The organism is Nonomuraea africana (assembly GCF_014873535.1).
Lineage (GTDB): Bacteria > Actinomycetota > Actinomycetes > Streptosporangiales > Streptosporangiaceae > Nonomuraea > Nonomuraea africana.
The window spans coordinates 4,177,798-4,289,895 of the sequence record NZ_JADBEF010000001.1; the positions used below are offsets into that span (position 1 = coordinate 4,177,798).

The window sequence follows — 112,098 nt, forward strand, 5'->3', positions numbered from 1 at the left end:
GACGGCGTCCGCGATCACCGCCTGGCTCGGCGGCTCGTACAGCTCGAAGACCAGCCCGAGCACGACGGCGAACAGGGCGACCACGGGCAGGGAGCCGGCGGCCGCGATGGCGAACTGGGCGACGGCGCATCCGCACAGACCCAGCATGATCGTGCGCCGGCGGCCCAGCCGGTCGGCGAGGAGCCCGCCGAACAGGCGTGAAGGAATGGTCGCGAGCCCGAACGCGGCCGAGACGAGGCCCGCGGTCGCCGGGCTCGCGCCGAACTCGGTGGTGATCAGGACGGTCAGGAACGAGAGGGAGAACGCCCCCAGCCGGTTGACCGCGCGTGCCACGATGAGCAGCCGTACGGTGCGAGGCAGCCGCTCACCACGCGCGAAGAACCGCATACGACAACCTCCGTGACCGGCGAAAACGCTAACGTTGGTCACGGACCCTACGAGTCGAAGGAGTGACCAGTCAAGTGATGTTCGATGGTCACGTGGCCCTCCTCCTGGAAGCGGCCGTGTCACTGGTCAACGTGCTGACCGACGGCGCCGAGCGTGGCAGGCCCTACACGGCCCCGCGCGGCGACGACCTGCCCGCGGCGGTCGACGCGGCCCTGCCGTCCCATGGCACCGGTCCCCGTACGATCACCGTCGAGGAGGCCGCCTACCTCGTCAGGACCGCCGAGCAGATGCGCCGCGTCTTCGAGGCCGTGCACGCCCAGCGGGTGGCCGAGGCGGCGGGGGTGGTGAACGCGCTCCTGCTCGACACGGGCGCCAGGCCGCAACTCGACCAGGTTCCAGGGGAGCCGTGGCAGGTCCACTTCCACGGCCCCGACGACTCCCTCGCGGTGGGCTGGAGCGCGGGCTGCGCCGCGGGGCTCGCCCTGGCGATCGGCAGCGATCTCGGCGGCAGGCTCGGCGTCTGCCAGGCGGTCATGTGCGACCGGGTCTACGTGGACGGCTCGCGCAACGCCGTCCGCCAGTTCTGCTCCTCTGCGTGCCGGAGCCGTACCAAGGCGGCCGCCTTCCGCGAACGGCAACACGCGTCGTCTTGACTTCTCCCCGCCATGAATGACGGGGATTCTCCCGCCTCGCGACGGGGTGGTTACTGCTGCTTCTACGCCGCTTGCGCGGTGGAGGTTTCGGGCGGTGCCAGGGTCGGGATTGCCGTTCCTGGTCTTACCTGCCCTTCACAGTCGTTTCGGGTGTCCGCCAGCCCGGCGGCCACGTCGTTCGGGGACCGAAGGCGGATGCCTTCGGCGAGGATGTTGAGCGCGGCGGCGATGTCGCGGTCGTGGTGCTCGCCGCAGCAGGGGCAGTCCCATTCACGGACGTCTAGGGCGAGTTTCCCGATCTTCCAGCCGCAGCACGGGCACAGCTGGGAGGAGGGATACCCGCGGTCGATGGTGATGAACGCGCGCCCGTACCGGGCTGCTTTGCCTTGCAGGAGCCGCAGGAACGCGCCCCAGGCGGCGTCATTGACGCTCTTGGCGAGCATGCCCCGTGCCAGGCCCCGCACGGCCAGACTTTCCACATGCACCGCTTGGTTCTCGCGGATGATCGTGGTGCTGGTCTGGTGGAGGAAGTCTCGACGGGCGTCGGCGACTTTGGCATGCTGACGGGCGACTTCGACCCGAGCCTTGGTGCGATTGGCGCTCCCCTTCTGCTTGCGCGACAGGGCACGCTGGAGTTTCTTGAGCTTGCGCTCCCGGCGGCGCAACCACTTCGGATTCGCGATCTTCTCGCCCTCGGACGTCACCGCGTAGTGGGTCAGCCCCACGTCGATTCCCGTCTCCGCCTCTATCTCGGGAAGAGTCTGGCTGTCGTCTGGCACGTCGATGACGAACGAGGCGAAGTACCGGCCGCCGGCGTCCTTGATGACCGTCACGCTGGACGGTGGAGCGGGCAGCTCGCGCGACCACCGGACCTCGACCTCGCCGATCTTCGCAAGATACAGACAGCCGCCGGCGCGGAGCTTGAAGGCGTTGGTGTTGAACCGGGCCGACTGGCGGTGATCATGGCGGGATTTGAACACGGGCAGACCCATCTTCGGGCCTTTCCGCTTCCCCGACACCGACTCGAAGAAGTTCTGGTACGCGGTGTCCAGGCCACGCAGCGACTGCTGCAACGGCACCGGGGACACCTGGCCCAGCCACTCCCGCTGAGGGGTCCGCTTCGCAGCCGTGATGCAGATCTTCTGCAACTCCGTGCCGCTGATCCGCCTCCGGCCGGCCTTCCAGGCGGCTTTGCGCCGTGCGAGCGCGTCGTTCCACATCGCGCGGACACACCCGAAGGTCCGGGCCAGCGACTCCCGCTGGGGCGCGTCCGGATACAGCCGGTAGTTGTAGCGCAGCTTCACCGAACACCACCCCCTTTCGCGACCTTGACGTCCCGCAGACTCGAACACGTTATCGTCTGGCCTGCGACCGTGTCAGACGAATACCGGCACGGCAGACAGGTGGTTCCCGCGATGCACGTCCATCTGGTCGAACAACAGCGCTGACCAACATGACCGCTGCCAGAACCGCGCTACGCGCTCCGGGCTGCCCCGCCTACCGGCGGGCCATCCCCTGACGGGGACCGCATTCATCTCCGGCCTGAAGGCCGAGGCTTTCTGCGGACCTTCGGTAACCGCCTTGCCTCGCGGCCGGTCGCGCACCAGGATGGCTGGATGCGACCTTGGGTGAAGATCGTCTGCGTGATCCTGATCGTGGCGCTCGCCGGGTCCGCGCTGGTGACGGCGGCCGGCCTCCTCTTGAACCTCTTCTAGCGGACACCGGCCGCCGGAGCGGGCACGGCCGTGTCCAGAACTCGCCCGGGGCCCGCGCGTTCGGGGCCCGGGTCAGCCGGTCGGTGCCCGGTGGACGGTTCGCCGCGACTCGTACCAGGTGTCGCCGATCGGCTCGCCCGCCAGGTTCCAGCTCCAGGAGACGACCGGGGTGATGCGGATGAAGATCCCCGGGCCCACCATGCCGACCCGTTCGTACGGCTGCTCGGCATGGCCGTAGATCCGCACGCCCCGCGCGACGAACGGCTCGAAGGACACCATGTCGTCGATGACCAGGGCGACCTTGTGGTTGCCCGCCCGGACGTTGCGGAACTTGCGGGTGTCGACGACGGTCGAGCCCGAGCCGCCGACCCAGAAGTAGGTCCCGTCGAACTCGAACGCGACGGGCACCACGTCGGGCTGCCCGTCGGCGGAGTGGGTCGCCATCCGCGCGATCGGCTGCGACCGCAGGTAGGCGAGCGCTTCTTCGGTGAACGACATGGCGGCGGCTCCTCGGGCTCGTCGCGACGCGGCTGATTCGTACAAGAGCCGCGGTGGTCGCGGTGCGTAGGTTCGGTTGTGTGACGGAGCACGCCGGGTGGGCTCCGGCCTCGCCATCGAGCATCGCCCTGGTCGTGTCCGCTGGATGCGATCTTGCCGATTTCATCCGGGGAATGCCGCCATTTATGACAGGAGCACTGACATGAGGATCGGAATCGGACTGCCGGCCGCGGTGCCCGGCACCGACATGACCACGCTGGGGCAGTGGGCGGCCGACGGCGAACGCGCCGGTTTCGCCGCCGTCGGCGTGATCGACCGGCTGGTCTACGACAACGTGGAACCGCTGACCGCTCTGGCCGCCGCCGCGGCCCGCACCTCGCGGGTCGAGCTGGTCACCACGGTGCTGAACGTCGGCTGGCGCAACAACGCGGTCCTGCTGGCCAAGCAGCTGGCCTCGGTCGAGCTGATCTCCGGTGGACGGCTCACCGCGGGCCTCGGACTGGGCGGATGGCCGGACGACTTCATCGCCAGCCAGGTGCCGCAGACGGGCAAGACGGCGCTCTGGGACGCGACGCTGGCGACGATGACGCAGGCGTGGACGGGCAAGCTGAGCGGTCAGGGCGGGCCGATGCCCGAGCTCCCCGAAGGACGGCCCGCGCTGCTGTTCGGCGGGCTGGTGCCCGCGGCCTTCACCCGTGCCGCCACGCACGGCCAGGGCTGGGTGGCTCCGCTGTTCGGGCTGTCCATGCTGCAGGAGGGGGCCACCGCCGTACGCGCGGCATGGGAGCGGGCGGGACGGCCGGGGCGGCCCAGGATCGTGACGGGACGCTACTTCGGCCTCGGCGACCGCGCGGACGCCGTCGCCGACGAGTACATCCGCCACTACTACGGGGACGCGTTCTTCGCCATGGCGCGCGCCGACACCCTGACCACGGTCGAGCAGCTGCGCGGCGAGCTGACGGCACTGCGGGAGGCCGGCGCCACGGACGTGGTGCTGCACCCGACCTCGCCCGGCCTCGAACAGGTCGGGCTGCTGACGGAGGCCCTCCACGAGGCCGGATTCCCACCCGCCCACAGGTAGGACGGACCCGGGGGCCGCCGACCGGCATCGGCTCCGCCCTCAAGGACGGCACCCGTGGCGGTGACCGCCGGAGCGCCCCGCCAGGGCGGGCAGTACGCGTCAGGTCTCGAGGCGGATGGTGGCGGCGTGCTGGACGGCCGTGGCGCGGGTGAGGAAGTCGAGGATCAGCTCCAGCTGCTCGTCACTGTAACTCGCGTACAGCTCGGTCAGCCCCGACACCAGGTCGTCGAAGAGCTCCCCGAAGCCGGCGAGCCTGTCGTGGTTCACCTCCACGATGACCCTCCGCCGGTCACGGGCGTCGCGGACGCGGCGGACCAGCTCCTTGGCCTCCAGGCGGTCGATCAGGCCGCTGACCGAGGCGGGGGCGAGCCCCGTGTGCTCGCACAGCTCCCCCGCGGTCAGCGGCCCGTGCCGCTGGAGCAGGTCGAGCGCCTTCTCCTCCGTCATCCCGAGCCCCATACGGGCCGCGACCGCCGTGTGGAACATCACGGCCGCGTTGCTGTTCTCCCGTCCTGCCAGGAACAGCGATTGAAGCAGATTCTTTCGGTGCTCCGAAATACCTGTTGACAAGCCCCTGCCCCTTCGCCATATATTTCGTTCGAGCGAACTAAATAACTGAGTGAAGGGTAGCACGATGAAGGCTCTGATCATCGGGTGCGGCATCGGCGGTCCGACGACCGCGATGGCGCTCCAGCGGGTGGGCATCGACGCGGAGATCTTCGAGGCCTACGACGTGCCCGCCGACAACGTCGGCTCGTTCCTGAACGTCGCCTCCAACGGCCTGGACGCCCTGCGTACCTTGGACGCCCACCGGGAGGTCCTGAAGGCGGGCATCCCCACCCCGCGCATGGTCATGTGGAGCGGCACGGGCAAGCGGCTCGGCGAGGTCGCCAACGGCCTGGCCCTCGACGACGGGACCGTCAGCCACACCATCCAGCGCGCCGACCTCTACCGCATCGTGCGCGACGAGGCCGTCCGGCGCGGGATACCGATCTCGTACGGCAGGCGCCTGGTCTCGTACGAGGAGAATGAGAAGAGCGTCACCGCCCGCTTCGAGGACGGCACCGAGGCCAGCGGCGACATCCTGATCGCGGCCGACGGCGTGCACTCCCGCACCCGCTCGCTCCTCGACCCCGCCGCGCCCGCTCCCCGCTACAGCGGCCTGTACAACTTCGGCGGCATCGTCAAGGACACCGGCCGCACCGGCGAGCCCGGCGTCTACAACATGATCTTCGGCAGGAAGGCGTTCTTCGGCTACACGGTGTCCGACTCGGGCGAGACCTGGTGGTTCGCCAACCTGCCGCGCGAGCTCGGCGACGTGCCACCCGACTGGAAGGCGACACTGGTGGAGGCGTTCGCGGGCGACGACAACGTATCGGCCGAGCTCGTCGGCCGCGGCTCCGTCGAGCTGGCGCTGCCGATCCACGACCTGCCCGCGGTGCCGACCTGGCACCGCGGCAGGGTGCTGCTCACGGGCGACGCCGCGCACGCCACCTCGCCCAGCTCGGGCCAGGGCGCCTCGATGGCGATCGAGGACGCGATCGTGCTGGCCGCGTGCCTGCGCGACGAGCACGGACACGCGGCGGCCTTCGAGAGCTACGAGCGCCGGCGGCGGGCCAGGGTCGAACGGGTGGTGGCCTGGTCGAAGAAGATCAGCGACAGCAAGGCGGCAGGACCCGTCGCCAGGGTCTTCAGGGATCTGATGCTCCCGGTATTCCTCAGGAGGTCGGCGGGCGACGACTCGCTCGCATGGATGTACCGTCACCACGTCGAGCTGTGAGAATGGACGGCACAGCGAGCGTGGAGGGCATCGTGGGGCGAAGGCCGACGATCGACAGGGCCGAGCTCGCCCGGCTGGTCGAGGCGGGGATGAGCGTGCAGGCACTGGCCGCGCACTTCGGCGTGAGCGAGTCGGGCGTCCTGCAGGCGAAGCGGGCCGCGGGCCTGGCCAAGCCGCAGATGGACCACAGCGGGGCGCTGCCCTGGACGCTCAGCCGCGCGCACGCGCAGTCCGGCCCGGCCACCAACCTGCGCAACCTCTCGGCCGCCGCGCAGGGCGGGCGGGTGGCGCCCGAGCGGCTCAACACCGCGCTGCGGTGGGCGCGCAGGCTGGTCGAGCAGGGTCTCGACGTGGCCTACGACCCCGAGGCCGGCTTCACCGAGGTCCCTGCCTCCCCATCGGGCTCACACGTCGCCAAGGTGCTGGAGAGTGCCACGAAGGCCGTCGAAGCAGGCTGATCGCGGCGTTTCGAGGGCCGCTTCCAGGGCAGTCGCATGGCCAATCACGGTCCATCACGACAGACCCGGAGGCGTCTGATGACCACGGAAACTCTGATCTGGGTGGCCGTCGTCGTGGTGGTGGTGGCAGCCATCGCCGCGATCGGCTACGTCGTCCTGCAACAGCAACGCCGGGCTCGCCTCCGCGACAGGTTCGGCCCCGAATACGAGCGCATGGTCTCCGAGCACGAGAGCAGGAGCGACGCCGAGCAGGAGATGCTCGCCCGCGAGCAGCGCTTCGACCAGCTCGACATCCGCCAGCTCGACTCCGACACCCGGGAGAACTACGCCAAGCGCTGGCTCGAGGTGCAGGAGCGCTTCGTCGACGCGCCGGGGTTCGCGGTGACCGAGGCCGACCAGCTGGTGACCTCGGTCATGAGTGACCGCGGATATCCGACCGACGACTTCGACGAGAAGATCTCCACCCTGTCCGTGGGTCATGGCGCGACGCTTGACCGCTACCGGCAGGCCCACGAGATCAGCGGGCGCGCCGCCAGGAAGGAGGCCTCCACCGAGGAGCTCCGCCAGGCGATGGTGCACTATCGCGCGCTGTTCGACGAGCTGCTGCGGAACGATTCGCCCAACACGACCCGTCACGAACCCGGAGGACGGTGACGATATGGATGAGCGCCGGCACGTCAAGGACGAGCTCCAGGTGCCACCACAGCGCATTGAGGACCAGCGGGACGACCCGGACGCCACGGACGACAGGACCGACCGCGACTTCCAGGCGACGGCCGAGTCCAGGTCGGAACACGGTCAGACCTGGGAGGGCCAGACCAGGGACGACCGGATCCAGGACGAGCGGATCCAGGGCTACCAGACGCAGGGCGACCAGACGCGGGACGAGCAGGCGCGGGAGCAGGCCTGGCAGGAACCGCAGCAGGTGTCCGGCGCCGAGCCCGACGCGCGTTACCGCGACCCCTACGACAGGACGGGCGACGTCCTGGTCGCGGGCGTCACGGATCCAGGCCAGACCGACCCCGGCACGCAGCCCATGGCCGGGCCCACGCCTGAGCCCCGCGACGAGCAGGGAGCGGAGGCCACGACGGCGGACTCGACCGGCGAGCCCACGACAGAGCCAGGCGAGCCCACCACGGAGCCGACCGAGCCCGCGGCGGAGACCGCGGAAACCGGGGAACCCGCCGGCTCCACCGAGGGCCAGACGGCGCCCGCCAAGTCCGAGCACCTGCTGGACCAGGACCCCGAGCAGGTGCGCAACCGCTGGCGCGAGCTGCAAGGCTCGTTCGTCGACGAACCTCGAGAGTCCGTCGAGCGGGCCGACCGGCTGGTGGAGGAGTTGGTCTCCACCCTGACCTCTCGCACGACAGAACTGCGCGACCGGTGGAAGAACGCGGGCGAGGGTGACACCGAGCAGCTTCGCCTGGCCCTGCGCGACTACCGCGTGATGCTCGACCAGCTGCTCACGCTGGGTTCGGGAGAAAGGTGATCTGACATGCTCGCCATCGTCGCCGCGATCGTCTTCGGGCTGGGTTTCCTGCTCGATCTGCTCAACACCCAGCTCGCTGGGATCAGCGGCATAGCCTTCGTGCTGCTCGGCCTGTGCCTGCTCGCCCTTCACCAGGCGGGAATCGGCACGGCCAGCCTCGGCAGCTACAAGGGCGGCTGGCGCCGTACGCGTCGCTAGCTCAGGCGCACGTCGCAAGGTCAGGCACGTGGAAGGGGCGCCCCGCCTGGGGCGCCCCTTCCATGTGTGTCAACGGCCCCTCCTGATGGGTCAGCGCTCCCAGCGCTGTGATGTCCCTGCGGAAGAACAGCGCCGGGGTTCGAGGTCGCCCGCCGCGGCCTCCGGCAGGAAGGGATCATCGCGCCCCTCTACCCGCGAACCGCATCGTTACGGTGCTGCCCTCGTGTCCGGTGCGGAAGGTGATGCCGTTGGTCAGCTTGCGGGCCACCCACAGCCCCATGCCGTGGGTGGCGTACGGGGTGGGGGCGGCGCTGCCGGGCCGCCCCACCACGTTCCAGCGCCCGTCGTCGTGGATCTCCACGACGACGTCGCCCCGTTCGTTCCACACGCGCAGCCGGGCCTTGCCCGAGGTCCCGTGGGTGACCGCGTTGGTGGCCACCTCGTTGACGGCGATCAGGAGATCGCCGACGCACTCCTCGGACAGGCCCGCGTCACGCGCGTGGACCGCGGCGAAGTGACGGACCTCTGGAAGGTCGGGGAGGCGGAAGGCCAGTTCCTCGACTGGAGGCCCTGCGTCCTCGTTCACCTCGGAGACCGCCTAGCGTTCTGAGATCAGTTCGGCCCTGAGCTGGTCGAGGACCTTGCGGAGGATGCGGGAGACGTGCATCTGCGAGATTCCGAACTCCGCGGCGATCTCGGCCTGCGTCATGTTGCCGAAGAAACGCAGCAGCAGGATGTTCTTCTCCCGCGTGGGCAGGGCGTCGATGAGGGGCTTGACGGCCTGCTGGTCGAGCATGTTGTTGAGCGTGTCGTCGTCCTCGGGGATCACGTCTCCGAGAGAGGCGGCGTCGTCGTCGGCGCCGAGCGGCGCGTCAAGGGAGAGCGTGCTGTAGGCGGCCGACGCGTCGAGCGTGAGCAGCACGTCCTCCTCCGAGATGTTCATCTTCGCCGCCAGCTCGGCCACGGTCGGCGAGCGGCCGAGGTCCTGGCTGAGGTCGGAGACCAGCCTGTTGAGCTCCGAGCGACGCTCCTGGTAGAGCCTCGGCACCCTGATCGCCCAGGTACGGTCCCTGAAGTGCCGCTTGACCTCACCGGTCATGGTGACGACGGCGTAGCCCCTGAAGGCGTGCCCGAGGCCGGCGTCGAAGCCGTTGATGGCCTTCATCAGCCCGACGTAGGCGGCCTGCAGCAGGTCCTCCATCGGCTCGCCGCGGTAGCGGTAACGCCTGGCGATCTCGGTGGCCAGCGGTCTGTGCATCTCGACCACGCGCTCGCGGAGCCGTTCCTTGACGGAGTCAGGGGTCTCTTCCCTGACCATCTCGGCCAAGAGCTCTTCGGCGGTCATCTCTTCGAGGGCGAGTTCCTGAACAGCCATCGCCATGTGCTCCTCATATGTATCGCCGGCCGCCCCTGCACAGCGAAAAAGCCCAGGCAGAGGCGCGCCTCTTTGGAGGTCGCTCAAAAGCCCTCTGCTGGACTTCGATTCCATTTTTCCCACATTGGGGTGGAGTATTCAACCCCTGTGCTGTGACAGTAAGGTTGCTCTGCCGGGTTGGATCAATGGGAGGCGTTCGTGACGGTGTCGGAGAACGGTGAGTGGCCGGTGGCCGCCCTGAACCTGACGTCGTCGGCCGCGGGCGGCCTCGCGGTGGTCGAGGTGGACGGCATCCTCGACGCCACGACCAGGGAGCAGTTCGCCGACTTCCTCTCGGAGGTCGTGGCCTCGAGCGGACCCGACCTGGTCCTCGACCTGTCGGGCGTGACGTTCATGGACTCCAGGGCGCTGGGCCTGATCGTGCACCACTGGCAGACGAGCACGTCGGCGGGCGCGCGGTTCGCGCTCGTGGGAGTGCGCTACTCCCCCTCCAAGGTGATGTGGATCACCGGGCTCGCGCAGCGGCTGCCGCTCTACGAGACTCTCGACGAGGCGCTGACCGCGCTGGGCTGAGCCGCCCTCAGCGCTTCTTGCGCTGGTGCTCCTCGACGAGCAGGCGGGCGAGATCGGTGACCTTGACCTGGTGGTGCTGCGAGACGCGGCGCAACTCCTCGAAGGCCGCCTCCGAGCTGCACCCGCTCGACTTCATGATGATGCCCTTGGCCTGGTCGATGATCGACCGTCCGGCGAGCGCCTCCTGCATCTGGGCGGCGTCGGTGCGGACCTCGTCGAAGTCCCACATGTTGGCCATGGCCACCCCGACCTGCTCGCTGAGCATCTCGGCCAGCGGGGCCGCGGCCTGGGCGGTGAACGCCCCGGGACGCACGCCGTACAGGCCGACCACGAGCAGCACGGGGTCGATCTCGATCGGCAGCAGCAGCACCGAACGCACGCCCCACCTGGTGGCCAGCCCGGAGTAGCGGGCCCAGCGGGGGTCGCGGAGCACGTCGCTGATCACGACGCGCTGCCGCGTGCTGCGCGCCTCGATCGACGGGCCCTCCCCGATCTCGCGCTCGCCCTCGACCAGCATGATCAGCTCGCTGTGCGAGCCGGACACCAGCACCCTGTCGTCGCGCCAGAGTTCGGCAGATCCCCCCGAACAGCCGGGCACGCCCCTGGCCAGGGTCGTGGTGAGCCCCCGAAGTACGCTTTCACTCGAGGTGTCCTCACCGACCCGCCCCAGCGTCGCCAGATCGCGTGCCAGCACAGAGGTGATCATTCTCGCCATGGCGGATTCCTTCCCAATGAGCCTAGATTAAACAGGTGACCGAACCCATCGGCCTGACCGCGCTGGAACACGCCCTGGAAGAACTCGCCGGGCGCGTGTCATCGCTCCGCGCCGCCAGAACCGCCTACCCAGGTGAGCTGGCGCAGACACTCGACGCGGCCCTGGCCGAGCTCGACACCGCCACCGACCTGCTCGCCGCGGCCAAGGCCGAGCTGAGCAGGGGCCAGCGCCGCCAGGGCGGCAGGCAGGGCGGCTCGCAGCGCGAGCTGAAGCTGCTGCGCCAGGTGTTCAGGATGTTCCCCGTCCCGGTGATCGTGCTGGACGGCGGCGGCGTCATTCGGCGGATCAACAGCGAGACCTCCAGGCTGTTGGGAAGCCCCGACGGCTTCCTGGTCGGGCGGCCGTTCCCGCTGCTGGTCGACGTGCCGAGGCGGGCGGCCTTCCGCTCGCACCTGACCTCGGTGCTGCAGACGGGGCAGAGCGCCGTCTTCGAGACCAGGCTGACCCACCAGGGCCGCACGCACGTGGCGCAGCTCTCCCTGACCAGGCTGACGATGCCCGGCGAGCCCCAGCAGATGGTGGCCGCCGTGGTGCTGCCGACGCAGGTGCAGCTGCCCGAGCCGGGCGCCGGCCGTCCCGAGCTGTCGGACGCGGCGCTGCTGATCATGGCGGCCCGGCGGCAGGAGCTGTTGTCGCGGACGGCCGCGCTGCTGCTGGACGAGGAGAGCCTGCTCAGGCCCGTGGCGTTGCCGAGAATGGCCAGGCTGCTGGCGGGTGAGTGGGCCGACTGGGTGATCGGCGACGTGGTGCGCGACGGGCTGCCGCGCAGGTCGGTCGTGGTGGGGCCGAAGGACCAGCCGGTCGGCGAGCTGGTCAGGCTGGTGGAGCGGGCCGATCCCGCGTTGAGCCCCGTCGTCGCGCAGGTGCTCGACCAGGGCTCCGGGGTCGTGCACGAGATGGTGGAGGACGAGTCGCTGCTCGGCTCCTCCTTCGAGGGGCCGCTGCTGACCGCGATGGGCGCCGGGTCGCTCGTGTGCGTGCCCATCGGGGCCGAGGGGTCGGTGAGGGGGGTGCTGACGCTGGTGCGCTCGCACGACCGCCCGCCGTACACGCTGGCCGATCTGGGGCTGCTGCAGGAGATCGGCGCGCACCTCGGGCTGGCGCTGACGGCCCAGGACCGCTTCCACGACCGCTCGCAGGCCGCCGAGGCGCTGACGGCCAGCGTGGTGCCGCGCACCCTGCCCAACATCCCCGGCTTCGAGGCCGCGGCGATCTACCACCAGGGCGCGTCGGTGGGCGCGGAGTTCTACGACGTCTTCCCGGTGAAGGACGGGTGGGGCTTCTCCCTCGGCGGGGCCGTCGGCTCGGGCGAGGAGGCGGCGTCGGTGAGCGCCATGGTGCGCGGCGGGCTGCGCGTGCTGAGCGTCTGGGAGGACGATCCCGACGAGGCGATGCGCAAGGTCAACGAGGCGCTGGTCACGCAGCGTTCGGGGATGTTCGTCATGGCCGTCGCAGGGTACGTGAAAGGCAGGCGCATCCGCCTGAGCTCGGCAGGCCACCACCCGGCCGCGCTCGTGCAACAGGACGGAAGCGTGCGCTTCGCCTCCGGAGGCGGGGTGCCGCTGGGCATCGCGGACCGGGCGGAGACCGCGGTGGAGGAGATCGAGCTGGCCCCCGGCCAGACACTGGTCTTCTACTCGGAGGGGCTCATCTCCTCGCGGGGCGAGCACGGCGAGCCCTACGGGGAGGAACGGCTGGCCGACGTGCTGGCCCGCAGCGTCGAGCAGACGCCCGCAACGGTCGTCAAGACCATCGAGGAGGACAGGCACGGCTTCGCAGGAGGACGGATCTGGGATGAGATCGTGGTGCTCGCACTGAAGGTGGCCTGAGCCGGAGAGGTTTACTTTCCTCCGGCCCTGGGGTATGCCTATGGGGTAGTCGAGTGCCTAAGACGCAGGCACACCTGAAGGACATCCTGCCTGAGGTGTGTCATGCATATCGCCATTGTCGCTTCTGACAAGCGCCGCACTCATATCCTCGCCGTCGCCCGCGAGCTGGGCCGCGAGCATCGAGTCACGATCTACAGCCGACGCGACGACGCCGACCTGAAGGCCAGGACCAAGCTGAGCCAGGGCGTCACCGTCGAGACGATAGACGCGGGTCCCCCCGAGGATCTGACCGCCGACCAGGTCGCGCCCTTCCTGCCCGACGTGGGCGCCTACCTGATGGGACGCTGGCGGCAGGAAACCCCCGACGTCATCCACGCCCACTCGTGGACCGGCGGCCTCGCGGCCGTGGCCGGCGCCAAGGGGCTCGGCGTGCCGGTCATCCAGACCTTCCACCACAGCTCCGGGACCGTCCTTTCCGCCCAGACCCTCAAGCTCGAGCAGGTGCTCGGCCGCAGGGCGGACGCCGTCGTCGCGGGGTGCGGCGACGAGGAGTCCGAACTGATCAGGATGGGCGTGCCGCGCAACCACATCGCGGTCGTGCCGTACGGGGTGGACGTCGAGCGCTTCCGCCGCCAGGGAGCGGTGGCCGCGCGGGGCACCCGCAGGCGGCTGCTGCACGTCGGCCCCCTCTCCCCCGACAGGGGCGCGCCCACGGTGGTCCGCGCGCTGGCGGCCGTTCCCGACACCGAGCTGGTCGTGGCCGGCGGGCCGCCCGCCGACGGGCTGTCCGACGACCGCGACGCCCGGCGGCTGCTGACACTCGCCGAGCAGGCCGGGGTCGCCGACCGGGTCACCGTGCTCGGCCAGGTGCCGAAGGCGTCCGTCGCCAAGCTCATGCGCAGCGCCGACCTGGTGATGTCGCTGCCGCGCGAGGCCCCCGCCGGGACGGTCGCACTGGAGGCCATGGCCTGCGGCGTGCCGATCATCGCCTCGGCCGTCGGCGCGCACCTCGACTCGGTCGTGGACGGCGTGACCGGGCTGCTGGTTCCGCCGGACCGGCCCGCCCAGACCGCCAGGCTCGTCCGCGAACTGCTCGCCGACCCGACCAGGCGGACCGCGCTGGGGTACGCGGGTGCCGACCGGGCCAGATCGCGCTACTCGTGGGCGCGCGTCAGCCAGGAGCTGCTCCGGGTCTACGAATCCCTATAAAGTGCACTGCATGCTTATTCATCCCTGGGATGCCGGTTCGCTCGACGAATCCCTCGCCTTCGTCCGTGACCACCAGTTCGGCACCCTGATCGCGGCAGGCCGCGGCAGGGACGTGCCGGTGGTCGTTCCCACCCAGTTCCTCCTCGCCGACGACAGCACGGTACTTCTGCACCTGGCCAGGCCCAACCCGGTCTGGAAGGCGATCGAAGAGAACCCGAGAGTCGTGCTGTCGGTGACGGGACCATGGAGCTACATCAAGGGTGAGTGGCGCGCCGAGCCCGGCACGGACCCGACGCTGGGGGTGCCGACGACGTACTACTCCGCCGTGCAGCTGATCTGCACGGCGGAGATCGTCACCGACGAGGAGGGCAAGCTGGACGTGCTCAGGCGCCAGCTCGCCGACCTCGAGCCCACGCTGGGCGACCCCGCGCGGATGCCCAGGCTGCTGTCGGGCATCAGGGGCCTGCGGCTGACCGTCGACGAGGTGCGCGGGAAGTTCAAGTACGACGGGCACAAGGATGAAGAACACCGCGAGAGGGTCCAAACCGCCGTTACCAAGGCGAGATCTGTGCTTTCCTGAGACGCATGTCGATTCCTGGTTATCTGGTGGCGGCGTCGCTCCTCGTGACGCCCGCCCCGTCAGGGCCCTTCCAACCGGTCTTCACCGAGAGCTTCGACTCGCTCGGCACCAGCAGGTGGATGGTCTACGACTCCCCCGGCGCCGAGACGAACCCGCGCACCGGCAAGGCCACCTCCGTCTCCGGCGGCGTGCTGCGGCTGAAGGGCGGCTTCTACGGCGGCAAGGATCTGTCCGGCGGCGTCGCGACGCGCATGTCGCAGCAGTACGGCAGGTGGGAGGTCAGGTTCAAGGCCGAGCGCGGCGCCGGCTACACGCCGGTGGCGCTGCTGTGGCCCGACCGGCAGAGCGACGGCGACTACGCCGAGATCGACTTCGCCGAGATCATCGACCCGAAGCGCCAGGGCGGCGGCATCTTCGTGCACGCCGGCCGGCAGCGGGCGCAGAAGCAGCTGCGCGCCGACTTCACCCAGTGGCGCACGGTGGCCGTCGACTGGCTGCCCGGACGGCTGACGTTCTGGCTCGACGGGGAGAAGGTCTGGGACTACACGGGCCCGCACGTGCCCGAGGGCCGCAAGATGGGCCTGGCCCTGCAGAACGACGTCGTCTGCAACGAGTGGTCGCCGTGCAGGAACGCCACCACGCCCGACACCGTGTCGATGTACGTCGACTGGGTGAAGGTCTACCGCTTCACGGGAGCAACCTGACCGCCTTCAGCCCGAGGTGGACGGCGAGCCGGTCGTCGCCGTCGGCCAGGTCGAGGCCGGTCAGGCGCTCGGCCTTGCCGAGGCGGTAGTAGAGGGTCTGGCGGTGGATGCCCAGCTCCGCCGCCGCCTTCTGGGCGTGGCCGCCGAGGTCGAGGTAGGTCTCCACGGTGTGCGCCAGCTCGCCGTCGAGCGGCGCGGTCTCCTCCGCCAGCTCGCGCAGGTCGGCCGTGCCGAGCCTGGCCAGCAGCCGGTGCACGCCGAGCTCGGCCCACCTGGCGACCGGGTGGAAGCGGGGGAAGTGCTCGGCGATGCGCAGCGCGTGCCGCGCCTCGCGCCAGCTCTGCCAGGCGTCGGCCGGGTCCTGCCGGGACGCGCCGAGGCCGGCCGCGGTGCCGTACATGCTCTGGAGGTTGCCGGCGATCTCGCCGGCGAGGTGCGCGGGGGCCAGCACGGCGACCGGCTGGCCGGCCCGGGCCAGCACGCCGCGCGGCAGAGTCCACAGCGCGGCCACCCGCTCGGCCGACTCCCTCACGGCAATCGCCGTCACGGGCCCGGCGAGGTCGAGCGCGGCCCCCGCCCGCTCCTCGGGGTCGGCCGACAGCAGCGCGGCCAGCTCCCTGCCGAGGTCGTGGCGGCTGCGCGCCTCCTGGGCCAGGAGCGAGGCGGCTCTGGCGATCAACGGGCGGATGCGCTCGAGCGCGGCGTCGGCCAGCTCGCCGAGCAGCCACAGGTAGCCGTAGGTCACCCCGGTGTGCCTGAGCGGCACGCACACCCTGGCCATGAGCGTCTCGCTGGCCGGGATGTGGACGGGCCCCTCGGCCCTGGCGATGCCGAACTGCTCGAAGTAGTCGCGCACCTCGCTGCTGGCGCGCCTGCGCAGGATGGACTCCTGGCGGACCGCGTCGATGTCGCCGTGCTGCGCGCCGTAGGCGAGCAGCCGAAAGGAGCGGTCCTCCAGCGTCGCGGAGACCCCGAGCAGACGGGCCGTCTCGTCGACGATTTCCTGTAGGTCATCGGTCTTGTGCATGTGTATGACAGCCTGCCACATCCCGCGTTACGGACGTCAATGGGCGCATCTTGAGCAGGGGTTTTAGCCTGTAAGCATGCTGGGTCAACTTCTCCTCGCCGGATCGCGGAGCAGCCTCGTGCGCCGCTCGGTGTCCGGGCTGCCGCTCACCAGAAAGGTCGTCGACCGGTTCGTCGCGGGCGAGTCCGTCGCCGAGGCGAGCGCGGCCGTCCAACGGCTGGTCGACGGCGGTCTGACCGTCACCATCGACCACCTGGGCGAGGAGACGCGCGACGCGGGCGCCGCCGCCGCGACCGCCAAGGCCTACATCACGCTGCTCGAGGAGCTGCGCCCCCTGGCGCTCGGCGCCCGCGCCGAGGTGTCGGTGAAGCTGTCGGCCGTCGGGCAGGAGCTCGGCGACTCCATGGCGCTCGACCACGCCCGCGAGATCTGCGAGGCCGCCGCGCTCAACGGCTCCATGGTCACCCTCGACATGGAGGACCACACCACGGTCGACTCCACGCTGGGCATCCTGCGCTCGCTGCGCGAGGACTTCCCCTCCACCGGCGTCGCGATCCAGTCCTACCTGTTCCGCAGCGAGGCCGACTGCCGTGACCTGGCCACCGCCGGCAGCAGGGTGCGCCTGGTCAAGGGCGCCTACCGCGAGCCCGCCTCGGTCGCCCACCAGTCCAAGGCCGAGGTGGACAAGGCCTACGTGCGATGCCTGCGGACCCTCATGGCGGGGAAGGGTTACCCCATGGTGGCCACGCACGACGACCGGCTCATCGCGATCACCGAGCTTCTCGCCGACCGCTTCTCGCGCTCGGTGGGCGACTACGAGTACCAGATGCTCTACGGCATCAGGACCGACAAGCAGGAAGCTCTCGCGGGCGCCGGCCACACCGTCCGCGTCTACGTGCCCTACGGCGACGACTGGTACGGCTACTTCATGCGACGTCTGGCCGAACGCCCCGCCAACGTCGCCTTCTTCCTTCGTGCCCTTGGGGGTAAGTGATCATGGATGCGATCAGCAACGTCCCGACCCCGGCCAACGAGCCGGTGTACGGCTACGCGCCGGGCAGCGCGGAGCGCACCACGCTGGAAAACAAGATCAAGGAACTGGCCGGGTCCTCCATCGACCTGACCATGACGATCGGCGGCGTGGAGAAGATGGGCGGCGGCGCGGCGATCAACGTCGTGCAGCCGCACAACAAGGCCGCCGTCCTGGGCCGTACCAACGACGCTACGGCTCAGGACGTGCGGGAGGCGATCTCCGCCGCGCTGGAGGCCGCTCCCGCGTGGCGCGCGCTCTCCTTCGACGAGCGGGCGGCGATCTTCCTCAAGGCCGCCGACCTGCTGGCCGGGCCGTGGCGAGCCACGCTGAACGCGGCCACGATGCTCGGGCAGTCCAAGTCGGCGTACCAGGCCGAGATCGACGCGGCCTGCGAGCTGATCGACTTCCTGCGCTTCAACGTCGCCTACGCGCGCCAGCTCTACTCCGACCAGCCGTCCTCCTCGCCCGGTGTGTGGAACCGCATGGAGTACCGCCCGCTCGAGGGCTTCGTGCTGGCGATCACGCCGTTCAACTTCACCGCCATCGCCGGCAACCTGCCCACCTCGGCGGCCCTCATGGGCAACGTCGTGGTGTGGAAGCCGTCGCCCACCCAGCAGTTCGCCGCGCACCACACGATGCGGCTGCTGGAGGCGGCGGGGCTGCCCCCTGGCGTCATCAACCTGGTCACCGGCAACGGGCAGGGGGTGTCGGAGGCGGCGCTGACGCACCCCGCGCTCGCCGGCATCCACTTCACCGGATCCACGGCGACCTTCCAGCACCTGTGGTCCACGGTCGGCGCCAACATCTCCCGCTACCACGGCTACCCGCGCCTGGTGGGCGAGACGGGCGGCAAGGACTTCATCCTGGCCCACCCGTCGGCCGACCCCGCGGTGCTCTCGACCGCGCTGATCCGCGGCGCCTTCGAGTACCAGGGCCAGAAGTGCTCGGCGGCCTCGCGCGCCTACATCCCGCGCTCCATCTGGTCGCAGATCAAGGACGACGTCGTCGCCACGGCCGAGTCGCTGACCGTGGGCGACGTGGCGGCCGACCTGTCGACCTTCATGGGCGCGGTCATCGACCCCCGGGCCTTCGCCAAGCACAAGGCGGCGATCGACAGGGCCTCCTCGCTCGACTCGCTGGAGCTGCTGACCGGCTCCTACGACGACAGCGCCGGGTACTTCGTGAAGCCGACCATCGTGACCTCGGACGACCCGACGGACGAGATCTTCGTCAAGGAGTACTTCGGGCCGATCCTCGGCGTCCACGTCTACGACGACTCGCGCTTCGACACGGTGCTCGACCAGATGGAGTCGGCCTCGCCGTACGCGCTGACCGGGTCGATCATCGCCCAGGACCGCTACGCGATCGCCTCGGCGTCGGAGCGGCTGCGGTTCGCCGCGGGCAACTTCTACATCAACGACAAGCCGACGGGGGCGGTCGTGGGCCAGCAGCCGTTCGGCGGCGCGCGGGCCTCGGGCACCAACGACAAGGCCGGCTCGATCTTCAACCTGATCCGCTGGGTGAACGCCCGCACGATCAAGGAGACCTTCGTCCCGCCGACCGACCACCGCTACCCGCACATGGGCTGACCTCCCTCGGACGGGATGGCAGCAGCCCGATGTGAAGATGATCGCGACGCCCCGGAAACTCCTCTTCGAGTTCCGGGGCGTCGGCGATGTGGCTCACAGCCGACGCATCGAGCCGGGACCGTAGGGCCGCCCGCAGCAGTCCGAGCTCAGAGACGACCTGTGCCTGCCTCATCAAGGCTGAGGGTGATCTTTCCTGTACGGCAGGCGCTAGGCTGTCCCGGCCTCCTGTAGATCACCCAGAAAGTCCCCCGATGCGGAAAGCGACGTTCTTCTGGTGGGCGGAGGACGGACGAGGCCGGCTTCGTGGGCACCCTGGAGCGCGAGTGGCCTGCCAGCGGGTACGGCCTCATGATCGCCTTTTATAACTACGACATGTACCAGTTGTCCGACTACGGCCGGCAGGACATCGCCAGCGCCCTGGAGAACAACCAGTCCGCCCGAGCGGGCGGAGCGATCTATGACGGCGCCGCGACCTTGAACCGCTCACGGGCCTGGTACAAGGCGGATGCCCTCGGCTCGGGCAACGACCGGGCCGACATCGCATACATCTACCCCTGATCCACCTGCCGCGTCTCGTCTCCGCCACTCCCTGGCACCCAGCACAAGGTGCCAGGGCTACACGGCTTTGCGGCGGCGACGGGGCAGCGAAGAAAGCGGTTGAACGCCAGACCGAGAAACCCTCGGCCGGCCAACTCCAGCCGAGCATCTCGCTGTGTGGAGGTCTTGCTTCAGGCCTTGAGCCGGCGTCCGGTTGCGCTGAGTGCCTCACTGAGAGTGCGCACGGCCTTGGGGCCGACTCCGTGCATTGCCAGCAGTTCGGCTTCAGTCAGTTCGGCGACCTGGGAGAGAGTGGCGCGGCCGGCGCTGATGAGTGCCTGCGTGGCGGGTCTTCCGATCGCCTTGGGCAGGTCACCGGCTTCACCGGGAACCGCGGCGTCCCCCGCGGTCACCTGCTCCGCGAGCCGCTTCGGAGCGCGGGCGAGCCAGGCGCGACGGACCCAGTGGTTGAGTTGCTGACCGTTGATGTGCCCGAGCGGGACGCGTACGCCGATCGGCGTCGAACCGCGGGTCAGCCGCTCAGCGGTCGGGTGCGCCGCGAGGACCTCGTCCGCCTCCTCCGCGGGGAGGTGGAGCTGCACATGGTTGTCCTTGCCGATCGAGGCGAACCGCTTGTCGCGCACAGTGAAGGCGACCATGCCGAACCGAATGGCCTGCTCGGCGGTCTCGGGGAGGGAAAGCGCGGTCTTGCGAAGCTGGGCGAGCGTCGTCATGAGTCACCTTGGCGTACCGGCTCAAGTCGGAATCCTTGAGCCGGGCAGTATACGACTTGTTCGTCCTCACGGTCGGCAGCCCCTGGATCGAGCTGCCCGCGGAGATGGCCGGCCGCCTCACCGCCGGTTGCCACGGCCTCCGGCAGCAGCGCTCGACGTGACACGACCCGCCGCCGAGACAGCCGCCAGTGATCGGCGGGCTACGGGCTCTCCTCCTCGCCGGGCGCGGACTGCAGGCGGTGGATCTCGGCGGTGGTGCTGCGCTCGGCGGTTCGCAGGAAGCGGAGGATGGCGCCGAGCTCCTCGTCGGAGAAGTCGCCGAGGTCGTCCAGGGTGCGGGCGATCAGTCCCGCGTAGGCGGCGCCGACCCTGTCCAGCCCGTACTCGGTGGGCTCGATGAGCACCCGCCTGCGGTCGCCGGGGTCGGCCACCCGCCGGACGCAGCCCGCGGCGACGAGCCGGTCGATCATGCGTGAGGCCGATCCGGTCGTGAGGTTCACGTGCTTGGCCAGCACGCTCGGCGTCGCCGGGCCGTGCCGGCCCAGCACGTGCAGGCACTGCACATCGGTGTCGGTGACGCCCAGCCGGCCGGCGACCACGCTGTTGAGCTGCACGACCAGGATCGCCCAGCCGGGCACGGCGTCTCTCGTGAGCTCGTCGAGCAGCGCTTCCCGCTCCGGGACCGGCTTCGTCATCGTGCGCCCACTCCATCCTCGATTGCTGCGTGACGCAGATAATTCATGCTACGTTTACTGCGCCGCGCAACTACTGCGCGACGCAATCATATTATGCCATCACCCCCGACATCGAGGAGTGCAGCGCAGCATGCCCACATCCACCCGCTCCAGCGGCGGCGGCCCAGCGACCTCCGCCCTCCTCTCCGGGCGTACGGCGGTCGTCGTTCTGGCCGTGATCCTCATCGCGGACTTCATGGAGCTCCTCGACGCCACGATCGTCAGCGTGGCGGCCCCGGCGATCGCCCAGGACCTCGGCGCCGGTGAAGCCGCACTCCAGTGGGTGCTGGCCGGGTACACGCTTGCCGTCGGAGCAGGCCTGATCACCGGCGGCCGCATCGGCGACCAGTTCGGCCGCCGCCGCGTGTTCCTGCTCGGGCTGGCCGCGTTCACGCTGGCCTCGGCCGGCTGCGGGCTGGCGCCGAACCCCGGTGTCCTGGTCGCCACGCGGGTCGTGCAGGGCCTGGCGGGCGGACTGATGATCCCGCAGGTGTTCGGCATCATCCGCGCCTCGTTCGAGCCCGCCGCTCGCGCGAAGGCGCTCGGCGCCTACGGCGCGGTCCTCGGACTGGCCTCGGTGGCCGGACCGCTGCTCGGTGGAGTCCTGGTCGAAGCCGACCTCTTCGGGCTGGGCTGGCGTGCGATCTTCTGGGTGAACGTGCCGATCGCGATCGTCGGACTGGTCCTGGGAGCCAGGTTCATGCCCGAGTCCCGCGTGCCGGGCGACACCCGGCTGGACCTGCCGGGCGCGGCCCTCGCCGCCGCCTCCGCGGTGCTCCTGCTCCTGCCCCTGGTGCAGGGACGCGACTGGGGCTGGCCCTGGTGGGGCTTCGTCATCCTCGCGCTCTTGGTCCCGGTGGCGGCCCTGTTCCTGGTCAGGCAGCGGCGGCTGGTCGCACGCGGCGAGCAGCCCATCCTCGATCCCGCCCTCCTCCGCGTGCGCGCCTTCGCCGGCGGCCTGTCCGCCTCCCTGCTGTTCTTCGGGGCGCTCGGCTCCTACTTCCTGCTGCTCTCCCTCTACCTCCAGCTCGGCACCGGACGCACCGCGCTGGAGACCGGCCTGGTGATCCTGCCCTATGCCATCGGCTCGATCATCACCTCAGGGATCGGCGTCCAGTTCGCCGACCGCGCCGGCCGCGCCCTCCTGATGTCCGGCGCCCTGGTCCTGGCCGCCTCCCAGGTCGTCCTGCTCCTGGTCGTCCGCGACGGCGCCGCGCCCTCGTACTGGACGCTGGCCGCGCCGCTGTTCCTCGGCGGCCTGGGCCTGGGGCTCACCGCCCCGTCCCTGATCAACGTCGTTCTCGCCGGCGTGCCCGCCAAGGACGCGGGCGCCGCGGGCGGTGTCCTCACCACCGTCACCCAGGTCGGCAACGCGCTCGGCGTCGCCGTCCTCGGCGTGGCGTTCTTCACCCGGTTGGCCGGCTCCTTCTCCGAAGGAGCCACCAGCCTCCTCGCGTACGGCGACGCCTTCGCCACGATCCTGCCCTGGCAGATCGCCTGCTACCTCGCCGCGGCGGCGCTCATGCTCCTGCTGCCCAGGCGCGCGAACGCGCCCCACGAGTGACCCCGAGCAAAGCCGCCCGGACCTGGCGACCGGACCCCGGTCGAGACCCGAACGACTCCGAGGAGACATGATGACCGACGCGCCCCAGGCCACCGTCGACCCGTTCGCCGTCACCACCCGCAAGGTCGGCGAGCCCCATCCCGCGCGTGCCGCCCTGCGCGCCGCGGGTCCCATCGTCCGGGCGCAGGCCCCGGCCGGCGGCCCGGTGTGGATCATCACCGATGACGCGCTGGCCAGGGAGGCCCTCGTCCATCCCCATATCGTGAAGGACCCGGCCTACGCGCCGGCGAGCTGGGACCCGCGGATCGCGGGTCTCGAACCGACCGCCGCCGCGCAGCCCTCGCTCACCACGCTCGACGGCCCGGCGCACACGCGACTGCGCCGGGCGCACGCCCCGCTCTTCACCGCCCGGCGGATGCGCGACTACTCCGCACGGATCACGACATTCGCCCGCGAACTCCTCACCGAACTCGCCGACGATGGAGACGGCACCGGGGGAACGGTCGATCTGATGGCCGACTTCACCACGCGCTTTCCCCTCACCGTGGTCTGCGACGTGCTCGGCGTCCCGCTCGACCGGGTCGACCAGGCCATCGCGGCCTGCCGGCGCATGTACAGCGCCGAACCCGAAGAGGTGGGCACGGCGATGGCCGCCTTCGCGGAGCTGGCCGCCGCCGCGCTGAGCGACGGCAGGGACGGCCTCGCCGTAGAGCTCCGCGCGCAGGTCCCCGACGAGATCACCGACTCACAGCTGCACTACCTGCTCTTCACTCTGATCTACGCCGGCCAGCTCACCACCGACCCGTCGCTCGGATTCCTGCTCGCGCGCGTCCTCGACGCCGACCGCCCGGCGGAGGAGAGCGCGACCGACGAGTTCGTCCGGGAGACGCTGCGCCTGCACGCGCCCGCGCCCTTCACCCTCTGGCGCTTCGCCTCCACCGACCTCGACCTCGCCGAGGTGCGGCTGCCCGCCCGTTCCCCGATCCTCATCGACATCCAGGGCATCAACACCGATCCCGGCCGCTCGATCGGGCCGGACCTCACCTTCGGCGCAGGTCCCCACTACTGCACCGGCGCTCACCTCGCCCAGCTCGAACTGCGCGCGGTCGTGGAGGTCCTCAGGACCGACTTCCCCGGCGCCCGCCTCGCCGTGCCGTACACCGAACTCCGGCAGACCGACCTCGGCGGCATCCAGGGGAACCGGTTGACCGCCCTCCCGGTGAGGCTGCGTCCCTAGCCCACCGTGCCGGTCCGGATCGCCGAGGAGCCGAACATCGAGGTCCGGCGCTGCGAGCGGCTCGGCTGGGACGTCTACATCGAGCGGGCGGGGCTCCGGCTGGTCGCGGCGGTGGTCACCGGCTGATCGCCGACTGACAGAGCCCCGCGTCGCGCGCGGCCGGCGAACCGGCCGCGCGCGGTCAGCGGCGCCGCAGCTCGCCGGCGCGCGCCGCCGCCAGGGTGACCCGCGCCGCCCGCTCGGCGGTGCTCTCGTCGACCGGTTCGCCGGTGACGAGCAGCCTGAAGTAGACCGGCGCGGCGAGGGCCTCGAGCAGCTCAGGGGGGTCGGTCCCCTCGGGCAGCTCGCCCCGCTCGACGGCCCGCGTGACCACCGGCTCCGCCCGCCTGAACCTGTCGTCGAAGACCTGCCGCCTGGCCTCGGCGATGCCGGGGACGTCGGCGGCGCCCGAGAACATCGCGGCCAGCAGCGCCCGCCCCGTCGGGCCCGTCATCATGCGCACCAGCGAGCGCGCGAGCTCGCCCAGGTCGCTCTCGACGGAGCCCGTGTCGGGGATCGGCACGTCCATGGCCGACAGATCGGCCAGCGCGTCGGCGACCAGGCTCTCCCTGTCCTTCCACCTGCGGTAGAGCGTCGTCTTGTGCACCCCGGCCCGCAGGGCGACGCCCTCGACGGTGAGCGCGGCGTAGCCCTTCTCCACCAGCTCGGCCAGCGTCGCGGCCTGGACGGCGGCGCGCACTTTCTCGCCGCGGCCGACCTGCCGGGAGCGGGGAGACTCAGAATCCATTGCAACTCCAAGTTGCGTTACACGATGACAGGATGCCACGATCAGACTATCGCAACTTGGAGTTGCAAAGAGAGGGGCACTTCATGACGCACATCCGCATCCCCGACCAGTCAGGCCGGATCGCCGTGGTGACCGGCGCCAACAGCGGCATCGGCTACGTCACGGCCCGCGAGCTGGCCCGCGCCGGCGCACACGTCGTGCTGGCCTGCCGGAGCCCCGAACGCGGGACGAGCGCGCTCGCCCGCCTCCTCGCCGAGACACCGGGCGCGCGGGCCGAGCTGCGCCGTCTCGACCTGTCCAGCCTCGGGTCCGTCCGCGCGTTCGCCGCCGGATGGGATCTCGGCGCGCTCGACCTGCTGATCAACAACGCGGGCGTGGCGATGGTCCCGTTCGCCAGGACCGCCGACGGCTTCGAGACGCACTTCGGCGTCAACCACCTCGGGACGTTCGCGCTGACCGGACTGCTGCTGCCGTGCCTCCTGGCCGCGTGCGAGCCCCGGGTGGTCACGGTCAGCAGCGAGGGCCAGCGCTTCGCCAGGTTCGACCTGACCAACCTCAACGCCGAGCGCCGCTACCGCGCGCCCTTCGCCTATGTGCAGTCGAAGCGGGCCAACCTCTACTTCGCGGTCGAGCTGCAGCGCCGGATGACGGCGGCGGGCCTGCCCCTGCGCAGCATGGCCGTCGCGCCCGGACTCACCAGGACCAACGTGCTCACCGGGGGCGCCAACACCGGGCGCGGCCGGCTGTACCAGGGGCTCATGCGGCTGCTCGTCCGGCTGGCCTTCCAGCCCACCGAGGGCGGTGCGCGGACCTCGCTCCACGCGGCGACGGTCGCCGGCCTGCCGGGCGGCAGCTACATCGCCCCCGACGGCCTGCTGGAAATGAGGGGCGCGCCCACGTCCCGTCAGGGGCACCGGGCCATCCACGACGCCGTCACCGCGCGCCGCCTGTGGGAGCTGTCGGAGCGGCTCACCGGGGTCCGCTACGAGTCGCCGACGGACGCGGCGGCGTAGTCCACCAAAGCCCCCGAGTCCACCGAGGCCCCCAAGTCCCCCGAGTTTCCCGACTCCCCCGAGGTCCGCAGGCTTCTCATGGCGCCGGCCCAGGCGACGAGCTGGTCCAGCATGGCCACGACCGCGTCCTCCTGGTGCGCGGCCGGCCGGAAGACGCTGAAGTCCTCGAAGTCGGCGGCCAGCGACAGCGAGACCTGGGCGCGCACGTCGGCGACCTCGAGCTCGCCCATGATCAGGCGCAGGTGCTCGACCGCCCTGACGCCGCCGGCGCTGCCGTAGCTCACGAACGCGGCGGCCTTGGTGTTCCACTCGGCGTACAGGAAGTCGATCGCGTTCTTCAGCGCCCCCGAGATCGAGTGGTTGTACTCCGGCGTGACGAACACGAAGGCGTCGAAGGAGGCGATCGTCTCGGCCCACGCCCTGGTGTGCGCGTGCTCGTACCTGCCCATGGCGGGCGGCATCGGCTCGTCCAGGTACGGCAGGCCGATCTCCTTGAGATCCACGATCTCGAACTCGGCGTCGCCGCGCTTGACGGCGAGATCGTGGACCCAGCGGGCCACGGCTTCCCCGTTGCGTCCAGGACGCGTGCTTCCGATGATGACGGCCACTCTGATCACAGTTCCCTCTTTTCGATATCAGGAGGGACGGCCCGGCAGGGCCACCGCGGCGGCCAGGCCCACCGCGGTGAGGACGAGCATCCAGGTGAGGGCGGGGGTGAAGCCGCTCTGGAGGAGGACGGCCATCAGCGCCGTGCCGGTGGCGGCGCCGACGCGCTGGACGACGTTGCCGGCACTGGTGGCGTCGGGGATCTGCGCCGGCCGGAGCGTCCGGTAGAGCGCGATGCTGACGGGCAGGCTGGCGACGCCGAACCCGACGCCCCTGACCAGCAGCGCCGCGCCAAGCAGGACCGGGTCACTGCCGGCCGTGGCGAAGGCGAACGGGATCGTGCCGGCGACGGCCACCGCCATCCCGGCGAGCGCGAGCGGCCTGGTGGGCATGCGGTCGGCGTACCGGCCCACCAGCAGGAACGCCAGGCCGAGGCCGACGCTCTGCGGGGCGAGCGCGAGCCCCGCGTCGAACGCCGACAGGCCGCGAAGCTGCTGGTAGTACAGCGGCAGCAGGAACATCGGCCCCCACGTCGTGACGCCGAGGACGAACATCATCAGCGTCCCGCCCCTGAAGGAGCGGTCGGCGAACAGCCGCAGGTCGAGCAGGCTCGGCCCGCTGCGGCGCAGCGACCTGGCGACGAAGACGGCCAGCAGCGCCGCTCCCCCGGCCCCCACCAACGGCGGCAGGCCGATCCCCTCGCCGGTCTCGAAGCCGGTCAGCGCGTAGAGCAGCGCGACCACCCCCGACGGAAGGAGGATCAGGCCCACGACGTCGAGGCCTCGGCCGGAGCGCTCCTCGTCACGGGGGAACCAGCGGCAGGTCATGACCATCGAGACGACGACGATCGGCACGTTGACGAAGAAGACCCAGCGCCAGCCCCAGCCGTCGATCAGCAGGCCGCCCAGGATCGGCCCCGAGATCGGGGCGAGCTGGCCGACGAGCCCGACGACGCCCATGACCCTGCCCAGGCGGTCGGGTCCGGCGGCCCTGGCCAGCGTGAGCTGGGTCAACGGCAGGATCATGCCGCCGCCCAGCCCCTGCAGCACCCTGAACCCGACAAGGGAGCCCGCCGACCAGGCGGCCCCCGACAGCACGGAGCCGAGCAGGAACAGGGCGAGCGCCACCAGCCACATGGCGCGCACCCCGAACCGGCCCACCGACCAGCCCACCACCGGGATGACCGCGGTCATCGCCAGCACGTACGACGTGGTGACCCACTGGATCACCGTCACCGGCGCGGCCAGGTCGCCGCCGAGCTCGTCGAGCGCCACCGCGACGATCGTGGTGTCGAGCAGCGCCGCCATCGCGCCCACCAGCAACGTCGTGGCCAGCGGCACGATGTTCGAATCCGCCCGGGCGGAAGTGTCAGCGCGCACAGCGGCCCCCCTCAAACCGGAGCGAAATGCTCCGCAACGCGCTCACCATACAGCGGAGCGATTCGCTCCGCAATTGGTAGGATGAGCGGCATGACCGCATCCAGGCAGCGCGGCAGGCGGCAGGCCGAGGCCGAACGCAACGACCGCGCCCTTCTCCAGGCCGCTCGCGAGGTGCTCGCCGCAGACGGCGCGCACGCCTCGGTCGCCTCGATCGCCGCCAGGGCCGGGGTCGGGATCGGCAGCCTCTACCGCCGCTACCGCACCAAGGAGGAGCTCTTCCAGCGGCTGTCGGCGCTCTCCCTCGAGCACTGGATCGAGGCGGCCGAGCGCGCCCTCGCCGACGACGATCCGTGGCGCGGGCTGAGCGGCTTCGTCACGGCCTGCGTGGAGTTCGGCCAGGGGACGCTGGCGCCCGTCGCCGGCACCATCGAGGTCACCGAGCAGATGCGGGCGAGCAGCGCCAGGGGCGACGACTTGCTGGCCGCGCTGGTCGCCCGCGGCCACGAGGCCGGCGTGCTGAGGGCGGACGTCACCGCCGTCGACGTCTCACTGCTGATCGAGCAGCTCGGCTGCTCACCGCTGCTCGACCAGCTCCGCAAGCAGGGCCGCGACGACCTCCTCGGGGCGGCCGAAGAGGCTCGCGCGCGCCTCGTCCGCATCGCCGTGGACGGCCTGCGCGCCGTCCACACCGAGCCCCTGCCCGGCCGCCCGCCCGGCGCCGGGCTCTTCACCGAACGCTGGGCCCGCCCCGCCGAGCCGGCCACCGGCGACGGGGGCGGCGGCGCGGGCCGATGATGACCGGTCCGGCCTGGCTGGAGCCGGTCCCCGCCGCGGCGGGCCCGGCCTGATCCTGGGGTTCGGCGCCATCCCCACCGAACGGCTCGACGAGGCCCTGACCCGGCTGCGCCACTGCCTGGCCGAGGTCCTGGGCGGAGAGCGGCCGTGCTAGTCCTCGAAGTCGCGCCGTAGCGGGAAGGCGTCGAACTGGATCACGACGTGCTCGCCGTCCTCGTCGTCGTCCAGCGCGTCGATCAGCTCCTGCACCCGCCTGCCCAGCTCGGCCAGGTGCGCGCGGTTGAGCCGCAGCGACCGCCTGGTGTGGGTGCTCGCCTCGATCCAGTCGCGGGATACTTCGCGCGACAGCTCGATCCAGCGGAGCAGGTCGGTGTGGCGCTGGCGGACGATGCCCGCCATGAGCACCTCCGCTGCCTCCGCCGTTTCGGGATCCTTCCTGAACTTGTCGGTGTCGGTGCTGAAGCCCGCGGCGCGCCACCACCGCTCCTTGCCCTTCGCCTTCTCCGGCACCTCGACGATGAGCCCGTGCTTGGCCAGCTGCCGCAGGTGGTAGCTGGTCACACCGGTGTTCTCGTCGATCCGCGCGGCCAGCATCGTCGCGGTCGCCGCGCCGTACTCCTCCAGCAGTTCGTACATCCGCATGCGCACCGGATGCGTGAACGCCTTCAGCGCCTGCGCGTCGAGTTCCCTCGTGGTCTTGCGTTCCACAGTGTGCAGCCTTATCTTTGCAAAGAAATCTATGCACAACTTCCTATGCAAAGAGGATAGACCGTGGGCCGCTCCTTCCGATACCTGCTCGCCGCCACCACCTCCTCCAACCTCGCCGACGGCATGCTGTTGACAGGAGCGCCGCTGCTGGCCATCACCCTGACCCGCGACCCCACGCTGGTCTCGCTGGTGGGCGTCGCCACCACGCTGCCGTGGCTGCTGCTGGCGCTGCACGCGGGAGCGGTCGCCGACCGGGCCGACCGCCGCCGGATCATGGTGATCACCTCCTTCGTCCGCGCCGCGGCCCTGGCCGCCACGGCCGCCGCCGTGGCCATGGACGTGCTGAGCCTGCCGGTGCTGCTGGCGATCCTGCTCGTGGCGGGGGCGTGCGAGGTCTTCAACGACACCTCGGCGCAGAGCGTCCTGCCGATGACCGTCGGGAAGGAGTCGCTCGGCCGAGCCAACGGGCGCATCGTGGCGGTGCAGACGATCGGCAACAGCTTCGTCGGAGGCCCGGTGGCCGCGCTCCTGGTGGGCGTCGCGCCGATGGCCGTGTTCGGCGCGCCCGCGCTGCTCTACACCGCCGCCGGGCTGCTCCTGCTGGGCATGCGCGGCGCCTTCGCCCCGGCGAAGGTCTCCACCGCGCCGCTGCGCGCCGACATCGCCACCGGCCTGCGGTACCTGGTGCGCCACCGGCCGGTCCGCGACCTCGCCATCGGGGCCGGCGTGATGAACATGTGCAGTTCGGCCTACTTCGCGGTGTTCGTGCTGTGGGCGGTGGGCGAGGGTTCGGCGATCGGCATGACCACCGGCCAGTACGGCGTCGTGATGGCGGTCCTGGCGGTCGGCGCCATCGCGGGCTCGCTGCTGGCGAACCGGCTGACGGTCGTGTTCGGCGAGGGCAGGACGCTCGTCACGCTCTGGACGGTCAACAGCCTGATGCTCCTGCTGCCGGTCGTGTCCCCCACCCTCCCCGCCGTCTACGTCACGGGCGCGCTGCTCGGCGCCACCAGCGCGGCGGGCAACGTGCTGGTCGTCTCGCTGCGCCAGCGCATCATCCCCGAGGAACTGCTCGGCCGCGTCAACTCCGCCTACCGGCTCATCGGGATGGGCGGCCAGCCGCTGGGCGCGGCGCTCGGCGGCGTGGTCGGCGGCCTGGCGGGGCTGCCCGTGGTCTTCGTCGGCGCCGTCGCGATGTGCCTGGCGGTCATGCCCCTTGTCGCGAGGGCCCTTGCCCACAAGGCGGTACCTGTGGCTGTCTGATTGACATGGCCGAGCGAACCCGCTTACTGAAGTCAGGCGAGTCGATGAACCCGGGCGACCGGCTCCTGTCGCGCAAGACCGCGCAGGGCTGGCGGGAGTTCAAGCTGGAGTATCAGAAGGACGGCAACGTCGTCCTGTACGACCAGGGCACGCTGCCCAGCGACAAGAACGGCACGCCGCTGTGGGCCACCGACCACTGGGTGCCGGGCGGGAAGCTCAGCATGGACCGCAAGCGCTCCCTGCGCGTCGCCAACACCCAGGGCGTCGTCTGGCCCGAGCCCGCCTTCCGCCATCCCGAGGGCTCCAGCCTGGTCCTGCACGACGACGGCAACCTCGTCGTCTACGGCCCCGACGGCCGGCCCGTCTGGTCGCCCTGCACGGGCACCGAGATCAGGCAGGCCTCCTACAACCGCATCAGGAGCTTCGAGTCCATCGAGCACGGCTTCCCGATCCGCTCGCCCAACGGCGCCCACACCCTGGAGCTCACCGACAAGGGCGTGCTGACCCTCTCGGAGAAGGGCGTGCCCCGGCGCAGGGCCAGGATGACCTCCCCGCAGCCCGGCAGCGTCTGCGTGCTCCAGCCCGAGGGCGCGCTGGTGGTCTACCGCGCCGCCCGTGACCGCAGACGCCACCTGATCTCCTTCAGATCCGGTATGGCAAGCGGCCAGGGAAGCGAGCTGATCCTGCGCGACGACGGCAACGCCGTCCTCCTCGACGCGTCAGGGAAAGTGATCTGGGACTCCGACTCGGCCTTTACCCCGCTCTGACCTGCGTCCTCATAAACCACCTCATATCTAGATCAGCCGAGGCGGCATATCCTTCGCGATCATTTGACATGATTACCCCTAGCGACGAGGGGACAGCATGCGGGAGATCGGCGGACGGTACCGGCTGGGCGAGCAGGCCGGCCGGGGCGGCATGGGCGTGGTATGGCGCGCGTTCGACCAGTTGCTCCACCGCGAGGTGGCGTTGAAGGAGCTGACGCTGGTCGGCGAGGCCGAGGCGGTGCGCAGGCGCGTGCTGCGCGAGGCCAGGCTGGCGGCCAGGCTGACCCATCCCAGCATCGTCACCGTCCACGACCTGGTCGAGGAGCAGGGGCGGCTCTGGATCGTCATGGAGTATCTCGAGGGCCTGTCCCTGCACGACCTGCTCTCCCAGGTCGGCACCCTTCCCGACACCTCGGTCGCGGGGCTCGGCCGCCACCTGTTGAGCGCCCTGCGCCACGCCCACAAGTCGGGCGTGCTGCACCGCGACGTCAAGCCGGCCAACGTGATGCTGACCGGCGACAGGGTCGTGCTGACCGACTTCGGCATCGCCACCGCCGAGGCGGACCTGACCTCCAGCCGCTCGGGCGGCCTGCGCGGCACCCCCGCCTTCATGGCGCCCGAACGGCTCTCGGGGGGCATCGCCACCAAGGAGGGCGACATGTGGTCCTTCGGCGCGACGCTCTACAGCGCGGTCGAGGGGCGGCCGCCGTACCCCGGCAAGGACGCCGCGAGCGTGCTCGAGCTGTATCGCCAGGCCGGCTTCCCCCGGCCGCGCAGAGCGGGGATGCTGCGCCCGATCATCGAGGGGCTGCTGCACCACGACCCCGCCCGCCGTCCCACGCCGCAGCAGGTGGCGGGGATGCTGGCCAGCGTCCGCCCGGCCGGCACCTACCAGGAAGCCATCTGAGGCCCGGCTAGCAATCGCACCCGCAGCCGTCGCAGCAACCGCCCTCACCGCAGCAGGAGCAGCATTCACCGCAATTGCCGCAGTTGCCGCAGGCGTCGCAGCCGCTGCAGTCGAACCGCGAACAGCAGCTCTTGTCGTGCTCCTCGTCCCACGCGGGCCGGTACAGGCCGCAGGTGCAGCAGGTCAGCGACGCGCACGCCAGCGACAGGAGCCCTCCGGGGTCGGGCGGCCGCCGCTTGGTGCGCTCCGGAGTACCGGGTTCGGCCTCCGCGAAGGCGCGGGTGACGGCGTGGGCGAGCTCTCGCACCAGCAGCGCCCTGGTCAGGCCGCGCCGCTCCAGGTCCAGTTCGTCCACGGCCAGGCGTAACCCGAGAAGCGCGTCGTCGCAGTGGCGCCTGGCGGTCACGAGATCGGCGCCGGTGGCGAGGAGGGGGTTGTAGGCGCCCGCCGCGCGGTCGCGGGAAAGGTCCTCCACCGCGTCGAGCAGGTGGGCCAGCCGGCCGAAGAAGCGGCCCACCTCCTCCAGCGTCCGCCTGTTGTGCGGCTTGCCCGCCAGGGTCGCGGTGTGCCCGAACGCGGCGGCGACCGCCTCCTCGGTGGGCGCGGTCAGCTCGAGCAGCCCCAGGCCCGGCAGGCGCTCCAGCCTGGCCTGCTCCGCCACCGCGCGGGTGAGCGGCTCGGGGTCGAAGCCGAGCGCCGCCGCCGTCCGGCTGCCCGCCAGGGACCAGCGGGCGGCCACGCGCTCGGCGGCCGCCGCGACCAGGCGGCGGCGGTAGAGGCCGTCGCCGTCGGCGATGTGGTCGCGCGCCTTGCCCGCGGCCAGGACCAGCGAGACCGACGCGGCCAGCCGTACGCCCTGGTCCTCGACGATGTCGGCGCTCCTGAAACCGCGCAGCGCGCACGGGGCGGCGCGCCGGCGGGGCGCGGCGGCCGGGGTCTGCGCCTCGGTCAGGACCGAGACCAGCAGCCCGTCGTAGTTGGTGACCAGCCGAGCGGCGTGACCGTGCTCGTCGCGCAGTGCGAGGCAGAGGCCGCACAGGTGCGCCATCCACTGACTGAACAGCCCGCCGCACAGCGCGTGGCGGCACGGGCGGACGATCCCGAACACCGGCGCTCCTACTCCTTACGGCGCTCTGCCTCGGCGGCGTCCATGGCGGCGGCCTCCTCGGGCGTGGGCGCGGTGCCGCCGAGATGCGCCGGCTGCCACCAGACGCCGGGCGGGATCTCGGGGTAGGTCCGCTGCGCCCGGTCGAGCAGGCCGGACATCCTGGTGTGCAGCTCCGTGGTCAGCTCGGTCATGTCGTCGCCGCGCTTGGGATACATCGGCTCGCCCACCAGGATCGTGATCGGCACGTGCCGCTGGGTGAGCTGCTTGGGCCTGCCCTTGGTCCACAGTCGCTGGCTGCCCCACAGGGCCATGGGGATCATCGGCACCTTGGTGGCCTGCGCCATGCGGATGGCGCCGTTCTTGATGTCCTTGACCGTGAACGACCTGCTGATCGTCGCCTCGGCGAAGACGCCGACGATCTCGCCCGCCTTCAGCATGCGCAGGGCGGTGGCGTAGGAGCCGGCCCCGGCGCCCCGGTCGACGGGGATGTGGTGCATGCCGCGCATGAGCGGCCCCGAGATCCGGTGCTTGAAGACCTCCTCCTTCGCCATGAAGCGCACCAGCCGCTTGGACGGCAGCGCGCCGAGGCCGGCGAAGATGAAGTCGAGATAGCTGATGTGGTTACTGACCAGCACCGCTCCGCCTGAGCGCGGGATGTGCTCGGTCCCCTCCAGGTGGAAGCGGTAGTCCATGATCCGGAAGAGGGCCCGCGCGGTGGCGATCACCGGTGGGTACACGATCTCAGCCATGAGCAGAAGGTAACGCACTCATCGAGCGCTCAGCACAGGCAGAACTCGTTGCCCTCGGGATCGGCCATGACCACGTGATGATCGTCGAAGACGGCCACCCGGGTGGCCCCCGCGGCGACGAGCCGCTCGGCCTCGGCGGTGACCCTGGCCCACCGCTCCTCGCCCACCGCGCCCCTGGAGACCCTGACGTCGAGGTGCAGCCGGATTCCCCGCGCCCTGACGGCCGTGGGCGTGGTCGTTGGAAGTGTCAGAGCGGAAGAGACGTCCGCATGTCTGGACAATTCCCAGAACTCCAGGTCAGGATTGCGGTCAACGGGCGCTTCCGCGCGCATGAGGGCGTAGACAGGAAAGGGGCCGGCGTCGTACGGGCTGTCATCCACGCCTGTACCCCAGATCGCTTGTTCCCTTCAGAAAACGGGCAGGAGCATGCGCATGAAGAAGCTCATCAACGACGCCGGTTCCGTGGTCGCGGATGCGCTGACGGGTCTGGCCGCGGCGCATCCCGCGCTGCGCGTGGACGTGGAGGCGGGAGTCGTCTGGCGCGCGGACGCGCCACGCGCGGGCAAGGTGGCGCTGGTGTCGGGCGGCGGCTCGGGGCACGAGCCGCTGCACGCTGGTTTCGTCGGGTACGGCATGCTCGACGCGGCCTGCCCCGGAGAGATCTTCACCTCGCCCGTCCCCGACCAGGTCGTGGCGGCGACCGAGCGGGTCGACGGCGGCGCGGGCGTGCTCCACGTCATCAAGAACTACACCGGCGACGTCATGAACTTCGAGCTGGCCGCCGAGCTCTGCGCCGAGCAGGGCGTGGCGGTGGCGAGCGTGCTCGTCGACGACGACGTGGCCGTCCAGGACTCCCTCTACACCGCGGGACGCAGGGGCACGGGCGCGACGCTGTTCGTGGAGAAGATCGCGGGGGCGCTGGCCGAGGCCGGCGCGCCGCTGGCGGAGGCGACCAGGATGGCGGGGGCGGTTGCCGCGCGCAGCCGTTCGTTCGGCATCGCGCTGACCTCCTGCACCGTCCCGGCCGCCGGCAAGCCCACGTTCGACCTGCCCGAGACGGAGGTCGAACTGGGCATCGGCATCCACGGCGAGCCGGGCCGCAGCCGCGCGCCCCTCGCCTCCGCCCGCGACCTGGCGGCCGTCGCCATGGACGCCGTCCACGGGGACCTGCCGCTGGCCGGCGACCTGCTGGTCATGGTGAACGGCATGGGCGGCACCCCGCTGATCGAGCTCTACGTCGCCTTCGCCGAGGTCGAGGCGTACATCAGGGGGAAGGGAGCGCGCGTGGCCAGATCCCTGGTCGGCAACTACGTCACGAGCCTGGACATGCAGGGCTTCTCGATCACCGTGTGCCAGCTGGACGAGGAGCTCACCGACCTCTGGGACGCGCCCGTGCAGACCCCCTCGCTGCGCTGGGGGCGGTGAATGGACGTCACCTTCTTCACCGCCTGGATCCAGGAGATCATCCGCGTGCTGGCGATCAACCGCGACCGGCTGACCAGGCTCGACGCCGCGATCGGTGACGCCGACCACGGCACGAACCTCGACCGCGGCTTCACCTCGGTGCGTCAGGCCATGTCCGACACCCCGCCCGACACCCCCGGTCAGCTCCTCACGCTGGTGGGCAACACGCTGATCCGCAGGGTGGGCGGCGCGTCGGGCCCGCTGTACGGCTCGCTGTTCCGGCAGCTCGGCAAGTCGCTCGGCGACGCGCAGGAGGTGTCGCTCGACGACCTGGCCGCGGCCTTCGCCACGGCACTGGAGTCGGTGACCCGCCTGGGCAAGGCCGCCGAGGGGGACAAGACGATGGTCGACGCGCTCGCGCCCGCGGCCCGAGCGTTGTGCTCGGCGGCCCGCGACGGGCTCAAGCCGGGTGAGGCGCTCGACCGGGCGGCGGCCGCGGCGGCGGAGGGCGCGGAGGCGACGATCCCGCTGCAGGCGCGCAAGGGCCGGGCCAGCTATCTCGGACCGCGCAGCGTCGGGCACGAGGACCCGGGCGCCGCCTCGTCCGCCCTCATCGTGTCGGCCATGCACCCATGAACGCTCGCCCGCAGCGGGCACATCCAGACCGAGCGCAACCCCCCGCGAACGCATCCAAAGAGCGCGCGTTCCTAGCGGGCGCGTTCCAAGGGTGCGCGTCATGAGGGAGCGCTTCCCGAGGGGGCGCTGGCCAGAGCGAGCACAGAGGGAGCGGGCGTGAGTGGTGTGGTGGGGGTCGTGCTGGTGTCGCACAGTGCCGCTCTGGCGGGTGAGGCGGCCCGTCTCGCCCGCGAGATCGCCGGAACAGGGGCCAGGGTGGCCGCGGCCGGCGGCACCGAGGACGGCGCGCTCGGCACCAGCGCCGACCTCATCGAGCGCGCGATCGCCGAGGTCGACCAGGGCGAGGGCGTGATCCTCATCCCCGACCTCGGCAGCTCGGTGCTGACCGCCAGGCTCCTCGAGGAACCCGGCAAGGTGGTCCTGGCCGACGTGCCGTTCGTCGAGGGCGCCGTCGCGGCCGCCGTCTCGGCAGCCGCGGGCGCCCCGCTGGCGCAGGTGCTGTCCGCGGCCGAGGACGCCCGCACCTACCGCAAGCTGTGACCAGCGGCCGAGAACGCCCGCGTACCGCAAGTTGTGACCCCGCGCGTCAGTGGCCCCTGAACGCCTCCTCCAGCCACCACGAGCCGCGCTCCCCTCCGACCTTGGCGTGCACCAGCAGCGGCCGGTCCCGCGGCCCCGCGAGCCACGAGGCCACCGCGCCCAGATCGGCCCGCTCCCTGACGGTCACCGCTGCGCAGCCGTACCCCCTGGCGATCGCGGCCAGGTCGACGGCGGGAAAGGTGACGGTGTCGAGCGGGTGCCCCGAGGGCCCGAAGTGGTGCACCTCGGCCCCGTAGGCCTCGTCGTCGTAGACCACGATCACCATCGGCAGTCCGAGCCGCACCACCGTCTCCAGCTCGGAGATCCCCATGAGCGCGCCGCCGTCGCCGAGCGCCGCGACGGGCAGCCGGTCGGGCAGCGCCACCGCCGCGCCGATCGCGCTGGCCAGGCCGAGCCCGATCGACTGGAAGGCCTGTGTGAAGCAGAAGCCGCGCTCGTCCGGCACGTCGAGGAACATCGCCGGATAGCCCATGAAGTTGCCCGAGTCGGTGGCGACGACGCGTGCGGGCGGCAGCAGATCGTCCAGGGCGATGGTGAGCGTCCTGGGGTCGATCCGCCCCTCCCCCGCCTCCTCCTTGTACGGCACGCTGCGCCACCGCACCCCCTCCGCCAGGCGGGTGGCCAGCCCGGGCGTCCGGTAGCCCTGGGCGGGCGGGCCGTCGAGGGCGGCCTCGGCCGCGCGCGCCACCCACGCGGTGTCTCCCACGACGCCCAGTTCGACCGGCCGGTGCGCGCCGATGGCGGCCGGATCGACGTCGACCTGGACGACCCTGGTGTGCTCGCCGATCAGCCTGCCGTGCCTGGTCGTCCACATGTTGAGCGCGCAGCCCCAGCCGACCAGCACGTCCGCGCCGGAGATCAGCTCGGCGGCCAGTGGGGAGGCGAAGCCGCCACTGATGTCGAGGTCCCACGGGCTGCCCCTGAACAGGCCCTTGGCGACCGCCGAGGTGGCAAGCAGGGCACCGACCCGGTCGGCGAGGGCGAGCAGCTCGCTCCTGGCGTGCCTGGCGCCGCGCCCCGCCACGAACACCGGCCGCTCCGCTCCGGACAGCAGCCGGGCCAGCCGTACCACGTCGGCCTCGGGGGCGGGCCGCTCCAGGGTGACGGAGGCGGCCGCGCGGGCGCTCTCGACGACCAGACGCCACACCTCGTTCCACATCTCGCCCCGGCCCGCGATCTCGTTCTGCACGTTCAGCGGCAGGTTGAGCAGCACGGTCGCGCCGGCGCGGGCGGTGCGGAAGGCCTCCACGGCGTCCTCGACGGCGGTCGTCGCCGAGCGGATCCGGAACGGGATCGCGCCCACGGCGCGCGCCATCGCGTCCTGGTCGATGTGGAAGTTGGAGCGCGCCTCCGTCGCCTCCCCCGCCAGCACGATGAGCGGCGTGCGGCTCTTGGCGGCCTCGGTGATCCCGGTCATCGCATTGGTGAGCCCGGGGCCCTGGTGCACCGAGACGACGCCGACCCTGCCGCTCATGCGGGCGTAGGCGTCGGCCATGGTGGCCGCGCCGCCCTCGTGGCGGGCGGCGACGAAGCGCGCGCCGTGCGCCACGAGGGCGTTGGTGACGTGGAAGTTGCCGCTGCCGACCACGCCGAAGACGGTCTCGACACCGAGCTCGGCCAGCACCCGCCCGACCAGCGTGGCGACGCTCACCGCGCGTGCTCCACCAGCGCCAGCACGCGGACCGGGCTGCCAGAGCCGCCCACGATGGGCAGCGGAGGGGCCAGCACGACCGCGCCCGTGGCCGGCAGCCGGGCCAGGTTGCGCAGCTGGGTCAGGCCGTACTTGCCGGCCCCGAGCAGGAAGGAGTGGCAGGGGAAGGCGGGGTCGAAGGAGTGCGCGGCGCCCGCGTCGGTGCCGACGGTCTCGACGCCGACGCCCATGATCGGCTTCTCGGCCGCCAGCCAGCGCGCGCACTCGACCGAGATGCCGGGCGAGTGGCCCTCGTTGAGGAAGCCGTCCGCGTCGTCCGCCCTGGCGTCCCAGCCGGTGCGGTAGAGCAGCCAACCGCCCTCGGGCAGCGACCCGTTGGCCCGCTCCCACTCGCGGACGTGGTCGATCTCGAGCAGGAAGTCGGGGTCCTTGGCCGCCTCGGCGGCGAAGTCGAGCACGACGGCGGGGGCGAGGAGGTTCCGCACGGGCACCTGCGAGACGTCCTGCCCCTCGCGGGCGGTCACCCAGTGGACGGGCGCGTCGAAGTGCGTGCCGGTGTGCTCGCTGGTGTGGATGTCGTTCCAGTACCAGGCGGGGCCGCGGTCGTCGTAGCGGCTGATCTCCTCCAGCCGGAAGGGGAGGGCGTTCCCGAACGGCTCGGGCAGCTGGAGGATCGGCGTCCGATCGGAGAGCGGCGCGGTCAGGTCGATGACCTCGATGCCGCCGGAACGCACGCTCTCCACGAGATTTCTCAGGATCGACATGGACGCATCATCGCATCCACCGAGGAAGATCCCCGGAAGAGAATCTGACGACTTCCCACGGTTTCCCGGAGAGCCCATGCGACTCTCCCGCGCTCTTCGAGACCACTCCCGGGCGTCTTCCCGCTCCCGGGTGTCCTCCCGAGACCCCTCCCGGGCGTCGTCATAAGACCGCTCCCGTGCGACTTCCCTAGACCGCTCCCGGGCGTCTTCACAAGGCCCCGCTCCTCGGTGCCCCTTCTTGTTACTCCCGGACAGGCCCGTGCGACCCTGGGGCGGCGCTACTTGTGCCGGAAGTAGACGAACAGGCGGCCATGGTTCTTGGCGTCCTTGTCGATGCGGTGGTACAGCGCCTTGATCTCCTTCTGGTCGAGGAAGCGCAGCACCTTCTTCTTGAGCTGGCCGCTCCCCTTCCCCGGGATGATCTCCACCTCGGTGGCCTTCGTGCGGATCGCCTCGTCGATGATGCCGCGCAGCGCCCGGTCGATCTGGTCGCCCTTGTTGTAGATGTCGTGCAGGTCGAGTTTGAGTTTCACTGCCTCGCCCATGGTTTACAGCCCCCGCTCTGGAAGGCCTTGTCGGTTGTCTCGATCGTGACCGTGGCGGGTCCTGTGGGCAGGCCGCTGGTGATCACCTCGCTGGGGTCTCCCCCCGTCCCCTTCAGTCTGGCCCAGTAGCACATCGGCATGCCGGGGGCGGGGCCGTCGGTCCGGTAGGTGCCGGGCTGGATGTCGGTTCCCACCACCTGGATCCCGCTGCCCGGCGAGAGCCCGCCCGAGGGCGGCTGCGCAGGAGGCTGCCCCGCGGATGGTTGACCCGCGGACGGCTGCCCTGCCGGCGGCTGCCCGGTGGAGGGGCTCGTCGCGGGAGGGCTCGTCGCCGGCGGCTGGCTCGCGTCGGGCGGCGAGCTCACGGGCGCCGTCGGACCACCCTCCCCCGGGGCGCTCTCCGTGGGGCTCTCCATCGTCACCGTCATCTCGGGCGGTGAGTACGGCGCCGCCGTCGTCGGCTCGGCCGAGCCCAGCCCGGTGAGGAAGCCGATGAGGAAGCCCAGGATCCCGGCCAGCCCCGAGGCCAGCAGGATCAGCGTCGGGCTGCTCGAGGCGCGCGGTGGCGGGGGATGGCCGTACATCACGGGGACAAGCGTGCCATGTCCCCCGCCTCCGGTCAGCGGTGCAGGTAGTCGACGAGCGACGCTTTCTCGGTCTCGAGCTCCTCGATGGCGCTTTTCACGACGTCCCCGATGCTGACGATGCCGACCAGGCGGCCGGCGTCGACCACGGGCACGTGCCTGATGCGGTGCGTCGTCATCGTCCTGCGCAGGTCGTCGACGTTGGCGTCGGACGAGCAGGTGCGCACCTCGGACGTCATGATCTCCGCGACCCTGGCGTCGAGGATGTCGGCGCCCCTGTCGTGGAGATTGCGCACGACGTCGCGCTCCGACACGATCCCGGCTATTTCCTCGCCGTCGCCCGAGACGACGACCGCGCCGATGTTGTGCTCGGCGAGACTGGCCAGCAGCTCTCGCACCGTGGCGTCGGGGCGCACCGTCGCCACGTCTGATCCCTTGCCCCGCAGGATCGTCCCGATCAGCATGGACCACCACCTCGGCTGTAGGTACCTCTGACTTTGCCCTCCGCACGCTCGGGCCAATCGTGAGTGGCAATTGATTTTCCGGTTAGTGTGCTGGAGGATGCCGCAGCCGTACCATGTGAAATACCACTTCCTAGTCCAGGGATCCGCATGTCCGAGAAGCTCAACACCGGCAGCCACGACCTGCCCATCACCGACGCGCTGGCCGCCTTCATGGAGACCGGCTGGGCCGACACCAGGCACACCGGCCTGGAGCCGCTGCCCGTCGCTCCGTGGACGGCCAAGCGGCGGGCCGCGCTCGCCGCCCGCTTCCCCGGCGAGCGGCTGGTGATCCCCTCGGGTTCGCTGAAGGTGCGCAGCAACGACAGCGACTACCGGTTCAGGACGCACAGCGCCTTCGCCTATCTGACCGGCGACACCGAGCCCGACGACGTGCTGGTGATCGAGTCGAGCGGCGAGGCTGTGCTCTACGTGCGCCCGCGCTCGCCGCGCGCCGGCAGCCAGGAGTTCTACCGCGACAGGCGCTACGGGGAGTTCTGGGTGGGCCGCCGTCCCGACCTGGACGAGGCGCAGCGGCTGTACCAGGTCGAGTGCGCGCGCATCGACCGGCTGTCGCTCGACGGGCCGGCGAGGGTGCTGCGCGGGGTGGACGCCTCCGTCGACGCCCGCGTCGAACGCGGCGAGGGCGACGCGGAGCTCGAGACGTTCCTGTCGGAGATGCGGCTGCTCAAGGACGAGTGGGAGGTCGCCGAGCTGCAGTTCGCCGTCGACGCCACCACCAGGGGCTTCGAGGACGTGGTGCGCGCCGTACCTCAGGCGCTGGGGCAGGTGCGCGGCGAGCGGTACCTGGAGGGCGTGTTCGGGCTGCGGGCGCGGCTGGAGGGCAACGCGGTCGGCTACGACAGCATCGTCGCCTCGGGCGCGCACGCCAACGTCCTGCACTGGATCCGCAACGACGGCCGCCTGTCCTCCCGTGACCTGCTGCTCCTCGACGCCGGCATCGAGTCGGACTCGCTCTACACCGCCGACATCACCAGGACGCTGCCGCTGTCGGGGCGGTTCAGCCCCGTGCAGCGCCAGGTCTACGAGCTGGTCTACGAGGCGCAGAGCGCGGCCATCGAGACGCTGCGGCCGGGCGCCCGCTTCCGCGACTTCCACCTCGCGGCGATGCGGGTGATCTGCGAGGGGCTGCACGCGTGGGGCGTGCTCAAGGACTCCCCCTCCTCACTGATGGAAAGTGGCCTCTACCGCCGCTACACCGTCTGCAGCAGCGGCCACATGCTCGGCCTCGACGTGCACGACTGCGCCAAGGCCCGGGCGGAGACCTACCTGGACGGCGTGCTCGAGGAGGGCCAGGTGCTGACCGTGGAGCCCGGCCTCTACCTGCAGGCCGACGATCTCACGCTGCCCGAGGAGTTCCGCGGGATCGGCGTCAGGATCGAGGACGACCTGGTCATCACCTCCGACGGGGCCAGGCTCATGTCGGCGGGCCTGCCCCGCCACCCCGACGAGGTCGAGGGGTGGATGGCCACGCTGCTCTCGAGCTGACACAAAGCACTCCCCGCGTACGGTAGAGTTTGTTTCACGACGCGGGGTAGAGCAGCTCGGTAGCTCGTTGGGCTCATAACCCAAAGGTCGCAGGTTCAAATCCTGTCCCCGCTACTCGCGAAGCCCGGCCGTCCATCTGGACGGCCGGGCTTCTGGTTTCTCCGGGGTCAGCGCGGGGTGGGCAGGACGGCCAGCTCGCAGGCGTAGGAGTCCGGCGGCGCCGCCAGCACCCAGGTGATCATCGACGCGAGCGCCTCGACCAGCGGCCCGCCGATTCCGCCGGTCGCCCCTGTCACCAGAACATCTCCCGTGATCGCCAAGCTCCCACCACCAGGTCACAGGCCCGTCACATTTCGTGGCGGGCTGACAACATGTGAGCTGCGTCTCATACCTTTTCCTCAAATTCCGCAGGAAGCATCGACTTACTGGACTACCCGTCAGTAAGGTGACTGATCCATAGTCGAGCCATACGAGGTGGTCATGGCGCTGACCGGGTACGTGGGCCGCAAGGCCGGAAGCGTGCTGGGCCAGGTGGGCGAGCTGTTCGTGATCGTCCTGGAGGGCCTGCGGCGTACCTGGGACATCAAGACCTGGTGGTGGGAGTTCGTCGCCCAGTGCTGGTTCCTCGCCCGCGTGACCAGCGTCCCCGTGCTCCTGGTCTCGCTCCCCCTCGGCGCCACCGTGGCCCTGCAGGTGGGCGAGCTGGCCTGGCAGCTCGGCGCCTCCTCGGCGACCGGCAGCGCGGTGTTCGTGGGGCTGGTGCGCGAGGTCGCGCCGATGGCCAGCGCGCTGCTCATCGCGGGCGCCGGGGGCAGCGCGATGACCTCCGACATCGGCGCCCGCCACATCCGCGACGAACTGGCCGCGATGGAGGTCATGGCGGTCAATCCGATCCACCGCCTGGTCACGCCCCGCATGTGGGCGGCCAGCACGGTGGCGGTGTGCCTGGCCCCGCTGGTCATCGTGGCGGGCGCGGCCGGCGGCTACTTCTTCAACGTGGTCATCCAGGGCGTCACGCCGGGGGCGTACTTCGACGGCGCCCTGTCACTGGTGGTGACCACGGACCTGATCGTGACGCTGTTCAAGGCGTGGATCTTCGGGTTCATCGCCGCAGCCGTCTCCTGCTACATGGGCATGACCTGCGCCACCAGCCCCGTGGGCGTGGGCCGCGCGGTGAACAGGGCCACCGTCGTGACGTTCATCCTGGTCTTCGCGATGAACTACGTGATCACCGCGGTCTACTTCCTCGCCTTCCCGCCGAAGGTGCTGTGATGGCCACCCGTACGGCGGGCCTCCGGCTGGCGGGGGCGGGAAGGGAGTGGGCCGAGCGCTTCGCCGGCCTGGCCGACTGGCCGCTGTTCATCTGGAAGGTGCTGTTCTACTCCGTCCGCGACGTCATCCTGCGCCTGAAGTACTTCAAGGTCGTCATGCGCCAGGTCAGCGACGTGGTCGTCGGCGTGGGCGCCACCGTCGTCGGCGGCGGCATGATCTTCGTGGTGTTCACGATGGCCTTCGCCGTCGGCGCGACCGTGGGCCTGCAGGGCTACCAGGGCCTCCAGGCGATCGGCGCCGAGTCCTTCATGGGCCTGGTCGGCAGCTTCGCCAACGTCCGCGAGATCACCCCGATCATCGCCGCCGTCGCGCTGGCCGCGCAGGTCGGCTCGTCCTTCACCGCCGAGCTCGGCGCGATGCGCATCTCGGAGGAGATCGACGCGCTGGAGGTGATGGGCATCAACGCCTTCACCTATCTCATCTGCACCCGCGTGGTGGCCGCGCTGATCGCGTTGCTGCCGATCTACCTGATCGCGCTGTTCGCCAGCTTCTTCGCCACCAGGCTGATGTGCACGGTGCTGTTCGGGATGGCGCCCGGCGGCTACGACTACTACTTCTACATCGGCCTGCCGGTCATCGACATCGTCTACAGCGTGATCAAGGTCGCGGTCTTCGCCTTCGTGGTGATCGTCATCCACTGCTACTACGGCTTCTACGCCACCGGCGGTCCGGTCGGCGTGGGCGTGGCCGCGGGGCGCGCGATCCGCCAGTCGATCGTCACGATCGTCCTGCTCAACCTGCTGCTGTCGTTCCTGTTCTGGGGGGACGGCAGCGGCGTGAAGCTGACGGGGTGAGGGCGTGGGCCGTAACGAACTGTCACTGCCGGTGCGGATGGCCGTCGCGCTGCTCGTCGTGCTGGTGCTGGTCGCCACCGGGTTCTTCCTCGTGCGCGGCGTCACCGAGGTGAGCGGCACCAGGATCCAGGCCGTGTTCGACCGGGCCGGCCAGGGGCTGGACAGCAACTCCCCCGTCAAGATCCGCGGCATCACCGTGGGCGACGTGTCGGACGTCGGCCTCGATCCGAAGGGCAGGGCGGTCATCACCATGCACATCCAGCCGGGTGTGCGGGTGCCGCAGACGGCGGTCGCCTCCATCGAGCCGACCTCGGTGTTCGGGCCGAAGTTCATCGACCTGCGCCCGGGCTCTGGCGAGGCGCGCGGCCCCTACCTCGGAGCGGACGCGGTCATCACCGACACCGAGGAGGCGCTGGACCTGTCCGACTCCCTCGGCGCGGCCTACAAGGGCCTGGACGCGGTGGACCCCCGCGAGGTCACGGTCATCGTGCACACGATCGCCAAGGGCCTGGAGGGCAGGGGCCGCACGATGCGTGAGCTGATCGACGACGCGGGAATCGTGGTGGGGGTCGCGCACAAGCACAGGGAGCGCGCGAGGCGCTTCCTCGGCGACGCGTCGGCCCTGTCCGCCAGCCTCGCCGACAAGGGCGACGAGATCGTCTCGATCAGCTCCGACGTCAACACCATCACACCGGACCTGCTCGAACGAGCCGAGAAGGTGCGCGTCCTGCTCGACCAGATCGCCGACATCTCCGAGCTGAGCGCGCACGGCCTGCGCAAGCACCGCCAGAACCTGCGATCGGGCGTCCACTCCGCCGAGCGGGTGGCCGCGCTCATCTACGCCCAGCTGGGGCTGGCGGGGGGCGGCGTGCGCGGTGTGACCACGCTGGTCGACCTGCTCAACAAGCTGATCGAAGCACCTGGCCCCGACGGCAGCCGCATGCTCCAGGTGGAGGCGTTCGTCGCGACCGACATCTGCGAGCTGATCGTCGGCGCCTGCGGCCCCACCGACGGGAGGAGCTGAGATGGCCGCCTCCAGGGAGCGCGTGGTGCGCCGCTGGACCCTGCTGCGCTTCGGCCTGTTCTTCGCCGTCTCCGCCACGCTGATCGGCTTTCTCGGCGCGCAGATCGCCAGGGTCAGCACCGGCGCCGGATACGACCTCGTGGCCACCTTCGACGACGTCTCGGGACTGATGGAGGGCGACCAGGTCAAGATCGCCGGCGCTCCCGTCGGCCAGGTGCGCTCCATCGAGGTCGTGAACGGCAGGGCGGAGGTCACGCTGGAGGTCCAGGAGGCGGTGCGGATCCCGTCCGACAGCGAGGCCGCGATCAGGTGGCGCAACGCCGTGGGCCAGCGGGTGGTCTACCTGCTGCCGGGAACCGCCCCCGACAAGCTCGCGCCCGGCGCCCGCATCGCCAGGACGGCCTCCGTCGTGGACATCGGCGAGCTGGTGAGCGACCTCGGCCCGCTGACCAGGAGCCTCGACCCCGAGCAGATCAACCAGCTGCTCACCGCGGCGGGCAAGGCGCTGGAGGGCAACGACAAGAACATCCCGCGCCTGCTCGACAACGTCAACGAGATCACCGGAACGGTCAACCAGCGCAAGGAGCTCATCAGGCAGTTGCTCAAGGACTACGCCACGGTCACCGGCGTGGTCGCCAAGCGCGACAAGCAGATCGCCCGGCTCGTGGACAACCTCGTCACGCTGTCGGAGTCGTTCGCCGACAACCGCGAGCTCGTCGACGACTCGCTCGTCGAGCTGTCGGCCACCTTCGCGGTCTCCAACGAGGTGCTCGGCAAGAACGCCGAGGAGCTGGGCAGGGTCACCGACGGCCTGGCCAGGCTCACCGGCGGCATCAGGCGCAACGTCGACAAGATCGACAAGACGGTGAACACGATCCGGCCCCTGTTCAGCAGGGCCTACTCCAGCGTCAACCGCGGGCACTACTTCATCTCGGCGGTCCCGTGCCTCGCGCTCGGACCCTCGCCGTGCCCGTACCCCATGGAGTCGCCGCCGCCGCTGCGCGAGAGCCTCAAGATCCAGAGCTCCAAGGACCTGCGCAGGCTCATGGTGGGTGACTGATGCCGCTGAAGTCCTTCCGTGACCGCAACAAGATCGTCGTGGGGCTCGTCTCCCTCGGCGTCCTCGGCTCGCTGCTGGTGGGCACCTTCCTGGTCGGCACGCTCGGACTGTTCGAGGGCGGCTACTACATGTCGGGGATCTTCGTCGACTCCGGCGGCCTCAGGACCGGCAACGACGTGCGGGTGGCGGGCGTGCGCGTGGGCGAGGTGACCGAGGTGCGGCCCGACTACGCGAAGGGGCACGTGGTCGTCAGCTGGAAGGTCGAGAGCGACGTCCGGCTCGGCCGCCAGACCAGGGCCGACGTCACGCTCTCCAACCTGCTGGGCGGGCGCTACGTCAAGCTGACCGGGCCGGTGGCGGCGCCGTACATCGATCAGCTCCCCGAGGAGCAGCGGACGATCCCGGTCGAGCGCACCGGCACCCCCGTCCTGATCAACGACGCGCTCAAGGACGCGACGCGGCTGGTGAACAAGCTCGACACGAAGGCGGTCGACAAGCTGCTCACCGAGCTGGGGAAGGTGGACCTCAGCAAGCGGGGTCGCGTCACGCGGCTGCTGAAGAACATCGGCGACCTGTCGGACACGATCAGCAAGAGCGAGCCCGACCTGCAGAAACTGCTCGACAACGGCTCCAAGATCATGGATGTCCTGGAGAAGAAGGACAAGCAGATCGGGCGGCTCATCGACGCCATCGAGATCATGCTGGACGAGCTGCGAACGCGCCGCAACGAGCTGCGCACGCTCCTCGGCTCGGGCAGCGACCTGGTCTCCAGCACCACCAGGCTCATCGTGGAGCACGAGAAGAGCCTGGTGGACACCCTCGACAACACCAGCGCGATCACCACGAAGCTGACGGGGAGCAGGGAGGAGTTCAACTCGGTGCTGGGGTGGGCGGGACCGACGTTCGCCGGGCTGGCCACGATGGGCGGCCAGGGGCCGTGGATCGAGGCCATCGCCACGGGCCTCGGGCCGATCAACCCCGAGGTGCTGGCCGCGATCGCGAAGGACAGGAAGAACGACCGATGACCCCTCCGCGCCCCGACGAACCCGAGACCCCCGGCACCCCGTCCCCCCGAAGGGCCCCGCCACCAGGAGACACGGCCGCACCCTCCGGCATCCCCTCCCCCCGGAAAGGAACGCGGGGCGGCGTGATGCGGCGGGGGCCGGCGGTACTGGTCGTGATCGCGATGCTCGCCGCCACCGGGGGGTGCTCACTGATCGGCCCCGCCCCCTACCATCTCACCGCGATCTTCACCAAGACCCCCAGCCTCTACGAACAGGCCAAGATCAAGGTCATGGGCCTCGACGCCGGCACCGTCGAGAAGATCACCATCCAGGGCGACAAGGTCCGCGTCGACCTGGCCGTCTACCCGGAAATCCCGCTCCCCGCCGACGTCAAGGCCGTCGTCGCCCCGCAGAACACCCTCGGTGAGCGCAACGTCGTCCTCTACCCGCCCTGGAAACCCGGGCAGGCGAAGATCGCCCCCGGCGCCGTCATCCCGCTGGAGCGCACCGACCTGCCCGTCGAGATCGACGACGCCCTCGACGCCTTCACCAAGCTCACCGAGGCCCTCGACTCCGAGCAGCTCGGCGACGTGGCGGGCGACCTCGCCGACGGCGTGCGGGGCAGGGGCAAGACGATCAACAACGCGCTCGCCGACACCGCCAGGCTCACCGACACGCTCGCCGCCCAGGACCAGCAGCTCATGGACCTGGCCAAGGGCCTCAACAGGCTCGCCACCAGCCTCAACAAGCGCGAAGGCCAGGTCACCAAGACGATCGACGCGTTCGCCGAGGCCAGCGCCACGCTGGCGGAGGAGCGGCAGCGGCTGCGCGGGTTCATCACCGGCATGGCCCAGTTCGTACGGCGCGGCGACGTGCTCATCGAGGCCTACCAGGAACGCCTCCCCCAGGGCGTCGCCACGCTGTCGGAGATGGTCCTCACCGTCCGCGCCAACAGCGAGCAGATGGCGCAGACCATCAAGGGCGCCGCCGACTTCGCCGATGTGATCATCGACGCCTGGGACAAGGACCAGCACGTCCTCAAGATCAGGGTGGTGCTGAACGCGATGACCCGCGCCTGGCTCGCCCCGCTGTTCGACTCGCTCAACCTGCCCAAGCTGAAATGCCTCGGCGGCGGCCTGAGCAACTGCCCCTACGAGCAAGGGAAGCGATGAGAGTCTCACACGCCGCCCTCGCCCTGGTCCTCGCCACCTCGGGGTGCACCCTGCAGACGGTGGGCGCGACACAGGGCGAGCTGACGCTGTCGGCGACCTTCTCCGACGTGCAGAGCCTCGTGGTCGGCCACAGCGTGCAGATCTCCGACGTGCGGGTGGGCAGCGTGACCGACGTGCGGCTGGAGGGCTACCAGGCCAAGGTGACGATGGCCATCGAGGAGGACAAGCGCGTCCCCGCGGGTACCAGCGCGACCGTGGCCAAGACCTCGATCCTGGGCGAGAACTACGTCCTGCTCACCCCGCCCAAGGGCAAGGACCTGAGCACCGGCCCCTTCCTGCCGAACGGCGCGACGATCACCGACACCAGCGTCGAGCCCGACATCGAGCAGGTCACCGCGAAGGCGGGCCCGCTGATCGAGGCGCTCGGCGCCCAGGACGTGAACGCCATCCTCGAGGCCGCCTCCACCGCCTTCGCCGGCAAGGGCGGCGACGTCAACAAGCTGATCAGGCAGACCGCGCAGGTCACCGACAGCTACGCGGCCGCCAGAGCGGAGATCGCCGGCACCATCGACGGCCTGGCCAAGCTCGGCGACCAACTCGCCAAGGGCAGCAAGGACCTCGACGAACTGCCCGGCACGCTCGCCGCCGCGACCGACAGGGTGAAGCACGGCCGCAAGCACATCAAGAGGGCGATCGTCGCGCTGACCAAGCTGGCGAAGGAGGCGAATGTCACGATCTACCCCCGGCACGCGGCCCGGCTCCGTACGCTGCTGCGTGAGGTGGACGCGATCAGCGCGTCGATGCTGCGCGGCAAGGACGACCTCAAGACGCTGGTGACCAGGATGCAGGCCTACATCGACCTCCCCCCGATCACGGTCAACGGCCAGGTGCTCATCTACATCTGGCTGAAGGGCCTGCTGCTGCCGGACAACAAGGGCGTCATCCCCAACAGGCCCAACGTCGACCCCGGCCCGCAGCCCAACCGCAAGGACGACTTCCGCCTGCTGTGGGAGCCGCCGCGATGAGACCGCGCATCTACCTCAACCTCGCCTTCTTCGCCCTGCTCGGCGTCGTGATGACGGTCTGGGCGTTCACCACGATCATCAAGCTCGACGTGATCACCCAGCCCTACCGGGTCTCCGCCGAGTTCGCCTCCTCCCCCGGCCTGGTGCGCGGCTTCGACGTCGCCTACCTGGGCGTCCGCGTCGGCAGGATCGGCGACGTACGGCTCGCGCCTGGCAAGATCGTCGTCGGGCTCGACCTCGACAGGGAGGTCAGGCTGCCCAGAGCCAGCACGGCCGAGGTACGCCGCAAGTCGGCCATCGGCGAGCCGTACGTGGAGCTCTCCCCGCCCGCGACCGGGGTGGGCGGGCCCTCCCTCGCCCCCGGCGACGTGATCCCGCTGTCCAGGACCACGGTGCCGCTCGACTACAAGAAGCTGTTCGCCGGCGTCGGCAGGCTGCTCAACGCGGTGCCGCCCCAGGACGCCAAGACGATCACCCACGAGCTGGCGGTCGCGCTCGACGGCCGCGCGCCCTCGATCAGGGGCATCATCGACGACGCGCACGACCTGACCGACACCCTCGCCGACAACTCCAAGACCCTCGACGAGCTGGCGGTGCAGCTGACCCGGCTCACCGGCACGCTGGCCGGGCGCAGGGAGAAGCTGGCGGCGGGCATCACCGACCTGGCCACGGTGACGGGCTCGCTACGCGAGTCGCGCAAGGAGCTCAACGCCTTCCTCGACCACGGGCCGGGGGTGTTCGGCCAGATCGACACCCTGATCAGGACGGCACGGCCGGGACTGTCCTGCGCCCTGACGGCCGCGGGCCTGCCGCACAAGCCCGTCTTCTCCGCCGAGACGGAGCGGAACGTCAACCACATGCTCAGCGTGGTGCCCACCGCGCTCAGCCTGGCCGACGACATTAGCGACAAGCGACCCGACGGCACGGTGTACGGCAGGACCACCTTCGTCTTCAGCATCCCAGGCGGTCCGCAGCCGGCCGAGGAGTACGCGGGTCCGATCGGGCCGCCGAAGATGGCGCCGCTGCTGGAGTGCCCGAAGCACGCCCCTGTCACCACGGTCGACTTCACGGCCGACAAGGGCCCGCACCCCGCCGACGCGACCTCGCCCGCCGACCGCGAAGACCCCGGGCATCCGGCCGACCCAGGGGCCACGTCCGACCGGGACAAGACGGCCGAGCCAGAAGACACGTCCGACCGGAAGAAGACGGCCGGCCCGAAGGACGCGACCGGATCCGAGGACACAGCCGATGCGGACGGCTCGTCTTCGGGTGAGGCCGCGCGGACCGGCACGCCGGAGGACGACCCCGCCACGTCGTCGGCGTCGTCCGCGAGCACGCCCCAAGACCTCACGCCGCTCATCATCGCCATCGTCCTGGCCGTCGTCGTCAGCGGCGGCGTGCTGGGCTGGATCGCGGTGGGACGGTCCGCTCGCCGCCGTGGAACGGAGTAACGCATGACCACCAAGCAGGACCTCGCCGAGGACACGACCCTCGAAGCCGAACCACAGGCCGACGAGGCCGAAGCTCGGGGCGACGAGCAAACCGGAGCTCGGACCGATGCGCAGACCGAAGCCGAGGCCGGGCCGACCGGCGAGCAACGGGCCGAGGCGGAGGCCGAGGAGCGGCCCGAGGAAGAGCAGCCCAAGGAAGAGCGGCCCAAGGAAGGGCGGGCGAAGAAAGAGCGGGCCAGGGTGACGGCCCAGGAGCGCGCCGAGGTGGAGGCCGAAGAACGGGCCGAGGAGCCCGGCGAGGAGCGGCGCGAGGGCGCGGGCCGTACCGGGACGTCGAAGGGGGCGCGCTGGCGCGGGGTGGCGCTGGGAGCGGTGCTGGCGCTGGTCCTGGCCGCCACCGGCGGGACCGCCGTCCTGCAGTGGATGACCGCCGACCGCCTGCAGGGTCAGCTCACCCCGCTGGAGCACGACCGCCTGCTGCGACTCGAGGTCTCCGGAGCGGCCAGCGCCTTCGCCACCACCCTGCTCAGCTACGACTACAAGGACCTGCAGACCACCCGCGGCCAGGTCATCGCGATGACCGCGGGCAACTTCCTCGCCACCTACGACGAGGCGTTCGGCGGCCCGATGGAACAGGTGATCATCAAGCTGGAGGCCGTCTCCAAGGCGACGGTCCGCGAGGTCTACCTGTCGGAGGTGGACGAGGTCAGTGCAAAAGCCCTGATCTCGGTCGACCAGCAGGTCACCAGCAAGGAGGCGGTGCGCAACGTCCTCGGCACCCACCTCAAGCTCACCATGATCAAGCAGAAGGGCGTCTGGAAGGTCAGCGACGTGACCGTGCTCGGCGCCGCCAAGGAGACCGAGACCAAGCTCGGCAAGGGCGACTAGAACACCACGATCCGGCCGCCGACCGGCAGCCGCCGGTCGCGCCACAGGTGGTCCATGGCCGCGTTGGCCACCCTGACGCAGCCGTGGGAGGCGGGGTAGGGCGGGATCGACGGCGATCCGTGGACGGCGATGCCGCCGACGAAGTACTTGGGCCGGTAGAGGGAGCCGAGCTCGGCCCGTCGGATCCCGTCGATCTGCCTGGTGACCCTGAACGTCCCCCGCGGGGTGGGCGTGCCGTAGGAGCCGGTGGAGGCGTTGACCACCAGCCGCACCTGCCCGTTCTGGGTGACCATGAGCAGCTGGCGCCTGAGGTCGACCTGCACCTGACGTCCGGGCAGCCGCAGCGGTCTGGGCAGGGTGCCCCTGCGCGCAGCCTGCCTGGTCCTGCGGTCGTAGACGCCGGTCCGCTCGATGCCCGCCGCCTTCTGCAGCGCGTGGACGGCCTGGACCGTCAGCGGGCCGTAGGTCCCTCCGCGCGCCCCCACGAAGTAGCCCAGCTCGTGCAGCCTGTCCTGCATCTGCCGTACCCCTGCGCCCGAGTCGCCCGCCTTCAGCTCGGCGAGCGCGGGCCCCGCCCAGAGCACCACCAGGGCCGCGGCGAGCGGCATCGCCTTCCCCAAGACACTCATGATCCGCCCATGCCCGGACAAGTTCGATGATGACCTCTCCTAATGAGAAACGTACGTAATGAACCGCTTGATCTACTCTGGGCACATGCATGATCCAGTGGCGATGGGCGGCACGGCCGGCGAGGTCCCCGGCTCACCGGCGTGGCTGACGGACGTCGAGCGGGAGCGGGCCGCCAGGTTCGTCCGCGACGCCGACCGTGTGGCGTTCGTCGCCGCCCACCTCCTCGTACGGCACTGCGCCGCCGCCTTCCTCGGCCTGCCCCCCGAGAAGGTCACCCTGCTGCAGCACTGCGACGTGCACGGCCCCGGGCACGGCAGGCCGTACCTGGAGCAGGCGCCCGACCTCGGCGTCAGCCTCAGCCACACCCGCGGCTATGTCTGCGCGGCCGTCGGCCGCGGCAGGGTCGGCGTGGACGCCGAGCGGGTCCCCGCGGGCCCGCTGGACGGCGGGCTGGCCGCTCAGGCGCTGACCGCGCGCGAGCGGGCGCTGGTCACGGACAACGCGGGGCTGATCAGGCTGTGGGCGCGCAAGGAGGCGCTGGTCAAGCGGGGCGAGCTGACCCTCGACCGGCTGCGTGAGGTGGACCTCTCCGGGCTGGGCGACGGGCCCAGATTCGAGTGGCAGGGCCGTCATTTCCTGGAGTGGACGGCCCCCGACGACGTCCTTGTGACGATTGTCACCGACTGTCCGGCGACAAGGGTGACGGTAGGGTAGAGGCGTGTTCTACAAGAAGCCGCTCGAGGAGCGCATCGCCGACCGTGTGGCCCAGCGCAAGCCCCTCGAGGAGGGCAAGCACTTCGAACACGGTCCCGCCAAGTTCGTCTTCGTCTTCCTGATCGTCAGCGTGGTGCTCATGCACGTCGTCGGCCTGGCGGTCGTCATGCACTTCTACGGCTAGGTGTGCGGTCCACGAAAAGCTGGACGATTCCGGGGTAACGTGCGCGCAGCCGCCCGTCCACCTCGTCGCAGGCGATCTCCAGGCCCGCGGCGCTCGCCTCGTCCCTGAAATCGATCTTCGCGGCCCCCATGAGCCGCCCTGGCCCGAGCAGAGACCGAGCGCGGCGATCACCAGCCCGGCCAGCGCGGCCGAGTCCGCGAACAGCACCGCCTTCAGCGCGGTGTCGGACGTGCGCACGAGGTAGGCGCGCGGGCTGATCCCGTGCCGCCCCGGCCTCGGCCCGCACCTGCGACCTCGCCTTGCGCCACGAGATCGCCTCGATGACGAACGAGAAGGCCGGCACGACGTAGGACACGGTGGTCGGACAGGTCCTCCCCTTGGGAGATCGTGTGGGGGGAGAGATCACTCTACGTGTCCGGCACCGCGAACCTCTCCGGGTTCGAGGCGCCTGACCAGGCACATGTCCCCCGGCACCCGGCCGATGACCGGCAAGGCGCCGCCGGCGCGCTTCCCCCGCCAAGCCCGCCTTGACTTCGACGAGGTCATCCGGGTCGCCCTGAGAGGTAAATTGAGATCATGAGCACGCCTCGCTGGCTTACCACGACAGAGCAGCGCGCCTGGCGTGCCCACCTCGCCGTGCACAAGCTCCTGTCGCACCGCCTCGACCGGGAGTTGCAGGAGTTCGGCCTCTCCCTCAACGACTACGAGATCCTCGTGAACCTCTCGGAGAGCCCGGGCAAACGCATGAGGATGAGCGACCTGGCCGACGCGACGATCCAGTCGCGCAGCCGGCTGTCGCACCAGATCTCCCGCATGGAGGCCGCCGGGCTGGTGGCCAGGGAGGACTGCGCGGACGACCGGCGCGGCACGTTCGCCGTGCTGACCGACGAGGGCTGGGAGACGATGCAGCGCGTCGCCCCGCACCACGTGGCCAGCGTGCGCGACCACTTCGTGGACCTGTTGACCGACGACCAGCTCGAAGCGCTCGAGCGGGCGTACACCCCCATCCTTGAGCACCTCAAGAGCATCCGCTGAGCGCTACGATCCGGGAATGCCGCGGAAACTTCTCCCCGTCGTCCTCGCGCTGGCGCTGACGGCCTGCTCCAGCCAGGAGGCCCTGCCGCAGGGGCCTGACCTGGTCACCAAGTCCGCCGAGGCGATGAAGGCGGTCACGAGCGCGTCGTTCGCCATCACGACGGACGGCACGCCGAAGCTCCAGCTCAAGAAGGCCGACGGCAGGCTCACCGCCAAGGGTGACGCCGACGGGACCCTCCAGATCTCCGTCTTCGGCAGCCTCCAGGAGTTCAGCTTCGCCATGATCGGCGACACCGTCCACTTCAAGGGCGCGACAGGCGGCTTCCAGACGCTGCCCAAGCAGGCGCTCATGGCGGGGGTCGGCTACGACCCCTCGACGCTCCTGCACCCGGACAAGGGCATCTCGACCCTGCTCGGCGGGCTGGTCAAACCGGTCACCGAGGCCGCGGAGGACGGCTCCTACCGGGTCGCCGCCACCTTCCCCGGCAAGACGATGGGCTCGCTCATTCCGGGCGTCACCTCCGACATCAACGGCAAGCTCTGGGTCGACCAGGCCTCCAGCCGCCTCAACCGGATCAACCTCCCGCTGGAAGGCGGCTCGGTCACGGTGACGCTGACCGACTACGACGTGCCCGTCACCGTCACCCCGCCCGCCGGATGAGCCTGCGCCGCACCGTCGCCCTCGGCGTGGGCGGCACCGTCGTCCTGCTGGCCGCGCTCGACGCCTACGTGGTCGTCACCGTCCTGATCGGCATCGCCCAGGACGTGGGTGTGCCGGTCAACCGCCTGGAGCGGGTCACCCCCGTGGTCACCGGGTTCCTCCTGGGCTACGTGGCCGCGATGCCGCTGCTCGGCCAGCTGTCCGACCGGTACGGCAGGCGCCCCCTGATCCATGCCTGCCTCGCCCTGTTCGCCCTCGGCTCGGTCCTGACCGCGCTGGCCGCCTCCCTGCCCATGGTGGTGGCCGGCCGTACCGTGCAGGGCGTCGCCGGCGGCGCGCTGCTGCCGATCACGATGGCGCTGGTCGGCGACCTGTGGCAGGAGCGCGAGCGGCCCGTGGCGCTCGGCGCGGTCGGCGCCGCCCAGGAGCTCGGCAGCGCGCTCGGCCCGCTGTACGGCGCGGTCGTGGCGCTGCTGCCGGCCGTCCAGCTGGCCGGCGTGGAGCTGGGCGGCTGGCACGCGATCTTCTGGCTCAACGTGCCGCTGGCGGCGCTCGCGGCCTTCGCCGTCCAGCGGACCGTCCCCTCCTCGCCCGTGCGCGCGGGCAGGGTCGGGGTGACCGGCGGCGCGCTGCTGGCCCTGTCGCTCGGCCTGCTGGTCGCCGGGCTCTACAACCCCGATCCCGCCAAGGCCGTGCTGCCCGCGTGGGGTCCGCCGCTGATCGGCGCGGGCCTGCTGGTGGCGGCGGCGTTCGTGTGGTGGGAGATCCGCTCCCCCGTCCGCCTGCTCGACCTCACCGGGCTGCCCAAGCGGCCGCTGCTGGCCACGCTGGCCGTCAGCTTCCTGTCAGGGGCCGCGCTGCTGGTCACGATGGTCTTCGTGCAGCTGTCGGCGCAGACCCTGTTCGGCGCCGACGCGCTCGGCGGGGCGCTCACCCTGGCCTGGTTCCTCGGCGCGCTCGTCGCGGGCGCGCTGCTGGGCGGCCTGCTCACCAGACGGTACGGCGAGCCGCCCGTCATGGTGGCCGGGCTGGCGGTCGCGACGGCGGGCTACTGGCTGCTGTCGGGCTCGCTCACCGGGCCGGCCGACCTGATGGTCGCGGGGGCCGGCCTCGGCGTCGTGATCGCGCCCGTCTCCTCCGCCGCGCTGCGCGTCATGCCCGCCGCCCAGCACGGCGTCGCCTCGGCCGCGGTCGTGGTGGCCAGGATGATGGGCATGCTGATCGGCATCGCCGCGGTGTCGGCGTGGGGCTTCTACCGCTTCCAGTCGCTCACCGCCGACCTCGACACCCCGCTGCCCGTCGGCGTCGACGCCGCCACCTACGCCAGGCAGCTGGCCGCCTACACCGAGCAGGTGCGGGCGGCGCTGCGGGTGGAGTACACCGAGATGTTCGTGGCCACCGCCGCGCTGTGCGCGCTCGGCGCGGCGGTCGCGCTGCTGGTCAGGGCGCCAGGCGGTGCAGGTCGCGAGGGAACAGCGTCGCCGACCTGACGTTGGCCGCCCCGGTCAGCCTGGAGGTCCATCGCTCCAGGCCGATCGCGAAGCCGCCGTGCGGCGGCATGCCGTGCGCGAAGGCCGACAGGTACCCCTCGTAGGGCCCGCTCTCGTCACCCAGGACCGCGAGGTAGTCCTCGTACCTGTGCAGCCGCTGGCCGCCCGTGACCAGTTCCAGCCCTCTGAACAGCAGGTCGAAGCCGTTGGAGTGGCCGGGCCGCTCGGGGTCGGGACAGGTGTAGAAGGGGCGCTTGGCCATCGGGTAGCCCGTGACGAACAGGAAGTCGGAGCCGTGCTCCCGCAGCGCCCACTCCGACAGCCACCGCTCCTGGGCGGGTGACAGGTCGAGCTCGTCCTCACCGGTCATCGCCTGGGCCTCGGTGAAGTGGATCGACGGGATCTCCCGCGGCACCTCGGGCAGCGTGATGCCGAGGGTGGCGACGGCCGTGGCCGCGCGGTGCCGAACAGCCTCCGTCATGCCCGCGATCGCCTCCCTCAGCACGGCCATCACGTCCCTGTGGTCGCGCACGAACCCCAGCTCGGCGTCGAGTGAGGTGTACTGCGCCAGGTGGCGGGCGGTGTCGTGCGGCTCGGCGCGGAAGACGGGGCCGACCTCGTAGACCCGCTCGAACACCCCGACCATCGCCTGCTTGAAGAACTGCGGAGACTGGGCGAGGTAGGCGGGCCTGCCGAAGTAGTCGATGCCGAAGACGTTCGCCCCTGACTCGGTGGCCGAGGCGACGATCTTCGGCGTCTGGATCTCGGTGAAACCCAGGCCGTCGAGCGCCGATCTGAAGCCCGCGACGCTCGCCGCGGCGATCTCGAACGGCGCGCGCAACGCGGGATGGCGCAGCGCGACGGGCGCGTGGTCGAGGATCGTGGGCAGCGCCGCGAGGACCGTGGGCCGGTAGAGGTCGAAGGGCGGCGCCTTCGCCGGCTCGGCCAGCACGGTGAGCTCGGGCGCGGTCAGCTCGACGCCGCCGGGCGCCTGCGGGTTGACCGTGACGCTGCCCGTCACCTCGACCACGCTCTCCTCGACGGGCAGCTCCCCCGAGCAGACGACCTGCGTCAGACCCGCGCGGTCGCGCACTATGAGGAAGGAAACAGATTTCAGCAGCCGCCGGCGGTGAACCCAGCCCGCGACCTTCACTCGTTGCCCGGCGTGCTCAGCGAGCTCCGCCGACAGGACACGAGAGATCATCACAACTCCTTGAGCCGCATGATCCCTTGGGGACGCGGGGGAGAAGGGGACTCCCGGTGCCACCGCGCCTTCGCCGCCCTCGCGGACGGCCTCACACGACCCTGTGACGGAGGTCAGCCCGGCGGGGCATTTCCTCCCCGCACTCAGGAGTGTCTTCGCCCGGGTGGTCGGGTCCGCCTTCACAGCTCCCGGCGGCTCTCTCGGCCCTCCACGGCCCGGGGGTTACTCGTCTCCCTCGACGTGTTGGCGCAGATCTTAACACGCGTTACAGAACGGCTGAGTATGGGGCTACTCATGCGCGTAGGGCCGCCCCGAGCTCAGCATGGGAGCATCGATCCCCCTGAGGAGCACGACATGCGCAAGGTCCTGGTCGTCTTCACCGTGATCCAGCTCGCTCTCGTGGTGCTGCAGTTCTACCTGGCCACCTACGGCGCCTTCGAGACGCCCGAGCCGGCCGACCCCGAGAGCGCGGCGATCGGCTGGCATGTCCTGAACGGCTTCATGGTCATCCCCGCCGTCTCCCTCGTCACCACGATCCTCGCGGCCGTCGCCCGCGCCCCCGGCAAGCTGATCGGCCTGTGCGCCGCGCCGATCGTGCTGGTCGCGATCCAGATGTTCGTGCTGTTCCCGCTGGCCGAGCTGGCCGGCGCGACGATGGAGAAGACCACCCCCGCCAGCCTGTACGTGCTGGGCTTCCACGCCATCGTCGGCGTGCTGCTGCTGGGCGCGGCGATCTCCGCCGTGCGCGGCGCGCAGGCCCACGCCAGGAGCGGGGCGGGTCGCCAGGCCACAGAAACGGTGTGAGCGCGGCCGCGCTGATCGCGCTCGACCGGATCCTGGTCATTCTGGTCGCCGTTTCGTGGGGCTGGGCGGGAGGCCACCTGCTGGTCTCCCGCAAAGCCGTCCCTGGAGGCCACCCGCCGGTCTCCCGCGAAGCCGTCCCAGGAAGCCGGGCCGGGTCGCCCCGTGCGGCCGGGTGGGCGGCGGCGCTCGTGGTGATCGCTCTGGTCGCGACGGCGGGCCGGCTCGCCGTGACCGTGACCCTCGCCGGGCACGGGTGGTGGTTCGCCGGGGAGAAGGCGTTGCTGGCGCTGCCGCTGCTGCTGCCGCCCGCGCTGGCCGCCGCCGTGGTGTCGGTGCCGGGGCTGCTGCGCGGCTCCTTCTCCCCGCTCGTCGTGCTCTTTCCGCTGACCTCGGCCTACGCGGCGGTGGCGGGGGTGGTCGTGGCGGTGGGGATGGGGTATCCGCTCTCGCCGTACCTGTCGGTGGTCCTGACGCCGGCCGTGCTCGGCGGGGCGCTGGCCACCTGGTCGATGCTCACCCGCACGGGACCTCCCGGACGCCGATGGCGGGTGGCGGGCGCCGTGGTGGTGGCGTTCGCGGTGGCCTGGAGCGGGCTGTCGGTGTGGAACGCCCGGCTTCCCGCGTCGCTGCGGCTGGCCCCCGGCGGCACCGTGGACGTCACCGCGCTGCGCGGCCCCCCTGAAGCAGCCCCTGAATCCGGCCCCGAATCCGGCCCTGCATCGGGTAAGCTGCGCCGCTTCACGCTGACGGCCAAGCCCGCCACGATCACGCTCGCCTCGGGACGCACGGTGGAGGCGCTGACCTTCGACGGCCGCTCCCCCGGCCCGCCGCTGCGCGTACGGCAGGGCGAGACGGTCGAGGTGCGCCTGCGCAGCGAGCTGGCCGACAGGGGCGTCACCCTGCACTGGCACGGCTACCACGTCCCGAACGGCGAGGACGGCGTGCCGGGCCTCACCCAGAACGCGGTGCGAAAAGGCGAGGAGTTCGTCTACCGCTTCCGCGCCGACCAGCCGGGCAGCTACTGGTACCACACCCACGAGACGCCCAACAGGGCCCTGCGGGCCGGGCTGTTCGGCATGTTCACCGTGGATCCCGTGGACCCAGTGGCCCCCGAGGGGTTCGACGAGCCCGTCGCGCTGCACACCTTCGGCGGGTCCCTCACCGTGGCGCTGGCGGGCTCGCCGCCCGCCGACGGCCTCGCCACCAGGGTCCTCGCCCCCGGCACGCCCGTGCGGCTGCGGGTGGCCAACACCGACAACGGGCCGCACACGCTGGGCGTCAGCGGCGTGCCGTACCGGATCGCGGCGGTGGACGGCCTGCCCGTGGCAGGCCGCGCGCTGCGGGACGGACGCGCCAGGCTGGCCGCGGGCGGCCGCTACGACCTGGTCTTCACCATGCCGCCACGGCCCGTGCTGATGTCGGCGGACGGCGTGGGCCTGCTCCTCACCCCCGGCGCGGGCGCCGCCCCCGCGCCGTCGGCGGGCCCGCTGATCGACATCACCAGGTACGGCTCGGGCGACGTCAGGGCCCCGCAGCGCTTCGACCGCTCCTACACCTGGGTGCTCGACCGGCTGGTCGCGCTGCGCGGCGGCGTTCCGAGACTGTCGCACACCGTCAACGGGCAGGTCTGGCCCAGAGTGCCGCCCGCGCTGGTGAAGGAGGGCGAATGGGTCCGCTTCACGGTGGTGAACCGCAGCGGCGAGCCGCACCCCATGCACCCGCACGGCCATCACGTGCTGGTGCTCACCCGCGACGGGGCGCCGGCCGCGCCCGTGTGGATGGACAGCTTCGACGTCGGCCCCGGCGAGGTGTGGGAGGTGGCGCTCCGTGCCGACAACCCCGGCGTGTGGCTGGCACACTGCCACGAGCTCACCCACGCCGCCGAGGGGATGACGCTGCACGTCGCCTATGACGCCGTGCGCAGCCCCTTCGCCCTCGACGGCCACAACCACCCGGAGTGAGGGCTACTTCTTCGGCGCCTGCCCGCCCTTCCGCTTCTCGCGGATCTTCATCGTGACCTCGATCGGCGAGCCCGCGAAGCCGAACTCCTCGCGGATCCTGCGCTCGATGAAGCGCCGGTAGGTGTCCTCCAGCCAGCCCGAGGTGAACAGCACGAACTTCGGCGGCTCGGTCGACGCCTGGGTGGCGAAGAGGATCTTCGGCTGCTTGCCGCCGCGCACCGGAGGCGGCGTCTGCTGCACCAGCTCGGTGAGGAAGGCGTTGAGCCTGGCCGTCGGCACCCGGGTGGACCAGGAGTCGAGGGCCTTCTCGATCGCCGGCACCAGACGGTCCATGTGGCGGCCGGTCTTGGCGGAGATGTTGACGCGCAGCGCCCACGGGGTGCGGACGAGCTGCCTGTCGATCTCCCTCTCCAGGTAGTAGCGCCGGTCCTCGTCGACCAGGTCCCACTTGTTGAAGGCGACGACCATCGCCCTGCCCGACTCGATGACCAGGCCGATGATGCGCAGGTCTTGCTCGGTGAGCGGCTCGCTGGCGTCGATCAGCACGATCGCCACCTCCGCCTTCTCCAGCGCGGCGCGGGTGCGCATCGCGGCGTAGAAGTCGGCGCCCTGCAGCTCGCGGTCGCGTCTGCGGATGCCCGCGGTGTCGACGAAGCGCCAGGTGGTGCCGCCGAGGTCGATCAGCTCGTCGACGGGGTCACGGGTGGTGCCCGCCATCGGGTCGACCAGCACCCGCTCCTCACCCGCCAGCTTGTTCAGCAGCGAGGACTTGCCGACGTTGGGCTTGCCGAGCAGCGCGACCCGGTGCGGGCCCGCGGCCTCGCCGAAGGTCTGCTTGGGCGTCTCGGGCAGCGCGTCGAGCACCACGTCGAGCAGGTCGCCGGAGGAGCGGCCGTGCAGCGCGGAGACCGGGTGCGGCTCGCCGAGGCCGAGCGACCACAGCGACGTCGCCTCCAGCTCCATCTGCTGGTTGTCGACCTTGTTGGCGGCCAGGATGACCGGCTTGCCCGAGGCGCGCAGCACCCCGCCGACGATCTCGTCGGCGTCGGTGGCGCCCACGACGGCGTCGACCACGAACAGGATCACGTCGGCCAGCTCGACCGCGATCTGGGCCTGCTCGGCGATGCGCAGGTTCATGCCCGTCGCGTCGGGGTCCCAGCCGCCGGTGTCGACGACGGTGAAGCGCCGCCCGCGCCAGGTCGCGTCGTAGGTGACGCGGTCGCGCGTCACGCCGGGCACGTCTTCCACGACCGCCTCGCGGCGGCCGATGATGCGGTTGACCAGCGTCGACTTGCCGACATTCGGCCGTCCCACGACGGCGAGCACCGGCAGGGCGACCGCCTGGTGCTCGAGCTGGTCAGTGGTGATCTCCATGTCGGCGAGCTCGGCTTCGATCCAGCCGGCGTCGTCGTACTCCCCCGTAGTCACGGTTCTCTTCGTTCCTTTGAGTACCGCACCTGATGTCAGGCGCGCTCCTTGATCAATCTCAACACTTCAGCGATAACCTCGTCGAGGTTCAAAGCGGTGGTGTCGAGCTCGACGGCGCCAACCGCCATCGAGAGAGGGTCGGTCTTACGTGTCGAGTCAAGGGTGTCACGCCTGGCCATCGCGGCCTGCTGCGCCTCCACCGACGTGCCGGTCAGCTCCGCCGTACGGCGGGTGGCCCTGGCCTCGGCGCTCGCGGTCAGATAGACCTTGAGCGTCGCGTCAGGTGCCACCACGGTGCCGATGTCGCGGCCCTCGACCACGATGTCGCCGGAGCCGATGATCTCCCGCTGCAGCGCCACGAGCCTGGCCCGCACCTCGGGCACGGCGGCCACCAGCGAGACGGCGGCGGTCACCTCCTGGCTCCTGATCGGCCCCGCCACGTCGACGCCGTCGACCTGGATGGCAGGCGACTCGGGGTCGGTGCCCGAGACCAGGACGGGCTCGTCCGCGCGGGACGCGATCGCCGCCTGGTCGGACAGGTCGACGCCCTTCCGCAGCATCCACCAGGTGATCGCGCGGTACATCGCCCCTGTGTCCAGGTAGCGCAGACCGAGCGCACGGGCCACCCCGCGCGACGCGCTCGACTTACCCGACCCCGAAGGACCGTCCATGGCGACGACCAGACCCGTCACGGCCTTCTCCCTTTTCACGTTTTCCCAACCTCAAGAGGCTACCGCCTTATGACCACGCGATCGGACGCCTGGATCACCGGTCTCCGGCGGGAGCTCTGGCGCAGGTCAGGAGGGAGATGGCGGTGCGTCACGTCAAGGTTGCGATCCCCCGCCGCAGGAGGAGGTCAGGAGCCGGTCGAGCTCAGCTCCCCTCGGCGTCGGCGACCCAGCTGCCGTGGAAGCCGAGCGGGACCCGCGCGGGCAGGTGGACCGTGGCGACGGGCTCGCCGGTGAAGTCCTGGGCGGAGAGGATCACCAGGTCCGTCGCGCCCCTGCCGGGGTCGTTGACGAAGGCCACCACGTAGCCGTCGTCCTCGGCCGCGCCCGCCCGCGCGGCCACGAACACCGGCTCGCCCACCGCCGCGCCCCTGGCGAACGTCCTGGTCTCCTGGACGCCGCGGAGCAGGTCGTGCTTGATGAGGGCGTTGCCGAACGCCGCGTCGGGCAGATCCTCCATCTCGGTGTCGCCGGCGAAGATGACGTCCAGGTAGTCGTCGGCCGTCGCCGCATAGCCGTACCGGTAGGGCAGCGAGGTCAGCCGCTCGTCGGCGCGGGGGAACTCCTGCGCCCTGTCGTCGAGCCTGCTCTCGGAGACCTTGCCGGAGGCGAGGTCGAGGGTGAACCTGTCGAGCGTCGGCATGCCGCCCAGGTCGAGCCGCGCGTCGACGAACCGCTTGGGATAGCGGACGGCGTCGATCACCACCTGGTCGCCGTCGTCGTAGGCGTTGAGCGTGTGGAAGATCCAGCACGGCTCCACCTCCAGCCACCGCACCTCTCCGCCGTCCTTGGGCAGCAGCCCGATGCGCGCGGGGTGGTCGTCGTTCCAGCTGTACGGCAGCGGCGCCCCCTTGGCCGCGTGGTCCATGCTGAAGGTGACGGGCAGGTCGTAGATCACCACGTAGCGCTGGGTCAGGGCCAGGTCGTGCACCATGGGGGCGTCGGCGACCGGGATATCGACGGTCCTGCTGACCCTGCCCTGCGGGTCGAGCACGACGTGCTGGTGGTGGTCCCAGCCGAAGTAGTAGGCGATGGCGTGCAGCTCGCCGGTGTGCGGGTCGAGCTTGGTGTGCGCGGCGTATCCCCCAGGCAGCGTGCCGCCGAAGTCGCACGGCCCCACCGTGTCGAGCTCGTAGGTCAGCTCGTACGGCCTGGCCCCCGCCTCCACGGTGGCGAACGTGCGGCCCGCGTGCCCGATGACGTGCGTGTTCGCGGCGAGGTCGAAGTCGTCGTGGACGGGCCCCGGCCGCGGCTCCTCGCCGAACCTGCGGGCGGTCGCCGCGTTGCGCACCCATCTGTTGCGGTACCACTCGGCCCTGCCGTCGCGCAGCCGTACGCCGTGGACCATGCCCTCGCCGAGGAACAGGTGGGCGGCGGAGGGGTCGTCGAGGTTGAGCGGGTTGGGGCCGTTGCGCAGGTAGCGGCCGTTCAGCTCGGCCGGGATCCGCCCCGTGACGGGCAGGTCGAAGGCGGTGATCTCCTCCGAGACAGGGGCGAAGCCGCCGCGGTAGGGCGTGGTCATGGGGCTGTCCTCTCGTCGGACGTCAGGAACGCGCTGAGCATGGAGACGCAGAGCAGTCGGTAACGCCGCTCGGCCTGCTCCTTGGTGAGGTGACCTGCCAGCTCGAGGCTGGTGGCGCCGTGCACGGCCATCCACAGCAGGTCGGCGATCTCCTCCGCGGTGCCGCCGCGCAGCCGTCCGGCCTCCAGGCAGGCGGAGACGTGGGCGGTGAGGATGTCGAACGCCCGGCGCGCTGCCGCCAGCGCCTCGGGGCTGGGCACGAAGCCCGGCAGGGCGCCCTGGAACATCACCCGGTAGTAGTCGGGCTCGTCCAGCGCGTAGGCCCGGTACGCGATGCCGCACTCCATCAGCCTGACCAGAGGGTCGGGGTCGCCGCCGGCGGCCAGCAGGCGGCGCTCGAACCTGGCGAAGCCCTCCAGCCAGAGCGCCTGCGCCAGGCCCTCCTTGCCGCCGAACAGCGTGTAGATCACCTTGGTCGAGCAGCCGACGGCGCCGGAGATGCCGCGCACCGTCAGCGCGCGGGCCCCCTCGGTGACCAGCAGATGGGTGGCGGCGTCGAGGATGGCGGCCCGTACGGCCTGCTGTCCCGCCTGTTGCGCCTGCTGGTAAGCCGTCATAAGAGGAAACGCCGTTTCTGTGCGGTAACGCTGTTACCCGCCTGTCTACGCCGTTCCTGCGCGAGCGTCAAGGGGTAGAACCCGTCAATGAGACAGCCGAGGACGACGACCGTGGTGGCCACGCGGAACAGGCGAGAGGCGCTGGAACGGACGCTGCCCCTGCACACGGGGCCCGTCATCCTCGTCGACAACGGCTCGACCGACGGCACTCCCGCGTTCGTGCGGGACCGCTTCCCGCACGTGCGGGTCGTCGACGCGGGCCGCAACCTGGGCTCGCCCGCGCGGAACGTCGGGGTGGAGCTCGCCCAGACGCCCTACGTGGCCTTCGCCGACGACGACTCCTGGTGGGCCGAGGGCGCGCTCGAGAGGGCGGCCGACGTCCTGGACGCCCATCCACGCCTCGCCGTGCTCGCGGCCAGGGTGCTGGTCGGCCCCGAGGAGCGCACCGACCCCGTCAGCGTCCTGATGGCCCGCTCCCCGCTGCCCGGCACGGCGGGCCCCGGCGTGCTGGGCTTCCTGGCCTGCGGCGCGGTGGTGCGCAGGTCGGCGTTTCTCGAGGCGGGCGGCTTCGACGACGTGATCTTCTTCTTCGGCGAGGAGGAGCGCCTGGCGGTGGACCTGGCCGCGCGCGGCTGGGAGCTGGCCTACGTGGAGGCGGTCGTCGCCCACCACCACCCCGCGCCCTCCCGCGACCCCCAGGCCCGGCTTGCCCTGGCGGCGCGCAACGCGGTGCTCACCGCGGTGCTGCGCCGCCCGTGGCCGGTGGTCGCGCGCACGGTGCTCCGCGCCGCGGGCAGCGGGCGTCCTGGACTGGCGGGGCTGCGCGCCGCCGTCCTGCGGCTGCCACGGGCGCTGGCGCGCAGGCGCGAGCTGCCGCGCGAGGTGGAGCAAGCCCGTGAGCTGCTGGAACGCGCGCCGTAGGGGTTAGCTCGAGGGTGGGCATGGGTACGCGAGAGGCCATGAGTAAGACACCGAACCCGATCGAACTGCAGAAGCACCTGTCCGGCGTCGACTACCCGGCCACACGGGACGACCTGGTCAGGACGGCCAAGGAACAGGGGGCCGACAAGGAGATGATTCAGGCCCTCGAATCCATCCCGGACCGCGAGTACAACGGGCCCAACGCGGTCACGCAGGCCGTCAGCCAGAGCTGAGCTTGAGCAGGGCGGCGGGCACGATCCGCCGCTTGAGCAGCTTGAAGCCGGGGATCGGGCTGCCGCTGACCGGCTCCTTGTACAGGACGGCCCAGCGGCCGCCTCGCGCGCCAGCGCCAGGCCCCTGGTCCCGGCGGTCCACAGCGTCGCGACTCAGCCGATCAGCTCACCGCCCGCCAGCTCGACGGCGTCGGGCAGCACCTTCACCACCTCGGCGTCCTCGCGTACCTCGACGCCGAGGCGGCGCATGGCGCGCTCGGCGTGGGCGCGGGCCTTCGGGCCCATCATCGAGCAGGTACTGCCCCTGCTCAGCAGGACGACACGCAGCCCCGGGGTGCGCCTCGGCCAGCTCGGTCGCCGATTCGACGCCGGTCAGCCCGCCGCACGCGACCACGACCGTGCCCTCCCGCGTCGTGCGCAGGCGCTCGGCCAGCGCCAGCGTGCCCGCGTGGTCGTCGTAGCGGAAGGCGTGCTCGCAGCCGCAGCCGCTCGGTGAACCTGGGCGACGGGTTGACCAGCGTCACCCTGCCGCCGTGGCGGCGCGACTTCCTCGCCATCCTGATCGCCGCCGCCATCCCGGTGTAACCGGCTCCTAGAACCACGATTCATGCCAGGAAGACGGATCGAGCGGCTCCCGTTGTGACATCGCCGCTAGGGAACCTGCCAGCCGCGTTCGTGGAGCGCCTGGTTGAGCACGGCCACGGCGTCGGGCTGCACCGACAGCTCCGCCAGGCCGAGCGGCAGGCCGGGGGCGTGCTCGAGGCGCACGTCCTCGACGTTGACCCCGACCTCGTCGCAGATCTGGAACAGCCTGGCCAGCTGGCCGGGACGGTCACCGATGATCACCTGCACGACGGCGTAGGCGGCGGCGGGCCCGCCGTGCTTGCCCGGGATCCTGCCGTGTCCCGCGACACCGCGCTTGAGCAGCTCGGTGACCTCGGGGGCCGCGCTGTCGTCGCCCTCGGCCAGCGCGCGCAGCGCCGTGGCCGCCTCGGCCAGGTCGCGCGAGACGGCCTCCAGCACGTCGGCCACGGGAGCGGCGTTGCCCGACAGGATGCCGAGCCAGAGGCCGGGGTCTCCGCCCGCGATCCGCGTCACGTCGCGCACGCCCTGACCCGCCAGGCCGAGCGCCACGTCGGAGGCGTCAGCCAGGCGCGCGGCCACCGCCGAGGCGGCCACGTGCGGGGCGTGGGAGACGACGGCGACCGCCCTGTCGTGGTCTTCCGCGGCCACCTCGACCGGGTTGGCGCCGCACAGCTCGATCAGCCGCAGCACCGCCTGCCTGGCCTCCTCGGTGGCCTCCTCCGTCGGGCACAGCGCCCACGGCCTGCCGAGGAACAGGTCTCCCCTGGCGGCGCCCGGGCCCGCCTTCTCCCTGCCCGCCATGGGGTGCGAGGCGACGTAGGTGCTCAGGTCGCAGCCCAGCTCGGCCGCCGCGGCGATCGGCCTGGCCTTGACGCTGGCCACATCGGTGTAGAAGCGGGCCGCGCCGCGCTGCTGCAGGCCGCGCAGCTCGGTGGCCACGTGGTCGGGCGGGACCGCGACGACGGCCAGGTCGACCGGGTCGCCGAGACGCCACTCCTGACCGGCGCCCATCTCCCTGGCCAGCCGTACGGCGCCCAGGTCGCGGTCGGCGAGCAGCACGGTCACGCCACGCTGGCGCAGCGCGAGACCGATCGACGTGCCGACCAGGCCGGTGCCGAGAACGAGAACGGTGTCGAGTTTCACTGGGCGATGTCCTGACGTAGCACGGTCGCGCCGCGCAGGTAGACGTGCTGGATCTCGGCGCGCGGCCGGTCGGTCTCCACGTGCGCCATCAGCCGCACCACCCTCGGCAGCGCGTTCGGCACGTCGATCTCGGTGCAGCAGATCAGTGGCACGTCGTGGAAGCCGAGCTTGCGCGCGGCCAATGCGGGGAACTCCGCGGTCAGGTCGGGCGTCGCGGTGAACAGCACGCTGATCACCTCGTCGGTGGTCAGCTGGTTGCGCTCCATGACCGCCGACACCAACTCGGTGGTCCCGCTGATGATCGCGTCGCGGTCATTGGCCTCGACCTGGATCGCCCCGCGGATCGCCCGCACCATGTCACATCCCCTTCATATGGTTCGGAGCCCGCGCACGGTGTGCGCGGGCTCCTGCGTGCGGCCAGATTACAGCTTGACCGCCGCGTAGAGGTCGCCGACCTCCTTGAGGCTGAGCGCCCTGATCGTGCCAGGCTTGGTACGGCCCAGCTTGACCGGGCCGAACTCGATCCTGGCCAGGTCGATCACGCGGTGACCGGACTCCTCCAGCATGCGCCTGACGATGTGCTTGCGGCCCTCGTGCAGCACGATCTCGACCAGCGCCTGCTGCCCGTGCTCCTGCACGATCTCGAAGTGGTCGGCCTTGGCCAGGCCGTCCTCGAGCTCGATGCCCTTCTTGAGCCTGCGGCCCAGGTCACGCGGGATCGGCCCTGGCACCTTCGCCCAGTACTTCTTCTGCACGCCGTAGCTCGGGTGCGTCAGCCTGTTGGCCAGCTCGCCGTCGTTGGTGAGCAGCAGCAGGCCCTCTGTCTCGGTGTCGAGCCTGCCCACGTGGAACAGGCGCGGGGCCAACTCCTGCACGAAGTCGGCCAGGCACGGACGACCCTGCGGGTCCTCCATCGTCGAGATGACGCCGATGGGCTTGTTCAGCGCGTAGTAGACCAGGTCGGGAGCGGTCGGGATGCGCTTGCCGTCCACGTGGATGACCTGCGTCGCGGGGTCGACCTTCGCGCCGAACCTCCTGACGACCTGACCGTTCACGGTGACGCGGCCGTCGCCGATCATCTCCTCGCACGCGCGCCTGCTGGCCACGCCCGCCTGGGCGAGCACCTTCTGCAGCCGCACGCCGCCCGGCACCTCGGTGGTGTCGCGCTCGTCGGTGTAGCCCTCGGGGTAGAAGTCGCGGTCGCGCACGGGCTGGCGGGCGGTCTTGAAGACGTTCTTCTTGCCCTTGGCGCCGCCGCCGATCGTCTGCGTCCTGCCGGTACGGCCCGGCTCGTCGCGCCTGGACGCGGGACGGCCGATCGTCTGGGGCTCCTCGCGCCTGCCGTAACGGGCCCTGGACCCGTCATCACGCCGGCCACCCCGACCGGCCCTCAGCGCACCGCGCTCGTCACGCGAGCCGCTTTCACGGAAGCCGCTTTCACGCGAGCCGCCTTCACGCGAGCCGCCTTCACGGAAGCCGCCTTCACGCGAGCCGCCGAACCCGCGCCGGTCGTCGCCGGCGCCGCGGAACCCGCGCTCGTCCCTGGAACCGCCGCGCTCATCCCTGGAGCCCGGGCGGTCGTCACGGAAGCCCCGGCTGTCGCCGTAGCCGCCGCGCTCCTGGCGCGCGCCACCGAAGTCACGCCGCTCACGGAACCCGCCGCGCTCACCGGCGCCGCGCTCGTTACCGCCGCGCTCGTTACCGCCGCGCTCGTTACCGCCACGGTCGCTCGTGCCACGGTAGCCGCCGCGCTCGTCGCCGCCCCTGCCGTAACCACCGCGCTCGCCCCGGAAACCACCCTGGCCCCCGCGCTCGCCCTGGTAGCCGCCGCGCTCCGAACGGAAGCCGCCGCCCTGACCGCCGCGCTCCGCGCCACCGCGATCCGCGCGGAAACCACCCTGGCCCCCGCGATTCTCTCGGAAACCACCGCCTTGGCCGCCGCGCTCCGAACGGAAGCCACCGCCCTGACCGCCGCGCTCCGCGCCACCGCGATCCGCGCGGAAACCACCCTGGCCGCCGCGATCCTCACGGAAGCCGCCGCGCTCTGCGCCGCCGCGGTCTCCGCGGAAGCCGCCCTGTCCGCCGCGGTCGTCGCGGCCGGGGCCTGCGGGGCTGCCGTACCTGGCGCGCGCCCCACCGCGGTCCGCGCGCAGCGAGTCACGGCCGGAGCCGAAGTCGCCTCTGCTGTCGTCGCGGCGGGCGCCACCACGGAAGTCGTCCCGGCGAGCACCGCCGCCGGACCCCTCCCTGCGCGCGCCGCCACTGAAGTCATCCCGGCGGGAAGCCCCACCGAAGTCGTCACGGCGGGAGGTCCCACCGAAGTCGTCACGGCGGGAAGCCCCGCCGGTGTCGTCGCGGCGGGGTGCGCCGCCGAAGTCGTCGCGACGGGGTCCGCCGCGGTTGTCGTCGCGACGGGAGTCGCGCCTGTCGTCGGAGCGGAAGGCGGGACGCCCGCTCGCGCCGCTCCTGGAGTTGCCACCCCGGGAACCGCCGGTGCGTCCACGACCGCGTCCATCACCGGACGGGGTGCTGCGCCTGTTGATCACTTCGTTGTCTCCTCAAGGTTTTCCACGTCGTCGGGCAGGAAGGGCGCGAGCTCAGGTAGCTCGTCGATGCTCTTCAGGCCCAGTCGCTCCAAGAAGTAGGAGCTTGTCCGGTAGAGCACTGCCTGGCTCTCCGGATCGGTGCCGGCCTCTTCGACCAGCCCCCTGGCGACCAGCGTCCGCATGACGCCGTCGCTGTTGACGCCGCGCACGGCGGCGACTCGGGCGCGGCTCACCGGTTGCCGGTAGGCCACGACCGCGAGGGTCTCCAGCGCGGCCTGGGTCAACCGTGCCTGCTGGCCGTCGCGGACGAACCGCTCGACCAGCTGGGCGCAGTCGGCGCGCGTGTAGAACCGCCAGCCGCCTGCCACCTCTCTCAAGTCGAAACCCCGCCCGGCGTCGGAGTATTCCGCCGACAGCGCGCGGAGCGCCGTCTCGATCTCGTGCGTGGGACGTTCGAGCACCTGGGCGAGCGTCATCGCGGCCACGGGCTCGTCGACGACGATCAGGATCGCCTCCAGCGCCGCCCGCAACTCGGGGCCCTGCTCGGTCTGCACCGCATCGTCGGAGGGTGCCACGTCGGAACCGGCCATCTCCTCTGGACGACCGGCGGCCGCCCCCTTGCCGTCCCAGGAGAAACCCCCCAGCACGGCGGACCCAGCCCCATGGCCGTCGCCGGAGAGAGACGGAGTGCCGTCGAAGGGGGTCGCAGCCCGCCCGGAGACCGGGATCTCGAGATCCGACTCCCCGGGATCCGAAACACCGGGGAGTGAGACATCGGGGACCGTCACACCGGGGACCGTGACATCGCGGACCGTCACACCGGGGACCGTGACGCCGGGCACCGAGACACCAGCAGCCGAGACACCCTCAGGATCCTCAGGCATGAGGCTTGCCGTCTCGGAGGTGTGGGCGGCCTCAGGGCTCTGAGCGATGTTAGGAGCTAAGGCGCCCTCAGGGGCCCAGGCGCCCTCGGAGGTCCGGGCGGCATCGGGACTCTCACCAACCTCGACGCGAGGAGCGGCCTCGGGAGCCGGAGGGGCCTCGACATGCGGGTCCCCCTCAGGGGCCCACGTGGCCTCGGGGTCGTCGGCGGACTCAGGGGCCGGGGTGGTGGGGGTCGCGTGCTCCTGTGGCCGGGGGGTCGACGGGCCGGCTTCCCCCGGGCGGTCGTCGTCCTTCGAAGGCGGGCCGCCGAAGATGGCCGAGCCGGGCAGGCGGGCCCAGGCGGGTACGTTCTCCTCCGCCGAGCCACCCTCCTCCCCCGCCAGACGCTCGGACGGCGACGGGTCCCTGGGAGACGGGAACTCACTCATCTGCAGCCTTCTCCGCGCTCTCTTCGTAGTCGTCGCCCACCGACACGTCTCCGTCGTCGGCGCCGGTCCAGGTCACGTGCAGATCACCCAGCGGCTCGATCTGCTCGAAGCTGACGGCCGACTCCCTGAACAGCTCGAGTACGGCCAGAAAGCGGGCGATCACCTCGAAGGTGCCCTCGCAGTCGGCGACCAGGGTCCTGAAGGTGGCCCTTCGCATGCGCCGCAACCGCTGGACCAGGATAGCGGCTTGCTCCCTGACGCTGGCCAGAGGTTGGTAGATGTGCCCGACGTTGACCGTCGGCGGCAGCTTGGGGGTGAACGCCTTGGCGGCGATGCGCGCCAGCTGCTCGGGGCCGATGCCGAGGACCAGCTCGGGCAGCAGGTTGGCGAACTGCGGCTCCATGGGGACTGACCTGGGGAACCTCAGCGCCTCCTCCGCCATCAGCCCGGAGAAGACCTTGGCGACCTCCTTGTAGGCCCGGTACTGCAGCAGCCTCGCGAACAGCAGGTCGCGCGCCTCCAGCAGCGCGAGGTCCTCCTCGTCCTCGACCTCGCCCGTGGGCAGCAGCCTGGCCGCCTTCAGGTCGAGCAGCGTGGCCGCGACGAGCAGGAAGTGGCTGGTCTGGTCGAGGTCCCACTCGGGCCCGCGCGACTTGATGTAGGCGATGAACTCGTCGGTGACCTGGGAGAGGGAGACCTCGGTGATGTCGAGCTTGTGCTTGGAGATCAGGCCGAGCAGCAGGTCGAAAGGCCCCTCGAAGACGTCCAGATGGACCTGGAAGCCCTGCTGCTCGGTGGAAGTCACCTCGCCATTGTGGCAGGCTGCGGCCAGCGCGAGAGCACCTCGCGGGCCAGCTCCCTGTAGGCGTTCGCGCCGAGTGAGGAGGGGTCGAAGGTGGTGATGGGCTCACCCGCGACGGTCGCGTCGGGGAAGCGCACGGTCCGGTTGATGACCGTGTGGAACACCTTGTCGCCGAAGGCCTCCACGACGCGGGCGAGCACCTCGCGGCCGTGCAGGGTGCGGGCGTCGTACATGGTGGCCAGCAGGCCCTCGATCTCGAGCTCGTCGTTGAGCCGCTCCTGCACCTTGGTGATGGTGTCCATGAGCAACGCGACGCCGCGCAGCGCGAAGAACTCGCATTCGAGCGGCACCATGACGCCGTGGGCGCAGGTGAGCGCGTTGATCGTGAGCAGGCCCAGCGAGGGCTGGCAGTCGATCAGGCACACGTCGTAGTAGGGCAGCAGCGGCTTGAGCACGCGCCCCAGCACCTGCTCGCGGGCCACCTCGGTGACGAGCTGGACCTCGGCCGCGGACAGGTCGATGTTGCTCGGCAGCAGGTCGAGGCCCTCGACGCCGGTCTCGAGCAGCACGTCCTCGGCGGTGACGGTGCGGTCCATCAGCAGGTTGTAGACCGTCATGTCGAGCTGGAGCGGGTTGATGCCGAGCCCCACCGACAGCGCGCCCTGCGGGTCGAAGTCGACGAGCAGGACCTTCAGGCCGCACTCGACGAGCGCGGCGCCCAGGTTGATGGTGGTGGTGGTCTTGCCGACCCCGCCCTTCTGGTTGACCATCGCGACCACCCTGGCCGGGCCGTGCGTCTCGCGCGGCAGCGGCTCAGGGAACACCGGGCGAGGTCGCCTGGTGGGGCCCAGATTCACGCCGGTAGCGGGCGTGTTGGTCTTCGTGTCACCCCAGGGGTTCTCGGGGGTCCCCGGGGTCGAACCGTTGGCGGTCACAGTCACCAGCTCGAACCTCCCTGACGGTCCCGAACCGGACCGTCCGGACGGACACTATGGCGTCAGCACTTAGGCGGCAAGAAGGCACGCCGCACGACGCAAAGACTATAGATCACTGTCGAGCGCGAGGGTGCGCCGCGGCGTAGACCTCGCGGAGCTTGTCAACCGTCACCAGGGTGTAGACCTGGGTGGTCGTCACCGAGGCGTGGCCGAGGAGTTCCTGGACCACCCTAACGTCCGCGCCGCCGTCAAGGAGGTGAGTTGCGAACGAATGCCGCAAGACGTGCGGCGAAATGCCCTCGAGCCCGGCCCTTTCGGCGGCGGCCTGGAGCACCTCCCACGCGCCCTGCCTGGTGAGACGGCCGCCGCGGGCGTTGAGGAAGACGGCGGGGGTGCCGCGGCCGTGGGCCAGCAGGGACGGCCTGGCCCGCACGAGGTAGGCGTCGAGCGCCTGCCTGGCGAAGCGGCCGACGGGCACGACGCGGGTGCGCCCGCCCTTGCCGCGCAGCCGTACCTGCTCCTCCTCGAGGTCGTCGAGGGCAAGGCCGACGGCTTCGGAGATGCGCGCGCCCGTGCCGTACAGCAGCTCGAGCAGGGCGCGGTTGCGGAGGGTCAGCGGCGCGCCGTCGGGACCCGAGGCGGCGATGAGCCGCTCGACCTCGGCGACGCCGATGGCCTTCGGGAGGCGGCGCAGCTGGCGCGGCGGGCGGACCTCGTGGGCGGGGTCGTGGCCCGCGACGCCTTCGCGCAGGGCGAACCTGTGCAGCCCCCTGACGGCGGAGACGGCACGGGCCGCCGAGCTGGCGACCAGGGCGGGATGGTCGCCGTCGCCCTCGCGCAGCACGGCGAGGAAGGCGAGGACGTCGGCCTCGCCCACCTCACCGAAGGTGACCCTGCCGCGCGCCTTGAGGTGGTCGACGTAGCGGCGCAGGTCTCTGCGGTAGGAGGCGAGCGTGTTGGCAGCCAGGCCCCGCTCCACCGCCAGATGGGCGAGGTAGCTGGAGAGCACCGCCTCCACTGAGAGTCCTCCTGTCACGCCTCCGGGGCGTCGGCGGGCCGCAACAGGGCGAATCCCTCGACCGAAGCCGCATACGCGGCGAGGATACCGGCCACGGCAGGGGAATTGTGGATCATTCCCATGAGCGCCTTCTCCACGGCGTCGGCCAGGGGCACCCACTCCAGCGGCATGTCGATCTCCTCGTGCCGGTGCACGAAGTCGGACTCGGTCTTCGACAGGTCGCGGGCCAGGAAGACGCGGACCCGCTCGTCCGACATGCCGGGCGAGGTGTAGAGGTCGACGAGGGTGTGCCAGGTCTCGGCGCGGTAGCCCGCCTCCTCGGCCAGCTCGCGGGCGGCGGTGGCGACCAGCGGCTCGCCCTGGACGTCGCGGATCCCGGCGGGAAGCTCCCACAGCAGGTGTCGCGGCGGGTGCCGGTACTGCCTGATCAGCAGTACGCGGTCGTGCTCGTCGAGCGCGAGAACCGCGACGGAGCCCGGGTGGACGACGTAGTCGCGGTCGGCCACCTCGTCGCGCGGCATGCGCACGGTGTCGGTGCGCACGCCGATCACGTAGCCCTTGAAGTGCTCCTTGGAGTCGACGACCGCCCATTCCTCGGGCAGATCCTCGATCCTCACTTCTTTGCCGCCTTGGGGGAGCGGGTGTCGGCGAAGACCAGCGAGGCGCTGATGAGGCCCTTGAACAGCGGGTGCGCCCGGGTCGGGCGGGAGCGGAACTCGGGGTGGGCCTGGGTGCCGATGAAGAACGGGTGCGTCTCGGCGGGCAGCTCGGTGTACTCCACCAGGCGGCCGTCGGGCGACAGGCCCGAGAAGACCAGGCCGACCTTCTCCAGCTGCTCGCGGTAGGCGTTGTTGACCTCGTACCTGTGGCGGTGGCGCTCGTCGGCCTTGGCCTTGCCGCCGTAGAGCTGGCGGGCCAGCGTGCCGTCGCCGAGCTTGGCGGTGTAGAGGCCGAGGCGCATGGTGCCGCCCATGTCGCGCTCGCCGGAGACGACGTCCTCCTGGTCGGCCATGGTCGAGATGACGGGGTGCTTGCTGTCGGGGTCGAACTCGGCGCTGTTGGCGTCGGTGATCCCGGCCAGGTTGCGGGCCGCCTCGATGACCATGCCCTGCATGCCGAGGCAGATGCCGAGCAGCGGGATCTTGTTCTCGCGGGCGTGGCGAATCGCGCCGATCTTGCCCTCGATGCCCCGCACGCCGAAGCCGCCGGGGATCAGCACGCCGTCGACGCCGTCGAGCTCGCGGGCCGCGCCCTCCTCGCTCTCGCAGTCGTCGGACTTGACCCAGCGGATGTTGACGCGGGCGTCATTGGCGAAGCCCCCGGCGCGCAGCGCCTCGGTGACGCTGAGGTAGGCGTCGGGCAGGTCGATGTACTTGCCGACCAGCGCGACCGTGACCTCCTTGGCCGGACGGTGCACGCGGCGCAGCAGCTGCTCCCACTCCTTCCAGTCGACGTCGCGGAACGGCAGGCCGAGGCGGCGCACGACGTAGGCGTCGAGGCCCTCGGAGTGGAGCACCTTGGGGATGTCGTAGATGGAGGCCGCGTCGACGGCGCTGACCACGGCGTCCTCGTCGACGTCGCACATCAGGCTGATCTTGCGCTTGATCGAGGTGTGGACCGGGCGGTCGGAGCGCAGCACGATCGCGTCGGGCTGGATGCCGATGCTGCGCAGCGCGGCGACGCTGTGCTGGGTCGGCTTGGTCTTCAGCTCACCGCTGGGCCCGATGTACGGCAGCAGCGACACGTGCAGGAAGAAGACGTTGTCGCGGCCGACCTCGTGCCTGATCTGGCGCACCGACTCGAGGAAGGGCAGCGACTCGATGTCGCCGACCGTGCCGCCCACCTCGGTGATGACCACGTCCACGTCGGGACCGGCCATGCCGCGGATGCGATCCTTGATCTCGTTGGTGATGTGCGGGATCACCTGGACGGTGTCGCCGAGGTACTCCCCGCGCCGCTCCTTGGCGATGACGTTGGAGTAGACCTGGCCCGTCGTGACGTTCGCCGAGCCGTGCAGGTCGGTGTCGAGGAAGCGCTCGTAGTGGCCGACGTCGAGGTCGGTCTCGGAGCCGTCGTCGGTGACGAAGACCTCGCCGTGCTGGAACGGGTTCATCGTTCCCGGGTCGACGTTGAGGTAGGGGTCGAGCTTCTGCATGGTGACCCGCAGACCGCGGGCCTTCAGCAGGCGACCCAGGCTGGACGCCGTGAGCCCCTTGCCGAGACTGGAGGCGACACCGCCGGTGACGAACAGATGCTTGGTTTGCGATGCGCTGCGCAAGAAGTCTCCCGTGGCTCGAGGTGTGGCGTTGACGTCCACGGGCTCTCAGGATATCAAACAACGCCCTCGACATGCCCGAACGGCATAACCACAGAGTAACTTTGGGCCCTATGTCACTTGTACGGCGGGCGATCGGCGCCCTGGTTCACCGCCTCTACGACGCGGTCAGGAGAGCCGGCGCGCTCACTCCCGCCACCCAGGCCGGGTACCGCTTCCGCCGCCTGGGCGAGGGCGTGAGCATCGCCTTCCCGGTCGGCGCGATCTTCGGCGAGCGGTGGATCGAGATCGGCGGCCACACGCTGATCGGCGAGCGGGTCTCGCTGTCGTGCGGCATGGGACCGGGCGTGGACCTGGGGCCTGACTCCATCCTGCGCATCGGGGGGAGCTGCTCGATCGGCAGGGGCAGCCACATCGTCGCCCACCAGTCGATCGACATCGGCGACCACGTCTTCACCGGGCCCTACGTCTACATCACCGACCAGAACCACGTCTACGACGACCCGGACATGCCGATCGGCAGGCAGTGGCCGCGCAACAATCCGGTCTCGATCGGCGAGGGGTCCTGGCTGGGCACCGGGGCGATCATCCTGCCGGGCACCAGGATCGGCAGGCAGTGCGTGGTGGCGGGCGGGGCGGTGGTGCGCGGCGAGTTCCCCGACCACAGCGTGATCGCGGGGGTGCCCGCCAAGGTGGTCCGCAGCTACTCCCCCGAGGAGGGCTGGCACGCCCCCGGCGTCACCCCCTTCGACCGCCAGGCCACCGGCTGAGCCCTCCCGCCCGCCACTGCCATCGCGACGGAGGCGCTCGGAGGCGCCCGGAGGCGCCTTGGGGTGACACAACGGGGACGTGGGGGACGTGGCGCGGCAAAACGCGGCACAGCGCGCTGGCGCGGCAGGGGGCAGCGCGGCGTGGGGCGGGCATGTATTTCCTGTCCGTCGCGGGCGCCCTCCTGATCGTCGCCGCCAACACCTCCACAGCCATGACTCCGACCTGCGCGGCCAGGTCGAGGTGCACGCGATCGTCGACCGCCTGCGCCGCGACGAGAACCTCTTCGAGAGCGCCACCAGCAGGCTGAGCCTCGGACCCGCGATCACCTCGGTGTCGTGGACGGTCGAGCAGGACGATGACGAGGACGACTCCTTGGGGTTAGCGTCACCTCATGCGGAGTGCGATCTGTGAGCGTATGGGCGTCGAGTTCCCGTTGTTCGCCTTCAGCCATTGCCGCGACGTGGTCGCCGCGGTCACCAACGCGGGCGGCTTCGGCGTGCTCGGCGCCGTCGCCTACTCGGCCGAGCAGCTCGACACCGAGCTGAGCTGGATCGACGCGCAGGTGGGCGGCCGGCCGTACGGGGTGGACGTGCTGGTCCCCGGCAGGACGGAGGGCCCGAGGGCGACCGTGCCCGAGTCGCACCTGTCCTTCACCGCCGACCTTCTCCAGCGGTACGGCGTGCCGTTCGCCACGTCGCTCGGCCGGTTCGGCGACAGGGTCAGCGCCAGGGGCGCGACCGAGCTCATCGAGGTGGCGCTCAAGCACCCCGTCGGCCTGATCGCCAGCGCGCTCGGCCCCCCGCCCCCGGCAATGGTGTCCATGGCCCGCGAGGCGGGCGTGCCCGTCGCTGCGCTGGTGGGGACGGTGGAGCACGCGCGCAGGCAGGTCGCGGCCGGCGCCGACCTCATCGTCGCGCAGGGCACGGAGGCGGGCGGGCACACCGGCGAGATCGCCACGATGGTGCTGGTGCCGCAGGTCGTCGACGCCGTCGCCCCGGTGCCGGTGCTGGCGGCGGGCGGCATCGCGTCGGGACGGCAGATGGCCGCCGCCATGGCCCTGGGCGCCGAGGGCGTGTGGTGCGGATCGGTCTGGCTGACGACCGAGGAGGCCGAGACGCCGCAGTCGGTCAAGCGGAAGATGCTGGCCGCGTCCTCGCTCGACACGGTCCGGTCGCGCTCGCGCACCGGCAAGCCCGCCCGTCAGCTCGCCTCGGCGTGGACCGCCGCGTGGGACTCGGACGACGACAGCCCGGGTCCGCTCGGGATGCCGCTGCAGATGCTGCTCGCGGAGTCGGCGATGGCCGGCGTGGTACGGGCGGCGGAGCGGGGCGAACCCGGGGCCGTGGAGCTGGCGAACTACTTCGTGGGGCAGGTGGTGGGCCAGCTCGACCAGGTGAAACCGGCCCGCCAGGTGGTGTACGAGATGATCGAGGAGTTCGGGGACGCGATCGACCGCCTCTCCCGCATCACCGAGTGAACCGCCCATAAGGGACGGCATGCGAGCCCTCCCCCGAAGGCCCCGGGCACGTGACCCGGGAGAGGGCCGCGTGGGTGGTTTGGGGGTTACGGTCGAGGGAGGCACGGGCGACGTGACGGCGGGCAACCGAAGTCGCGCCGGCGTAGCGTGATGGACAGATGGTCACCCGGTGACCGCGGTGGGCTGTGGGGGGCCTGCCGTACAGAATGGACAAAGGGATGCTCGCAGCACTGACCGGCCTCGGACTGAGCACCGCCGCCGGGTTGAACGCCTACATCCCGCTGCTGGTGGTCGGCGTGCTGGCCAACTTCAGCGACACGGTGAAGCTGCCCGACGGTTACGGGTGGCTGTCGAACTGGGGCGTGCTCGCGATCATCGCGGTGCTCCTGCTGGCCGAGTTCGTGCTGGACAAGGTGCCCGTGGTCGACAGCGTCAACGACGCCATCCAGACCGCCGTACGGCCCGCGTCGGGCGGCGTGGTCTTCAGCGCCACCGCGGCCGCCGCCGAGTTCGACCAGTCCACCTGGATGACCGAGCACCCGTGGGCCGGATGGCTCATCGGGATCGTGACCGCGCTGGCCGTCCACGTGCTCAAGTCCACCGCCAGGCCGGTCGTGAACGCCACCACCGCGGGCCTCGGCGCCCCCGTCGTCAGCACGGTCGAGGACGCGGGCTCGCTCGGCGTGAGCCTCATCGCGATCTTTCTGCCGGTCCTGGTGCTCCTCCTGCTGGCCGGGGTGGCCGTCTTCGCGTGGTGGGTGTTCAGGAAGGTCCGCAGTCCGTCCAGGGAGTGAGCGCGCGTCCCTCCCCCGGATGACTCGCCGGAGCGGGCGGACCGCTAGCGTTCGGGCAGACGCGTGCGGGCGCCCTGTGGCCCCCGCCCCGGCGCCCGCACGTCGTTCGTAACCGGCCCGCCTCCAGGCACGTTGGATCAACTATCCTCGAAGAAAAGGCCCGACTGGAGGTCCCTCCAATCAGCACTTTCCTTCTGATCCTGCTCGCGGTCGTCGTGATCTTCCTCGCCCTGGCGGGGGTGGCCGTCTACGCCCTGGTCAAGGTGGGCAAGAAGGCCAGTCACTCGGCGCGCCAGGCCACCGCGCGCCTGGCCACGCACGTCAACGCCATGGGCACGGGCGACGCGGCCGAGGTCGAGCGCCTGCGCCTCGACCTGCGCCGCGAGGTCTCCGTGACCAGGCAGCACGTCGACGCCGCCATGCAGCAGGGCTGGGGCCTCGGCGACCTGCCGCAGCTGATGAGCGAGCTGTCCCGCCAGGCCGAGGTGCACGACACGCAGCTCGGCATGTACGCCCAGCAGCGCCGCGTGTCACCCTATGTCGACCATGTCACCCTTGACCGGCTGCGCGAGCACCAGGCCAAGCTGACCGCCATGTGCGCCAGGATCAGGGCCGACCTGCTCGACAGCCAGGTGCACCACGCCTCCACCGGCATCGAGGAGCTGCACGCCCGCACCGAGCTGGAGATCGAGTCCCGGCGCAGGACCGTGGACCCGCTGGACGAGATCGACGAGCTCTACCGCAAGACCATCCAGGAGCGCCGCGACCCGTCCTGAGCACCCGTCAGGGGGTGAGGGGCCAGCCGGTCAGGTCGGGCACCATGGTGGCGGCCAGGTCCTCGTAGGTGGCGCCCTTGTTGATGCGGGCGCGGAGGGCCTGCGCCTCCGGCGTCGTGGGCATGCAGCCGCTCAGCACCATCGGGAAGCCGATCTGCCAGCTCAGCAGCGCCTTGTCCGAGTGCCTGTGCCCGTTGCGCAGGACGGCCGCGCCGACCCTGATCGCGTGCTCGTTGCGGGGCATCACGCCTGCCCTGTCGAGCTCGCGAGCGGAGTAGCGGAAGCCCTCGTCGAGGTCGCACGGCGGGCAGCCCTTCGGCCCCCTGCCTCGCCTGCTGCCGCACTCACCGCAGGTCAGCCGCTCGAAGGCGCCGTCGACCACCCACCAGTCGTAGCCCTTGATCTCCTCGACGATCATCTCGGCGACGGCGACCTCGTCCTCGAGCCCGATGTCCTTCAGGAACGCCTGGTAGCCGTCCTCGATGATGCGATCCACCAGCGCCAGGCAACGGCGGCACCCTGGCGCCCCGCCGTACGGCCAGCGCCCACACTCCTCGCACCGTTCCATGCCCGTGATCGTAGGCGACCGAAATCATGTTGCGCCGCCGGTTTCCGGCCCTGCATACTCGTCCAGGTGTCGCCGCGCCTCGGCAGCGGACTCGGCACAGGGGAGCCCTCGGCGGAAGTGCCGGGGCTGCGGAGGAAGAGGGAGGGGTGTGACCGTGACGACGACTGTTCGCGTGCCGTTTTCCGCGTCCGTATGCCTTCCCACCGGTCAGCCGCTGACCTGATCGCCGCGCCGGTGGGCATTCTCATCAGGAGATCACCACCGTGCCGAAGAAGCACCGTCTCGACGCCGACGACCTCGAGTGGCTCGACAGCAACCCCGTGGACCTCGACGGTCCCCCCTCGGGCGACCGCTGGTCCACCTGGGACCTCAGCACCCCGACCGAGCGCGGCCCCCAACCGCATCCCGACTGGCTGGTCACCGAGCTGGCCGCGGTCGACACCGAGCTCGGCATCCTCAAGACCGGCAAGGAAGCCGACGTCCACCTCATCTCGCGCGGCGTGCCCGGCACCGACAGGGTCTGCCTGCTGGCCGCCAAGCGCTACCGCTCCAGCGACCACCGGCTCTTCCACCGCGACTCCGGATACCTCGAGGGCCGCCGCATGCGCGACTCGCGCGCCAGCAGGGCGATGTCGTCCCGCACGGCGTTCGGCAAGCAGGTCATCGCGGGACAGTGGGCGCAGGCGGAGTTCTCGGCCCTCGTGAGGCTGTGGAAGCTGGGGCTGCCGGTGCCGTACCCGGTGCAGATCCTCGGCACGGAGATCCTCCAGGAGTTCATCGGCACCCCCGACGGCTACGCGGCCCCGCGCCTGGCGACGGTGGACGAGGGGCTGGACGACCTCTGGGAGCAGCTGGTCGAGGTCATGGTCACCATGGCCAGGGAGGGGCTCGCGCACGGCGACCTGTCGCCGTACAACCTGCTGGTGGACGAGGGGCGGCTGGTGATCATCGACCTGCCGCAGATCGTCGACGTCGTCGCCCACCCGACGGGCCCCGACTTCCTCGACCGTGACGCCCGCAACGTGGCCACGTGGTTCGCGCACAAAGGCCTGCTCGCCTCGGGCGACCGCCTTTCCGCCCTCCTCCGTGCCGAAGCCGGCCTCGCCTGACCTCTCCGGGGCGCGTCCCCACTCGGGATCGCGCCCCGGACGGCGGTCACTACGCCTACCCGGGCGGGTCCTCCTGGGCCAGGTCCAGGAAGAGCGCGGCCGACCAGCCGAACCCGCTGGTCGCCCGGCCCGCCCTGCCGCCCGTCAGCGGGTTCCAGTACTCGTAGAGACCGCCGCCGTCGCGGACCATCGCCAGCGTGCGTTCCCGCAGCTCACGAGCCGTCTCTGGGTGGCCGGACCGGCGCAGGCCGTCGATCAGCAGATAGTTGACGTTCAGCCAGACCGGGCCGCGCCACATGGCATCGGAGTCGAATCTGGGGTCGTCGAACGCCACGGTGGGCACCGGACGCTCCCCCCAGAAGCTCGGCGAGCACAGGTCCTCGACGAGCCGGGTGGCGATCGCGGCGGGGAGCCGCCCGGTCACGAGCGGCATGAGGTCCAGCGGGGTGCGGACGGTCGCCTCCCGCCCCGCGACCCTGGTGACGAAGCGGGTGCCGGTCCATCGGCGCGCCACCATGAGGTCGACGAGCGCCTGGGCCTTGGCCCGCCACCCGGAGGGGTCGCGGCCGAGCGCGGCGGCGATGTCGCCGAGCCGGTCGTACTGCAACGCCAGGTAGGCGTTGAGGTCGGGAGGCTCGGCGCGCGGCCCATGATCCCAGATGGGGCTGTCGTCCAGGCCGGACGAGTACGGGTGGAGGTATTCGGCCAGGCCGTCGCCGTCGGGGTCCGAGCGGGCGAACCACCATTCCTGCGAGCGAGCCAGCGGCTCGTAGACCTCGGCCAGGAAGTCCAGGTCGGGATCCACCTCGTGGATCTTCCACACGGCCCAGGCGGTGAGCGGCGGCTTGGTGACCGGCACCACCTCCCGGACGGGCTCCCCTCCCACGTGCTGGGCTAGGCGGGCCAGGTCCGAGCGGGGCAGGTCCGTGGTCTCGGTGAGCACCCCGTGGTCGTGCACCACGTCGGGGATCAGGCCGTCCGGCCTCTGGTTGTCGAGCAGGATGCGGATCTGCTCCCTGGCCAGCGCCGGGTCGGCGTGCCTGAGGGCGATGGCGTGAAAGTAGGAGTCCCAGTTCCACAGGCCGACGTAGCCGAACTTGGAGGGGATCAGCGACTCCCTTCCCCGGATCGGCACCAGGTTCACCGCGAGCGTCCACCACGCCTGCTCCGCGCGCTCGCGCAAGGCCTCGGGCACGGACGGCATGGCGGCGAACCAGTCACGCCAGCGCGTGGCGGCCGCCGCGAGCACCGCCGGGCCGTCGCCGACCGGAGGTCCGACCAGCGTGAGGCAGCCGTCGATGTCGGCCTCTCCGCCGTCCCACACCGCCCGGGCGCCCCTGCCGGTCAGCACGATCGTGTCGGGACCTGCGAAGGCCATCGCCACGCCGCCCTCGAAGTCCACCCTGTCGGGCAGCGCCTGCCGTACCGGCAGCTCCCGGTCTCCCGCGAGGAGCCGCAGTCCCGTCAGGACGGTCGTGTCGCGCAGCCGGGTCTCGTACAGAGCCCTGGCGATCCAGAGCGAGCCGTCGTCGGCCGCCATCACCAGCAGCCGGGAGCCCCGGTCAGTGAACGGGCGTTCTCGCAGATCCAGCATCAGCGCCCACCCAGTCCCGAAGCCGCCATCGAGTTGATGATCTTTCTCTGGCCGATCAGGAAGGCGATCAGCATGGGCACCACCGCGATCGCGGAGCCCGCCAGGATGAGCCCGTAGTCGACCGCCGTGCGCCCCCCGGAGAACTGGCTCAGCAGCAGCGGCACGGTGGCCAGCTCCGGCGAGTTCAGGAAGATCAGCGGGAAGAGGAACGAGTTCCACGAGGCGAGGAAGGCGATGATCCCGAGCGCGCCCAGGCCGGGGCGGATGTTCGGCAGCACGACGTTCCAGAAGCACCGCCAGCGGCCCGCGCCGTCGATCCTGGCCGCCTCCTCCAGCTCCACCGGGACGGCCCTGATGAACTGGCGGAGCAGGAACACCGCGAACGGGTTCGCGATGGACGGCACGATCAGCGACAGGTGCGAGTCGATCCACCCGAACTGGGCCAGCATCAGGTAGAGCGGCACGATCGTCACCTGCGCGGGCACCATCTGGGTGGCCAGGAACACCACGAACAGCACTTCCGAGCCCCTGAACCTGATCCTGGCGAAGGCGTAGGCGGCCATGGCCGAGGTCAGCAGGGTGAGAGTGACGTTGATGGCGGCGATGTAGAAGCTGTTCCAGTACGCGGTGCCGAACGGCATCGCCGCGAGCGCGTCGGGATAGTTCTCCCAGCGCCACGGGTCGGGCAGCCAGTCGAGCGGGTTGTTCAGCATCTGCCGCACGCTCTTGAACGAGGTCAGCAGCATCCAGACGAACGGGAACAGCATCGCCAGCCCGCCGATGGTGAGCACGGCATGCAGGGCTACCTGCCGGGATCGCATCCGGACCCCCTCACGTGTCGTAGTGGACGAGGCGCTTCTGCGCGGCGAACTGGACGAGGGTCACCAGCAGCGTCAGGACCAGCAGGATCAGCGCGGCGGCGCTGCTCATGCCGAACTGGAAGTCCTGGAAGCCGAGCTCGTAGACCTGGTAGACGATCGTGCGTGCGCCATCGTTGTACTTCGGGTTGACCAGCACGTAGATCTGGTCGAACGCCTGGAACGAGCTGATCACCGCGACCACGGTCGAGAAGAAGATCGTGGGCGAGAGAAGCGGCAGCGTGACCGAGCGGAAGATGCGCAGGCTGCCCGCGCCGTCCATCCTGGCCGCCTCGACGATCTGCGGCGGGATGGTCTGCAGCCCGGCCAGGAAGATCACCACGTTGAGCCCGAGCGACGACCAGATCGTCACCACCGCGATGGCCACGATCACCCAGCCGGGATCGCCCAGCCAGTCAGGGCCGGTGATGCCGAACCAGCGCTCCAGCGAGGCGTTGAGCACGCCGTGCTCGTCGCCGGCCAGGATGATCTGCCACATCAGCGCGACGGCGACCGAGCTGGTGACCACCGGCATGAAGTACAGCACGCGGTAGAAGCCGCCGCCCTTGACGCTGTTCAGCGCGACCGCGATGAGCAGCGCCAGTGCGAGCCCGAACGGCGCGGTCAGCAGCGCGAGCTTGACCGTGTTCCACACGGCCAGCCCGAACTCAGGATCGGAGAGCTGGGCGGCGAAGTTGTCCAGGCCCACCCACTCCTTCTGGCCCAGCCCGTCCCACCGCATGAAGGCCAGCACGACGGCGAACCCGAGCGGGAAGACCAGGAACACGGCCAGCAGGGTGAGCTGTGGCCCGAGGAAGAACGCGGCCCACCAGCCGTCCCTGTTCCTGACGCCCTTCGCCCGGCGGGCCACCTGCGGGCGGGCCTCGGTGAGGATGGCCACGGCTAGCCCAGCTTGCTCTCGACGAGCTTCTGCAGCTCGGTCATGCCCTCGTCGAAGCCGACCTTGCCGGTCCACACCTTCATCAGGTGCTCGTTGATGGCGGCGGTCAGGCCTGGCACGGAGACCTCCTCGGCGTAGTTGGCGAAGCCGGTGTCGCGCACGTCGAGGAAGGTCTGGGCGTGGGCGGGGTACTTGTCCTCCAGCACGACCTGCTCGGCGCCCTTGACGGACGGCACCGCGCCGCCGCCCTTGAGCCGCAGGAGCTGGCCGTCCTTGCCGACGAACTCGGTGAGGAACGTGAACGCCTCCTTGGGCAGCTTGGTGTCCTTGTTGATGGACAGGTAGGAGGCGGCGACGGCGCCGGGCATGGGCTCCCCGGTCTGCGAGGGGAACGGCACGATGTCGTAGTTGTCCAGCTCGCCGCCCTTCTTCAACGAGTCGATCACCCAGCGACCGCCCGCGTAGAAGCCGACCTTGTGCTTGAGGAACTGGGTGCTGGGCCCGTTGCTGTCGGGCAGGGTGTCGGCGCTGAGGAAGGTCTTGTCCTGGTAGCCCTTGGCCAGCGTCTGCAGCGCCTCGCGCGACTTGGCGTCCGTGGTGGCGACGAACTTGCCGCCGTCCCACACCTTGCCGCCGAAGCCGTTGATCATGGAGTACGTCGAGCCGTACCAGTTCCAGAAGATCGAGCCGGCCTTGCCCGCCGTCTTGAGCTTGGCGTTCATCTCCAGGTACTTCGCCATGGTCCACTGCTTGGCCTCGTGGAGGGCGGCGGGGTCCTCGGTGATCCCGGCGTCCTTCAGGGCCTGCTTGTCGAACCAGAGGACCTCGGGGTTGGTGTCGTTGGGGACGCCGTAGATCTTGCCGTCGCGCTTGGCGCCGCCGTAGATGCCCTCGAAGAAGTCCTCCGGCTTGCTCTTGGACTCCGGCCCGGACAGCTGGTCGTCGAGCGGGGTGATCACCCCTGCGGAGACGAACTTGCCGATGTAGTCGTCGCCCACGAAGAACACGTCGGGCGCCGTCTTGCTGGTGAGCTGGGCGAGCAGCTTGGGGTGGTAGTCCTCGTAGTCGGCGACCGACTCCAGCTTGAGCCGGATGCCGGGGTGCCGCTTGTGGAAGTCGTCGGTGAACTTCTCGTAGAGCTTGAGGTCCTCGGCCGATCCCCACGTGGACCAGCGGACGGTGACCTGTCCTTGGCCGCCGCTCGTGCCGGGAACGTTCCCGCCGCCGCTGCCGCTGCACGCGGTGGTGGCGAGGGCGAGGACGCCCAGGATGGCTAGCGCACGCTTCATGGTGGCTCCTTCAGGCTTGTTCGGGGGGTGTTGAGGCGATTGGGGCCCGGGGGTCGGGCCGGGGGTCAGGCGAGGCCGCCGCCGTCGACGACGAGGGCCGATCCGGTGATGTAGCTGGCGGCGTCGCTCGCCAGGAAGAGCACCGCCTGGGCGATCTCGTCCGGAGTGCCGGACCGGCCCATCGGCCGGTCGGCCGCGTCGGTCTGGAAGGCGGCCCAGTCCTCTCCGAGCTGACGGGCCTCCTCGCGCAGCATCGGTGTGTCGGTGTCGCCGGGGTTCACGGAGTTGACCCGGATGCCGGCCCTGGCGTGGTCGATGGCGAGGGCCCGGGTCATGTTGACCACCGCGGCCTTGGACGCGCAGTAGGAGATGGCGTTCCCACCGCCCTTCAGGCCCCATCCGGAGCCGGTGTTGACGATGGAACCGCCCTCGGTCATGGCGGGGATGGCGTGCTTGCACATGAGGAAGACGGACCTGACGTTGACCGCCATGACGCGGTCCCACTCCTCGACGTCGAGGTCGAGGGCCGTGGTGCGGCGGATGATGCCCGCGTTGTTGAACAGCACGTGCAGCCCGCCGAACGTGTCGAGGGCGGTCTGGACGATCCTGCGGCAGTCGTCGGAGTCCGACACGTCGGCCCGCACCGCCACGGCGGCCTTGTCACCGGCCACGGCGGCGATCTGCTCGACCGTCGCCTCCGCGCCGGGGCCGTCGATGTCGGCGACCACCACCCTGGCGCCTTCGCGGGCGAAGGTCAGCGCCGTGGCTCGCCCGATGCCCGAGGCACCGCCCGTGACGATCGCGATCTTGCCCTCGAGCGTGTTCATCCGTGGAACTCCTCACTTGCCGTACAGATCTGATAAATCGTGCTCTCGCGGTACCCGGTGATCACCTGGACGTGCCCGCTGAGCTTCCGGTCGAGATCCTCGTCGCCGCTGTCCGCCAGCAGCGGCCGTCCCCGCAACGCGGCCAGCTTCTGCGGGGTGGCCAGCACGAGCAGCCGCCGGCCTGTGGCGCCCCCGCACCCGATGACCGCGTCGATCACCCTGGGGGACACCTGCTGGTTCCCGCGGCCGAGGACGAACCCCTGCCCGCCGATCACCGACAGCACGACGACCGCCTCCCTGCCCGTGACGAGAGCGAACAGCTCCGCCTCCGAGACGTCGCCCGCGACCAGCACGCCCCCGTCGTCGGCCTCGACCACGTCCACCCCGAGCAGCGTGGTCGTGAGCCCGAGCTCGCGGCCGACCGCCTGCGTGGTGGCGCCGGGGCCCAGGACGTAGCGGACACCGGGCCGCATGCGGGCCACGACCTCCCGCGCGATGCCCTCGACGGAGGCGGGGACGACTCCTGAGGACCCGGCCTTCCGCCCCGACAGGGCCGCCCTGGCGGCGGGCACACGCAGGCTCCCGTAGAGGCGCGGGCTCACCAGCCCCTGCCGGTAGCGCTCCTCGTCGAGATCCACCACCTCGGCCTCCACCGTGCCGGCGTCCGCCGTCCCCGGCCCGTGCCGCAGGCCGGAGGCGTACCCCGCGGCGAGGAACCCCGCCGCGGCCGGGCTGACGGCGAAGCACCCCGAGTAGACCTTCACCCCTGCCGGGATCCCCAGCACGGGCGGCGCCTGGTCGCCGAGCTCGCGGACCGCGTCGAGGACGTCCCGCGCGGTCCCGTCACCCCCCGCGAACAGCAGCAGATCGACATCGGCGAGCGCGACGACCGCCTGGCGCGTATCCCGTGCCGTGGTGGCGCCGGCCGATCCGGGATCGGCCGAGGATGAGGGCGACGGTCGCACCAGGGCGCAGGGCGCTCCGGCGTCGCGGGCGCTGAGCTCGCCCATCGAGCCCGGCACCGTGACCACGCGGGTGCCGGGGCGGCGGGCCAGGAGCGCGCGGACGGCGCGCGCCGCCCGCTCCCCCGCCCGGGGCGTCGCACCCCGGGCCAGGGCCTCGCGCTGCACCTGCTCGCCGTCGCTGCCTTTGAGGCCCGCCGCCCCGCCCAGCCCGGCCACCGGGTTGACGACCAGCCCGACCACCACGTCGCGGTCGGGGAACGGGACGGGAGTCCGCGGGGCGGCGACGTCGGAGGTCATGACAGGTGCTTACGGACGTAGGCGCGCCAGGTGGGCGCCCACGCCTTGGGGTCGTCGAGCGAGGTCGTGTCGATCTTGTGCACGCTCTGGTTGTACGGCGCGCCCTTGACGAACTCGGGATCCGTGCGCGCCTCGGAGGCCACGTGGGCCAGGATGGCGGCGTACTCGTCCAGGTCCTCCTTCGAGTACGACTCCGTCGGCTCCAGCGTGAAAGGCTCAGGTACCAGGTACGGGTGGTGGCTGGTCCAGTAGTGCACGCCGAAGTCGGCCGCCCGGACGCCGATCTCCTCGGAGTGGACTCCTGTCTCCTCCGAGAGCTCCTGCCAGGAGTAGCGCACTTGTTCGACGCGCCGCTTGTCCCACGGCGCCGACGCGCCGGGGATCTGCAGGATCTTGTGCATCAGATAGTTGTTGTTGAGCACGGCCGTCTCGGCCACCTGCCGCAGTCCCTCGGCTCCCATGGCCATGATCCAGGCGTAGGCGCGGACGATGTTGGGGGTCACGCCGAGGAACGGGCGCACCTTGCCGATCGAGTGAGGCGGGGTCTCCATCCCGTAGGCGGCGCCGTCGAAGGTGACGACCGGGCCCGGCAGGAACGGCTCAAGCTCCGCCGAGACGCCGCACGCGCCCGCCGCGGGGCCGCCGCAGGCGTGCGGGGTGGAGAACGTCTTGTGCAGGTTGAAGTGGCACAGGTCGAATCCGGCGTCGCGGGCCCTGGTGATGCCGAGGATGCCGTTGGCGTTGGCCTGGTCGTAGCAGGCCAGGCCGCCCACCGAGTGCACCAGCTCGACGAACTCCCTGATCCGGGGGTTGAAGATGCCGGTGTCCTCCGGATTGGTGATCATCAGGGCGGCGGTACGGGGGCCGACGGCCGCGCGCAGCGCCTCGATGTCCGGGTAGCCGTCGGCGTCCGGCATCAGCGTGATCACTTCGTAGCCGGCGGTCTTGGCGCAGGCGGCGTTCGACGGGTGGGAGAACATCGTGGTGATGACCTGGTCGCGGTGGCCCTCGCCGTTGGCGGCGTGGTAGGCGCGGATCATGGCGATGTTCGCGTAGATGGCGGCCGACCCGGATCCGGGCTGGAGGGAGACCCTGGACATGCCGGAGATCTCCGCCAGCATCCGTTCGAGCCGCCAGTAGATCTCCAGTACGCCCTGCACGGTCTCCTCGTGCTGGAGCGGGTGCAGCTCGGCGATCGCGGCGGCGAACCGGTCGTTGACCTTGGGGCTGTACTTCATCGTGCAGGTGCCCTGACCGACGTCGATGTTGAGGTCGACACCGAGGTTCTCCTGCGACAGGCGCAGGTAGTGCCTCAGCACGTGCAGCTGCGACATCTCGGGCAGTTTCGGGGGTTCGGCGCGGCGGACGGTCTCGGGGAGTTCCACCAGCGGGGCGCCCGGCTCCGGCACGGCGAGGCCGCGGCGGCCGGGGGCCGACAGCTCGAAGATGATCGGCTCGTCCCAGCGGGCCTGGTGGAAGCGGCGCAACGGCGGCTTCGGCGCGACTGGGAGCTCGGCGAAGGATTCCGCGGTGTTCACAGCACCTCCTGGACGGCAGCGGCGAGACGGTCGATGTCAGTGATGGAATGGCGTTCGGTCACGCAGACCAGCACCGTGCGGTCGTCGAGGGGGACGCCGCCGTAGATGCCGCGAGCGCGCAACCCGTCGAGCAGGGCCGCGCTCGAGGGCACCTCGATGGCGAACTCGCGGAAGTGGATCGCGTCGCGGTGCAGCACCGTGACGGACCCTGCGAGGGCGTCCATGGCGTAGCGGGTGCGGGCCAGGATGGTCTCGCCCAGGTCCCGCATGCCCTGCGGCCCCATGAGCGCCAGGTAGACGCCGGCCGTGATGCCCCAGAGGGCCGCGGCGGTTCCCACCCACTCCTTGCCCTCCTCGCGCAGGGCGAAGGAGGTGCGGTCGTAGAAGACGTCGCCGAAGCCGTACTCGCCGGGCACCTTGGTGGGGGCGATGCCGAACAGCCGGGAGGGGAACTCGGCTACCAGGGGCTCATGGTCCTGCGTGGCGATGTACCCGGCGTGGCCGCCGCCGTAGCTCTGGTGCATGCCGAGCGACTGGATGTCTCCGCAGGCGATGTCGGCGCCGTAGGAGGAGGGCGGGGCGAGGACTCCCAGCGAGATGGGATCGGCGCCGACCACGAGCAGCGCGCCGTGCGCGTGGGCGAGGTCGGCCAGCTCCCGTCCGCGCATCTCGACGACACCGTAGACGTTGGGAGTCTCCAGGTAGATCGCCGCGAAGGAGTCGTCGAACTCCGCCACGGAGATCTCGCCGCCCTCGCCCACCGGGGCGAGGGCGATCTCGACGTCCGGGCTGAGGAAGTCGCGCAGCTTGCTCAGCTTGTCGGCGCTGACGGCCCCGCTGACGAGCACCTTCGAGCGACTGGTGTAGCGGCAGGCCATGCGCAGGGCCGTGCCCGCCGCCTGGAAGCCGTCGTAGGTGGGGACGTTGACCACGTCCATCTCGAGCAGTTCGCCCATCATGCTGACGTACTCGAACAGGGCCTGGAACCGTCCGTGGTCCTCGTACGGCTCGCCTGCGTAGGCGGTCAGGAACTCGCTCCGGGAGTTCACCTCGTCGCAGACGGCCGGCACGTAATGGGGGTAGCAGCCGAGCCCGAGGAAGCTCAGCGCCTCCTCGGTGTCGGTGACGCGGTCGAACAGGCCCTTCATGTGGCGCACGAGGTCGTGCTCGGCCGTGAAGGGCTCCGGGAGGTCGAGTGGCCGGGCCAGGCGCAGGTCCGCCGGGATGTCGGCGTAGAACTCCTCGACGCTCGACGCGCCGATGGCGGCGAGCATCTCGGCCCGCACGCCGGGCTCGGCGTTCGGAATGTACGGGTGCGTCACGTGTCTCCTTCGATCCTGAGCACGACGGCGTCGCGCGCGGCGAGGGTGATGACCCCTCGCAGGTCGGTTTCGCTGAGCAGGTCCCTGCCTGGCTGCGGAAGGGCGACCTGCTGCGGGGTGCTGGTGTGGTTGAGCAGGAAGAGGTGGTTCTCCCGCCGGGTGGCCTCGACGCCGAGGGGGACGTCCAGAGCCGGGACGTCGTGCAGCACGCGGTCGAGGACGGGCGTGAGGTCGTCGAGGAGGCAGCTGAGGTAGGTGGCGTTGCCGTTGCGGGTGATGGCGGGCAGGCCGTCCAGGTCTCCGCCCTCGTAGCGGGCGAGGACCTCCACGGCGTCGCCGACCACGCGCGGCCACTCCGCCCACGTCCTGGCGAGGCCGACGTCGCCACCGGCGTCCCGTACCCGCTGGGTGACTCCGTCGGCGAGCGGCCAGAACTCGTCGATCGCGAGGCCCAGCAGCTCGCGGAGCGGGCCGGGGGCGCCGCCGTCGTGGACCTGGTCCGACTCGTCGACCACGCCGCTGAACGGGCCGACGACCAGCTCGCCCGTGACCGACGCCAGCGCCTTGGCCTGCTCGGCCGTACACAGGTAGAGGTTGGGCACGATCACCACGCGGTAGGCCGACAGATCACGGTCCGGGGGCGCCAGGTCGACGGCGATCCCGCGGGCGTGCAGCGGCGCGTACCAGGCCAGCAGCAGGTCCTTGAGCTTGAGGCGGTTCGACGGCATCGACTCCGGCGCCTCCAGACCCCACCAGCTGTCCCAGCCCAGGACGAGCGCCACCTCTGCGCGCGTGGTGGTACCCGCGACCTCGGCCAGCCGCTGGAGGTCCGCGCCGAGCCGCAGCGTGTCCTGCCAGCCGCGCGTCGTGGTGCCACCGTGCGGGAGCAGGGCCGAGTGGAACTTCTCCGGACCGTACTTCGCCTGTCGCCACTGGAAGAACATCACTCCGTCGGCGCCGTGGGCCACCGCCTGGAGGCTGTGCAGGCGCATCATGCCGGGCGGCTTGGGCACGTTGACCTCGCGCCACGACACCGCCGACGGCGCCGACTCCAGCAGCAGCCAGGGGCGTTGCTTGAGCGAGCGCATGAGGTCATAGCTCAGGGCGACCGCCACGTGCGACTCGGGGTCGGCCGGGTCGGGGTAGGCGTCGTCGCTCACCAGGTCCTCGGCCGCCGCCCACGACCAGTAGTCGAGACCGTGCAGGATGCTCATGAAGTTCGTGGTGACCGGTACGGCCGGCGTGACCTCGCGCAGCGCGTCCCGCTCGGCGGTGAACAGCTCCAGCAGCGCGTCGCTGCAGAAGCGGCGCCAGTCGAGGAGTTGGGCCGGGTTGACGGGGCCTGGCGCCTTGCGGGGCGGCTCGATCTGCTCGAACCCCGTGTAGTGCTGACCCCAGCAGGAGGTGCCCCAGGCGGTGTTCAGCGCGCCGACCGTGCCGTAGCGGGCCTGCAGCCAGGCGCGGAAGTGGCGGGCGGACTCGGGGCAGAAGCATTCGAGCGTGTGGTCGGCGTACTCGTTGCCGACGTGCCACATCGCCAGCGCCGGATGCTCGGCGTACCGGGTGGCGATCGCCGTCGCGAGGCGCACGGTGTGCTCGCGGAAGACCGGCGAGCTGGGGCAGTATCCCTGCCGGGACCCGAACTCCAGCCGCACTCCATGGGCGTCGACCGGCATGGCCTCCGGGTGCGCCCTGACCAGCCAGGGCGGCGGGGTGGCGGTCGCGGTGGCCAGGTCGGCGGACACCCCGTGCTCGTGGAGGAGGTCGAGGACGCGGTCCAGCCACCCGAAGTCGTACACGCCCGGCGCGGGCTCGAGCCGCGACCAGGAAAAGACCGCGACGGTGGCCATGGTGACCCCGGCCTCGGCCATGAGCCGGACGTCCTCGGCCCAGACCTCCTCCGGCCATTGCTCGGGGTTGTAGTCACCGCCGAACAGCAGCCCCGGCACTCGGGTCAGGCGCACTCCTTTGATCCTTTCTGGATGTCCGTAAATCTGTATTCAGAATTCATAGTGTAGTATTTTGCATTACGTCAAGCGCTAAGCAGATCAGGGCCAAGACCTAAGGAGCCTCATGCCGATCGAGCGGCGACCGCTACGCGAGCAGATCAGGGAAGAGCTGCTGAGCAGGCTCGATCGGGGTGACTTCGCCGCGGGGACGGACATCAACGAGGTCGCGCTGGCGACCGAGCTCGGCGTCAGCCGCACCCCGCTGCGCGAGGCCCTGATCACCTTGGCGGGCGAGGGCGTGCTGGAAAGCAACCAGGGCAAGGGATTCCGGTTCGCGCCGGTGAGCCGGAACGAGTTCAGGGAGCTCTGCGAGATCGTCGCCGCGCTGGAGTCGCTGGCTCTCGAGCGCTCCGACCCCGCCTACCTGCGTGAGATCGCGCCCAAGCTACTCACGCTGGCCCGCGACTTCCCCGACAGCGTCGCCGAGCAGCAGGTGATAGAACGCCACGACGACGAGTGGCACGACCTGCTGCTGAGCGGCTGCCGCAACGAGCGCCTGCTGGATCTCATCACCAGCGTCAAGGCCGGGATGCGCCGCTACGCCCACCTGCTCGCGGGCGACGAGACGCCCCTGGAGCGCGAGCAGGCCGAGCACTGCCGCGTGGCCGAGCTCCTCATGGCCGGCGACCTGCCCCAGGCCGCCGAGGCCCTGCGCGACAACTGGGTCAACGGGATGGAGCGGATGATGTCGCGCATCCCCGCCTCCTCCTGACGGAGCATGCGTGATGGACGGGCGGCCACCGATCCCCCGAGGGGCACGGAGAAGCCCCGGGTACGACGCGGGACCCGCCCCGGCTCAGCGTCTCCAGGCAGGTCCCGTGTGGTGTTGCGGGCGGGAGAGGGCTACTTGATGCCGGCCTCGCGCATGTCCCTCAGCTCCCGCTTGAGCTCCTTGATCTCGTCGCGGAGCCGGGCCGCGACCTCGAACTGCAGGTCCGCCGCCGACTGGTGCATCTGCTCGGTCAGCGACTCGATCAGCGACTCCATCTGCGCGCGCGGCATCTCGCCCGCGATCGCCTTCGCGTGCTGCCCCGCCTGGCGAGCCGCGAACCCCGGCACGGGGGCCTTGCCGCGCGACTGCTGCCGCCCGCTGCCCATCAGCTGCTCGGTGTCGGCGTCCTCGCGCTGCAGCGAGTCGAGGATGTCGGCGATCTTCTTGCGCAGCGGCTGCGGATCGACGCCGTTGGCCTCGTTGTAGGCGATCTGCTTGGCCCGCCGCCGTGAGGTCTCCTCGATCGCCCGCTCCATCGACGGGGTGATCTTGTCGGCGTACATGTGGACCTGCCCGGAGACGTTTCGCGCCGCGCGGCCGATCGTCTGGATCAGCGAGGTCTCCGAGCGCAGGAAGCCCTCCTTGTCGGCGTCGAGGATGGCCACCAGCGACACCTCGGGCAGGTCGAGGCCCTCCCGCAGGAGGTTGATGCCGACCAGCACGTCGTACTCGCCCATCCGCAGCTCGCGCAGCAGCTCGATGCGGCGCAGCGTGTCGACCTCGCTGTGCAGGTAGCGCACCCTGATGCCGAGCTCGAGCAGGTAGTCGGTGAGGTCTTCGGACATCTTCTTGGTCAGCGTGGTGACCAGGACCCGCTCGTCCCTGTCGGCGCGCTCGCGGATCTCGTGCACCAGGTCGTCGATCTGCCCCTTGGTGGGCTTGATGACGACCTCGGGGTCGACCAGGCCGGTCGGGCGGATGACCTGCTCGACGACCTCGCCTTTGACTCTGCCCAGCTCGTAGGTGCCGGGGGTGGCCGACAGGTAGACGGTCTGGCCGATCCGCTCCAGGAACTCCTCCCACTTCAGCGGCCTGTTGTCCATCGCCGACGGCAGGCGGAAGCCGTGGTCGACGAGGGTGCGCTTGCGGGAGGCGTCGCCTTCGTACATGGCGCCGATCTGCGGCACGGTCTGGTGCGACTCGTCGAGCACCAGCAGGAAGTCTTCGGGGAAGTAGTCGAGCAGCGTGTTGGGCGCGCTGCCGGGCTCGCGGCCGTCCATGTGCCGCGAGTAGTTCTCGATGCCCGAGCAGGTGCCGACCTGGCGCATCATCTCGATGTCGTAGGTGGTGCGCATGCGTAGACGCTGCGCCTCCAGCAGCTTGCCCTGCCGCTCCAGCTCCGCGAGGCGCTCGACCAGCTCGGCCTCGATGCCCTCGACGGCCCTGGCCATGCGCTCCTCGCCCGCGACGTAGTGGGAGGCGGGGAAGATGTAGAGCTCTTCGTCCTCGGTGATGACGTCGCCGGTCAGCGGGTGCATCGTGGAGAGCTTCTCGATCTCGTCGCCGAACATCTCGATGCGGACGGCCAGCTCTTCGTACTTGGGGATGATCTCGATCGTGTCGCCGCGCACCCTGAAGGTGCCGCGGGTGAAGGCCAGGTCGTTGCGGGTGTACTGCATGTCGACCAGGCGGCGCAGCAGCTGGTCGCGGTCGACCTCCATGCCGACGCGGAGCCTCGCCATGCGGTCGACGTACTCCTGCGGGGTGCCCAGGCCGTAGATGCACGAGACCGAGGCGACCACGATCGTGTCGCGCCTGGTCAGCAACGAGTTGGTGGCCGAGTGGCGCAGCCGCTCGACCTCGTCGTTGATCGAGGAGTCTTTCTCGATGTAGGTGTCGCTCTGCGGGACGTAGGCCTCTGGCTGGTAGTAGTCGTAGTAGGAGACGAAGTACTCGACCGCGTTGTTGGGCAGCATCTCGCGCAGCTCGTTGGCGAACTGCGCGGCCAGCGTCTTGTTGGGCTGCATGACGAGGGCGGGACGCTGCAACCGCTCGATCAGCCAGGCGACCGTGGCCGTCTTGCCGGTGCCCGTGGCGCCGAGCAGGACGCTGTCCTTCTCACCCCTCGCGACCCTGCGCTCCAGCTCGGCGATCGCCGTCGGCTGGTCGCCGGAAGGGGTCATCTCGGTGACGACCTCGAAGGGCGCCACCTTCCGCTGCAAATCTGTTACCGGCCGCATGTTTCTCACTGTAGGTGGTGGCACCGACATTTCTTACGGCGAGCCGCCCCACCCCACCCCACCCCGGTCACCGGCTGACCCACGTCCGAGCACGCCACTCCAGCCGGACTCCGGTCCCCGCCGTCACGTCAGGGTCGTCTTTCCGGCCACTCGTGAACGTGTGCCCCCTCCACACCGTCTATATCGGGATGGAAGGGACCACATGACCGACGACCTGCTGTTCGAGACGTTCGTCGCCGACCGGGCCGACGCGCTGATGAGATGCGCCTACGCGCTCACCGGCAACCCGCACGACGCGGCGGATCTGGTGCAGGAGGCGCTGGTGCGGCTGCGCGGCTCCTGGTCGCGCGTGCGCGGCAAGCACGATCCCGAGAGCTACGTGAGGGTGACGATGACGCGCCTGCACATCACGGTGTGGCGCAGGCGGCGGCGCGAGTACCTCGCGGGGGAGCCTCCCGACCGGCAGGTCGCCGACACGCCGTCGCTGTGGGCCGACTTCGACTCCGACCTGTGGAGGCGGCTGCCCAGGCGCCAGCGGGCGATGATCGTGCTGCGCACCCCGGGCCTGTTCGCCTACGAGCTGGACGGCAAGCTGATCCTCGTCGACCTCACCGTAGCCGGACGCTGACCGTGTCGAAATCCTTTTGCAAGCGATCATCAAGGGATGGCCGATACGGTACGTATTCCCCCTGATTCGATGAGAGAGGTGCGATGTCTCGACCAAGAGAGGCCCTGATCCAGGCAGGTCAGGGCATAGCCCAGGCCGTGGCCCAAGGCGGCGACGTACGGCAGGCCATGGGGCAGGCCGTCGAGCAGGCCATGGGACAGGCAGGGCAGCTGGCCGGGCAGGCACCTGGTTTCCAGCTCAACCCGCGCGACTTCCTGGCCGCCCGTGACGGCGGTGCCTCGGTCGGCACGGTGATCGAGGCCCGCACGGCCTCCCTGAACGAGGCCGGCGAGATCATCAGCCGCAGCTTCACCGAGCAGGGCAGGAACGGCGAGCCGCTGCACGTCATCTCGCCCGTCGTGATCCCCAAGGGGAGCACGGCGAAGGTGCTCATCCCGCTCGGCATCCTCGTGGTGCTCGGCCTGGTCGGCGCGCTCGGCAACGTCGTGCCCGGCATCGACGTGCTGTTCGGCCCGCACTACTGGCTGGTGCTGGTGCTGGCCGCCGCCTTCCTGTGGTGGCGGCGCAGCGTCGTCATGGTGCCGGAGGGCTGCAAGGCGCTGATCACCAAGTTCGGCAAGCTGGTGCACATCGCCGACCCCGGCAGGGTGACGCTGTTCAACCCGTGGAAGCGGGTCAGCTACATCGTCAACACCACCCGCGAGTACCCGTTCAACGCGCCCATCCGCGAGGCGCCGACCCAGCAGGGCGTCAAGGCGAGCGTCGACCTGTTCCTGCAGTTCAGGATCGAGAACCCGGCGGAGTTCATCTTCGTGCTCGGCTCGGTCAGCGGCTTCCAGTCCAAGCTGCAGAACGCCATCAGCGAGGTCACCCGCTCGCTCATCTACGCCCAGCGCGCCGAGGACATCTACGACCTGGTGGGCGAGAGCACGCTCGGCATGCTCGACAACCTCAACCAGCAGTTCCTGCCTGCCGTACGGCTGACGGATGTCAACATCACGCACGCCGAGCCGTCCAGCCAGGAGTACCGGATGGACCTGGCGGCCCCCGAGATGGTCAGGGTGGCCAAGGAGGCCTACACCTACGAGTACGAGCTGCAGCTGCGCAAGGAGCAGAACGAGGGCGACCTGATCAAGGAGCTCGCCGGGCTTCAGGAGACGCTGAGCGCCATCCAGGCCGAGATCGCCGCCTACCAGGCGCGCATGGACACCGCGCTGGAGCGGGCCTCCCACCAGGCCAAGGCGCAGGCCAGGCAGCGGCTGGTGGAGGCGGAGTCGACCGCCAACGCCAACGCCGCGCTGCTGGAGGCGCAGGCGCTCGACATCCGCGCGCTGTCGGCCGCCGAAGCCCCCGAGATCCTCGACTACCGCTTCCAGCAGGACCTGCTGGACAAGCTGGAGTCGGTCGCCGGACGGCTGCCGCAGGTCGTGCAGGTCGGAGAGGAGAGCGACATCGACTTCCTCGCCCTGGCCCAGCAGCTGGTCGGCGGCAAGGACGCGGTGCTGTACTCGGCCGAGGACATGGCCGCGATCAGGTCGAGGCTGGCCGAGATCGAGCAGCGCGTCGAGGAGCGCGGCGAGGAGATCGCCGCGCTGCTCAAGGGCGGCCCCGGAACCACCGAGACCACGATCGTCGAGGAGGCCGCCGTCCCCGAGGTCCCCGGCCCCGGCTCCGCATGGCCGGCCGTGGACGTCGAGGCCACCATCGAGCGCCCGATGCGGATGCCGGCCCCCGAGCCGAGCCCGTCCGTGCCCAGCGCGCTGCCCGCCTACGAGCGGCCCGCCCCCGCGTCCCCGCCGCCTCCGCCGCCCGCTCCGCCGGTGAGCAGAGGCCCGGCCGTACCGGGCCAGCCGCCGGTGACGCCCCCGGCGACGCCGTCCGGGTGGCCCACGCCGCCGGACCCGCAGGGCGCCCGCCCGCTGGGCACCCCGGTCTGGCCCGCCCAGCCACCGCAGTCCAGCACCGACGCGCAGGAGGGTGAGACCCGATGAGCAGGGACTTCTCCAAGATCAAGGAGTCGCTGGCCTCCTGGTCCGACATCCGCCAGCTGCTGCGCGGCGGCGAGCAGGGCCAGCTCGTCCCCGTGGTCATCCCCAAGGACAGGCGCGGCTTCGCGTGGATGACGCTGGTGTTCCTGGCCGTGTACTTCGCCGGCATGGCCGTCGTCGCCGGGCTCGTGCTCGCGGCGCTGGCCGCCGTGCTGGTGCTGCTCATCGGGCTGATCTGGATGTGGCGGCGCGCCATCATCGAGATCGAGGAGGGCACCACGGGCGTCCGCAGCAGGTGGGGCGCCATCACCGGGGTGCTGCCCCCTGGCCGCCACTACCTGTGGCTGCCCTGGGACAGGGTGGACGCGGTCGTCGACACCTCCACCGAGATCCCCTACTCCGCGCCGATCTCGGCCTGCCCGACGGCCGAGAACGTGCCGCTGAAGTCGATCGAGTTCTTCCTGAAGTTCCGCATCATCGACCCCGTGGCGTTCGTCCGGACGATCGGCGCGGGCAACTTCGACCTCGTGCTCTCCAGCGCCGTCCAGGACGCGATCAGGCAGCGCAGCCGCAGGGTCAACACCGAGCGCGCCTACGACCTGCGCGGCTCCGACGTCGGCGACATGCAGGAGGCGCTCAACCGCCAGCTCGGCAGGTACGGCGTGCGTGTCACCGGCGCCAACATCCCCGACGTGCAGCTGCCCGACCAGTACCAGCAGCACCTGGCCACCAGGGAGAAGGTGGCCAAGGAGCTGTCGGCCTACGAGCGCGAGTGGGAGCTGACCCGCAAGCGCCGCATCGACACGCTGCTGATGGAGATCGAACGGTCGAAGAAGACCCGTGACGCCCGGGTCGTGGAGGTCAGGGCCGCGGCCAACACCGCCCGCAAGGACGTCGCGCGGATGCTGGAGGAGCAGGAGACCGAGGCCCAGCGGGTGCGCTGGGAGATCGAGGCGCGCGGCAAGGCCGACCTCACCTCCGCGGAGAACGAGGCGAAGGCGCTGCGCCACCTGGCCCACTCCTACCGCGACAACCGCGCCGTCCTGCAGTACGAGCTGGCCCGCCGCCGTCTCGACGTCGGCGCCAAGCTGGCCGAGAACGCCCCGCAACCCCTCGTCGTGCGTACGGCGAGCGGTCAGGGCGACTCGGCGCTCTCCACCCTGCTCCTGGCTCAGCTGCTGCCCCGGATCACCGGGAACGGTCCGGCCAAGCCGTCCGTTGGCCACGAATGAGAAACGTGCGCGGGAGACCGCCCAAAGTAGTTGGATCCGGTTAGACAGATGGACGCGGTCCATTACGCACGTTTCTCATTCGAAAAACCCGAGGAGAACCCATGGTGTTCCGCAAGCTGATGGCCGCCTTCGGTGCGGGCGTCGAGGTTGACACGGTCCTGAGCAACGCCACCGTCCGCCCTGGCGAGGCCCTGCGGGGCGTGGTCAACTTCAAGAGCGGCGGCTCCGACTACAAGGTCGACGGCATCACCATCGACCTGACCGCCGTCGTCGAGGTCGAGAGCGGCGACAGCGAGTACAAGACGACCTACAGCTTCCTGCGCCAGCAGGTGGCCGGCTCCTTCCAGCTGGCCGCGGGCGCCTCACACTCGCAGCCGTTCGAGATCCCGGTGCCGTGGGAGACGCCGATCAGCGCGATCGGCGGCCACCCGCTGCACGGCATGCGGCTCGGCGTGCAGACCGAGCTCGCGCTGGCGGGCGCGCTGGACAAGGGCGACCTCGACCCCCTGTACGTCACGCCGCTGCCCGCGCAGGAGCACGTCATCGCCGCGCTCGACCGGATGGGCTTCCGCTTCAAGAAGGCCGACCTGGAGCGGGGCACGCTGTACGGCTCGACGATGCCGTTCTTCCAGGAGATCGAGTACTACGCGGGCGGTCAGTGGCGCGGCCACTTCAACGAGCTGGAGCTGACGTTCATCGCGGGCCCCGCCCAGATGGACGTGATCCTCGAGGCCGACAAGCGCGGCGGCTTCCTCAGCTCGAGCCACGACTCCTACAACCGCTTCACCGTCCGCTACGGCGCCCCGCCGGCCGCGGCCGAGCAGGCGCTGCAGTCGGGCCTGGAGCAGATGGCCCGCAGGCGCGGCTGGTTCTAGTCCGGCACGATACCGGCGCGAGGGGCTGCGGGGCCCCTCGCGCCTTTTTCATGCCGTCTGCGCACACCGTCCACGCACACCGCCGCCGGGCGTGATCAAGTATTGCCATGTGCTGGTGATCGCCTGGTGCCCTCGTTACCATGGCGTGGGGGTCAGAGGAGGTGCGGGGCACACCATGAAGCGGCTCGTCACGGCGGTGAAGCGGGCCGCGCCCTGGGCGGCGCAGAACGCCGACGGCGCCATCGCGCTGACCCTGGCGATCGTGGTCGGCGTGATGGGCATCATGCCCGGCGAGATCTTCGGCCCGGAGGGCGACGACGTCCAGCGGCAGGTCATCAGCGCCGCGACCCTGGTCATCCTCGCGCTGGTCGCCACCGCGCTGCTCAGGGACCGCGTCCGGCAGGCGCCCGTCGAGCGCACCATCACCTCGGGCGCCCTGGCTCAGCTCCCCGAGCGGCTGCAGCGGCTCGACCACCTGGAGTCGCTGGTCGAGGGCACCCGCAGGGCGCTGGACGAGCTCCAGCTCGTCAGGGTGCTGGGCAACCGGCAGGAGATCGGCGAGGCGCTGGCCGCCGCCCGCAAGGACACCACCCGATGGAGCTTCAAGGGCGGCACCGGCACCTACCTGCGCGCGGTGACGCTGCCCGAGTGCGTCGCCGCCTCCCGCAGGGTGAGACGCCACCTCACGATCACGGTCGAGATCATCGACCCGACCGACGAGGAGGTGTGCGAGGCCTACGCGCACTACCGCCGCTCGCTGTCGGACCTGCCCGACGGCACGGGCGAGCGCTGGACGACCGACCGGGCCAGGAAGGAGTCCTACGCGACCATCCTGGCCGCCTTCTGGCACCGGCAGCGCTACGGCCTGCTCGACATCAGCGTCGGGCTCTCGCACACGATGACGACCTTCCGCTGGGACCTGTCGGCCACCAGGCTGATCATGACGGTTGAAGACCCGAACAGGGCGATGAGCGCGCTGGCGGGCACCTTCTACTACGAGAACTGCGACTCCGAGCTGCGGCTCAGCCTGGAGCAGGCGCGCAGGGTGCCGATCGAGCGCTACAAGGCCGTCGCGCTCAGCGACGAGCCCACCGTCGAGGAGGTAGAGGAGTTGTTCAGGCGGATCGAGCTGCCGCTGCCGAAGGCCTACACCGAGTACGACATCGTGGACGTCACCCGCAAGGCGCTGCAGGCGAAGGACCCCTACGGCACATGAGTCACCGGGCGGTGCACGAGGAGATCCTGCGCGGCGGGGCCAGGCGGTGGGCGCTGAAGGCGCTGGCCGACCTCGGCGGGCTGCGGGCCGTACGGCACCCGCTGGGTTTCGTCTGCCTGCCGCTCGAACGCGACGGCGGCGAGGGCGTCTGCCTGCACCTGTGGTCGGCCGCCTTCCCCGCCGCCGACGCCACCACCTCGCAGATCCACTGCCACAGCTGGGACCTGGTCAGCCACGTGCTCTACGGCCAGGTGCGCAACGTGCACGCGGCGGTGGAGGAGGCGGGCGGCGACGCCACGCACCGGGTCTTCGAGGTGGTCAGCGACACGGGCGGCGACCGCATCGAGCCGACGGCCAGGACCGTACGGCACCGCACAGGCCTGGTCGAGGTGTTCGGCCAGGGCGAGACCTACACCCTGCCGGCGGGCCGCTTCCACTCCAGCGTGGTGCCCGAGCACGGCGAGGCCGCCACGATCGCGCTGGGCAGGGGCCGCCCCGGCGGCCACGACCTGTCGCTCGGCCCGCTCGACACCCCCGCGCACCGCATCACCCGCGGCCGCCTCGACGCCGCGCAGACCGCGAGAGCGGCGAGACTGATAGCCGGGCACCTCACCTAGGGAGGACTCCTTGGACCTCGAGCACGCTCGGCAGGTGGCCGCGCAGGCGGCGCAGGCCGCGGGGCTGCTGCTCCGCGACGGTGTCAGGGGGTCGCTCGGCGCGCGGCCCAAGGGCGCGAAGGGCGACGTGGTCACCGACCTCGACCTGGCCTCGGAGAAGCTGATCCTCGAGCGCCTGCTCACCGCCTTCCCCTCGCACTCGGTGATCGCCGAGGAGTCGGGGCTGCTCGGCTCGGCGGGCGCGGAGTGGACCTGGCTCGTCGATCCGCTCGACGGCACCAACAACGTGGCCATCGGCCTGCCCGCCTACGTGATCGGGCTCGCGCTCTGCCATGAGGGGCGTCCGGTGCTCGGCGTGGTCCACGAGCCCGTTCCCGGCCACACCTGGTCGGCCGTCCGCGGGCGCGGGGCGTGCGGTCCCTCGGGCGTACGGCTGGCGCCGCCGTACCGGCCGTGGCGGCACGGGCCGGTGGTGGCCTGGACGCAGGGTCACGGGGTCTCGCGCGCCGCGGCGCACCCGCTGAAGATGCGCCTCGACCTGGGCACGCGCCGGATGCTGCAGCTGTGGGCGCCGCTGCTGTCGTGGGTGATGCTGGCCAGGGGCGACATCGACGGCTTCGTCGGCTACTGCGCCGAGGCCGTCGATCTGCCCGCGGGCGCGCTGCTGGCCCAGGAGGCCGGTATGGAGATCAGGGCGCTGGACGGCGGCCCCTTCCCCGAGGGGTTCGAGGGGCCGCCCGAGGACCGCAGCTTCGTCGCGGGGCCGCCCGAGGCGATTCCCTCGCTGCTCGCCCTGGTCGGCTCAGCCTGACCTGGCCACCTCAGCCCGAGTTGGCCACCAGGGCGGCGGCGCTCGCCGCGATACCGACGACGGCCAGGCCGGCGCCGGTGAGCACGAAGCGGCGCATCGGCACCTTCACCCCGTGCCTGGCGCACGACTCGAACCACAGCAGCGTCGCCAGCGACGCCCACGGCGTGACGACCGGGCCGACGTTGACGCCGACGAGCAGGACCAACGGGTTGGCCACGACCCCCTCCAGCGCCTGGTAGGCGGGCAGATTGTTGATCACGTTGGCCAGTCCGGCCGCCACGAAGGCGGTGCGGAAGGGGTCGTGGGCGTCGCCGACCAGCCACGCCATGACCGCCGACAGCCCGTGGGCGCTCAGCGTCGGCACGACGAGGAAGAGCCCGGTGACGAAGATCAGCAGCTGCCACGGCACCAGGCTCCAGGTGAGCTTCCCCCTGTCCCTGACGAAGAAGGCGACCACCACGATGGCCGCGGCCGCCGGAGCCGCCACCGAGACCGGCACCTCGATCAGCAGGGCGCCGATGAACAGCGCGCAGGCCGCCGACGCCGAGGAGAACAGCACCCGGTCGGCGACCGGCCGCGTCTCGGGAGGGCTGTGGCCGCGGTGGCCCCGCCAGTAGAACACCCACAGGAACACCATCGTCACCGCGATCGCCGCCAGCTGCGCGGCCCACATGTGGCCGGCGAACTCCTTGGTGGACAGGTTGATCTTCTCCATGCCCAGCAGGTTGGTCAGGTTGGAGACCGGCAGTAAGAGGCTGGCGGTGTTGGCCAGCCAGATCGTCGTCATCGCCAGCGGCAGCGCGGCGATGCCCGCCCTCGGGGCGAGGGCCAGCATGACGGGGGTGAGCAGGACCGCGGTGGTGTCGAGGTTCAGGAAGATCGTCACCACCGAGGCGAAGGCCACGCACAGCAGGAACAGGGCCACGTTGCTGCCCCTGGCCACCACCGCCATCCGGTCCGCGATCACGTCGAAGACCTGGGCCTCCTTGGTGAGCTCGGCGAGCACGATGACGCCCACCAGGAAGATCATCAGCGGCCAGATGCCGTCGAGCTCCTCGACCGCCCGCTCCAGCGGCAACAGCCCCGTCGCCACGAAGACCAGCCCCAGGGCGAGCAGCCCGATCCTGACCCAGTCGAGGACGCCCAGTCGGCTCAGCACGGGTCGATCTTCGCACAAACCTCTACAGGCGTTCGAGGTGGAAGGTGTCGTAGGGCCACCAGTCGTGGCCGTGATCGACGATGACGCTGCACCGGTGCCTGAGCAGCTCCAGCCGGACCTCGGCCGGGTCGCTCCGATCAACGTCGCCCTCGTACGCCCGCAGCCGGTGGAACAGCCCTCCCCACGGGAGTGCCGCATATTGATCGTCGTGCATGGCCATCAGCCTCCACAACCCCGGCCGCAGCGGGGATACTGGCCCAATGGCGCGTGACGGCAGGCCCACCGACATCTTCGTCAGCTACTCCCCCGCCGACACGGCCTGGGCCACCTGGATCGCCTGGGAGCTCGAGTCGGCGGGCTACCGCACGATGATCCAGGCGTGGGACTTCGTTCCGGGCACGAACTTCATCGACTTCATGGACAGGGGCGTCAGCGAGGCGCAGGTGGTCGTCGCGGTGCTGTCGCGCAACTACCTCACCTCCCGCTACGGCCGGATGGAGTGGCAGGCCGCGCTGCGGGCCGCCCCCGACAACCCCTCCAGCAAGCTGATCACGGTCAGGCTCGAGGACGTGCCGCTCGAAGGGCTGCTGTCGACGATCACCTGGGTGGACCTGGTCGGCGTCACCGATCCCGCCAAGGCGCGCGGCATGCTGCTCAACCGCATCGCCGAGGCGGTGGCCGGGCGGGCCAAGCCCCACCTGCCGCCCGCCTTCCCGCACGGCGCCCCCGAACCCGAGGCCGAGCGGGAGCCGCCGCCGTCCAGGGAGAGCCTCGGCAGGGGCAGGAGGACACCCATGTCGGCACCCGCGTTCCCGCTGGGCCGGGCGGAGGAGCGGCAGCGCGACTCCGTCAGCGTGTTACATCTGGGCGGCACCAGGTTCGGCAGGGCGCTGCCCGAGCCCGGCGAGCCGTTCACGCCCGAGGAGCTGCAGGCGCGCATCTGGGGCGACCTGACCAGGATGCAGGACCAGGGGATGCCCAAGCCCGACCTGATGCTGGTCACCGGCGACCTGACGGAGTCGGGCACCCTCACTCAGTTCGGGCACGCGACGCAGTTCCTGACGAGCCTGCGCGTGCTGCTGGGCCTCGAGCCGCAGCGCCTGGTCGTCGTCCCGGGGCCGCGTGACGTGACGAAGGCGGCCGCCAAGGCGTACTTCGCCACCTGCGAGGCCGACGACGTGCGCCCGCAGCCACCGTACTGGCCCAAGTGGCGGCACTTCGCGGGGATGTTCGGCGAGCTGTACCACGAGGGGCCCGTCTTCGACGGCAGCCAGCCCTGGAGCCTGTTCGAGGTGCCCGAGCTGCGCCTGGTCGTGGCGGGGCTCAACTCCACGATGGCGATGAGCCACCTGGAGAAGGACGCCTACGGCCTGGTGGGCGAGGCGCAGGCGGCCTGGTTCGCCGAGCGGCTGCGCGCCTACGAGGAGCGGGCGTGGCTGCGCCTCGGGGCGGTCGGGCACGCGCCCGGCGGGTTGCGCGACATCGCCTCGGTCGAGCGGCTGCTCGGGCACCGGCTCAACCTGCTCTTCCACGGCCCTGGGCCGTCCGCCGACGGCACGGTGGGGGCGCCGCGCCGTCACCAGGTCGTCGAGTTCACCCGCACGGGCATCCGCACCTGGGTCCCCGACGCCGAGCCCGAGCGCACGCCGTACCAGTGGCGCTCGGCGCTGGCCACCTTCACCGGCGAGAGCCCGCCCGCGCCCGCCAAGGCCGTCACCGAGGTCGTCGAACGCGAGCCGAGCCCGACCGAGCTGCTGCTCGACCGCATCACCGAGGTGTGCGAGGCCAGGCACGAGCGCATCAAGATCCGCAGATTCGACACCCACCTGGTGATGACCTACCCGGAGGACGGCTTCGTCCGCCAGCAGATGATCGCCGCCCACGTCGGCGAGCTCACCGCCGACCACGCCGACACCCTCGTCCGGCAGGCCCACTCCACCAGCCTCGGCCTCGAGCTCGTCTACCAGGGCCCGCCGCCCGCGCGGGCGCTGCGCGACGACCTCATGCGCAGGGGCATGCGGGTGCGCAGCTTCACCGAGTTCCAGGGTCTGCTCGACCTGTCGGAGTACGTCGCCGAGCAGTCCGTGCGGCTGCGCACCGACCGCCGCTACCCGCCCGACCTGTACGTCCCGCAGCGCTACCGCGAGCTCGACCGGCCGGCCCCGGAGATCAGGGAGGGCCTCACCGACGAGCTGATGCGGCTGCTGTCGGCCGACCACGGCAGGTTCCTGCTCGTGCTCGGCGACTTCGGGCACGGCAAGACCTTCGCCCTGCGCGAGCTGGCCAGGCGCATCCCGGCCGAGCTGCCGCACCTCACGCCGATCCTGATCGAGCTGCGCGCGCTGGACAAGGCGCACTCGGTCGACGGCCTGGTCGCCGCGCACCTGGCCAACCACGGCGAGGAGCTGATCGACCTCAAGGCCTTCCACTACCTGCTGCGGCAGGGGCGCATCGTGCTGCTGTTCGACGGGTTCGACGAGCTGGTCACCCGCGTCACCTACGACAGGGCCGCCGACCACCTCACCACGCTGCTGGCCGCGGCCGAGGACAAGGCGAAGATCGTCGTGGCCAGCCGCACGCAGCACTTCAAGTCGCACGGGCAGGTGCTGACCACGCTCGGCGAGATGGTCGGGGTGCTGCCGCAGCGGCGGGTCTTCAGCGTGGAGGACTTCACTCACGGGCAGATCCGCTCCTACCTGGCCAACCGCTTCACCGACAGCGGCGCGGCCGAGGCCAGGATGTCCCTGCTGGAGGGCATCAAGGACCTGCTCGACCTCGGGCGCAACCCGCGCATGCTGAGTTTCATCGCCGACCTCGACGCCGAGCGGCTCCGCACGGTCGCCACCGCCCGCCACACGATCAGCCCCGCGCTGCTGTACGAGGAGATCCTCAGCTCGTGGCTGGCCTTCGAGGAGCGGCGCACCAGTGTGCCGGGTGCTCCGGCGACGCTCACCACCGACGAGCTGTGGCGGGCGGTGACGGCGCTGGCGCTGCGGCTGTGGGACACCGGCGAGTCCTTCCTCGGCCTGGCCGAGCTGACCGAGATCGCCGAGACCCTCACCGACCTGGCCGACGGCCAGCTCACCAGCGTGCAGGCGGCCCACGCGGTCGGCACGGGCAGCCTGATGGTCCGCACCGACGAGGGGATGTTCGGGTTCATCCACGCCTCGGTGATGGAGTGGCTGATCGCCAGACACGTCGCCGCCTCGCTGCCCGACTCCACGCTGCCGGCCAGGCGCCCGCTGTCGGCGCTGACCGTGGAGTTCCTCTGCGACCTGGCCGACGTCGGGGCCCTGCAGGGCTGGGTGGCGGGCGTGCTGGCCGACCCGGACACCGACGACGTGGTGCGGGCCAACGCCGTCAAGATCCTGGCCAGGCTGCGCACCCCCGCCAAGGCCGACCTGCGCGGGGCGAACCTGCAGGGCGAGGACCTGTCGGGACGCGACCTGCAGGAGGTCGACCTCACCGGAGCGCGCCTGGACGGAGCGACCCTCGCGGGCACGAACCTGACCAGGGCCATCCTGCGCGACGCGCGGCTGACGGGGGCGCGCATGGACGGCGCCTCCCTGGTCGGGGCCGATCTGCGCGGCGCGGACCTGTCGGGAGCACGGCTGTTCGGCACCGACCTCAGCGACGCGGCCGTCGAGGGCAGCCGCTGGCACCGGGCCGCCCTCGTCAACATCGCCGGGACGGTTCCGGCGCTGCCGGGCGCGGCGGTCGTGCCGCGAGACCCCGTCGAGATCGAGCTGGCGCCCGCCGCTGTCGGCGTGCCGTACGGCTATCACTTCCAGACCAGCCGCCTGCCCGAGCCGATCGCCTACAGCCCCTCGGGCGCGCTGCTGGCCGTGGGCAACGAGGACGGCGGGGTGCTGCTGTGCGCGGGCGGCGTGCCGGTGCGGACGCTGCAGGGGCACAGGGGCCGCGTCTACGCCGTCACCTTCAGCGACGACCTGCTGGCCACGGGCGCCAGCGACGGCGCCGTCGTGCTGTGGGACCCGCTGACCGGTCAGCGCCTGCACACGCTGCGCGGACACGCTGACGGGGTGTGGCCGGTCAGGTTCAGCCCGGGCGGCGACCTGGTCATGGCGGGCGGCGCCGACGGCGTCGTGCGGATCTGGTCCACCGCCACGGGGGAGCTCCTGCACCGCCTGAGCGGCCACACCGCGCCCATCTTCACCGCGGTCTTCACCCCGTGGGGCCTGATCACGGGCGACTCGGCGGGCACCGTACGCGTATGGAACTCGGGACGGCTGAGCCGCACGCTCTTCTCCGGACAGGGCGCGGTCTACCGGGCGGCCCACTCCGGCGACCTGCTCGCCACCGGCCACGAGGACGGCACGGTGCGCGTCTGGAGGGAGGGCGAGCTCCTGCACACCCTGCCGGGGCATCGGGGGCGGGTCTACTGCGTCGCCTTCTCGCCCAGCGGCGACCTCCTGGCCACCGGCGACACCGAGGGCGCGGTCCTGCTCTGGGACCCGCGCTCGGGCGAGTCACGCGGCCCGCACACCACCCACAGGGCCGCCGTCTACCAGGTGACGTTCTCGCCCTCGGGGGACCTGCTGGCCACGGGCGACTCCGACGGCACCGTACGCGTGCAGGAGATCGGCGGCTCGGCCAGGACCGAGCTGGCCGGACACCGCAGCTCGGTGTGGCCCTTCTCGTTCCGCCCCGACGGCGCCCAGCTGGCCACCAGCAGCAACGACGGCACCACCCGGCTGTGGGACCCGATCACCGGGCAGTGCACGCGGATCCTGCGCGGCCACGGCCGCCGCATCTCCTCCGTCGCCTTCAGCGCCGACGGCTCGATGCTGGCCACCAGCGGCAACGACGGCGTCGTCAGGATCTGGGAGCCGCGCACGGGCCGCCGCCTGCGGGAGTTCACCGGCGCGGCCGACCGGCTCATCTCGGCCGTCTTCTCCCCCGCGGGGCCCGTCCTGGCCACCGCCAGCAACGACGGCGGCGTCCACTTCTGGAACGCGGTCACCGGCGACCACGAACGCGAGCTGCACGTCGAGACCGACCACGTGTGGGCCGAGGCGTTCAGCCCCGACGGCCTGCACCTCGCCACCGCCAACGACGACGACAGCGTCCGCGTCTGGTACCGTCCCACGGCCCGCCTGGTCAGCGACCTCACCGACCACAGGGGCAGGGTCCGCTCGATCGCCTTCAGCCCCGACGGCACCTTCGTGGCCACCGGCTGCGACGACAAGCTGATCAGGATCTGGCACGCCGAGTCCGGCGGCAGGGTGGCGACGCTCGAAGGCCACACCGACCGCGTCTACTCCGTCGAGTTCTCCCCCTCGGGTGACCTCCTGGCCAGCGCCAGCAACGACGGCCGCGCCCTGATCTGGGAGCTGCGCCCCGGCAAGCCGTGGCAGCCGCGCCTGCGCCACACGCTGTCGGGACACGCGGGCAGGCTGTGGAGCATCGCCTTCGACGCCTCGGGCACCCTGGTCGCCACCGGCGGCGACGACCTCACCGTGCGGGTGTGGCAGGTCGCCACGGGACGGCTCGTCCACACCCTGACCGGGCACTCCCGCCGCGTCCTGTCGGTCGCCTTCAGCCCCTCCTCGCCCTCGCTGCTGGCCAGCGCGGGCGACGACGGCGTGGTGATCCTCTGGGCGGACGGCGTGCGCCGCGCCACCCTGCTCGGCCTCCCCGAGGGCTGGGCCGCCCTGGCGCCCGACGGCCGCTACAAGTGCCAGGGCGAGGTGGCGGGGCAGTTCTGGCACGTCATCGGAATGGCGAGGTTCGAGCTGGGCGAGCTCGATCCGCACCTGCCGGCCGTCCGCTCGATCGCCCTGGACGCGGAGTTCTGATCGTGGTACTCGCGTCATATGAATGTCTCCGCGCGCCTGCGCGACATCGCCGGCAACCTCGACATCGTCGTGGTCTTCGTGGTGGCCCTCGTGGTGGGCGTCCTCGACCTGCTCAACGTCATCAAGGACGGCGAGGCCGACGGCGTCATCCTGCCGGTGCTCGCCGCGCTCGCCTTCGTCTGGATCAGGGACCGTTCGAGGCAGCGCAAGGTCGCCGACCAGCTGGCCAGGGTCGCCACCACGACGGAGGGCATGTGGTCGCTGCTCACCAGCGGCCAGTCGGTCATGACGCTCAAGGGGCCGGCCATCAGCCGCGAGCTCACCGAGGCGCGCGCCGAGACCGACAGGTGGCTGTTCAAGGGCAGCACCGGCACCTTCACCCGCGCGGTCACGCTGCCAGAATGCCTTGAGCGAGCTCACCTTCACCGCCGGAGGCTCACCTTCAGGCTGGAGATCCTCGACCCCTCGAACCTCGACCTGTGCACCGCCTACACCCGCCTGCACCAGGACCTCGCGCCCAACGGCTCGGAGGAGAAGGCCTGGACCGAGCTCGGCACCCGCAAGGAGCTCTACGCCACGATCCTGGCCGCCTGCTGGTACCGCCAGCGCAACCGCCAGCTGCTCGACATCGAGGTACGGCTCTCGCAGACCCTCTCGCTGTTCCGCTGGGATCTGTCGTGGAGCCGCCTGATCATCACCCAGCGCGGCCCCGCCTTCCCCGCGGTCGCCATCCCGCGCGACAGCCCCCACTACAACCTGTGGGCCACCGAACTGGAGAACAGCCTCAGCCAGGCCAAGAGGCTGCCCCTCGAGCGGGCGACGCCGCTCGGCGAGCATCCCACGGCCGAGGAGGCGCACCGGCTGTTCACGGCCATCGGGCTGGCCGCCGACCTCGAACCCGACGATCTGCGGGAGGTCGCGCGCATCGCCCTCGACCACCTCGACCCCTATCGGGACAAGATCCCGACGCTCAACCTGTGAGCCGCTCCCAGACCTCGGCGACCCTGGCGTCGAGTTCCTCCAGCGTGCCCTCGTTCGGGATCACGATGTCGGCGACGGCCAGCCGGTCCTCCCGCGCGGCCTGGGCGGCGATGCGCGCTTTCGCGTCGCTCTCGGACATCCCCCTGACCCTGGTCAGCCGGTCGAGGCGGACCTCGTCCGAGGCGTCGACCAC

General features: G+C 70.9%; 115 protein-coding genes and 1 tRNA gene (2 of these 116 cut by a window edge). 62 read left to right on the forward strand and 54 right to left on the reverse strand.

What is annotated here, in order from left to right; genetic code table 11:
• Positions 1–387: the beginning of an MFS transporter gene (locus H4W81_RS19715; protein WP_225958700.1), read on the reverse strand. 816 nt of this gene lie to the left of the window's left edge; the window shows 387 of its 1,203 coding nt (coding positions 1–387); it begins with the start codon at positions 385–387; its stop codon lies off the left edge, out of view.
• 77 nt (positions 388–464) lie between these two features.
• Between H4W81_RS19715 and H4W81_RS19720 the strand changes: the two genes are divergently transcribed.
• Complete coding sequence (locus tag H4W81_RS19720) at positions 465–1,040, forward strand: CGNR zinc finger domain-containing protein (RefSeq protein WP_192780911.1); 576 nt, start codon at positions 465–467, stop codon at positions 1,038–1,040.
• A gap of 62 nt (positions 1,041–1,102) precedes the next feature.
• Here H4W81_RS19720 and H4W81_RS19725 read toward each other — a convergent pair whose 3' ends face one another.
• A complete protein-coding gene (locus tag H4W81_RS19725) occupies positions 1,103–2,344 on the reverse strand; it encodes an RNA-guided endonuclease InsQ/TnpB family protein (RefSeq protein WP_192776164.1) in 1,242 nt (413 codons plus the stop codon).
• A 483-nt stretch (positions 2,345–2,827) separates the two neighbouring features.
• Complete coding sequence (locus H4W81_RS19730) at positions 2,828–3,253, reverse strand: PPOX class F420-dependent oxidoreductase (protein ID WP_192776165.1); 426 nt, start codon at positions 3,251–3,253, stop codon at positions 2,828–2,830.
• A 202-nt stretch (positions 3,254–3,455) separates the two neighbouring features.
• Between H4W81_RS19730 and H4W81_RS19735 the strand changes: the two genes are divergently transcribed.
• Positions 3,456–4,334, forward strand: coding sequence for an LLM class flavin-dependent oxidoreductase (locus tag H4W81_RS19735; RefSeq protein WP_192776166.1), 879 nt, complete (start codon positions 3,456–3,458; stop codon positions 4,332–4,334).
• 99 nt (positions 4,335–4,433) lie between these two features.
• Here the strand turns inward: H4W81_RS19735 and H4W81_RS19740 are convergent, their stop codons facing one another.
• Positions 4,434–4,820 carry a MarR family winged helix-turn-helix transcriptional regulator gene (locus H4W81_RS19740; protein WP_225959896.1) on the reverse strand — a complete coding sequence of 129 codons (387 nt, stop codon included), beginning with the start codon at positions 4,818–4,820 and terminating at the stop codon, positions 4,434–4,436.
• A gap of 148 nt (positions 4,821–4,968) precedes the next feature.
• On the opposite strand from H4W81_RS19740, the gene H4W81_RS19745 reads away from it, so the two are divergent.
• The 5 genes from H4W81_RS19745 to H4W81_RS19765 all read left to right on the forward strand — a co-directional run bounded on the left by H4W81_RS19745 (position 4,969) and on the right by H4W81_RS19765 (position 8,259).
• The gene (locus tag H4W81_RS19745) at positions 4,969–6,114 is read left to right on the forward strand and encodes an FAD-dependent monooxygenase (RefSeq protein ID WP_192776168.1); all 1,146 of its coding nucleotides are present in this window, start codon (positions 4,969–4,971) and stop codon (positions 6,112–6,114) included.
• A gap of 2 nt (positions 6,115–6,116) precedes the next feature.
• Positions 6,117–6,572 carry a helix-turn-helix domain-containing protein gene (locus H4W81_RS19750; RefSeq protein WP_225958701.1) on the forward strand — a complete coding sequence of 152 codons (456 nt, stop codon included), beginning with the start codon at positions 6,117–6,119 and terminating at the stop codon, positions 6,570–6,572.
• A gap of 78 nt (positions 6,573–6,650) precedes the next feature.
• Positions 6,651–7,226: a hypothetical protein gene (locus tag H4W81_RS19755; RefSeq protein WP_192776169.1), complete on the forward strand. Its 576-nt coding sequence runs from the start codon at positions 6,651–6,653 to the stop codon at positions 7,224–7,226.
• 4 nt (positions 7,227–7,230) lie between these two features.
• Positions 7,231–8,061, forward strand: coding sequence for a hypothetical protein (locus tag H4W81_RS19760; protein WP_192776170.1), 831 nt, complete (start codon positions 7,231–7,233; stop codon positions 8,059–8,061).
• 6 nt (positions 8,062–8,067) lie between these two features.
• Entirely contained in the window at positions 8,068–8,259 is a 192-nt protein-coding gene (locus H4W81_RS19765; RefSeq protein ID WP_192776171.1) for a hypothetical protein, read from the forward strand.
• Positions 8,260–8,434: 175 nt separating this feature from the next.
• On the opposite strand, the gene H4W81_RS19770 is transcribed toward H4W81_RS19765, so the two are convergent.
• Positions 8,435–8,845 (reverse strand): ATP-binding protein, encoded by a 411-nt coding sequence (locus tag H4W81_RS19770; protein WP_192776172.1) that lies wholly within the window; start codon positions 8,843–8,845, stop codon positions 8,435–8,437.
• A gap of 12 nt (positions 8,846–8,857) precedes the next feature.
• The gene (locus H4W81_RS19775; protein ID WP_192776173.1) at positions 8,858–9,634 is read right to left on the reverse strand and encodes a SigB/SigF/SigG family RNA polymerase sigma factor; all 777 of its coding nucleotides are present in this window, start codon (positions 9,632–9,634) and stop codon (positions 8,858–8,860) included.
• 198 nt (positions 9,635–9,832) lie between these two features.
• On the opposite strand from H4W81_RS19775, the gene H4W81_RS19780 reads away from it, so the two are divergent.
• The gene (locus H4W81_RS19780) at positions 9,833–10,207 is read left to right on the forward strand and encodes an STAS domain-containing protein (RefSeq protein ID WP_318781832.1); all 375 of its coding nucleotides are present in this window, start codon (positions 9,833–9,835) and stop codon (positions 10,205–10,207) included.
• 7 nt (positions 10,208–10,214) lie between these two features.
• Here the strand turns inward: H4W81_RS19780 and H4W81_RS19785 are convergent, their stop codons facing one another.
• Positions 10,215–10,922 carry a GAF and ANTAR domain-containing protein gene (locus H4W81_RS19785; protein ID WP_192776174.1) on the reverse strand — a complete coding sequence of 236 codons (708 nt, stop codon included), beginning with the start codon at positions 10,920–10,922 and terminating at the stop codon, positions 10,215–10,217.
• Positions 10,923–10,957: 35 nt separating this feature from the next.
• Here H4W81_RS19785 and H4W81_RS19790 point away from each other — a divergent pair, with 35 nt between their 5' ends.
• The 4 genes from H4W81_RS19790 to H4W81_RS19805 all read left to right on the forward strand — a co-directional run bounded on the left by H4W81_RS19790 (position 10,958) and on the right by H4W81_RS19805 (position 15,304).
• On the forward strand, positions 10,958–12,811 hold the full coding sequence (locus H4W81_RS19790; RefSeq protein WP_318781833.1) for a SpoIIE family protein phosphatase: 1,854 nt from the start codon (positions 10,958–10,960) through the stop codon (positions 12,809–12,811).
• 102 nt (positions 12,812–12,913) lie between these two features.
• A complete protein-coding gene (locus H4W81_RS19795; protein WP_192776175.1) occupies positions 12,914–14,020 on the forward strand; it encodes a glycosyltransferase in 1,107 nt (368 codons plus the stop codon).
• Positions 14,021–14,030: 10 nt separating this feature from the next.
• Positions 14,031–14,600: an FMN-binding negative transcriptional regulator gene (locus tag H4W81_RS19800; RefSeq protein WP_192776176.1), complete on the forward strand. Its 570-nt coding sequence runs from the start codon at positions 14,031–14,033 to the stop codon at positions 14,598–14,600.
• 5 nt (positions 14,601–14,605) lie between these two features.
• Positions 14,606–15,304 carry a glycoside hydrolase family 16 protein gene (locus H4W81_RS19805; protein ID WP_192776177.1) on the forward strand — a complete coding sequence of 233 codons (699 nt, stop codon included), beginning with the start codon at positions 14,606–14,608 and terminating at the stop codon, positions 15,302–15,304.
• On the opposite strand, the gene H4W81_RS19810 is transcribed toward H4W81_RS19805, so the two are convergent.
• On the reverse strand, positions 15,288–16,331 hold the full coding sequence (locus tag H4W81_RS19810) for a PucR family transcriptional regulator (protein ID WP_192776178.1): 1,044 nt from the start codon (positions 16,329–16,331) through the stop codon (positions 15,288–15,290). The genes H4W81_RS19805 and H4W81_RS19810 overlap by 17 nt on opposite strands.
• Before the next feature lie 76 nt (positions 16,332–16,407).
• Here H4W81_RS19810 and H4W81_RS19815 point away from each other — a divergent pair, with 76 nt between their 5' ends.
• The 3 genes from H4W81_RS19815 to H4W81_RS19825 all read left to right on the forward strand — a co-directional run bounded on the left by H4W81_RS19815 (position 16,408) and on the right by H4W81_RS19825 (position 19,511).
• Positions 16,408–17,325, forward strand: a complete 918-nt coding sequence (locus H4W81_RS19815; RefSeq protein WP_192776179.1) for a proline dehydrogenase family protein — start codon at positions 16,408–16,410, stop codon at positions 17,323–17,325.
• Between the two features lie 2 nt (positions 17,326–17,327).
• A complete protein-coding gene (pruA, locus tag H4W81_RS19820) occupies positions 17,328–18,953 on the forward strand; it encodes an L-glutamate gamma-semialdehyde dehydrogenase (RefSeq protein ID WP_192776180.1) in 1,626 nt (541 codons plus the stop codon).
• Between the two features lie 303 nt (positions 18,954–19,256).
• Complete coding sequence (locus tag H4W81_RS19825) at positions 19,257–19,511, forward strand: hypothetical protein (protein ID WP_192776181.1); 255 nt, start codon at positions 19,257–19,259, stop codon at positions 19,509–19,511.
• A gap of 170 nt (positions 19,512–19,681) precedes the next feature.
• Here H4W81_RS19825 and H4W81_RS19830 read toward each other — a convergent pair whose 3' ends face one another.
• On the reverse strand, positions 19,682–20,224 hold the full coding sequence (locus H4W81_RS19830; protein WP_192776182.1) for an MmcQ/YjbR family DNA-binding protein: 543 nt from the start codon (positions 20,222–20,224) through the stop codon (positions 19,682–19,684).
• A 35-nt stretch (positions 20,225–20,259) separates the two neighbouring features.
• On the opposite strand from H4W81_RS19830, the gene H4W81_RS48695 reads away from it, so the two are divergent.
• Positions 20,260–20,385 carry a hypothetical protein gene (locus H4W81_RS48695; protein WP_264083176.1) on the forward strand — a complete coding sequence of 42 codons (126 nt, stop codon included), beginning with the start codon at positions 20,260–20,262 and terminating at the stop codon, positions 20,383–20,385.
• A 39-nt stretch (positions 20,386–20,424) separates the two neighbouring features.
• On the opposite strand, the gene H4W81_RS19835 is transcribed toward H4W81_RS48695, so the two are convergent.
• Positions 20,425–20,919 (reverse strand): MarR family winged helix-turn-helix transcriptional regulator, encoded by a 495-nt coding sequence (locus H4W81_RS19835; RefSeq protein ID WP_192776183.1) that lies wholly within the window; start codon positions 20,917–20,919, stop codon positions 20,425–20,427.
• A 130-nt stretch (positions 20,920–21,049) separates the two neighbouring features.
• On the opposite strand from H4W81_RS19835, the gene H4W81_RS19840 reads away from it, so the two are divergent.
• Together H4W81_RS19840 and H4W81_RS19845 are read left to right on the forward strand one after the other, a co-directional pair.
• Positions 21,050–22,522, forward strand: a complete 1,473-nt coding sequence (locus tag H4W81_RS19840) for an MFS transporter (RefSeq protein WP_192776184.1) — start codon at positions 21,050–21,052, stop codon at positions 22,520–22,522.
• A gap of 67 nt (positions 22,523–22,589) precedes the next feature.
• Positions 22,590–23,759: a cytochrome P450 gene (locus tag H4W81_RS19845; protein ID WP_225958703.1), complete on the forward strand. Its 1,170-nt coding sequence runs from the start codon at positions 22,590–22,592 to the stop codon at positions 23,757–23,759.
• A gap of 181 nt (positions 23,760–23,940) precedes the next feature.
• On the opposite strand, the gene H4W81_RS19850 is transcribed toward H4W81_RS19845, so the two are convergent.
• Positions 23,941–24,546 (reverse strand): TetR/AcrR family transcriptional regulator, encoded by a 606-nt coding sequence (locus H4W81_RS19850; protein ID WP_225958704.1) that lies wholly within the window; start codon positions 24,544–24,546, stop codon positions 23,941–23,943.
• A gap of 83 nt (positions 24,547–24,629) precedes the next feature.
• Between H4W81_RS19850 and H4W81_RS19855 the strand changes: the two genes are divergently transcribed.
• Complete coding sequence (locus tag H4W81_RS19855; RefSeq protein WP_192776185.1) at positions 24,630–25,559, forward strand: oxidoreductase; 930 nt, start codon at positions 24,630–24,632, stop codon at positions 25,557–25,559.
• Here the strand turns inward: H4W81_RS19855 and H4W81_RS19860 are convergent.
• Both H4W81_RS19860 and H4W81_RS19865 read right to left on the reverse strand, forming a co-directional pair.
• The gene (locus tag H4W81_RS19860) at positions 25,529–26,176 is read right to left on the reverse strand and encodes an NADPH-dependent FMN reductase (protein ID WP_192776186.1); all 648 of its coding nucleotides are present in this window, start codon (positions 26,174–26,176) and stop codon (positions 25,529–25,531) included. The two genes, H4W81_RS19855 and H4W81_RS19860, sit on opposite strands and share 31 nt — an antisense overlap.
• A gap of 18 nt (positions 26,177–26,194) precedes the next feature.
• Entirely contained in the window at positions 26,195–27,544 is a 1,350-nt protein-coding gene (locus tag H4W81_RS19865) for an MDR family MFS transporter (protein ID WP_318781834.1), read from the reverse strand.
• 90 nt (positions 27,545–27,634) lie between these two features.
• Between H4W81_RS19865 and H4W81_RS19870 the strand changes: the two genes are divergently transcribed.
• Positions 27,635–28,339 (forward strand): TetR/AcrR family transcriptional regulator, encoded by a 705-nt coding sequence (locus H4W81_RS19870; protein ID WP_192776187.1) that lies wholly within the window; start codon positions 27,635–27,637, stop codon positions 28,337–28,339.
• Positions 28,340–28,489: 150 nt separating this feature from the next.
• Here the strand turns inward: H4W81_RS19870 and H4W81_RS19875 are convergent, their stop codons facing one another.
• The gene (locus tag H4W81_RS19875; RefSeq protein WP_192776188.1) at positions 28,490–29,047 is read right to left on the reverse strand and encodes a helix-turn-helix domain-containing protein; all 558 of its coding nucleotides are present in this window, start codon (positions 29,045–29,047) and stop codon (positions 28,490–28,492) included.
• A gap of 63 nt (positions 29,048–29,110) precedes the next feature.
• Here H4W81_RS19875 and H4W81_RS19880 point away from each other — a divergent pair, with 63 nt between their 5' ends.
• The 3 genes from H4W81_RS19880 to H4W81_RS19890 all read left to right on the forward strand — a co-directional run bounded on the left by H4W81_RS19880 (position 29,111) and on the right by H4W81_RS19890 (position 31,984).
• Positions 29,111–30,310 carry an MFS transporter gene (locus tag H4W81_RS19880; protein WP_192776189.1) on the forward strand — a complete coding sequence of 400 codons (1,200 nt, stop codon included), beginning with the start codon at positions 29,111–29,113 and terminating at the stop codon, positions 30,308–30,310.
• Between the two features lie 5 nt (positions 30,311–30,315).
• Complete coding sequence (locus tag H4W81_RS19885) at positions 30,316–31,077, forward strand: hypothetical protein (protein ID WP_192776190.1); 762 nt, start codon at positions 30,316–30,318, stop codon at positions 31,075–31,077.
• A 97-nt stretch (positions 31,078–31,174) separates the two neighbouring features.
• On the forward strand, positions 31,175–31,984 hold the full coding sequence (locus H4W81_RS19890; protein WP_192776191.1) for a serine/threonine-protein kinase: 810 nt from the start codon (positions 31,175–31,177) through the stop codon (positions 31,982–31,984).
• A 7-nt stretch (positions 31,985–31,991) separates the two neighbouring features.
• On the opposite strand, the gene H4W81_RS19895 is transcribed toward H4W81_RS19890, so the two are convergent.
• The 3 genes from H4W81_RS19895 to H4W81_RS19905 are packed head-to-tail and all read right to left on the reverse strand — an operon-like array spanning position 31,992 to position 34,221.
• Positions 31,992–33,092, reverse strand: coding sequence for a DUF5685 family protein (locus H4W81_RS19895; protein WP_192776192.1), 1,101 nt, complete (start codon positions 33,090–33,092; stop codon positions 31,992–31,994).
• An 8-nt stretch (positions 33,093–33,100) separates the two neighbouring features.
• Positions 33,101–33,841 (reverse strand): lysophospholipid acyltransferase family protein, encoded by a 741-nt coding sequence (locus tag H4W81_RS19900; RefSeq protein ID WP_192776193.1) that lies wholly within the window; start codon positions 33,839–33,841, stop codon positions 33,101–33,103.
• 29 nt (positions 33,842–33,870) lie between these two features.
• Complete coding sequence (locus H4W81_RS19905) at positions 33,871–34,221, reverse strand: VOC family protein (protein ID WP_318781835.1); 351 nt, start codon at positions 34,219–34,221, stop codon at positions 33,871–33,873.
• 52 nt (positions 34,222–34,273) lie between these two features.
• On the opposite strand from H4W81_RS19905, the gene dhaK reads away from it, so the two are divergent.
• From dhaK to dhaM, 3 genes are all read left to right on the forward strand, one after another.
• The gene (gene dhaK / locus H4W81_RS19910) at positions 34,274–35,266 is read left to right on the forward strand and encodes a dihydroxyacetone kinase subunit DhaK (protein WP_192776194.1); all 993 of its coding nucleotides are present in this window, start codon (positions 34,274–34,276) and stop codon (positions 35,264–35,266) included.
• Complete coding sequence (gene dhaL / locus H4W81_RS19915; protein ID WP_192776195.1) at positions 35,267–35,881, forward strand: dihydroxyacetone kinase subunit DhaL; 615 nt, start codon at positions 35,267–35,269, stop codon at positions 35,879–35,881.
• A 156-nt stretch (positions 35,882–36,037) separates the two neighbouring features.
• Entirely contained in the window at positions 36,038–36,421 is a 384-nt protein-coding gene (dhaM, locus tag H4W81_RS19920) for a dihydroxyacetone kinase phosphoryl donor subunit DhaM (protein ID WP_318781836.1), read from the forward strand.
• Between the two features lie 46 nt (positions 36,422–36,467).
• Here dhaM and H4W81_RS19925 read toward each other — a convergent pair whose 3' ends face one another.
• From H4W81_RS19925 to H4W81_RS19945, 5 genes are all read right to left on the reverse strand, one after another.
• Positions 36,468–38,132: a thiamine pyrophosphate-binding protein gene (locus H4W81_RS19925; RefSeq protein ID WP_192776196.1), complete on the reverse strand. Its 1,665-nt coding sequence runs from the start codon at positions 38,130–38,132 to the stop codon at positions 36,468–36,470.
• A complete protein-coding gene (locus H4W81_RS19930; RefSeq protein WP_192776197.1) occupies positions 38,129–38,896 on the reverse strand; it encodes a cyclase family protein in 768 nt (255 codons plus the stop codon). Before H4W81_RS19930 ends, H4W81_RS19925 begins: the two co-directional genes overlap by 4 nt.
• Before the next feature lie 278 nt (positions 38,897–39,174).
• Positions 39,175–39,429, reverse strand: coding sequence for a Smr/MutS family protein (locus H4W81_RS19935; RefSeq protein ID WP_192780920.1), 255 nt, complete (start codon positions 39,427–39,429; stop codon positions 39,175–39,177).
• Entirely contained in the window at positions 39,426–40,028 is a 603-nt protein-coding gene (locus H4W81_RS19940; protein ID WP_192776198.1) for a hypothetical protein, read from the reverse strand. Before H4W81_RS19940 ends, H4W81_RS19935 begins: the two co-directional genes overlap by 4 nt.
• A 32-nt stretch (positions 40,029–40,060) precedes the next feature.
• Positions 40,061–40,489: a CBS domain-containing protein gene (locus tag H4W81_RS19945; protein WP_192776199.1), complete on the reverse strand. Its 429-nt coding sequence runs from the start codon at positions 40,487–40,489 to the stop codon at positions 40,061–40,063.
• A gap of 147 nt (positions 40,490–40,636) precedes the next feature.
• On the opposite strand from H4W81_RS19945, the gene H4W81_RS19950 reads away from it, so the two are divergent.
• Positions 40,637–42,034, forward strand: coding sequence for an aminopeptidase P family protein (locus tag H4W81_RS19950; RefSeq protein WP_192776200.1), 1,398 nt, complete (start codon positions 40,637–40,639; stop codon positions 42,032–42,034).
• Between the two features lie 40 nt (positions 42,035–42,074).
• Positions 42,075–42,148, forward strand: a tRNA-Met gene (locus H4W81_RS19955).
• A 53-nt stretch (positions 42,149–42,201) separates the two neighbouring features.
• Here the strand turns inward: H4W81_RS19955 and H4W81_RS48700 are convergent.
• Positions 42,202–42,330, reverse strand: coding sequence for a hypothetical protein (locus tag H4W81_RS48700; RefSeq protein WP_264083177.1), 129 nt, complete (start codon positions 42,328–42,330; stop codon positions 42,202–42,204).
• A 184-nt stretch (positions 42,331–42,514) separates the two neighbouring features.
• Here H4W81_RS48700 and H4W81_RS19960 point away from each other — a divergent pair, with 184 nt between their 5' ends.
• The 9 genes from H4W81_RS19960 to H4W81_RS20000 all read left to right on the forward strand — a co-directional run bounded on the left by H4W81_RS19960 (position 42,515) and on the right by H4W81_RS20000 (position 51,784).
• Positions 42,515–43,306 carry an MlaE family ABC transporter permease gene (locus H4W81_RS19960; protein WP_192776201.1) on the forward strand — a complete coding sequence of 264 codons (792 nt, stop codon included), beginning with the start codon at positions 42,515–42,517 and terminating at the stop codon, positions 43,304–43,306.
• Positions 43,306–44,160, forward strand: coding sequence for an ABC transporter permease (locus tag H4W81_RS19965; RefSeq protein WP_192776202.1), 855 nt, complete (start codon positions 43,306–43,308; stop codon positions 44,158–44,160). Before H4W81_RS19960 ends, H4W81_RS19965 begins: the two co-directional genes overlap by 1 nt.
• Positions 44,161–44,164: 4 nt before the next feature.
• On the forward strand, positions 44,165–45,184 hold the full coding sequence (locus H4W81_RS19970) for an MlaD family protein (protein ID WP_192776203.1): 1,020 nt from the start codon (positions 44,165–44,167) through the stop codon (positions 45,182–45,184).
• A gap of 1 nt (position 45,185) precedes the next feature.
• Positions 45,186–46,244: an MCE family protein gene (locus H4W81_RS19975; RefSeq protein ID WP_192776204.1), complete on the forward strand. Its 1,059-nt coding sequence runs from the start codon at positions 45,186–45,188 to the stop codon at positions 46,242–46,244.
• Entirely contained in the window at positions 46,244–47,269 is a 1,026-nt protein-coding gene (locus H4W81_RS19980) for an MlaD family protein (protein WP_192776205.1), read from the forward strand. The genes H4W81_RS19975 and H4W81_RS19980 overlap by 1 nt, the downstream gene beginning before the upstream one ends.
• A 125-nt stretch (positions 47,270–47,394) precedes the next feature.
• Positions 47,395–48,420, forward strand: coding sequence for an MCE family protein (locus H4W81_RS19985; protein WP_192776206.1), 1,026 nt, complete (start codon positions 47,395–47,397; stop codon positions 48,418–48,420).
• Positions 48,417–49,445 carry an MCE family protein gene (locus tag H4W81_RS19990; RefSeq protein ID WP_192776207.1) on the forward strand — a complete coding sequence of 343 codons (1,029 nt, stop codon included), beginning with the start codon at positions 48,417–48,419 and terminating at the stop codon, positions 49,443–49,445. Before H4W81_RS19985 ends, H4W81_RS19990 begins: the two co-directional genes overlap by 4 nt.
• Positions 49,442–50,896 (forward strand): MCE family protein, encoded by a 1,455-nt coding sequence (locus H4W81_RS19995; protein ID WP_192776208.1) that lies wholly within the window; start codon positions 49,442–49,444, stop codon positions 50,894–50,896. The genes H4W81_RS19990 and H4W81_RS19995 overlap by 4 nt, the downstream gene beginning before the upstream one ends.
• A gap of 3 nt (positions 50,897–50,899) precedes the next feature.
• Entirely contained in the window at positions 50,900–51,784 is an 885-nt protein-coding gene (locus H4W81_RS20000) for a hypothetical protein (protein ID WP_192776209.1), read from the forward strand.
• Here the strand turns inward: H4W81_RS20000 and H4W81_RS20005 are convergent.
• A complete protein-coding gene (locus tag H4W81_RS20005) occupies positions 51,781–52,413 on the reverse strand; it encodes a L,D-transpeptidase family protein (protein WP_225958707.1) in 633 nt (210 codons plus the stop codon). The two genes, H4W81_RS20000 and H4W81_RS20005, sit on opposite strands and share 4 nt — an antisense overlap.
• Positions 52,414–52,498: 85 nt before the next feature.
• Between H4W81_RS20005 and H4W81_RS20010 the strand changes: the two genes are divergently transcribed.
• The 5 genes from H4W81_RS20010 to H4W81_RS20030 all read left to right on the forward strand — a co-directional run bounded on the left by H4W81_RS20010 (position 52,499) and on the right by H4W81_RS20030 (position 56,498).
• Complete coding sequence (locus tag H4W81_RS20010; protein WP_225958708.1) at positions 52,499–53,128, forward strand: 4'-phosphopantetheinyl transferase family protein; 630 nt, start codon at positions 52,499–52,501, stop codon at positions 53,126–53,128.
• Positions 53,129–53,132: 4 nt separating this feature from the next.
• The gene (locus H4W81_RS20015; RefSeq protein WP_192776210.1) at positions 53,133–53,312 is read left to right on the forward strand and encodes a hypothetical protein; all 180 of its coding nucleotides are present in this window, start codon (positions 53,133–53,135) and stop codon (positions 53,310–53,312) included.
• Between the two features lie 576 nt (positions 53,313–53,888).
• Positions 53,889–54,347, forward strand: coding sequence for a MarR family winged helix-turn-helix transcriptional regulator (locus tag H4W81_RS20020; protein ID WP_192776211.1), 459 nt, complete (start codon positions 53,889–53,891; stop codon positions 54,345–54,347).
• Between the two features lie 16 nt (positions 54,348–54,363).
• A complete protein-coding gene (locus H4W81_RS20025) occupies positions 54,364–55,008 on the forward strand; it encodes an LppX_LprAFG lipoprotein (RefSeq protein WP_192776212.1) in 645 nt (214 codons plus the stop codon).
• Positions 55,005–56,498 carry an MFS transporter gene (locus H4W81_RS20030; protein WP_192776213.1) on the forward strand — a complete coding sequence of 498 codons (1,494 nt, stop codon included), beginning with the start codon at positions 55,005–55,007 and terminating at the stop codon, positions 56,496–56,498. Before H4W81_RS20025 ends, H4W81_RS20030 begins: the two co-directional genes overlap by 4 nt.
• On the opposite strand, the gene aspS is transcribed toward H4W81_RS20030, so the two are convergent.
• Positions 56,449–57,702: an aspartate--tRNA(Asn) ligase gene (gene aspS, locus H4W81_RS20035; protein WP_192776214.1), complete on the reverse strand. Its 1,254-nt coding sequence runs from the start codon at positions 57,700–57,702 to the stop codon at positions 56,449–56,451. The genes H4W81_RS20030 and aspS overlap by 50 nt on opposite strands.
• Positions 57,703–58,056: 354 nt before the next feature.
• On the opposite strand from aspS, the gene H4W81_RS20040 reads away from it, so the two are divergent.
• Together H4W81_RS20040 and H4W81_RS20045 are read left to right on the forward strand one after the other, a co-directional pair.
• A complete protein-coding gene (locus H4W81_RS20040; RefSeq protein ID WP_192776215.1) occupies positions 58,057–58,506 on the forward strand; it encodes a DUF6220 domain-containing protein in 450 nt (149 codons plus the stop codon).
• Positions 58,503–60,467, forward strand: coding sequence for a multicopper oxidase family protein (locus H4W81_RS20045; protein ID WP_192776216.1), 1,965 nt, complete (start codon positions 58,503–58,505; stop codon positions 60,465–60,467). Before H4W81_RS20040 ends, H4W81_RS20045 begins: the two co-directional genes overlap by 4 nt.
• Before the next feature lie 3 nt (positions 60,468–60,470).
• Here H4W81_RS20045 and der read toward each other — a convergent pair whose 3' ends face one another.
• The 4 genes from der to H4W81_RS20065 all read right to left on the reverse strand — a co-directional run bounded on the left by der (position 60,471) and on the right by H4W81_RS20065 (position 64,762).
• Positions 60,471–61,841 carry a ribosome biogenesis GTPase Der gene (gene der, locus H4W81_RS20050; protein WP_225959906.1) on the reverse strand — a complete coding sequence of 457 codons (1,371 nt, stop codon included), beginning with the start codon at positions 61,839–61,841 and terminating at the stop codon, positions 60,471–60,473.
• A gap of 89 nt (positions 61,842–61,930) precedes the next feature.
• Positions 61,931–62,587: a (d)CMP kinase gene (gene cmk / locus H4W81_RS20055; RefSeq protein WP_318781837.1), complete on the reverse strand. Its 657-nt coding sequence runs from the start codon at positions 62,585–62,587 to the stop codon at positions 61,931–61,933.
• 181 nt (positions 62,588–62,768) lie between these two features.
• Positions 62,769–64,145 carry a carotenoid oxygenase family protein gene (locus H4W81_RS20060; RefSeq protein WP_192776218.1) on the reverse strand — a complete coding sequence of 459 codons (1,377 nt, stop codon included), beginning with the start codon at positions 64,143–64,145 and terminating at the stop codon, positions 62,769–62,771.
• A complete protein-coding gene (locus H4W81_RS20065) occupies positions 64,142–64,762 on the reverse strand; it encodes a TetR/AcrR family transcriptional regulator (protein WP_192776219.1) in 621 nt (206 codons plus the stop codon). Before H4W81_RS20065 ends, H4W81_RS20060 begins: the two co-directional genes overlap by 4 nt.
• A gap of 87 nt (positions 64,763–64,849) precedes the next feature.
• Between H4W81_RS20065 and H4W81_RS20070 the strand changes: the two genes are divergently transcribed.
• Complete coding sequence (locus tag H4W81_RS20070) at positions 64,850–65,683, forward strand: glycosyltransferase family 2 protein (RefSeq protein ID WP_192776220.1); 834 nt, start codon at positions 64,850–64,852, stop codon at positions 65,681–65,683.
• 38 nt (positions 65,684–65,721) lie between these two features.
• On the forward strand, positions 65,722–65,916 hold the full coding sequence (locus H4W81_RS20075; RefSeq protein ID WP_192776221.1) for a DUF2795 domain-containing protein: 195 nt from the start codon (positions 65,722–65,724) through the stop codon (positions 65,914–65,916).
• Here the strand turns inward: H4W81_RS20075 and H4W81_RS20080 are convergent.
• The 11 genes from H4W81_RS20080 to H4W81_RS20125 form a co-directional block, all read right to left on the reverse strand.
• Positions 65,903–66,058, reverse strand: a complete 156-nt coding sequence (locus H4W81_RS20080; protein WP_192776222.1) for a hypothetical protein — start codon at positions 66,056–66,058, stop codon at positions 65,903–65,905. The genes H4W81_RS20075 and H4W81_RS20080 overlap by 14 nt on opposite strands.
• An 11-nt stretch (positions 66,059–66,069) precedes the next feature.
• On the reverse strand, positions 66,070–66,204 hold the full coding sequence (locus tag H4W81_RS48705; RefSeq protein ID WP_264083178.1) for a hypothetical protein: 135 nt from the start codon (positions 66,202–66,204) through the stop codon (positions 66,070–66,072).
• Between the two features lie 363 nt (positions 66,205–66,567).
• Positions 66,568–67,644, reverse strand: a complete 1,077-nt coding sequence (locus H4W81_RS20085; protein WP_192776223.1) for a prephenate dehydrogenase — start codon at positions 67,642–67,644, stop codon at positions 66,568–66,570.
• Positions 67,641–68,000, reverse strand: coding sequence for a chorismate mutase (aroH, locus tag H4W81_RS20090; protein ID WP_192776224.1), 360 nt, complete (start codon positions 67,998–68,000; stop codon positions 67,641–67,643). The genes H4W81_RS20085 and aroH overlap by 4 nt, the downstream gene beginning before the upstream one ends.
• A gap of 66 nt (positions 68,001–68,066) precedes the next feature.
• Positions 68,067–70,190, reverse strand: a complete 2,124-nt coding sequence (locus H4W81_RS49395) for a pseudouridine synthase (RefSeq protein WP_318781838.1) — start codon at positions 70,188–70,190, stop codon at positions 68,067–68,069.
• Complete coding sequence (gene scpB, locus H4W81_RS20100; protein WP_192780925.1) at positions 70,187–70,780, reverse strand: SMC-Scp complex subunit ScpB; 594 nt, start codon at positions 70,778–70,780, stop codon at positions 70,187–70,189. The genes H4W81_RS49395 and scpB overlap by 4 nt, the downstream gene beginning before the upstream one ends.
• 715 nt (positions 70,781–71,495) lie before the next feature.
• Entirely contained in the window at positions 71,496–72,308 is an 813-nt protein-coding gene (locus tag H4W81_RS20105) for a segregation and condensation protein A (protein WP_318781839.1), read from the reverse strand.
• Positions 72,305–73,246 (reverse strand): ParA family protein, encoded by a 942-nt coding sequence (locus tag H4W81_RS20110; protein ID WP_192776225.1) that lies wholly within the window; start codon positions 73,244–73,246, stop codon positions 72,305–72,307. Before H4W81_RS20110 ends, H4W81_RS20105 begins: the two co-directional genes overlap by 4 nt.
• A gap of 106 nt (positions 73,247–73,352) precedes the next feature.
• Positions 73,353–74,258 carry a site-specific tyrosine recombinase XerD gene (locus H4W81_RS20115; protein WP_192776226.1) on the reverse strand — a complete coding sequence of 302 codons (906 nt, stop codon included), beginning with the start codon at positions 74,256–74,258 and terminating at the stop codon, positions 73,353–73,355.
• Between the two features lie 14 nt (positions 74,259–74,272).
• Entirely contained in the window at positions 74,273–74,875 is a 603-nt protein-coding gene (locus tag H4W81_RS20120) for an NUDIX domain-containing protein (RefSeq protein WP_192776227.1), read from the reverse strand.
• Positions 74,872–76,536, reverse strand: a complete 1,665-nt coding sequence (locus H4W81_RS20125) for a CTP synthase (protein ID WP_192776228.1) — start codon at positions 76,534–76,536, stop codon at positions 74,872–74,874. Before H4W81_RS20125 ends, H4W81_RS20120 begins: the two co-directional genes overlap by 4 nt.
• A gap of 110 nt (positions 76,537–76,646) precedes the next feature.
• On the opposite strand from H4W81_RS20125, the gene H4W81_RS20130 reads away from it, so the two are divergent.
• The 5 genes from H4W81_RS20130 to H4W81_RS20150 all read left to right on the forward strand — a co-directional run bounded on the left by H4W81_RS20130 (position 76,647) and on the right by H4W81_RS20150 (position 80,351).
• Positions 76,647–77,303, forward strand: coding sequence for an acyltransferase (locus H4W81_RS20130; RefSeq protein WP_192776229.1), 657 nt, complete (start codon positions 76,647–76,649; stop codon positions 77,301–77,303).
• 88 nt (positions 77,304–77,391) lie between these two features.
• Positions 77,392–77,715 (forward strand): hypothetical protein, encoded by a 324-nt coding sequence (locus tag H4W81_RS49735; RefSeq protein ID WP_337959982.1) that lies wholly within the window; start codon positions 77,392–77,394, stop codon positions 77,713–77,715.
• On the forward strand, positions 77,696–78,781 hold the full coding sequence (locus tag H4W81_RS20140; RefSeq protein ID WP_192776231.1) for a nitronate monooxygenase: 1,086 nt from the start codon (positions 77,696–77,698) through the stop codon (positions 78,779–78,781). Before H4W81_RS49735 ends, H4W81_RS20140 begins: the two co-directional genes overlap by 20 nt.
• 218 nt (positions 78,782–78,999) lie before the next feature.
• On the forward strand, positions 79,000–79,575 hold the full coding sequence (locus tag H4W81_RS20145) for a DUF4126 domain-containing protein (RefSeq protein ID WP_192776232.1): 576 nt from the start codon (positions 79,000–79,002) through the stop codon (positions 79,573–79,575).
• A 215-nt stretch (positions 79,576–79,790) separates the two neighbouring features.
• On the forward strand, positions 79,791–80,351 hold the full coding sequence (locus tag H4W81_RS20150; RefSeq protein ID WP_318781840.1) for a hypothetical protein: 561 nt from the start codon (positions 79,791–79,793) through the stop codon (positions 80,349–80,351).
• Between the two features lie 7 nt (positions 80,352–80,358).
• Here H4W81_RS20150 and H4W81_RS20155 read toward each other — a convergent pair whose 3' ends face one another.
• A complete protein-coding gene (locus tag H4W81_RS20155) occupies positions 80,359–80,847 on the reverse strand; it encodes a hypothetical protein (protein WP_192776233.1) in 489 nt (162 codons plus the stop codon).
• 335 nt (positions 80,848–81,182) lie between these two features.
• On the opposite strand from H4W81_RS20155, the gene H4W81_RS49400 reads away from it, so the two are divergent.
• Positions 81,183–82,028 carry a serine protein kinase RIO gene (locus tag H4W81_RS49400; RefSeq protein WP_318781841.1) on the forward strand — a complete coding sequence of 282 codons (846 nt, stop codon included), beginning with the start codon at positions 81,183–81,185 and terminating at the stop codon, positions 82,026–82,028.
• A gap of 55 nt (positions 82,029–82,083) precedes the next feature.
• Here H4W81_RS49400 and H4W81_RS20165 read toward each other — a convergent pair whose 3' ends face one another.
• The 9 genes from H4W81_RS20165 to H4W81_RS20205 form a co-directional block, all read right to left on the reverse strand.
• Positions 82,084–83,622 carry an amylo-alpha-1,6-glucosidase gene (locus H4W81_RS20165; protein WP_192776234.1) on the reverse strand — a complete coding sequence of 513 codons (1,539 nt, stop codon included), beginning with the start codon at positions 83,620–83,622 and terminating at the stop codon, positions 82,084–82,086.
• Positions 83,622–84,443, reverse strand: coding sequence for a carbohydrate ABC transporter permease (locus H4W81_RS20170; RefSeq protein WP_192776235.1), 822 nt, complete (start codon positions 84,441–84,443; stop codon positions 83,622–83,624). The genes H4W81_RS20165 and H4W81_RS20170 overlap by 1 nt, the downstream gene beginning before the upstream one ends.
• A gap of 10 nt (positions 84,444–84,453) precedes the next feature.
• The gene (locus H4W81_RS20175; RefSeq protein ID WP_192776236.1) at positions 84,454–85,380 is read right to left on the reverse strand and encodes a carbohydrate ABC transporter permease; all 927 of its coding nucleotides are present in this window, start codon (positions 85,378–85,380) and stop codon (positions 84,454–84,456) included.
• Positions 85,381–85,382: 2 nt separating this feature from the next.
• On the reverse strand, positions 85,383–86,669 hold the full coding sequence (locus tag H4W81_RS20180) for an ABC transporter substrate-binding protein (RefSeq protein ID WP_192776237.1): 1,287 nt from the start codon (positions 86,667–86,669) through the stop codon (positions 85,383–85,385).
• Between the two features lie 65 nt (positions 86,670–86,734).
• Positions 86,735–87,496 (reverse strand): SDR family NAD(P)-dependent oxidoreductase, encoded by a 762-nt coding sequence (locus tag H4W81_RS20185; protein ID WP_192776238.1) that lies wholly within the window; start codon positions 87,494–87,496, stop codon positions 86,735–86,737.
• On the reverse strand, positions 87,493–88,758 hold the full coding sequence (locus H4W81_RS20190; RefSeq protein WP_192776239.1) for an ATP-NAD kinase family protein: 1,266 nt from the start codon (positions 88,756–88,758) through the stop codon (positions 87,493–87,495). Before H4W81_RS20190 ends, H4W81_RS20185 begins: the two co-directional genes overlap by 4 nt.
• Entirely contained in the window at positions 88,755–90,296 is a 1,542-nt protein-coding gene (gene gcvPB, locus H4W81_RS20195; RefSeq protein ID WP_192776240.1) for an aminomethyl-transferring glycine dehydrogenase subunit GcvPB, read from the reverse strand. Before gcvPB ends, H4W81_RS20190 begins: the two co-directional genes overlap by 4 nt.
• The gene (gene gcvPA, locus H4W81_RS20200; protein WP_192776241.1) at positions 90,293–91,618 is read right to left on the reverse strand and encodes an aminomethyl-transferring glycine dehydrogenase subunit GcvPA; all 1,326 of its coding nucleotides are present in this window, start codon (positions 91,616–91,618) and stop codon (positions 90,293–90,295) included. Before gcvPA ends, gcvPB begins: the two co-directional genes overlap by 4 nt.
• Complete coding sequence (locus H4W81_RS20205; protein WP_192776242.1) at positions 91,615–93,582, reverse strand: beta-galactosidase; 1,968 nt, start codon at positions 93,580–93,582, stop codon at positions 91,615–91,617. The genes gcvPA and H4W81_RS20205 overlap by 4 nt, the downstream gene beginning before the upstream one ends.
• 109 nt (positions 93,583–93,691) lie before the next feature.
• On the opposite strand from H4W81_RS20205, the gene H4W81_RS20210 reads away from it, so the two are divergent.
• Positions 93,692–94,339, forward strand: coding sequence for a GntR family transcriptional regulator (locus tag H4W81_RS20210; protein WP_192776243.1), 648 nt, complete (start codon positions 93,692–93,694; stop codon positions 94,337–94,339).
• Positions 94,340–94,470: 131 nt separating this feature from the next.
• On the opposite strand, the gene uvrB is transcribed toward H4W81_RS20210, so the two are convergent.
• Positions 94,471–96,579, reverse strand: a complete 2,109-nt coding sequence (gene uvrB, locus H4W81_RS20215; RefSeq protein ID WP_192776244.1) for an excinuclease ABC subunit UvrB — start codon at positions 96,577–96,579, stop codon at positions 94,471–94,473.
• 202 nt (positions 96,580–96,781) lie between these two features.
• Between uvrB and H4W81_RS20220 the strand changes: the two genes are divergently transcribed.
• From H4W81_RS20220 to H4W81_RS20250, 7 genes are all read left to right on the forward strand, one after another.
• The gene (locus H4W81_RS20220) at positions 96,782–97,207 is read left to right on the forward strand and encodes a sigma factor (RefSeq protein ID WP_192776245.1); all 426 of its coding nucleotides are present in this window, start codon (positions 96,782–96,784) and stop codon (positions 97,205–97,207) included.
• 83 nt (positions 97,208–97,290) lie between these two features.
• Entirely contained in the window at positions 97,291–99,198 is a 1,908-nt protein-coding gene (locus tag H4W81_RS20225) for an SPFH domain-containing protein (protein WP_192776246.1), read from the forward strand.
• Positions 99,195–100,427: an SPFH domain-containing protein gene (locus H4W81_RS20230; RefSeq protein WP_192776247.1), complete on the forward strand. Its 1,233-nt coding sequence runs from the start codon at positions 99,195–99,197 to the stop codon at positions 100,425–100,427. The genes H4W81_RS20225 and H4W81_RS20230 overlap by 4 nt, the downstream gene beginning before the upstream one ends.
• A 101-nt stretch (positions 100,428–100,528) precedes the next feature.
• Positions 100,529–101,302 (forward strand): sporulation protein, encoded by a 774-nt coding sequence (locus H4W81_RS20235; protein WP_192776248.1) that lies wholly within the window; start codon positions 100,529–100,531, stop codon positions 101,300–101,302.
• A gap of 175 nt (positions 101,303–101,477) precedes the next feature.
• A complete protein-coding gene (locus H4W81_RS20240) occupies positions 101,478–102,518 on the forward strand; it encodes a fused MFS transporter/spermidine synthase family protein (protein ID WP_225958709.1) in 1,041 nt (346 codons plus the stop codon).
• Positions 102,515–103,135, forward strand: coding sequence for a hypothetical protein (locus H4W81_RS20245; protein ID WP_192776249.1), 621 nt, complete (start codon positions 102,515–102,517; stop codon positions 103,133–103,135). Before H4W81_RS20240 ends, H4W81_RS20245 begins: the two co-directional genes overlap by 4 nt.
• 10 nt (positions 103,136–103,145) lie before the next feature.
• A complete protein-coding gene (locus H4W81_RS20250) occupies positions 103,146–103,946 on the forward strand; it encodes an inositol monophosphatase family protein (RefSeq protein ID WP_192776250.1) in 801 nt (266 codons plus the stop codon).
• 10 nt (positions 103,947–103,956) lie between these two features.
• On the opposite strand, the gene H4W81_RS20255 is transcribed toward H4W81_RS20250, so the two are convergent.
• Positions 103,957–105,105 carry an ArsB/NhaD family transporter gene (locus H4W81_RS20255; RefSeq protein WP_318781842.1) on the reverse strand — a complete coding sequence of 383 codons (1,149 nt, stop codon included), beginning with the start codon at positions 105,103–105,105 and terminating at the stop codon, positions 103,957–103,959.
• 22 nt (positions 105,106–105,127) lie between these two features.
• Complete coding sequence (locus tag H4W81_RS47390) at positions 105,128–105,319, reverse strand: hypothetical protein (protein ID WP_225958710.1); 192 nt, start codon at positions 105,317–105,319, stop codon at positions 105,128–105,130.
• Between the two features lie 46 nt (positions 105,320–105,365).
• On the opposite strand from H4W81_RS47390, the gene H4W81_RS20260 reads away from it, so the two are divergent.
• Entirely contained in the window at positions 105,366–110,924 is a 5,559-nt protein-coding gene (locus H4W81_RS20260) for a WD40 domain-containing protein (protein ID WP_192776252.1), read from the forward strand.
• Positions 110,925–110,942: 18 nt separating this feature from the next.
• Positions 110,943–111,905, forward strand: coding sequence for a hypothetical protein (locus tag H4W81_RS20265; protein ID WP_192776253.1), 963 nt, complete (start codon positions 110,943–110,945; stop codon positions 111,903–111,905).
• Here H4W81_RS20265 and coaE read toward each other — a convergent pair.
• On the reverse strand, positions 111,895–112,098 hold the end of the coding sequence (coaE, locus tag H4W81_RS20270) for a dephospho-CoA kinase (protein ID WP_192776254.1). It continues 384 nt past the right edge of the window; only the last 204 of its 588 coding nucleotides appear in the window; its start codon lies beyond the right edge, outside the window; its stop codon occupies positions 111,895–111,897. The two genes, H4W81_RS20265 and coaE, sit on opposite strands and share 11 nt — an antisense overlap.

Coding starts and splice junctions, on each gene's coding strand:
- H4W81_RS19720 (WP_192780911.1), top strand. CDS start 465: ATGTTCGATGGTCACGTGGCCCTCCTCCTGGAAGCGGCCGTGTCACTG.
- H4W81_RS19730 (WP_192776165.1), bottom strand. CDS start 3,253: ATGTCGTTCACCGAAGAAGCGCTCGCCTACCTGCGGTCGCAGCCGATC.
- H4W81_RS19735 (WP_192776166.1), top strand. CDS start 3,456: ATGAGGATCGGAATCGGACTGCCGGCCGCGGTGCCCGGCACCGACATG.
- H4W81_RS19740 (WP_225959896.1), bottom strand. CDS start 4,820: ATGTTCCACACGGCGGTCGCGGCCCGTATGGGGCTCGGGATGACGGAG.
- H4W81_RS19745 (WP_192776168.1), top strand. CDS start 4,969: ATGAAGGCTCTGATCATCGGGTGCGGCATCGGCGGTCCGACGACCGCG.
- H4W81_RS19750 (WP_225958701.1), top strand. CDS start 6,117: ATGGACGGCACAGCGAGCGTGGAGGGCATCGTGGGGCGAAGGCCGACG.
- H4W81_RS19755 (WP_192776169.1), top strand. CDS start 6,651: ATGACCACGGAAACTCTGATCTGGGTGGCCGTCGTCGTGGTGGTGGTG.
- H4W81_RS19760 (WP_192776170.1), top strand. CDS start 7,231: ATGGATGAGCGCCGGCACGTCAAGGACGAGCTCCAGGTGCCACCACAG.
- H4W81_RS19765 (WP_192776171.1), top strand. CDS start 8,068: ATGCTCGCCATCGTCGCCGCGATCGTCTTCGGGCTGGGTTTCCTGCTC.
- H4W81_RS19775 (WP_192776173.1), bottom strand. CDS start 9,634: ATGGCTGTTCAGGAACTCGCCCTCGAAGAGATGACCGCCGAAGAGCTC.
- H4W81_RS19785 (WP_192776174.1), bottom strand. CDS start 10,922: ATGGCGAGAATGATCACCTCTGTGCTGGCACGCGATCTGGCGACGCTG.
- H4W81_RS19795 (WP_192776175.1), top strand. CDS start 12,914: ATGCATATCGCCATTGTCGCTTCTGACAAGCGCCGCACTCATATCCTC.
- H4W81_RS19800 (WP_192776176.1), top strand. CDS start 14,031: ATGCTTATTCATCCCTGGGATGCCGGTTCGCTCGACGAATCCCTCGCC.
- H4W81_RS19805 (WP_192776177.1), top strand. CDS start 14,606: ATGTCGATTCCTGGTTATCTGGTGGCGGCGTCGCTCCTCGTGACGCCC.
- H4W81_RS19810 (WP_192776178.1), bottom strand. CDS start 16,331: ATGCACAAGACCGATGACCTACAGGAAATCGTCGACGAGACGGCCCGT.
- H4W81_RS19815 (WP_192776179.1), top strand. CDS start 16,408: ATGCTGGGTCAACTTCTCCTCGCCGGATCGCGGAGCAGCCTCGTGCGC.
- pruA (WP_192776180.1), top strand. CDS start 17,328: ATGGATGCGATCAGCAACGTCCCGACCCCGGCCAACGAGCCGGTGTAC.
- H4W81_RS19830 (WP_192776182.1), bottom strand. CDS start 20,224: ATGACGACGCTCGCCCAGCTTCGCAAGACCGCGCTTTCCCTCCCCGAG.
- H4W81_RS19835 (WP_192776183.1), bottom strand. CDS start 20,919: ATGACGAAGCCGGTCCCGGAGCGGGAAGCGCTGCTCGACGAGCTCACG.
- H4W81_RS19840 (WP_192776184.1), top strand. CDS start 21,050: ATGCCCACATCCACCCGCTCCAGCGGCGGCGGCCCAGCGACCTCCGCC.
- H4W81_RS19845 (WP_225958703.1), top strand. CDS start 22,590: ATGATGACCGACGCGCCCCAGGCCACCGTCGACCCGTTCGCCGTCACC.
- H4W81_RS19850 (WP_225958704.1), bottom strand. CDS start 24,546: ATGGATTCTGAGTCTCCCCGCTCCCGGCAGGTCGGCCGCGGCGAGAAA.
- H4W81_RS19855 (WP_192776185.1), top strand. CDS start 24,630: ATGACGCACATCCGCATCCCCGACCAGTCAGGCCGGATCGCCGTGGTG.
- H4W81_RS19870 (WP_192776187.1), top strand. CDS start 27,635: ATGACCGCATCCAGGCAGCGCGGCAGGCGGCAGGCCGAGGCCGAACGC.
- H4W81_RS19885 (WP_192776190.1), top strand. CDS start 30,316: ATGGCCGAGCGAACCCGCTTACTGAAGTCAGGCGAGTCGATGAACCCG.
- H4W81_RS19890 (WP_192776191.1), top strand. CDS start 31,175: ATGCGGGAGATCGGCGGACGGTACCGGCTGGGCGAGCAGGCCGGCCGG.
- H4W81_RS19900 (WP_192776193.1), bottom strand. CDS start 33,841: ATGGCTGAGATCGTGTACCCACCGGTGATCGCCACCGCGCGGGCCCTC.
- dhaK (WP_192776194.1), top strand. CDS start 34,274: ATGAAGAAGCTCATCAACGACGCCGGTTCCGTGGTCGCGGATGCGCTG.
- dhaL (WP_192776195.1), top strand. CDS start 35,267: ATGGACGTCACCTTCTTCACCGCCTGGATCCAGGAGATCATCCGCGTG.
- H4W81_RS19930 (WP_192776197.1), bottom strand. CDS start 38,896: ATGTCGATCCTGAGAAATCTCGTGGAGAGCGTGCGTTCCGGCGGCATC.
- H4W81_RS19945 (WP_192776199.1), bottom strand. CDS start 40,489: ATGCTGATCGGGACGATCCTGCGGGGCAAGGGATCAGACGTGGCGACG.
- H4W81_RS19950 (WP_192776200.1), top strand. CDS start 40,637: ATGTCCGAGAAGCTCAACACCGGCAGCCACGACCTGCCCATCACCGAC.
- H4W81_RS19960 (WP_192776201.1), top strand. CDS start 42,515: ATGGCGCTGACCGGGTACGTGGGCCGCAAGGCCGGAAGCGTGCTGGGC.
- H4W81_RS19965 (WP_192776202.1), top strand. CDS start 43,306: ATGGCCACCCGTACGGCGGGCCTCCGGCTGGCGGGGGCGGGAAGGGAG.
- H4W81_RS19975 (WP_192776204.1), top strand. CDS start 45,186: ATGGCCGCCTCCAGGGAGCGCGTGGTGCGCCGCTGGACCCTGCTGCGC.
- H4W81_RS19980 (WP_192776205.1), top strand. CDS start 46,244: ATGCCGCTGAAGTCCTTCCGTGACCGCAACAAGATCGTCGTGGGGCTC.
- H4W81_RS19985 (WP_192776206.1), top strand. CDS start 47,395: ATGCGGCGGGGGCCGGCGGTACTGGTCGTGATCGCGATGCTCGCCGCC.
- H4W81_RS19990 (WP_192776207.1), top strand. CDS start 48,417: ATGAGAGTCTCACACGCCGCCCTCGCCCTGGTCCTCGCCACCTCGGGG.
- H4W81_RS19995 (WP_192776208.1), top strand. CDS start 49,442: ATGAGACCGCGCATCTACCTCAACCTCGCCTTCTTCGCCCTGCTCGGC.
- H4W81_RS20000 (WP_192776209.1), top strand. CDS start 50,900: ATGACCACCAAGCAGGACCTCGCCGAGGACACGACCCTCGAAGCCGAA.
- H4W81_RS20005 (WP_225958707.1), bottom strand. CDS start 52,413: ATGAGTGTCTTGGGGAAGGCGATGCCGCTCGCCGCGGCCCTGGTGGTG.
- H4W81_RS20010 (WP_225958708.1), top strand. CDS start 52,499: ATGCATGATCCAGTGGCGATGGGCGGCACGGCCGGCGAGGTCCCCGGC.
- H4W81_RS20020 (WP_192776211.1), top strand. CDS start 53,889: ATGAGCACGCCTCGCTGGCTTACCACGACAGAGCAGCGCGCCTGGCGT.
- H4W81_RS20025 (WP_192776212.1), top strand. CDS start 54,364: ATGCCGCGGAAACTTCTCCCCGTCGTCCTCGCGCTGGCGCTGACGGCC.
- H4W81_RS20030 (WP_192776213.1), top strand. CDS start 55,005: ATGAGCCTGCGCCGCACCGTCGCCCTCGGCGTGGGCGGCACCGTCGTC.
- aspS (WP_192776214.1), bottom strand. CDS start 57,702: ATGATCTCTCGTGTCCTGTCGGCGGAGCTCGCTGAGCACGCCGGGCAA.
- H4W81_RS20040 (WP_192776215.1), top strand. CDS start 58,057: ATGCGCAAGGTCCTGGTCGTCTTCACCGTGATCCAGCTCGCTCTCGTG.
- der (WP_225959906.1), bottom strand. CDS start 61,841: ATGGAGATCACCACTGACCAGCTCGAGCACCAGGCGGTCGCCCTGCCG.
- H4W81_RS20060 (WP_192776218.1), bottom strand. CDS start 64,145: ATGACCACGCCCTACCGCGGCGGCTTCGCCCCTGTCTCGGAGGAGATC.
- H4W81_RS20065 (WP_192776219.1), bottom strand. CDS start 64,762: ATGACGGCTTACCAGCAGGCGCAACAGGCGGGACAGCAGGCCGTACGG.
- H4W81_RS20070 (WP_192776220.1), top strand. CDS start 64,850: ATGAGACAGCCGAGGACGACGACCGTGGTGGCCACGCGGAACAGGCGA.
- H4W81_RS20075 (WP_192776221.1), top strand. CDS start 65,722: ATGAGTAAGACACCGAACCCGATCGAACTGCAGAAGCACCTGTCCGGC.
- H4W81_RS48705 (WP_264083178.1), bottom strand. CDS start 66,204: ATGATGGGCCCGAAGGCCCGCGCCCACGCCGAGCGCGCCATGCGCCGC.
- aroH (WP_192776224.1), bottom strand. CDS start 68,000: ATGGTGCGGGCGATCCGCGGGGCGATCCAGGTCGAGGCCAATGACCGC.
- scpB (WP_192780925.1), bottom strand. CDS start 70,780: ATGGCCGGTTCCGACGTGGCACCCTCCGACGATGCGGTGCAGACCGAG.
- H4W81_RS20130 (WP_192776229.1), top strand. CDS start 76,647: ATGTCACTTGTACGGCGGGCGATCGGCGCCCTGGTTCACCGCCTCTAC.
- H4W81_RS20140 (WP_192776231.1), top strand. CDS start 77,696: ATGCGGAGTGCGATCTGTGAGCGTATGGGCGTCGAGTTCCCGTTGTTC.
- H4W81_RS20145 (WP_192776232.1), top strand. CDS start 79,000: ATGCTCGCAGCACTGACCGGCCTCGGACTGAGCACCGCCGCCGGGTTG.
- H4W81_RS20165 (WP_192776234.1), bottom strand. CDS start 83,622: ATGCTGGATCTGCGAGAACGCCCGTTCACTGACCGGGGCTCCCGGCTG.
- H4W81_RS20170 (WP_192776235.1), bottom strand. CDS start 84,443: ATGCGATCCCGGCAGGTAGCCCTGCATGCCGTGCTCACCATCGGCGGG.
- H4W81_RS20180 (WP_192776237.1), bottom strand. CDS start 86,669: ATGAAGCGTGCGCTAGCCATCCTGGGCGTCCTCGCCCTCGCCACCACC.
- H4W81_RS20185 (WP_192776238.1), bottom strand. CDS start 87,496: ATGAACACGCTCGAGGGCAAGATCGCGATCGTCACGGGCGGTGCCTCG.
- H4W81_RS20190 (WP_192776239.1), bottom strand. CDS start 88,758: ATGACCTCCGACGTCGCCGCCCCGCGGACTCCCGTCCCGTTCCCCGAC.
- H4W81_RS20210 (WP_192776243.1), top strand. CDS start 93,692: ATGCCGATCGAGCGGCGACCGCTACGCGAGCAGATCAGGGAAGAGCTG.
- uvrB (WP_192776244.1), bottom strand. CDS start 96,579: ATGCGGCCGGTAACAGATTTGCAGCGGAAGGTGGCGCCCTTCGAGGTC.
- H4W81_RS20220 (WP_192776245.1), top strand. CDS start 96,782: ATGACCGACGACCTGCTGTTCGAGACGTTCGTCGCCGACCGGGCCGAC.
- H4W81_RS20225 (WP_192776246.1), top strand. CDS start 97,291: ATGTCTCGACCAAGAGAGGCCCTGATCCAGGCAGGTCAGGGCATAGCC.
- H4W81_RS20230 (WP_192776247.1), top strand. CDS start 99,195: ATGAGCAGGGACTTCTCCAAGATCAAGGAGTCGCTGGCCTCCTGGTCC.
- H4W81_RS20235 (WP_192776248.1), top strand. CDS start 100,529: ATGGTGTTCCGCAAGCTGATGGCCGCCTTCGGTGCGGGCGTCGAGGTT.
- H4W81_RS20240 (WP_225958709.1), top strand. CDS start 101,478: ATGAAGCGGCTCGTCACGGCGGTGAAGCGGGCCGCGCCCTGGGCGGCG.
- H4W81_RS20245 (WP_192776249.1), top strand. CDS start 102,515: ATGAGTCACCGGGCGGTGCACGAGGAGATCCTGCGCGGCGGGGCCAGG.
- H4W81_RS47390 (WP_225958710.1), bottom strand. CDS start 105,319: ATGCACGACGATCAATATGCGGCACTCCCGTGGGGAGGGCTGTTCCAC.
- H4W81_RS20260 (WP_192776252.1), top strand. CDS start 105,366: ATGGCGCGTGACGGCAGGCCCACCGACATCTTCGTCAGCTACTCCCCC.
- H4W81_RS20265 (WP_192776253.1), top strand. CDS start 110,943: ATGAATGTCTCCGCGCGCCTGCGCGACATCGCCGGCAACCTCGACATC.